The sequence below is a fragment of the Rhizobium redzepovicii genome (genome assembly GCF_019793435.1).
Lineage (GTDB): Bacteria > Pseudomonadota > Alphaproteobacteria > Rhizobiales > Rhizobiaceae > Rhizobium > Rhizobium redzepovicii.
The window spans coordinates 57672-170057 of sequence record NZ_JAILYH010000017.1 but is presented as its reverse complement, the minus strand read 5'-3'; the positions used below and the strand labels follow the sequence as shown (position 1 = coordinate 170057).

Here is a 112386-nt window from a genome sequence, read left to right as displayed (position 1 = left end):
TTTTTGGGGGAAACGCTGGGTTTCTTTGCTGGAAACGCCGGCAGCGGCGAATGGTTCGGCGCGGGAGCCGATTTGTCGGGCCTGATCGTCAGGCTTTATCCTCAATTTGGCGCCTTCTCCCATTTCTTCACGAGGCGGTTGCGCTTCAGCCGCGAGAGGCGCTGCAGCCAGAAAATGCCGTCAAGCTGGTCGACTTCGTGCTGGATGCAGATGGCGAGGAAATTGTCGGCGACGTCCTCATGCATGCCGCCCTCGGCGTCCCGATAGCGGAAGCGGATCGACCGCGGGCGCGTGACCTCGTCGGTCGCTCCCGGCATCGAGACGCTGCCTTCAGCATGGGTCATCGTCTCCTTCGAGAACCAGGTGATCTCCGGGTTGACGTAGAGGCGCACGCCGTCGGTCTTGTCGAGTTCCAGCACCGTCACGCGGGTGAAGACGCCGATATGGGCGGCGGTGATGCCGACGCCGGGCGCGGCGCGCATCGTCGCGAGCAGGTCGTCGGCAAGTGCGGCAAGCGATGAATCGAAGACGGTCACCGGCGTGCAGACGGTCTTCAGACCAGGATGCGGGTAACGCAGGATCGGGCGAATGGGCATGGGGCGGCGTTCCTCGGCTCGGATGCGGGGCGAAACTATCGCCGGCCGCGGGCATTGTCATCAAGCGGCAGGTTTGCTGCTTTACGGCAGGGATGCTTTCAGCTAGCAGGAGCTATGGATTCCGGCCGCGTAAACCTCGCGCGGGGATTCGCTTATCTGCTTGTTGACAATATGTTTTCCGCCGACATTCGCGAATGCGGCGCTGTAGTCGTTGAAATTCGAACCAGATGCGAGGGCGGCAGATGACGACGACCGATGGCGAAGACCGCATCCGCAGGCGTCCCGAGGACGAGGAAGCCGATATCTACGACGAGGACGGTAATGTCCGCAGCGATTTCCTGGCGCTGGTCGGCGCGGCGATCGCCGACCGCGACACGCTGTTCCTGCGCCAGAATGTTGCCCGCCTGCACGAATCCGAAATAGGCGATCTGCTGGAAGCGATCCAGCCGGATCAGCGCCTGGCGCTGGTGCGCCTGCTCGGCGACGATTTCGACATGACGGCACTGACCGAGGTCGACGAGGCGATCCGCCGCGAGATCGTCGACCAGATGCCGAACGAGCAGATCGCCGCCGCGATCGGCGATCTCGATTCGGACGACGCCGTCTACATTCTCGAAGATCTCGACAAGGAAGATCGGGAAGAGATCCTGGCGCAGCTGCCGTTTACCGAGCGGGTCCGGCTGCGCAGGGCGCTCGATTATCCCGAAAGCTCGGCCGGCCGCCGCATGCAGACGGAATTCGTCGCCGTGCCGCCGTTCTGGACCGTGGGACAGACGATCGACTACATGCGTGACGAGGAGGATCTTCCCTATTCCTTCTCGCAGATCTTCGTCATCGATCCGACCTTCAAGCTGCTCGGCGCCGTCGATCTCGACCAGATCCTGCGCACCAAGCGGCAGACGAAGATCGAGCAGATCATGCGCGAGACCAACCATCCGGTCCCGGCCGAGATGGACCAGGAGGAGGCCGCCCAGCTCTTCGAGCAGTACGACCTTCTCTCGGCCGCCGTCGTCGACGAGAACGGCCGGCTGGTCGGCGTGCTGACCATCGACGATGTCGTCGACGTCATCCATGAGGAGGCGGACGAGGATATCAAGCGCCTCGGCGGCGTCGGCGACGAAGAGCTGTCCGACAATGTGTTGTCGACGGCGCGATCGCGTTTCCTCTGGCTGCTGATCAATCTCGGCACGGCAATGCTGTCGGCGAGCGTCATCGGCCTGTTCGACGCCTCGATCGAGAAGATGATCGCGCTGGCGGTGCTGATGCCGATCGTCGCCTCGATGGGCGGCAATGCCGGCACGCAGACGATGACGGTGACGGTGCGCGCGCTCGCCACCCGCGATCTCGACATCTACAATGCCGGCCGCATCATCCGCAGGGAGGCGGGTGTCGGCATCCTCAACGGCATCGTCTTCGCGACGATCATGGGCTTGATCGCCGGCACCTGGTTCCACGACTATCAGCTCGGCGGGGTGATCGCCGCGGCGATGATCATCAACCTGATGGCGGCGGCCCTTGCGGGCATCCTGTTGCCGCTGCTGCTCGACAAGGTGGGCGCCGACCCGGCGATCGCCTCGTCGGTCTTCGTGACGACGGTGACCGACTGTACCGGCTTTTTCGCCTTCCTCGGCATTGCCACATGGTGGTTCGGCATTTGAAAGGTTGTCAAAAATTGACTATTACGTAAAAGTCAATATTATTGCCGGTTCATGACGGGGAACACATGCTGGTGAACAAATATTATAGCATAACGGAGCTGACGCGCGAATTCGGTGTCTCGACGCGCACGCTCCGCTTCTATGAGGACGAGGGGCTGATCCATCCGGAACGGCGCGGGCGTACCCGTCTCTTCCGGCAGGCCGACCGACGGCTTATTGGGGAGATCCTGCGCGGCCGGCGCATCGGTTTCACTATTGCGGAGATTCGCGAGATCATTCAGGTTTACAAGGAGCCGCCGGGCGAACTCGGTCAGTTGAAGCTCCTGATGAAGCGCGTCGACGAGAAGCGCGACGACCTGCGTCAGAAGCGCAAGGATATCGACGACACGCTGGTGGAACTCGACAATATCGAAGAGGCCTGCCTTGGCCGTCTCGCCGAAATCGGCGTCACCACCTGAGCCGAGCTGACGTTATTCCACCTCGGCGCTGCATTCGCCGGCGATCGTCTGGACCCGCTCATCGTTTTGTACGTCGATCTCGTTTGCCTGCAGCTGAGTCAACAGGCTTTGGGCCTGCAATTTGTCGAGCGTGCACTGGCAGAAGCTCTGGCAGAGCGCTTCGCCCTGTTGCATGACGCAACTGGAGTTGCATTGCTTTAGGTAAGTTTCGGCCGGATCCGGCTGCGGCGGCGGGACGAGAAGCGAAAGCCCGTAGGCGATGGCGATCAGCACCGGCTGATGGATGAGGTAGAAGGCAAGGCTGTGGCGGCCAAGCCGCGCCAGCCACCAGGAGCCGGTGCCAAGGGCGGCAAGCCGATGCGGCAGCCTGGTTCTGATGGCGATCGAGGCGATGCTCAACCCAGCGAAGAACGGCGTTGCCCAGGGAAACAATGGCACGTAGTCGTTCGACCGATCCGGCATGACGGCAAGGCCGATCCAAGCGAGATATTTCGGATCGAAAAAGGACGAGCGCAGCAGGCCGGGCGTGCCGAAATTGTCGATGAGCCAGGCGGCCAGGAGCGCTGTTGTAACGATCAGCGTGACGGCGAGCGGAAGCCTGATGAAAACGATACCGATCAGCGTCAGCACCGCGATACAATGCAGGATGCCGAAATAGATCCACGTGTCCGGCATGGCGATTCGCGTGGCGATCGAGATGCTGGCAGCGGCCGCGGCAATCATGCCGAAACGCTTCCAGAAGGAAGGCCAGCGGACCTCCGGCTTGCTGGAGAGCACGAGGCTGATGCCGACGATGAAGAGAAACGTCGTGGCGATCGCCCGGGCATAGATCTTCAGCCAGCCTGTCTCGGCCGTGCCCGGCGCGAGATAACTCATGAACTCCATGTCCCAGCTGAAATGGTAGCTCGCCATGGCGATCAGCGCGGCGCCGCGCGCCGTGTCCAACAGGCCGATGCGAGGCGGTCTTGCCGCCGCATCGGCTTCGATTGCCGGCAATGTCATCACAGTCCCTCGGGCAAATCACGTCCGTCGCTCGACGGCATGTCGCGGCGAATGGCGGAAAGGTTGAGATTCGATGGCGGGCCGGCATCCATGATCGCCAGCCGCGCCTGCGAGAAGAATTGCCGCCGCGCCAGCACGAAGATGACGATCGCCGTCGTCGCCATGAAGACATAGGGGTTGATGAACCAGCCGAGATAGCCGATCGACAGAAAGATCGCCCGGAGGCCCTCGTTGAAATTGCTGCCGGCGATGACATTCATGCGGATGACGCGTTCGGCGGCCCGCTCGGCAGCGATGATGTCGCTCTCGGCGTCGCGCAGCATCGGGATCGAGCCGAACAGGATGGTGCAATAGTTGAACAGCCGGTAGGACCAGCCGAACTTGAAGAAGGCATAACCGAAAAGCGCTGCCAGCCCGCCGACCTTCATCTCGAAGACCGCATGGCCGCCGTGCAAGACGAAGGGCAGGTCGGCGAAGACGGCGTCGACCTTCTCGGTCGCCCCGAGCAGCGCGAAGCAACTGCCCAAGGCGAAGATCGAGGTCGACGCGAAGAAGGCGGTGCCGTTCTGCAGGCCCGCCATGATCTGCGTGTCGATCATCTTCAGGTCGCGGCGCAGCGAATTATAGATCCACTCGCGGCGCCGTTCGATCATCGCATGAGTGAGGCTGGTGCGTCCGAAGAAGGTGCGGCCATGCAGCAGCCAGGAATAGCCCATCCAGACACAGGCAAAGAAGGCCAGAGCGATATAGTCCGCCGTCGTCATCAGTGATTCAGTCTCCGCATGAAGTGCGGCCACCTTACATATGCATCGAAATGCTGCAATGACTGGTAAGGCGGGCGTCATCGTTTTAGTGTGCAGCTCCAATGTCGCACCGGCTGCATGCGATGTCGGTGGCCCGCGCGGATTGAAAACCGGCGTCGCTTAAGCTTGCATCCTCGTAATCAGAAGGCACATTCATGTTTCTCTCGGTATTCGATGTCTTCAAGATCGGTGTCGGGCCGTCGAGCTCGCACACGATGGGTCCGATGTCGGCCGCCAACCGGTTTCTCGCGCTGATCCTGTCGAACGAATGGCCGCGCCCGTCCTCGGGCGCGCAGGTCGTGGCGATCACGGTCAGCCTGCACGGGTCGCTCGCCCATACCGGCATCGGCCACGGCACGGGCAGGGCCGTCATTCTCGGGTTGATGGGCGAGGCGCCCGACAGCGTTAATCCCGACAAGATGGACGGTATCGTCGATACGGTGGAGCGCACCGGCCGCATCACGCCGGAGGGGCATCCCGGCTATCAGTTCCAGCCAAAGACCGACCTGATCTTCGACAAGAAACAGCCGCTGCCCGGCCATGCGAACGGCATGATCTTTTCCGCTTTTGACCGGGACGGCCGGCTGCTCGTCAAGCGCATCTATTATTCGGTCGGCGGCGGTTTCGTCGTTACCGACACCGAGCTGGAACAGATGCGGGCGAAGAAGAATGCAGCAGGTGGCACACGCGTGCCCTATCCCTTCGCCACCGCCAGGCAGATGCTCGAGATGGCCGAGCGCTCCGGGCTGTCGATCGCCCAGATGAAGCGGGCGAACGAGGAGAGCCAGCGCAGCCCGGAGGAGCTTGATCAGGGTCTCGACCGCATCTGGGAGGCTATGCGCTCCTGTATCGAGCGCGGGCTCAAGGTCGAGGGCATCATGCCGGGCGGCCTCAACGTCAAGCGCCGCGCCCGCCGGATCCACGACAAGCTGGAGGAGGAGTGGCGGAGCAACCGCGTCAACCCGCTGCTCGCCAACGACTGGCTGAGCGTCTATGCGATGGCCGTCAATGAGGAGAATGCCGCCGGCGGGCGCGTCGTCACGGCGCCGACCAACGGAGCGGCCGGGGTCATTCCGGCGACGATCCGCTATTACGAGCATTTCCACGAGGACTGGGATCAGAACGGCATCCGCGATTATCTGCTGACGGCCGCGGCCATCGGCGGCATCATCAAGCACAATGCCTCGATCTCCGGCGCCGAGGTTGGCTGTCAGGGCGAGGTCGGCTCGGCTGCGGCGATGGCGGCCGCCGGCCTTGCCGCCGTCATGGGCGGCACGCCGGAGCAGATCGAGAACGCCGCCGAAATCGCGCTCGAACATCATCTCGGCATGACCTGCGATCCGGTCGCGGGCCTGGTGCAGGTTCCCTGTATCGAGCGCAACGCGCTCGGCGCCGTCAAGGCGGTCACTGCGGCATCGCTGGCGGTCAAGGGCGACGGCCAGCATTTCGTGCCGCTCGACGCCTGTATCGAGACGATGCGCCAGACCGGCAATGACATGAGCGAGAAATACAAGGAAACGTCGACGGGCGGCCTGGCCGTCAATGTCGTCGAATGCTGAGTTTGTGGACTCGTGATGGTTCTCGCTTGACGCCTGCCGCCAAAAGGATTTCAACGGCGGCATGGCATTGCATCTCATCAAACTCTGTGTCGGCGCCGACTCGATAGACGATCTGCGCGAATGGGTGGCGGAGCGGTCGCTGCGCGCCATCGCCGCCGGGCTCGAGCCGCATTCGGTGCACACGACGCGCATGGTACCGAAACGCATGGAGGAGCTGCTCGATGGCGGCTCGCTTTACTGGGTGATCAAGGGGCAGGTGCAGGCGCGGCAGAAGCTGCTCGGCATCGAGACCTTTACCGACGGCGAGGGCATCTCGCGCTGCCGGCTGATGCTCGGCCCGGAGGTCATCGAGACGGCTGCGCAGCCGAAGCGTCCCTTCCAGGGCTGGCGTTATTACACTGAAGACGATGTGCCGCGCGATCTGACGAGCCTCGGTACCGGTATCGTCGAAATGCCCGCGGACCTTCGCCGCGAGCTGACAGAACTTGGCCTGCTCTAATGCCTGCCGCCCGAAAACGCCTGTCGGGTCCAGGCGGCGGCACCAGCTTCAGCGCAGGCGCAGTTGCACCGGCGCGCTGCCATCAGGCGAGGTCACATGCAGATGGATGCGGGCTTCGGGCTGGGAATAACGCCAGGCGCGGGCGCCGTGGCAAAGCAGCAGATTGATGAGATCGCGGGTCTTCGGAGACTTCGCCTTGGGTCGCTGCAGGCCGATCTCGGCCAGCCGCATCGCCGCCTCGTGCAACGGATGCAGCGATGAACGCCCCTTGGCCGCCATGCGGCGGTCTGAAGGCATTCCCGGAACATTCTCATTGATCGCCATTGTCTTCCCCGTACGCCATACTGATCGAGTTCAAGAACGATGGCCGGAAACGCAAACACCGATTCCGGCCGTTAGCGATACCGCCGGCCATCTCGCAGGCAGCATCGAATAGCTCATTGGGCAGCCGCCCAGCACTTGATACCGGCCTTCTTCAGGGCCTTGCAGGCATTGACCGCATCGCGCTGGTCGTCGAAACCGCCGAAGCGGGCGCGGTAAAACTGGTCACCGCCGGCGGCATAGGCGACGGCGAAAGGCTTTGCCGAGGCCAGTGCCTTGCCGCCCTTGCTCTTGGCGCTCTCCAGAAGATCCATGGCCATCTGCCGGCTCGGCGAGACGCCGACCTGCACGACCCAGCCGGTCGGACCATTATCGGTTGAAGCGGCGCTGGCCGAGGCAGGGGTGGTCGAAGCGGTGGTGACGTTGTCGACCGCCGTATCGGCCTGTTCCGGCCGCGCGGAGGCGGGTGCCGGCTTCGGCGCGGCGAGCGATGCCTGCTGCTTGAAGGTCATGGTCTTGACCTTGGTCGGCGCCGGCATCGGCTGGGCTACCAGCGGATTGTCGGACTTCGGCTGAGCGGTTTCGGTATAGGCCACTTCGGTCTCGGCGACCTGATAGCGGGCATCCGGCAGCGGGCCTTTATGCGGCAGACTGAGATCGGCGGCGGCTGCCGAAATCGGCGGTTGTGCTGCGGTAATCGTCTTTGCCACTTGCGGCTGGACCTTCTGCGGCATGACCGGAGCGGGCGTCACGATCATCGCCGGGGCAGGGGCCGCCTCAGCGATCAGTGCCGACGATCCGCCGCGGCTCGATGCCTTCGGCAGATAGGTGGCGATCAGATTGCGCATCTGGGCATCGCGGGCAGGCGTCGAGGCGCCGCCGAGCACGACGCCGACGATCGACTTGCCGTCCACCTGCACGGAACTCACCAGATTGAAGCCGGCAGCGCGGGTATATCCGGTCTTGATGCCGTCAACGCCGCGCACCGAACCGACGAGGCGATTGTGGCTGCGGATCGTGCGGGTACCGAACTTGAAGGCGCGGGTGGAGAAATAGCCGTAATATTGCGGAAAATGCTGGCGAAGGGCGATGCCGAGACGGGCCTGATCGCGCGCCGTCGTCATCTGCGCCGTATTCGGCAGGCCGTTGGCGTTGCGATAGGTGGTGCGGGTCATACCGAGCGCATGCGCCTTGGCGGTCATCAACTGGGCGAAACGATCCTCGCTGCCGCCGCCGAGCATTTCGCCGAGCGCGGTTGCGGCATCATTAGCCGACAGGGTGACGAGGCCGAGAATGCCCTGCTCGACTGTGATCGTGCCGCCGGCGCGAACGCCGAGCTTGGTCGGCGCCTGAGATGCCGCGTGGGCGGAGAAGGGAACCGGCGTATCGAGACGGATGCGGCCTTGCTCCAGTGCCTCGAAGGTCATGTAGATGGTCATCATCTTGGTGAGGGAAGCGGGATATTGCAGCCGGTCGGCATTCTCACTGTAGAGAACGTTGCCGGTCTTGGCGTCGACGACGATGCCCGCATATTTCGAATTCGCCGCTTCTGCTTCGGCACTGACCGAATCGACCAGGACGACCGTGAGGGCCACCGAAAGGATCGCCATGAGCTTTGCAAAAAAGCTGCCGGATCGGGACGATGATACGGAGGAGACTGACCTTGACACTATTCCACTCTTCGCTTGCATTTCAGATATTTGGCATTCGGATTTCGGCGTCGGGACGGCACGCCTCCCGTAGTACAGCCCGTCTTTAGAATTTACCGATTGGGCGTTACCAATCCGTTTATGATGAATCGTTTATTTCGCTGTCCGGGGAGCATTTTAGGGACTTGTCGCGGAACGGTTCATAAGGCGCGCTTCCACAAAGGTGCGGATAGCGGCATCAATATGTTCCCAGTCATTCAAATGGCTGCTTGAGAAGCGGTAGAGAACGCTGAGATCCCTGCCGACTTTGATATCGCGCTGACAATCACCGCTCGCCGCCTTATCCGGGGATGAAGGCAGTATGCAGCGCACGACGTAATCCAGCCCGTTCTTGGCGGGCGCCGTCAGCAGCACCTCGTCGCCGTAACCCGCGTCGGCGCGAAGACGGTGCAGCGTCAGGCCGTCGCGGAAGGGCTCGGCCAATCCTTCGAGCAGGTGCGAGTAGATCGGCTCCAGCCGCCCGGACATGTCTCGCGACATGGTGCTCTGGGTCAGTTGCAGAAAGATCAGGCCGGAGGATTGGCCGATATCGTCGAATCGAATGCGGTTTTCCTTGCCGTAGCCCTGCATCTCAGGCCAGGCGAGGTAGAGATCGACACGCTCGACCGCACCGTCATGCCTTTGACTCGGGAAGCGGATCACATTCTCGGGGAATTTCACGGTGTCGCGGCCGATGGCCAGCGTGATATCGGCCGTGCTGTCGGTGTTGCCGGCAAGCGAGATATGCCGGCCGAACCAACGGCCGCCGACGCTGATGGCGACGGTCAGAACCGCAAGAATGGCGATCACCGCCATCGTGCGGAGGAGAAAACCCATGGAAAAAAGCGGCTGCTCGTCGGGTGCGCTGTGCGCGGCGTGGCTCATGGCGGTGCTTCGTGTTTCGGTCCGCCGCAGGAGGAACATGAGCCGCCGGTGCCGATGATGAATCTGATCGGCATGATCAGACCGGTACGGTTAATAATTCGCTAAGATATCAGGGATGTGGGTCGCACTGGAATGAAAGCCTGTCCCGAAAAAGAGCGAGCCGTTCCCGGGACAGCGGGAACGGCTCTTGGGCGCCGGTCGGGGACGGGATGCGGGGACTGACCGGGCCGCAGGCTGTTCTTACTTGACGCTACCAACCGCAACAGCGCGGCCGTCCTGGAGCTTCGACCAGCGGGCCGGATTGTCGGCGGACTGGCGCTTCAGATAGGTATATTCGGTATCCGACCACAGCAGCACCTTGTTGCGCATGTTGTCGAGGATGAAATCGCCGTGATCGGTGCGGACCGTCAGCACGGCATGGCCTTCGCCGTTGGGCTGCAGCACGACGGTGATCAGCGTGTCGGATGGCGAGAAGCCATCTTCGATCAGCATCTTGCGCTTCAGCAGGGCATAATCCTCACAGTCGCCGACCGTTGTCGGGTAAGCCCAGCGTTCTTCGACGCCGTAAATCTGTTCATCCGTCTCCGGCTGGATCGTCGAATTGACGGTGTAATTGACCTTGAGGATTTCCTTCCAGCGATCCTCGGTGAGGATGGCCGGCCCGGCATCGCCGCCGGCAAAGGAACATTCCGTCGGATTCGCCTTGCAGAATTCATAGTGCCCGATCGGCGGGCTGGCGTTGCCCGCCAGGGCCATGCTGGCGGACATCGCTTGTCCCGAACCCGCCATCGCCAGCATGAGGGCACCGGCCAGAAGGCCGCCTTTCCAGATGTTTGCAGTTGTCATTGCCGTCTCCCCGTAAGTTGAGGCGACAATGACACGGACGTTTTTATCTCACGGAAAATTGCGTAATAGAATTAGAGGCTTAGTTGATTCAAATGCCGATAAAATCTGGCTAAAAACAATCTCGAATGCGCGTAAAATTCGACGCGCATTTGTCTCGAAATCGATTAAAATTGTAATTCCCGCAACAAGGCTTTCGCGTGGGAAAAGCTTGAATTACCGTCTGGCCGTTAAGGATTTTCATTGAGCCGGATAACGGCCGGCGGCGGTTGGGCGTTGCGCAGTAGGTTGGCAATGCAGCCGGGATCGGGCGATTCGGCCCGCCCGAAAGCGAATGATCGATCGGATTTCAGTTTTCGGCGGCAAAATTATTTTTGCTGGAAATCGCGAAATCGATCGGTAGCGGCGACGATCGCGGCGCTCATATCGGGATTTGCGATGGAATGGGCAGCATGCGGAAGGAGTTGCAGCTCGCTTTGCGGCCAGGCGCGGGCCAGTTCCCAGGCGGTCACCAGCGGCGCCTCGATATCGAGCCGTCCCTGTAGCAAGATCGCTGGAATGCCTGTCAGCCGCCCGGCGTTGTTCAAAAGCTGGCCGTCCTCCAGCCAGGCGCCGTTGACGAAATAGTGAGTGATGATGCGGGCGCGCGTCAGCAGATAGGCCGGATCGGCCCAGCGGCGTGGCAGTCCTTGAGGATCGGCGAGCAGGATGGAGGCCGCCTCCCAGTCATGCCAGTCGCGGGCCGCTTTCAGGCGCGTCTCGGAGTCGGAATGGTTGAGAAGGCGATGATAGGCGGCAACTATGTCCTCATCTCGCTCCTGGCTGTCCGCAGAAGCCGCCTGGCGGAAACGGTGCCATTCCTCCGGAAAGAGCGGCGCCATGCCGCGACAGAGCCAGTCGATTTCCGAGCGCCTTGTGGTGGTTACGCCTGATATGACGATCGCTACGACGCGCTGCGGATGGGTCTCGGCATAGGCGAGCGACAGTGTCGAGCCCCAGGAATTGCCGAAAACGAGCCAGGCGTCGATGCCGAAGAACAGCCGCAGCCGCTCGATATCGCCGACAAGATGCCAGGTGGTATTGAGGGAGAGGTCGGTTTTGCGATCGGCAGCGCTCGGCAGGCTGCGGCCGCAATTGCGCTGATCGAACAGAATGATTCGATAGGCGTCGGGATCGAAATGGCGCCGCGCCGTCGTCGAGCAGCCGGAGCCCGGCCCGCCGTGCAGCACCAGCGCCGGCCGGCCAGCCGGATTGCCGCAGGCCTCCCAATAGATCAGGTTGCCGTCGCCCGTGTCGAGCAGGCCATGATCATAGGGTTCGATTTCCGGATAGAGAGCCGACATCGTTGTGCCTGTCGAAGGTTGTTCCACTCATAATATCTATGGCTGAATGGTAGGAACGACTTGCGACAGGATTTCGCTCCTGCTTTCCGAAGCCCGATTTTATTGCCGCTGGCAGATCTCTTGCCGTGAAACCCAGGCTTGTCAACAGGACCTGACCGGGTGCGCGCCCGGCAAGCGCATCGGCGGCACCGTCACGTAATCAACGGTGTCTCAGAGGAATTCGCGCAGCGTCTCGCGGGACTGGATCGACAGGAATTCGATCGCCACACCTTCGACGAAATGGCGGACGACGCGGCCGCGCATGTTGCCGAGCCGCACCGCAGTTCCGATCGAGGGGCGCATCTCAACGTCAACGGCAGCGCCCGACAGCGAAAGGTCCATGATACGGCAGGTATAACGGGTGCCGTCCTCGAGGGTTAGTTCGGTATTCGTATCGCGTGGCGTCAGACGGTCATGGCGACGATCTTCCGGCAGACCGAGCTCATGTTTGTTGGCAAGCCAGGTAAGCTGGGCGGCGAGCTTCTCCCGCTTCCGCTCGGTGGCGTTGATCGACATGGTGAAGCCGCGGCCGTCGAGCGTCTGGACATAACCTTCGACGCGGCCGAGATGGTCGATATAGGCGACGACACGTTCGTTGGCGCGTGGCCGGCCAAGGCAGGTGACATACATGTCGCCAGGCGACATGTCGATCACCATGCATTCGAACTCCTCGTAACTGGCAAGCATCAGCCGGCCCTGCATATTGATGGGCACACGCTGAAAAACGCCCTGTTCAGGGCGCGGCGCAGGTCTTTGCGTCTGAGCTGGCTGGAACGAGTGCATCAAAAGGCTTCTTTATGAAATCTGAGAGACCGATCATTACCCGCAATCCATTAACAGAAGGTTGTTTTGCCTCATTCTCATATAGCCGAAAACGAGTATGACCGATGTCCCGAAACGGGACTGTCAGCGCGCCTCCGCACTCGTCAGCAGCTGCGACACCATGCGGCGCATGACCTGCCCGAAACCGGCGCTTTTGGCGGCGACGATTTCGTTGATGGGGCGCAGCTCGGCGGCTTCAGCGTTGCCGAATTTGCCGGGCAGAAGACGGCTGCGGTCGAGAGCCAGGAATTCGAGCGGCACGATCTCCAGCCAGCTCGCAGCCGCCGTGGGTGCGATTGCGCCGAGCAGCCGGTCGCAGGCGCCGCCCGGCGAGCGCAGCGGCATCATGATGATCTCGAAGGAGGCCTGATGGCCGACGGTGCTGTAGCCGGTGGCGTTGAACAGGGCCGGCAGGACATGGTCCATGACGCCCATCGCGGTGCGTTCGATGTCGGCGTGCTGGCCGTTTGCCCAGAGTGAGGAGAAGCGTGCGCCGCGCAGATCCCGCCCGAACAGATCGCAGATGCGGGTGCCGGCGAGCCGGAAGCCGATATCGCCTTCCTCGCGGGTCTCGAGAATGAACAGGCTCTGGAGCAGATGCGGGACAGCGGAGGGTTCGATCTGCGCTTTCAGCGGCGCATCGGCTGCGCCGCGGATACGGTTCCAGTAGTCAAAAATTTCGATGGTCGTTTGCACACGCATTTTTCACCAACCTGTCCCATTCCGGGTCATTTTCGGGCACTCATTGCCCCTACAGGCTCAACCTTGCGGATTTCATGCCAACTCGCGGCGGTTAAGGTTAAGAAAGGGTTTCGGTTGAGGTGCGGTGCCTGCCGTGGCACTGTCCGGCCATCGCTTCGACTTTCGAAGTTCAGCACAACCTGCCCGGGCCGAGGTCTTTCCTTGGACACCGGTATGCCGTCCGGCACTTCGGACGGCTTTTTTTTTGACAGGTGCTCCTGTATGGCTGAGGCCTCAACGAGGCGATACTGAAATGAATGAGCAGACGGCCGAGCCCCATAAGGCGCCCGAACCTCCCGAGGTCCAGCCGCCGGCAAAGCGGCCGCGCGTGCCGGTCTTCAACCTTCCACCGGCGCTGTTCTTCAGCCTTTGCCTGATTGTCGTCATCTATGCGGCGCAAGAGCTCGTGCTCTCCGATGATGCGCTGAGCTGGCTGTTCTTCACCTTCGGCTTCGTGCCCGCCCGCTATGTGATTCCGCTGTCGCAGCAGGGGCCGGAGCTGTTCTGGACGCCGGTTACCTATTCACTGCTGCATGGCAGCGTCCAGCATATCGTCTTCAACGGCTTCTGGTTGATGGCCTTCGGCGCGCCGGTCGCGCGCCGCATCGGGACGCTGCGATTCGTGCTTTTCTGGCTCTTTTCAGCCGCCGCCTCCGCCGCCCTGCACGCAGTGTTGAACTGGGGGGATGTGACGCTTTTGATCGGCGCGTCGGGCGTCATCTCCGGGCTGATGGGGGCTGCCTGCCGATTCGCCTTTCCCGCCGAACGGCGGCCGATGCTGCCTGCGCATCTCAATGCCCGGCTGTCCATCGCCGAGGCGCTGCAGAGCCGCACCGTCGTCATCTTCATGCTGCTCTGGCTGGTCGGCAACGCCCTGATCGCCGTCGGCATCCCGCTTGTCGGCGACAGCGACCAGCCCATTGCCTGGGACGCGCATATCGGCGGTTTCGTCTTCGGTTTCCTGCTGTTTTCGTTGTTCGATCGGATATCGCGCCCGCCTATTGCAGAACCTGCCGGAACGGAGAAGGATCTGTTGCAATCCTGAGCCGGGCGGTGCACGATTGTCCTATCCGCGCTGGGGGGAGAAACCGCCGCGGGTGCCTGTGACAAGTGTTTCACGGACATAGGAGGTTCGAATGTCAGTCAAAGCAATCCTCGACCTGAAGGGCAGGGACGTCGTCACCGCCGGGCCGAACACGACCGTCGCAGAGGCGGCCGTCATCCTCAGCAAGAAGAAGATCGGCGCCATCGTCGTCGTCGGTATGGAGAACCGGATTTCCGGCATGTTCACCGAGCGCGACCTCGTGCATGCGATCGCTAAACACGGCAAGGACGGCCTCGACCAGCCGCTGGGTCAGGTGATGACCGCGAAGGTCTACCGCTGCCACGAGGAGACGACCGTCAACGAACTGATGGAACTGATGACCAGCCGCCGTTTCCGCCACGTGCCGGTGGAAAGCAACGGTAAGCTTGCCGGCATCATCTCGATCGGCGACGTGGTGAAATCGCGCATCGCCGAAGTCGAGCGCGAGGCCGAGGAGATCAAGGCCTATATCGCCGGCTGAGGTTTTCGTCCTCGTTCGAGGGATGCCGTCGCCGCGAAACGGCTACGGGCTTGCGGATGATGCCGATCAGGGGGAGCTGGCGTAGACTTCCTGCATGCGCTTGATTTCGGGGAGCCTGGCTCTGGCTTCCTCGTAGCCGCGTTCGATCGCTTCGCCGGCGCGGTGGAATTCGGAAAGGCCGATATAGCTTAGGCGCGGCTGCAGCGAAATATCCGGCGGGTCGCCGGCCAGGCGGGCGCGGGCGATCCTGTCCTGGATGATATTGAAAGCCTGCACCATGACGCCGGTCATGCCGAGACGGGCATAAGGCGCCTCTTCCTGCTTCTGCACCTCCTGCGGCGAGAGGCTGGCATTGTGCCGGACGACGGCCGAGCGGCCATAGAGATCGTAATTGAGATTGACGGCGACGACCAACGGCTGCTCGTAGGCGCGACAGACGGAGACGGGGACGGGGTTGACCAATGCGCCGTCGACCAGCGTGCGGTGATTGCTGCGCACCGGCTCGAAAATCCCGGGCAGGGCATAGGAGGCGCGCAGCGCCGTGATCAGCGAACCATTGGCGATCCAGACTTCATGGCCGGTATTGACCTCGGCGGCGACGGCGACGAAGGGCCGGTCGAGATCCTCGACGTTCAGGCCTTCGAGATGTTCCTGCATGCGCTTTGTCAGCCGCATGCCGCCGAACAGGCCGCTGCCGCCGATGGTGAGATCGAGGAGACTGGCGATCCGGCGCATCGTCAGCGAGCGGGCGAAACTTTCGAGTTCATCGAGTTTGCCGGCGAGATAGCAGCCGCCGACCAGCGCACCGATCGAGGTGCCGGCAATCATGCCGATCTCGATTTTTGCCTCGTCGAGGGCGCGCAGCACGCCGATATGGGCCCAGCCGCGGGCCGCTCCACCGCCGAGCGCCAGCGCGATCTTGATTCTCTTGACGGGTGCGGGAGGCGGGATCGTCTCGAGTGTGGTCGACATGCCAGAACCGGAACCCTCGCCTTCAGAGCTTTGACGATGCAAATTCCAGCTCAGCATGGCGCTCTCCCCTCCCAGCAGAACACATGGTTTCCGATAGTGTGCCCGATCAGTTTCCAAATGGTATATAGCGGCGATTTCTGGCGCAATAAGGAGCAGATCCCGGGAAATTCCGGCTCCATCTTCCCGGCCTATTTTCCGTAAACGTCCTGCGGATCGAAATGACGCTCGTCGTCGACGATATCAAGCATCGGCTTTCCATCCCGAAGCGTGATCGTCCGATAGAAGCAGGAGCGGCGGCCGGTGTGACAGGTGGCGTCATGGCCGGCGACCTCGACCTTCAGCCATATGGCGTCCTGATCGCAATCGGTGCGAATTTCCTTCACCGTCTGGAGATTGCCCGAGGTCTCGCCCTTCTTCCAGATCTTGCCGCGCGAACGGCTGAAATAATGGGCTGTGCCGGTCTGGATGGTCAGCGCCAGCGCATGGGCGTTCATGTGCGCCACCATCAGCAGCTCGCCGTCGCCTGCGTCGGTGACGATCGCGGTGATCAAGCCACGGTCGTCGAAACGCGGCGTGAAATCGCCGGCGTCTTCCAGCGCCGACTTGTCCTCGGATGGTTGACTGAAGATCAATTGGCTCATCGCGGCCCTCCTGAGGGAGCCGGTCTCAGCGGCTCCGCACCATGGTCATGAAACGGGCCTGATCGGCCGGCTCGGTCTTGAACGTTCCGGTAAAGGTGGTCGTCAACGTGGTCGAGCCCTGCTTCTGAACGCCGCGCATCGCCATGCACATATGTTCGGCCTCGATCATCACCGCGACACCGCGCGGGTTAAGCGTATCGTCGATCGCCCGGGCAATCTGCGCCGTCATTGTTTCCTGGGTCTGCAGACGGCGGCCATAGATCTCGACGACACGGGCAATCTTCGACAGGCCGAGCACACGACCGTCCGGCATGTAGGCGACGTGAGCCTTGCCGATGATCGGCACCATGTGGTGTTCGCAATGCGAGAAGAAAGGAATGTCCTTGACGAGGACCATATCGTCGTAGCCGGCGACTTCTTCGAAGGTGCGGCCGAGCACGTCTTCCGGCGCCATGTCGTAGCCGGAAAAAAGCTCGCGGTAGGATTTGACGACACGCGCCGGCGTTTCGATCAGGCCTTCGCGCGTCGGGTTCTCACCGGCCCAGCGCAGCAGGACACGAACGGCTTCCTCCGCCTCCTGCTGGGAGGGGCGATCAGAGTCGCGGTTCGTCTGCGGAAAGTTCTTTACGATGGCGTCCATGAACAATGGTCTCCTGGTCCGCACCGCGGACCGATCTGTCGGAATCGCCACTGGTCAATCCCATGCGGGAATTCATGCACCTTTGGCAGGCTCCGGGGCTTTCGAGGCGAATTCAACACCCCTCCGGCACGGTTTCCCAATCAAACTTACACGAGGCCATTGCATTTTAATGGCCTTCGAACGACATACATATAGGAAGACGGCCATCGTATGTAAGTATCCTCAGATGACACGGTGTGTTTTTTGTTTCAACAACAATAACCGCCCTTATTGAGGCCGATCCGCAGCGATTTTGGAGCGGAAATCCAACATGGACGATATCTACAACAGCAAGATCCTCGAATTCGCCGGCAATATTCCGTTGACCGGCACCTTGGCGGATGCCGATGCGAGCGCCCAGGCCTATTCGAAGCTTTGCGGCTCGAAGGTGCGGATCTGGCTGAAGATGGATGGCGACACCGTCACCGGTTTTGCCCATGACGTGAAGGCCTGCGCGCTTGGCCAGGCCTCGTCCTCGATCATGGCGCGGCATGTCGTCGGCGCCACATCGGGTGAATTGCGCCAGGCTCGGCAGGATATGCTCGCCATGTTGAAGGCGGATGGAGCAGGGCCCGATGGACGGTTCGAAGACATGCGCTATCTGCTGCCGGTGCGGGACTACAAGGCCCGCCATGCCTCGACGATGCTGACCTTCGATGCCGTCGTCGATGCGATCGGCCAGATCGAGGCGAAACGGGCTGAGGTTGTCGAGGCGTAACTGGATGTGCGAGTTCTGCGCCCTGCAGGCCAGCGATGAGGAGGACCGTGGTGCCGCCGGACCCGAGAAGCCGCGTGAAAAGATCGCACGCGCTTCGCGCAATTATACCGGTCCGTTCCGCAAGACTCCCGACCGCCTGCTCGGCATGGGGTTCATCCGCCTTTACCAGTTGACGTTTTCCGGCTTTGTCGGCAATTCCTGCCGCCATATCCCGACCTGCTCCGAATATGGCTACGAGTCGATCGCCCGCCACGGATTGTGGGCCGGCGGCTGGATGACGCTGTTTCGCGTCGGCCGCTGCGGCCCAGGCGGCACCAGCGGCCTCGACCAGGTGCCGGAGATACTCGGCGACGACTTCCGCTGGTGGATGCCGTGGCGCTATTTCTCCCTCGGGCGCAAGAGAGGATGAGCATGAGCACCTTCATTGCCCTCCTGCACAGCATTGTCCTGACGCCCGACCGGCGCGTCATCATGGAAGATCTGCGCGCGCTCGCCAAAGATCTTGGCTATCGCGAACCGCGCACGCTGGTTTCCACGGGTAATCTCGTCTTCGAGGCCGACGATGTCAGGCCGCACGAACTCGAGGTCGCGCTGGAAGAGGGGTTCGAAGAGAAATTCGGCAAACATGTCGATATCATCGTGCGCAGCGACTGCACCTGGATGGCGCTTTGCGGCACCAATCCCTTCAGGGACGGCAACGGCGACCAGGTCATCGTCCGGGTGATGCGCCTGCCGGTCGATCCGGAGAAGGTGGAGGCGCTGAGAGCGCTGATGACGGAGGGACAGCGCATTGCCGTCGTCGGCGGCGATCTCTGGATCGATTTCGCCGGCAAGCCGAGCCAGTCCAAGCTGCTTTCGGCGCTGACGACCAAGCGGATAGGCATCGGCACGATGCGCAACTGGAACACGGTTTGCGGCCTCGCCCAAATGATCATGTAGGCCTGCTGCTTCTTTACTCCCAAGGCAAATCTGAGTATCAGGCGGCAGCGCTTCCAAAGAGCGGAGGCGCTCCGTTTCAACCACCCGCATTCGTTGGCGGGACTGGACAAGGAGAATTTCGATGTCTGAAAACATTTCCCTGACATTTCCCGATGGTTCCGTGCGCAGCTTCCCGGCTGGCGCGACCGGCAGGGATGTCGCCGAATCCATTTCCAAGTCGCTCGCCAAGAGCGCGGTCGCCATTGCACTCGACGGCACCGTGCAAGACCTTTCCGATACCGTCACCGACGGCAAGATCGAGATCATCACCCGCAAGGACGGCCGTGCGCTGGAGCTTATCCGGCATGATGCCGCGCACGTCATGGCCGAAGCGGTGCAGGAGCTCTGGCCCGGCACGCAGGTGACGATCGGCCCGGTCATCGAAAACGGCTTCTATTACGACTTCGCCAAGAACGAACCCTTCACGCCCGACGATCTGCCGAAGATCGAAAAGAAGATGAAGGAGATCATTGCCCGCAACGCGCCCTTCACCAAGCAGATCTGGTCGCGCGAAAAGGCCAAGGACGTCTTTACGGCCAAGGGCGAAAACTACAAGGTAGAGCTCGTCGACGCGATCCCTGAAGGGCAGGATCTGAAGATCTACAATCAGGGCGATTGGTTCGATCTTTGCCGCGGTCCGCACATGGCCTCCACCGGCCAGGTCGGCACGGCCTTCAAGCTGATGAAGGTTGCCGGCGCCTATTGGCGCGGCGACAGCAACAACGCCATGTTGTCACGCATCTACGGGACGGCATGGGCCGACCAGGCCGATCTCGACAACTATCTGCACATGCTGGCGGAAGCCGAAAAGCGTGACCACCGCAAGCTCGGCCGCGAGATGGACCTGTTTCACTTCCAGGAAGAAGGCCCGGGCGTCGTCTTCTGGCATGGCAAGGGTTGGCGAATCTTCCAGTCGCTCGTCTCCTACATGCGTCGCCGGCTCGCGGTCGATTACGAAGAAGTCAACGCGCCGCAGGTGCTCGATACCGCGCTTTGGGAAACTTCGGGTCACTGGGGCTGGTATCAGGAAAACATGTTCGCCGTGAAATCGGCGCATGCGATGACGCATCCGGAAGACAAGGAAGCGGATAATCGCGTCTTTGCACTGAAGCCGATGAATTGCCCCGGCCACGTGCAGATCTTCAAACATGGGCTGAAGTCCTATCGCGAACTGCCGATCCGCCTCGCCGAATTCGGGCTGGTGCATCGCTACGAGCCTTCGGGCGCGTTGCACGGGCTGATGCGCGTGCGCGGCTTCACGCAGGACGACGCGCACATTTTCTGCACGGACGAGCAGATGGCTGCCGAATGCCTGAAGATCAACGATCTCATCCTGTCTGTCTATGAGGACTTCGGCTTTAAGGAAATCGTCGTCAAGCTTTCCACCCGGCCGGAAAAGCGCGTCGGTTCCGACGCCCTCTGGGATCGGGCGGAAGCCGTCATGACCGACGTGCTGAATACGATCGAGGCTCAGTCCGAGGGCCGCATCAAGACTGGCATCCTGCCGGGCGAGGGTGCCTTCTACGGGCCGAAGTTCGAATATACACTGAAGGATGCGATCGGCCGCGAATGGCAGTGCGGAACGACGCAGGTCGATTTCAATCTGCCGGAACGTTTCGGCGCCTTCTATATCGACAGCAACTCCGAAAAGACGCAGCCGGTGATGATCCATCGCGCCATCTGCGGCTCGATGGAACGCTTCCTCGGTATCCTGATCGAAAACTTCGCCGGCCATCTGCCGCTCTGGGTGTCGCCACTGCAGGTGGTGGTCGCGACAATCACTTCGGAAGCCGACGCTTACGGGCTTGAAGTGGCCGAGGCGTTGCGCGAGGCCGGTCTCAACGTCGAGACCGATTTCCGCAACGAGAAGATCAACTACAAGGTCCGCGAACACTCGGTCACCAAGGTGCCCGTCATCATCGTCTGCGGCAGGAAGGAAGCCGAGGAGCGCACGGTCAATATCCGCCGTCTCGGCAGCCAGGACCAGGTTTCGATAGGGCTCGGCGCCGCCGTCGAAAGCCTTGCCTTGGAAGCAACGCCGCCAGACGTCCGTCGCAAGGCCGAAGCAAAAAAAGCCAGGGCGGCCTGAAAACGCCTCCATCCGACAGCGCCACCAGCGCTGTCGGAGGACCTGGGAAGCGCTGAACAGCGGCGGCGACCGCAAGGGTCTGCTGGCCCGCCTCTATGAGGCCGTCTTCTCGATGGCACCGCCGAAGCGCGCGCCCCAAAGCTCCCGGCTAAGGCGAAACCGCTCGCGGTAAATCAATCGAGACTGGTGTCGCCGCCCTGCGGCGCGAGCTGTTCATAGGAAGGGAGCGGCGCCACCGGAGCCGGCTGGACGCCTGGCGGCGGCGGTGTTCCCACAGGCACTTGCTGTACCGTGCGGGCCGCGTCGTTCACCGGCGGCTGCGGCTGCTGGTCCTTCATCAGAACCTCGACATCGGTGTTCCTGCCGGCGACGACGGTGAAATCGCGCTGGTAGATCTTGTCCTTGTTGCGGGCGACGGCGGAATATCCGCCTTCGGCGAGGACCATGGTCGGGAAGGCGCTGACGCTTTCGCCGACGCTGTCGCCGGCCGCCGTCAGGATCGACCATGCAGTATCGGCGATCGCCTCGCCGCCGGCATCGGAGACCAGTTTGAAGGTGACCTGCGCGGCCCGATGCTGGATCGTTGCTTCGGTCAGCTTGCCGGCCTCGACCTGGATGTCGGCGCGGATGACGGCGTTGACGCTGCCATATTCGGAAACGATATGATAGGTGCCGGCATTGAGGCGGACGACGGTGTTCGGCGAGACATCGGCGACGACGAGGCCACGCTCGCCGTCCTCGCGCACTTCCGAGGAATAGATCGAAAAACTCAGCTGATCGGGGCGGATGCGAGCGTCGGTACCGGAAACGGCATTGAGCAGCAGGCCGCCGGCATCGAGCACCATTACCTGCTTGTCGACCTCGCCGTCGGCGGGCACTGTCAGTTTCTTGGTGACGCCGGCGCGGCCGAAGGAGACGTTGACGAAATAATCGCCGGGCGCGAGCTGGAAGGCGGCGGGTCCACCCTTGGCGCTGGCGATCAGCGGCAGTTTGCCGTCGGTTCCGGCGATCGGGCTGAAGACATACCAGGAGAGGCCTTCTTCGACCGGTGTGCCGTCCGCCGTCAGCTTGGCTTCCATCGGCACATCGCGCAGTTTGACCCCTTCAGGCGCCGTGCCGGGCGCGATAAAGGCATCGAGCTTCGGCATCTTCGGCGTCGATTCAAGCTGTTTGAATTCCTTGAAGGCATCCTGAGCGCCGGCGCCTGGAGGCGTCAGGATCGTCAGGGCAATGGCAAGGCCGATGCGTGCAAAAGGCGAAATGCCAAACATCTGTTTCGTGAACCGATTGACTTCTGAAATCGCAAAGGCCACTTCAAGACCAACGCGATGGCAAATTCAAGACCCAGCCTTTTGCAGCAGCATAAAAATGAGAGTTTCTCCCGCATGAAATCCGATATCAAGCTGATTGATTACCTCGCCGTACGCCGCTCCATCCCCGCTTTCCAGATGTGCGAACCAGGCCCCGAAAAGGCCGAAATCGAGGAAATTCTGCGTCTTGCCTCGCGTGTTCCCGATCACGGCAAGATCGCGCCCTGGCGCTTCATCGTTTATCGCGGAGGCGAGCGCGCTCGCCTCGGTGAGGAACTTCTGGCCTTGGCGCTCGAGACGAAACCTGAGCTTTCCGAAGAGATGATCCAGGTGGAACGCGCGCGTTTCACCCGCGCGCCGGTGGTGGTCGCCGTCGTCAGCAAGGCGGGGCCGCATATCAAGATTCCCGAATGGGAGCAGCTGATGTCGGCCGGCGCGCTCTGCCTCAACGTCATCCTCGCCGCCAATGCCAGCGGTTATGTCGCCAACTGGCTGACGGAGTGGTTCGCCTATGACGAGCGCGCCTATCCGCTGCTCGGCGTCGGGCCTGATGAAAAGGTGGCGGGGTTCATCCATATCGGCTCGACGACATTTCCGGCGATCGAGCGGCCGCGGCCGGAGCTTGCCGATACCGTGACCTGGGTCGGCGGTGAGGAATGATGTTTTACACCACCGACGACAACCGGCACGGACTGGCGCATGATCCATTCAAGGCGATCGTGTCGCCGCGCCCGATCGGCTGGATCGGCAGCAAGGGCAGGGACGGTTCGATCAACCTTGCCCCCTATTCCTTCTTCAATGCCGTCGCCGACCGGCCGAAGCTGGTGATGTTTTCATCCGCCGGACGCAAGGACAGCCAGCGCAACGCGGCCGAGACCGGCGTCTTCACCTGCAATTTCGTCGGTCGCGATCTCGCCGAGAAGATGAACCTCTCCTCGGCGGCGCTGCCCTATGGCGAGAGCGAATTCGACTTTGCCGGCCTGACGGCGAAGCAGGCCGAACTCATCGACGCGCCCTATGTCGGCGAGGCTTTCGCGGTGCTCGAATGCAGGGTCACCGAGATCATGGAGCCGAAGACGCTGTCCGGCGCGCCGTCGGAAAACGTCCTTGTCTTCGGCGAGGTGGTCGGTATCCGCATCGACGAGACGATCGTCAGAAATGGCCGCCTCGACATGTCGATCGCCCGGCCTGTGGCCCGCATGGGTTACATGGATTACAGCGAAGGCAGCGATGTTTTCGAGATGTTCCGGCCGCATCTGCCGAAGGTTTAGATCGGTCGCAAGGCATACAAAGGCTTAAGAAATATGGTGAACCAATCTTAAACCTTTTGCCGCTACGGTCGCAGCATTGAATGAAACGCAAGGGAATCGCGTTCAAGTGCTGGGGCGTCGCGTGATCATAGAAGCTTTCCTTCGGTGGATCGAAACGGCCAAAACCGGTGACCGGGCCCGGGCCGCAAACGCGCTCGGGCGGGCCTATCTGCAGTCGGAGATGACGGGAGACGAGCGGTCGGCAGCCGAGATGGCGATGACCTTTCTGCTCGACGATCCGTCGCCGCGCGTCCGGCTGGCACTAGCCGAGGCGATAGCCTGGTCGCCCGATGCGCCGCGCAGCCTGATTCTTTCGCTTGCCGAAGACCAGCCCGAAGTCGCCTGCCATGCGGTGACCTGTTCGCCGCTTTTGAGCGATGCCGATCTCGTCGATCTTGCCGCGCGCGGCAACGGCGCCACCCGCATGCTGATCGCGGCGAGGGCGCATGTGACGCGCCCGGTTTCCGCAGCGCTTGCGGAAGTCGGCGACGAGGAAGAGCTGCTCTGCCTGCTCGAAAACGACGGCGCGGTGATCTCCGGCCAATCCCTGAAACGTATCGCCGAGCGACTCGGCGACGGCTGCGACATCCGCAACCTGCTTCTCGACCGCAGCGATCTTCCCGCCGATACCCGCCAGTTGCTCACTCAGCATGTCAGCAATGCACTGGTCGGCCTGCCGCTCGCCCAGGCGGCGATCGGTCTGCAGCGGCTGCAGCGCATCAGCCGCGAGGCGACCGAGGCTGCCATTGTTTCGATCGCCGGCGACATTGCGCCGCGCGAAATCCCCGACCTCGTCGAACATCTGCGCCTCAACGGCCAGCTGACGCCGTCCTTCCTCATGCATACGCTCTGCGCCGGCAAGGTCGATTTTTTCGCGGGCGCGATCGTCGATCTGACGGGTTGCGGCGAGCGCCGGGTGCGCTCGATCCTGGCAACCGGGCGCATGCATGCGGTGCGTGCGCTCTACGAATCCGCCGGCCTGCCCAGGGATATTAGCGTAATCTTCGTCGAGGCGACGCTCCTGTGGCGTGAGGCCGCCAGAAGAGCGCCGGGCAGCGTGCTCGGCACTGTCTGCGGCCGACTTCTGGAAAAATTCCGCCATCATGACGGCGCACATGGCGCGGTCGGCGAGCTGCTCGACATGGTGGAAAAGCTTGGGGTCGCCGAACAGCGGCAATCGGCTCGTGTCTATGCGGCGCTTGCGGCGGCTTAGTCGGCCAGCCGTGTCACGACCCAGGAGTAGCTGGCAGAGACGAAATGCACCGGTTTGGCGAGCGTGTCCTTGACGCTCCGGCCGGTGGGCAGATGGTCGCGGACCTTTCCTGCAATGTCGTCGGCAAAGCCACGCAGCCCCTGCGGGTGCTGTTCGGCCGTTTCGGGAACGGCCGGCGGCACGGGCGCCGGCTTTGGCGGTTCGGTGGCAGCAATGGCTTTCGGCGCCTCGCAGACTGCAATAACCGAGGGATAGCTGACATTGGCATAGGTTTTCAGGCGACGTTCGGCTTCGGCATCGCAGGCGGCAACCGTCTCCCAGCGTTTGTCGACCGTCGCGACATAGCTGCACTGGCTGATGGAATCGTCGCAACCGAGAATGGTCATCGCGATCAGCACCGCTTGCATATTTTGCCTCCTTGGCTATTGAGCATGTCATCGTCTTAGAGGGCGCAATTCCAACCGAATGAAGGCAGGGGCATTAACTCTTGGTCATGTCGGGAAAAATTGTGCGCTGCGCCAGCAGAAAGAGGGAGCATGTCCGTCACCATCGCCCTGGAGCCGCCGCGTCAGGACGGCGTCGTCCGGCTTCTCGATCTTTCCGATGCCTATGCAGGGTCGCTCTATCCCGCCGAGAGCAACCATCTGGTCGACCTCTCCTTGCTCGAGAAGCCTTCGGTAAGCTTCCTGGTCGCGCGCAACGGCGATGCGATCGTCGGCTGCTGCGCGCTGGTCGAGGCCGGCGACGGCACGGCGGAGATCAAGCGGATGTTCGTCGATCCCGAGGCGAGGGGGCTCAAGATCGCCAGCGGCCTGATGAATGCGCTTGAAACGATCGCCAGCGAAAAGCGGCTGACGGCGATCCGGCTCGAAACCGGCATCTACCAGCCCGAGGCGATCGCGCTCTACCGCAAATACGGTTACCAGGACATCGAAGCCTTCGGCGCTTATCTGTCGGATCCGCTCAGCCTGTTTATGGAAAAGCGGCTGGGATGACGGTTTACGAAGGTCGGTTCAGCCTTCAGCGATACGGGGAAGCGTTTTCGGCGTTCCGGGCGACGGCGGCGGCGCCTGTTCGTCGATAAGGATCTGCGGTCCCGTTTCGCCCTTATCGGCATTGCGGGCCTCGTGGATCCATTCGCGCCAGATGGCGACGATCAGCGCCATCAGTACCGGGCCGATGAAGAGGCCGAGGAAGCCCATCGTCTTGACGCCGCCGACGAGGCCGAAGAAGGTCGGCAGGAAGGGCAGCTTGATCGGACCGCCGACGAGCTTCGGCCGCAACGTCTTGTCGACGATGAAGAGCTCGACCGTTCCCCAGACGAAAAGACCGATGCCGGCGACATGCGAGCCGCTTGCCAGGAGATAGATTGAGACCAGCGTGAAGGAAAGCGGCGCACCGCCCGGTATCAGCGCCATCACGCCCGTCAACACGCCGAGCGTGACGGGCGACGGCACGCCGGCGATCCAGTAAGCCACGCCAAGCACGATGCCTTCGCCGATCGCAATCAGCGTCATGCCCATGACGGTGGAACTGATCGTCGCCGGCACGACGCGGGAAATGCGCTCCCAGCGGTTCGGCAGGATGCGCTCGCCGAGCATGTCGATCTGCTTGGAGAAGGAAAAACCGTCGCGATAGACGAAGAACAGCGCGATCAGCATGAAGAGAAGTGTCAGCAGGAGGTGGAATGCACCGCCGCCGGCCGCAAGCACGGCACGGTAGATATTGCCGATATTGGCGCCGCTGACGGCCTGTATCACTTCGCCCAAGGCGCCGGGGCTGCCGATATATTTGGTCCAGACTTCATCGAGATAGGCGCCGGCCCAAGGCAGGGCGACGATCCAGGCCGGTGTCGGGGCGCCGGAGCGGTTGGCATGGATTGCCCAGGCAACCCAGGTACGCACTTCACCCGTCGTATAGGTGACCGCAAGCCCGATCGGGATGACCAGGAAAGTGACGATCATGATGATGGCGATCGTCGCGGCGACCGTCGTATTGCCGCCGACGCGGGCAAGAAGCTTGCGGTAGAGCGGCCAGCTGGCGAAACCGATGACCAGGGCTGCCAGCACCGGCACGAGGAAACCGTAGAAGAAGTAAACGCCGGCCGCGACGATCAGAACCAACAGCCAGCGCGCCGCCGAAATGGAAGGAATCAGCGGTGTGCGTGTCGGCGCCGATGATCCGAGCCATCGTGGTTCATGATTGCTTTTCTGACGGTCGAACACACCCACGCGCGCCTCTTCTTATTCTTGTCTTCTGGTTATGGGCTATGAACCCGGCGGTTTCAAGGTCCGCACCATGAAAGCGTATACAAAGCGTCGCTATTCGGCCGTCAGAGCCGATATCTTACTGTTGCGGACGGCGCAAAATCTTGAAAGCGTAGAACTGCGTCTTCTGGGCGGCCGAGAAATTATTGTCGGAGCCGAGAATGAAGACGTCGGTTCCATCCTTGGCCTTGCCGAGCGACGTGGCCTCGATATTGTCGGGGACGAGGCCGATTGCTCGAACCGGCGCTGCCGCTCTTCCCAAGGGGAGGCCGCACGCCGACCGCTTCATGCGCCGGTTGTTTTACGGAGTTGTTACGGTTCTTCGTCAGTTCCGTGAAATCGCAGATGCTAAAATGGCGGCCGCGCCGAACGGTATCTCTACTCCAGTTCGGCGCGGGCCGCAGATGCTTTAAATATCGAGGTTCTCGGCGAAGGCCGCGCGTTCCTGGATGAAGCGGAAGCGGGCTTCCGGCTTGGTGCCCATCAGATCGTCGACAGCGCTGCGAGTGCCCTCGAAATCCACCTCGTCGATCAGCACCTTGAGCAGGGTGCGTTTGGACGGATCCATTGTGGTTTCCTTGAGCTGGGCGGGCATCATTTCGCCGAGACCTTTGAAGCGACTGATCTCGACCTTGGCCTTGCCCTTGAACTCCGTCTGCATCAGCTCGGCGCGATGATTGTCGTCGCGGGCATAGGCGGATTTCGACCCTTGGGTGATCTTGTAGAGTGGCGGCACGGCGAGGAAGAGGTGGCCGCCGCGCACCAGTTCCGGCATCTCCTGATAGAAGAAGGTGATGAGCAGCGAGGCGATGTGGGCGCCGTCGACGTCGGCATCGGTCATGACGATGATGCGCTCGTAGCGCAGATCTTCGTCGCGGTATTTCGACCGGGTGCCGCAGCCGAGCGCCTGGATGAGATCGGCAAGCTGCTGGTTGGCTCCGAGTTTTTCGCGGCCGGCGCTGGCAACGTTGAGAATCTTGCCGCGCAGCGGCAGAATTGCCTGGTTGGCGCGGTTGCGCGCCTGCTTGGCCGAACCGCCTGCCGAATCACCCTCGACGATGAAGAGTTCGGCGCCTTCGGCGGTGTTCTGCGAGCAGTCGGCGAGCTTGCCGGGCAGGCGCAACTTGCGCACCGCCGTCTTGCGGTTGACTTCCTTTTCCTTGCGGCGGCGCAGCCGCTCCTCGGCGCGCTCGATCACCCAGTCGAGCAGCTTGGCCGACTCGTTCGGGTTGTCGGCAAGATAATGGTCGAAGGGATCGCGCAACGCATTCTCGACGATGCGCTGGGCCTCGACGGTCGCGAGCTTGTCCTTGGTCTGGCCGACGAATTCCGGTTCGCGGATGAAGACCGACAGCATGCCGACGGCCGAGATCATCACGTCATCGGTGGTGATCTGCGCGGCGCGCTTGTTCTGCGTCAGCTCGGCATAGGCCTTCAGGCCCTTGGTCAGCGCGATGCGCAGGCCGGCCTCATGCGTGCCGCCTTCGGGGGTCGGGATGGTGTTGCAATAGGAATGCACCTGCGGATCGCCGCCATACCAGGTGATCGCCCATTCCATCGAGCCATGACCGCTGGTTTTCTCGGTCTTGCCGGCGAAGATCTCGCGGGTGACGGTGAATTCCTTACCCATCGTCGCCTGGAGATAGTCCTTCAGGCCGCCGGGGAAGTGGAAGACCGCCTTGTCAGGGACCTCGGAGCCTTCGGGCAAGACGCCCTGCTCGCAGCTCCAGCGGATTTCGACGCCGCCGAACAGATAGGCCTTCGAGCGCGCCATCCGGAACACTCGGGCGGCATCGAACTTCATGTGATCCCCGAAGATCTGGGGGTCGGGATGGAAGCGCACGCGGGTGCCACGGCGATTGTGGACGTCGCCCAATTCTTGAAGCCCGCCCTGTGGCAGGCCGCGGGAGAAGCGCTGGCGGTAGAGCTTGCGGTTGCGTGCCACTTCCACTTCGAGGTCGTCGGACAGCGCGTTGACGACCGAAACACCGACGCCGTGCAGACCGCCCGAGGTCTCGTAGGCCTTGCCGTCGAATTTGCCGCCGGCATGCAGCTTGGTCATGATGACTTCGAGCGTCGACTTGCCCGGCACCTGGGGATGGTTCTCGACCGGGATGCCGCGGCCGTTGTCGGAGACGGTGAGATAACCTTCGAGGTCAAGATAGACCTCGATGAAATTGGCGTGTCCGGCAACTGCCTCGTCCATCGCGTTGTCGATGACTTCGGCAAAGAGGTGATGCAACGCCTTTTCGTCGGTGCCGCCGATATACATGCCCGGGCGCATGCGCACCGGCTCGAGGCCTTCGAGGACGCGGATCGACGAGGCGCCGTACTCGTCCGAGTTCGACGCAGTGGGTGCCGGGCGCGCAGAGGCTCCCGCAGCAGAGGGGACTCCAGCAGCAGGTGGGGCAGCAGCCGGCGCAGCCGCCACCGGCGGCCGTTCGGCCGCAGCCGCAGGCTTCTGCGCCTCCTCGCGTTTTTCAGAGAGGGGCATTCCGGAAAAGAGGTCGTTGCTATCGTCCATGGAGCCGTTCAGATCTTCATCCTGTCTTGGGTCTGGCTTGGGGCTTGCATCCTCCGCCGACCCAAAATCACCGCATTTCATGTCACGTTTGCGAATCAGGCAGATTTTGCCAGAAAGCACCTCTATACGCGACACTGCCAGTTTTGGCGGGCTTTTCACACATGATTTGCGTTGCTGGGCGCCGAATGGCAAGCGGCGGCAGGCTTCAGGAACCATCCGAATGCGAATGTCCACAAGTCATTACACCATCATCACTGCAATTGCGGCGTTTTTTCTATCCGCGGCTGTCCTTTCCGCTGTCGGCCCGGCGCGGGCGGGCGATGTGCTGCCGCCGTTCAAGGACGATCTGTTTTCGAAGCAGGCCATCTTGCAGACGGGCGATGACGGCGCCTTCGAGGTCATCGACTATGACGAGATGCGCGATATCAACGACCGCGACCAGATCCCGCAAAAACGGGTGCAGCAAAAATATGTGGCGCTCGGCATCCGCAAGGCCCAGGTCGACGAGACGCTGTCTCTGGACGGCGTCAGGCTCGATGTCACCAGGGTGGGACAGGCACAGAATGCCGCCTTCACGGTGATTTTCATCCATGGCCGCGACGGCGATCGCCGGCTCGGCGCCAACGACTACAGCTTCGGCGGCAATTTCAACCGGCTGAAGAACCTCGTCGCCGGGAATGGCGGCGTTTATTATTCACCGACCGTCCGGAGTTTCGACAGCAACGGCGTTGCGGCGATCGCCGGCCTCATCCGCTATGCCAGCGCCCAATCGCCGGGCCGGCCGATCATCCTGTCCTGCGCCTCGATGGGCAGCCAGGTGTGCTGGGGCATTGCGCGCGACGAGGGCAGCGTCCAGCGGCTGAAGGGCATGCTTGTCATGAGCGGCGTCACCGATCCCGATTTCACCAGGAGCGGCTTCTACAAGGCGAAGCTGCCGCTCTGGTTCGCCCATGGCAGCCGCGACCCGGTCTATGCCGCCAGCACCCAGCAGGCGCTGTTCAAAAGCCTGCACAAGGCCAAATATCCGACGCACTTCACGCTGTTTCAGACCGGCAATCACGGGACGCCGATCCGGATGATCGACTGGCGCCGGGTCTTGAACTGGTTTCTTGCTGGTTAGCGGTTGAATTTCGCAGAAATTAGGCGGGATCGCCGAGATTCCCCTTACGTCAAGGGCATGATGCTTTTCTTTGCCGCGCGCTTTTGATATGGCCCAAGGCATACGCAGAATTTGGAAGGCTGGCATGACACCTGACGTGCGCCCGCTCGTGGCGGGAAACTGGAAAATGAATGGCATGCGTGCCTCCCTGGATCAGATCAAGGCGATCGCCGAGGGCGTTTCCGCGCCGCTTGCCGACAAGGTCGAAGCGCTGATCTGCCCGCCGGCGACGCTGCTTTATGTGGCGACGGCGCTCTGCACCGACAGCCCGCTTGCGATCGGCGCTCAGGACTGCCATCAGAACCCGTCGGGCGCGCATACCGGCGACATCTCGGCCGAGATGATTGCCGATTGTTTCGGCACTTATGTCATTGTCGGCCACTCCGAGCGGCGCACCGACCATGCCGAGACGGATCATCTGGTCCGCGCCAAGGCGGAGGCTGCCTTTGCCGCCGGGCTGACGGCGATCATCTGCATCGGCGAGACGGCCGATGAGCGCCGCACAGGCCAGGCGCTCGACGTCATCAAACGTCAGCTTTCCGCCTCGGTTCCGGACGGCGCCACCGCTGAGAACACCGTCATTGCCTATGAGCCGATCTGGGCTATCGGTACCGGTGTGACGCCGACGGCGGGCGATGTCGAAAAGGCACACGCCTTCATGCGGGCCGAACTCGCGGCCCGCTTCGGCGGGGAAGGCCGCAAGATGCGTCTTCTCTATGGCGGCTCGGTCAAGCCGGCCAATGCCGGGGAACTGATGGGCATCGCCAATGTCGACGGCGCGCTGATCGGCGGGGCGAGCTTGAAAGCGGCCGACTTCCTCGCCATCTACCGGGCCTATGAGGCGCTGCTCGCCTGAGGCATTCTTTTTATTCCCGGGTTATTCGTTTGTCCCGAGGCTTATTCCGGGCCCAAGGGCTTGGAATAGATGAAAGCCTCATGTAAAGAGCCGCCAGAATTCTTAACTTTGTCCGTCTCCAGGCGGGCAGGACTGGACCCATGCAGACCGTATTGATTGTCATTCATCTCATGATCGTGCTCGCCCTCGTCGGCGTCGTGCTCATCCAGCGCTCGGAAGGCGGCGGCCTCGGCATCGGCGGCGGTTCCGGCTTCATGTCGGCACGCGGCACGGCCAATGCGCTGACGCGCACCACCGCGATCCTTGCGACCCTGTTCTTCATCACCTCGCTCGGCCTCGGCATTCTGACGCGTTACCAAGGCCGCCCGAGCGATATTCTCGACCGCATTCCGGCAACGGGCGGCCAGGGCAACGGCATTCTCGATTCGCTCGGCGGCGGCGCGCAGCCTCCGGCAAGCCAGCCGGCCGGCAACGGCGTTCCGAGCAGCGGCGCGGCAGCGCCTGCACCGCAGGCTCCCGCCGCTCAACCTCCAGCAACTGGCGCTCCGGCAATGACCGCTCCGGCGGCTCCGGCTGCCAGCGAACCTTCAGCGACGGCTCCGGCAACGACTGCCCCGGCAGCGCCCGCTACTCCGGCCGCGCCGGCACCGGCTCAGCCCGCCGGCGTCCCGACGGGACAGTAAACCGGCCTTCGACATAAACCGCCGGCAGGCCCTTGGGTCTGCCGGTTTTCTTTTGTTCAGATTCCTTCGCCACGCTCCGAAAATTCCGGAAAAGAGTTTTTGGGGCTGGTGGAATCGTTTTTGAAAAGGTATCCGGTGAATCCCATGGCGCGATACGTATTCATCACTGGCGGCGTGGTTTCCTCTCTCGGAAAAGGAATTGCGGCCGCGGCTCTCGGAGCGTTGCTGCAGGCCCGTGGATATCGGGTGCGGCTTCGCAAGCTCGACCCCTATCTGAACGTGGACCCGGGCACGATGAGCCCGACCCAGCACGGCGAGGTCTTCGTCACCGACGACGGCGCGGAAACCGATCTCGATCTCGGCCATTACGAACGCTTCACGGGGCGTTCGGCGACCAAGACCGACAACATCACCACCGGCCGCATCTACAAGAACATCATCGACAAGGAACGGCGCGGCGACTATCTCGGCGCGACGGTGCAGGTCATTCCGCACGTCACCAACGAAATCAAGGATTTCGTCATCGAGGGCAATGACGACTACGACTTCGTCATCTGCGAGATCGGCGGCACGGTCGGCGATATCGAGGCGATGCCGTTCATGGAGGCGATCCGCCAGCTCGGCAACGACCTGCCGCGCGGCACCGCCGTCTACGTCCACCTGACGCTCATGCCCTATATTCCGGCCGCCGGCGAACTCAAGACCAAGCCGACCCAGCATTCGGTCAAGGAATTGCAGGCGCTCGGCATTCATCCCGATATCCTGCTGGTGCGCGCCGACCGCGAAATTCCGGAAGCCGAGCGGCGCAAGCTTTCGCTATTCTGCAACGTGCGCCCGTCGGCCGTCATCCAGGCGCTCGACGTCGCCAATATCTACGACGTGCCGATTGCCTACCACAAGGAAGGCCTTGATGACGAAGTGCTGGCAGCCTTCGGCATCGAGCCGGCGCCGAAGCCGCGTCTCGACCCCTGGGAAGAAGTCTGCAACCGCATCCGCACGCCGGAGGGAGAGGTGACGATCGCGATCGTCGGCAAATATACCGGCCTCAAGGACGCTTATAAATCGCTGATCGAGGCGCTGCATCACGGCGGCATCGCCAATCGTGTCAAGGTCAAGCTCGAATGGATCGAGTCCGAGGTCTTCGAAAAGGAAGATCCGGCGCCCTATCTCGAAAAGGTCCACGGCATCCTCGTGCCCGGCGGCTTCGGCGAACGCGGTTCGGAAGGCAAGATCCACGCAGCCCGCTTCGCCCGCGAGCGCAAGGTGCCGTATTTCGGCATCTGCTTCGGCATGCAGATGGCGGTCATCGAGGCGGCGCGCAATCTCGCCGACGTGTCCGGCGCCTCCTCGACCGAATTCGGCCCGACCAAGGAGCCGGTGGTCGGCCTGATGACCGAATGGGTCAAGGGCAACGAACTGCAGAAGCGCACGGCAGCCGGCGATCTCGGCGGCACGATGCGCCTCGGCGCCTACAAGGCGGCGCTGAAGAAGGGCACGAAGATCTCGGATATCTACGGCTCGACCGACATTTCCGAGCGTCATCGCCACCGCTACGAGGTCAATGTCGACTATAAGGACCGGCTCGAGAGCTGCGGCCTCGTCTTCTCCGGCATGTCGCCGGATGGCGTGCTGCCGGAGACGATCGAATATCCCGATCACCCGTGGTTCATCGGCGTGCAGTACCACCCGGAACTGAAGAGCCGGCCGCTCGACCCGCATCCGCTGTTTGCCAGCTTCATCGAAGCGGCGACGGAACAGAGCCGCCTCGTCTAGCCATGATGGGTATCCAGATCGCGCGATTTCAAGCGCGATCTGGGCAAGTGCTTATGGTGCTCTATATCGCCGGCATGGCCACCCGACGCAGCACGACCGTTTCACGCTTCATCGCCGCGCCGCCTGAGCGTATCTACCGTGCCTTTCTGGATGCCGAGGCGGTTGCCACCTGGCTTCCGCCCGGCTCGATGCGGGGGATCGTCCATGCCTTCGAGGGCAGGGAGGGCGGCGCCTTTAGCATGTCACTCGTCTATCCCGATAACGAGACGTCGCAGCCAGGCAAGACATCCGACAAGACCGACAGGTTCGAGGGCCGTTTCGCACGGCTCGTGCCCGACGAACGGATCGTCTGGGCGACGGCCTTCGAGTCCGACGACGACAGCTTTGCCGGCGAGATGACGGTCAGCACAACATTGTCGCCTGTGAATGGCGGCACCGATGTGACGATGGTCTGCGACGACATACCGGCGGGCATTCGCCTTGAAGACAATGAGGAAGGCTGCCGTTTGACGCTCGGCAACCTCTCCGCTTTCGTTGGCGGTTGATGCGTGGCGGCCGGGCATGCCCCGCCGCCGAGTTTGATCGTCAGGCTGCGGCCGGCAGCGGCCCGATATAGACCGAGCGCGGGCGAATCAGCCGGCCGTCGAGCGCCTGTTCGCGGGCATGCGCCAACCACCCGACCGTGCGGCCGATCGCAAAGACGCCAGTGAAGGCGTCACGCGGGAAGCCGAGCGCTTCGAGCAGCAGCGCAGTGTAGAACTCGACATTGACGTCGAGCGGTCGGTTCGGCTTACGCGCCTTCAGGATTGCCAAGGCGGCGGCTTCCACCGCTTCCGCCAGCGCGCCGCGGGCGGGGTCGACCTGCCCGGTTGATATCAGCGGCTTCAGTGCGCCCTTCAGCGCATCGGCGCGCGGATCGCGGACGCGGTAGATGCGGTGGCCGAAACCCATAAGTCTTTCACCGCGATCGAGCGCTTCGCCGAGCCATTGGCCGGCATTCTCTGCAATTCCCACGGAATCCAGCATGTCGAGCACCGGGCCGGGCGCACCGCCATGCAACGGCCCTTTCAGGGCGCTCAGCGCGGCTAGGACTGAAGAGGTGAGGCCGGCCTGCGTCGAGGCAATGACGCGCGATGCGAAGGTCGAGGCGTTGAGGCCGTGATCCGAAATGGTCACGAGGTAGGCGTCGAGTGCGGCCGTCTGCTCCTTGCGCGGCAATTGTCCGGTCAGCATGCGCAGGATATCGGTCGCTTGCGGCAGTGAGGCGTCGGGCGCGATCGGTCTTTCACCGCGCTGGAGGCGCAGAACCGCCGGCAGGAAGACCGCCGGCGCCGCCAAGAGGCTCAGCGCGGTATCGAGATCCTCGCCGTCGGGCAGCCGGGCGATCAGCGCCCGCATCGCATCAACCGGCGGCAGCGTCAGCAGGGTGGCATCGGCGGCCTCGACGTGGTCGAAAACCCGTGTTCGCGCATTCGCCAACCACTCGCGCAATTGCGCTTGATCGAAGCTTCGCTCCATCAGCCCGTCGAGCAGCAATGCGGCGACACCCTCATAGCTGCAGTCTGCAACGAGATGGTCCAGCGAGACGCCGCGGATGATCAGCCGTCCCGCTTCGCCATCGACATCCGAGAGCTGCGTTTCGGCGGCAATGACGTCTTCCAAGCCATTTTTCATGTTGTTTCTCCTTTACCGCCAGGATGATCCGGCCTAGTTTCATTGACGTCAATCTTGACGCTATTGATCAACATGAGGCTCCAATGCCGTGGCTGACCGCCGAGGAGGCGCTGCAGGCGCTGAAGACCAAGCCGCAGACGCTCTACGCCAATGTCAGCCGCGGGCGCATCCGCGCCAAGCCCGATCCCGCCGACCCACGACGCAGCCTCTACCAGGCTGCCGACGTGCAGCGGCTCGCCGAACGCCATGCCGGCCGGCGTAAAGCCGAAACGGTTGCCGCCGAGACGATCCGCTGGGGCGACCCGGTGCTCTCCTCGGCGATCTCCACCATCATCGGCGGACGGCTTTTCTATCGCGGGCGGGATGCCGCCGATTTCGCCGAGACGGCGACGCTCGAACAGACGGCGGCACTGCTCTGGAACGGTGCGGAAGCACTTGCTTCCCGCACTGCGGCTGGACATGCGGCTCCGTCGCTTCAGGCTGCATTCCTAGCGCTGGCAGGGCGAGTGACATCGGATCTGCCGTCGCTCGGCCGCTCGCAGGCAGCCCTGCGACGAGAAGCAAGCGGAGTGCTCTGCACGGTCGCCGATGCGCTGGCGCCAGGGTCTTCGGATAGGCCGCTGCATCTTCGGCTTGCGGAAAGCTGGCAGCGGCCGAATGCCGCCGATTGCCTGCGCCGGGCGCTGGTGCTGCTTGCCGATCACGAACTCAACGCCTCGACCTTCGCGGCACGGGTAACGGCATCTGCGGGCGCTGCCCTCTCGGCCGCCGTGCTTTCCGGCCTTGCGACGCTGACCGGACCTCTGCATGGCGCCGCCTGGCAGGGCGTCAACGCCCTGATCGAGGCGGCTTCAGCTGTTGGAGCGGAGCAGGCGGTTCGCCGCACGCTTGCCCAGGGCTATCGCCTGTCGGCCTTTGGCCATCCGCTCTATCCGGATGGCGATATCAGGGCTCAGGCGCTGCTTTCGCACTTTCTCCTGCCGCAGCCGTTTGCCGAAATCCGGGAAACTGGCGAGGACATGGTCGGTGAGAAGGTCAACGTCGATTTCGTGCTTGCCGCGATGGCCGCTGCCTTCGATCTGCCGCGGGAGGCGCCGATCATCATGTTCTCGCTTGCCCGTTCCACCGGCTGGCTGGCGCATGCGATGGAGCAGATCGACAGCGGCGAATTGATCCGGCCGCGGGCCCGTTATGCCGGGCCGTCGCCCGAAACCACCATCAACCCTTAAGAATTGGTTAGAGAAATATCCGAATTCGGCTATCATGCCGACATGGAAGAAGACGGTTGGCGGGCGCTTTCGAAAATATTGTCCGCACGGTCATGGGGGCTTTCCATGCATACGACCTTTCGCAGCCTGCTTGCCGCCGCACTTGCCGTCGGCCTTTTTCCGCATGGAACGGCCTTGGCGCAGTCTGCCGGCTGCACGATCGCGCGCGACGCCAGCGCCCGCCAGGTGTTCACTTGTCCCGGCGGGGTAAAGATCACGGCGGAGGCGGGTGCTTCCTTCCGCCTTGCCGACCGCAACCGTGATGGCAGCCCCGATTCGGCATCGCTGCGGCGCAAGGCGATCCTCGTCGATGTCGACAGCAGTCAGCATGTCGGCGGTTTCCAGGTAGTGACGCCGCAGGCGATCGCTGCCGTGCGCGGTACCCAATGGGCTGTCGACGTCGCCAGTGGCAAGACTTCGGTGCTTGTCGTCAGAGGCAGCGTCGCCGTCCGCCGGCCGGCCGGCGATCCGGTGGTGCTGTCGCCGGGCGAGGGCGTCGACGTCAGCAGCGGAACGGCCCCCCTCATCGTGCGTCGCTGGCCGGCGCCACGCGCCGCCGCCCTTCTTGCCCGCCTCGGCCAATAATCCATGAACCATCGCCTGCAAACGGTGATCGCGCTGTTGCTCGCCGGTTTTTGGGGGGCCGCGCTCGGCTATGCCAATCTGAACGGCGGAAGCGGCCTGCTCGATCGGATGGAGGCATCGCTTGCCGATATCCGCAGCGTCGTCATCGGGGCGACGCCACCGCCTCCCGTCGTCTCGATCGTTGCGATCGACGACCGCACCGCCGCCGCCTATGGTTATCCGCTTGACCGGGCAACGCTTGCGCGCCTCGTCAGCGCGATCACCGCCTTGAAGCCGAAGGCGCTGGCGCTCGACATTCTGCTCGTCGATCCGGGGCCAGAGGAGGGCGATGCGGCGCTGACGGCGGCCCTTGCAGAGGTCCCAAGCGTGATTGCGGCCGCGGCCACCTTTGCCAGGAGCAGCCAAGAGGTTACCGATGGTGCTAACGATCCGCTTGCCGCTATCCCCGAGGCAAACCAGCTGCTGCTGCCGCTTGCCCGCTTCGCCGAAGCAGCCGCCGTTGGCATCGTCAATGTGGCAACCGACCAAACCGGCACGCCGCGCTTCATTCCGCTGATTTCGCGCGGCGCAGACCGATTGGATCCGGCCTTTCCGCTGCGCGCCGCGTCGGTGGCGCTCGGCGTCGATCCGACCATCGAACGTGATGCCATCATGCTCGGCGCGTTGCGCATTCCCACCGATATCGGCCAGCGCCTGCCGGTGACCTTCTATGGTGGGCGCGGCAGCATCGCCACCTTCAGCGCCGCCGATGCGCTTGACGGCAAGCTTTCGGCGGATGCGGTCGCAGGACGGATCGTCGTCATCGGCTCGACGGTCGCTGGCGGCGGTGACGTCTTCCCGACGCCGTTCGATCCGGTCATGCCCGGCGTCGAGGTGATGTCGACGGCGATCACCCATCTCGTCACCGGCGACGGCATGGTGCGCGATCACAGGATGAGGCTGATCGATGCCGCCACGGCCGTCGGATTGCCGCTGGTGTTCGTCTCGTTGATCGCCTGGCGGCGGAGTGCGGCTGGCTATATCATCATCGTGCTGACGCTGATCGTCTGGGCGCTGCTCAATCTGTCGGCTTTTGCGCATGGCTACTGGCTGAGTGCGGCGCTGCCGATGGCCGCGGCGCTGCCGCCGGCGCTGATTTTCGGTGCCGCCGAGCTCTGGCTCGACCGCGGCCGCGCCCGCCATTTCGCCGAGCAGAGCGCGCGGCTGCAGCGCATCGAAGCGCCGGGCCTTGGCGAGTGGCTGGCGCGGGATCCGAATTTCCTTGCCCAGCCGGTGCGCCAGAACGCGGCCGTCATCTTCATCGATCTCTCGGGTTTCACCGGCCTCAGCGAAAAGCTTGGGCCGGTCAAGGTCAGCGAGGTGCTCAGCGGCTTCTTCGAACTGATCGACGAGGAGGCACGCGCTCACGGCGGCGCCATCACCAGCTTCATGGGCGACGGGGCGATGATCCTGTTCGGCCTGCCGGAGCCTGCCGATGACGATGCCGCCCGCGCCGCTGCCTGCGCCGTCAGCCTGTGCGAGCGCACCCGGGCCTGGCTTCAAGCGCATGCGGGCTTTGCCGAGAAGAAGATCGGCTTCAAGGTCGGCGCCCATTGCGGGCCGATCGTCGCTTCGCGGCTCGGCACCGGCGATCGGCAGCAGATCACGGCAGCGGGCGACACCATCAATGTCGGCAGCCGGCTGATGGAGGTGGCAGCCCTCCATGGCGTCGAGCTGGCGCTGAGCGCCGAAATCGTCCGTGCGGCAGGCCACGACAGCGCGCTGCTGCAGGTCGGCCGGATGGAGGGTCCGTTGGAAACGGCGCTGCGCGGCCGGGCAAGCCATATCGACACCTGGCTGTGGCGCAGCCGCACGCTTTGACAATCGCCGCCGGAGCGGCTAGGAACGGCGCAAATACCCCGCCGGCTGGCTCCGGCCATGGCGCAGTTCGCGCCTGACAGCTCCGAAAGATCGAACTCATGACAGAATTCAACGGCGTCGTTCCGGCGATCGCCAAGGCGTTGCAGAAGCGCGGTTACGCCGAACTCACCCCGGTGCAGAAGGCGATGCTCGATCCCAACCTCGCCGCCTCCGACGCGCTGGTCTCGGCCCAGACCGGTTCGGGCAAGACCGTCGCCTTCGGCCTGGCGCTGGCGCCGACGCTGCTTGAGGGCGGGGAACGCTTCGGCAATGCCGGCGCGCCGCTTGCGCTTGTCATCGCCCCGACGCGCGAACTCGCCCTGCAGGTGAAGCGGGAGCTCGAATGGCTCTATGAGATGACCGGCGCGGTGATCGCCAGCTGTGTCGGCGGCATGGACATCCGCAGCGAGCGCCGCTCGCTCGAACGCGGCGCCCATATCGTCGTCGGCACGCCCGGCCGTCTTTGCGACCATATCCGCCGCAGGGCGCTCGACATGTCGGAACTGAAGGCCGCCGTGCTCGACGAGGCCGACGAGATGCTCGATCTCGGCTTCCGCGAAGATCTGGAATTCATTCTCGATTCGGCGCCGGACGAGCGCCGGACGCTGATGTTTTCGGCAACAGTGCCGGCGGCGATCGCCAAGCTTGCCAAAAGCTATCAGCGCAACGCCGTGCGGATCAGCACCGCGGCTGAGGCAAAACAGCATGTCGATATCGAATATCGCGCGCTGATGGTGGCGCCGAGCGACCGCGAGAATGCGATCATCAACGTGCTGCGTTATTACGAGGCGACCAACGCCATCGTCTTCTGCTCGACGCGCGCTGCCGTCAATCATCTGACCGCGCGCTTCAACAACCGCAATTTCTCCGTCGTAGCGCTTTCCGGCGAGCTGACGCAGAATGAACGCACCCATGCGCTGCAGGCGATGCGTGACGGGCGCGCCCGCGTCTGCATCGCGACCGACGTCGCTGCTCGCGGTATCGATCTGCCGGGTCTCGATCTCGTCATCCATGCCGACCTGCCGACCAATCCGGACACGCTGCTGCACCGCAGCGGCCGCACCGGCCGGGCCGGCCGCAAGGGCATCAGCGCCATGATCGTGCCGCTGAATGCACGGCGCAAGGCTGAGCGCCTGCTTGAGAATGCCGGCATTTCGGCCGCCTGGGCGCGGCCGCCGTCGGCCGAAGAGGTAAATGAGCGCGACGACGAACGGCTGCTTGCCGATCCGATCTTCAGCGAAGCGCCGCAGGAGGAAGAACAGGGGCTGGTGCAGCAGCTGCTTTCCAGCCACGGCGCCGAAAAGCTCGCCGCCGCCTTCCTGCGTCTCTACCGCACTAACCATTCGGCGCCGGAGGACCTGATCGAGGTCACCGTGCAGGACGGGGGCAGCCGCAAGCGTCGCGACAATGCGGAGCCTTACGAGCCGGCGCAGAAGGGACCGCGCGAGGATTTCGGCGCCAGCGTCTGGTTCTCCGTTTCGGTCGGCCGCAAGCAGAATGCCGAGCCGCGCTGGCTGATCCCGATGCTCTGCCGCAACGGCAATGTCACGAAGCGCGAAATCGGCGCGATCAAGATGCAGCCCGAGGAAACCTTCGTGGAGATCGCGGCAGCGAGCGCCGAAAGCTTCCTGGCGGCGATCGGCCCGAACAAGGCGCTCGAACGCGGCATCCGCGTGACCAAGCTCTCCGGCACGCCGGATTTCAGCCGCGCCCCGTCGCCGAAGCCCTACGCCGGCAAGTCGTCGCGTGACGAGCGGCCGGGCGACACGGTCCGCGACGAACGCCCGAAGAACAAGTTCGGCAAGGGTCCGGGTGGCGGGTATGCCGCAGCCGACAATAGCGGCCAGCAAAGACAGGATAGCAAACCCTGGAGCAAGAAGCCCGGCAAGCCCGGCTTCGATGGCCCGAAATTCGACAAGCCGAAATACGACAAGCCGAAATTTGAAGGCGGCAAATCCGAAGGCGCCAAATCCGAACGCCCGAAATACGAGGGCAAGGGTGGCGCCGGGCCGAAGAACAAGTTCTCGAAGAAGAAGCCCGGCTGATTGCGCCGCAGCCCTTCGCCGGTTCAGGCGGAGGGCTTTGTCTGACGGTTGGCCGACAAGCGGATTTTCTCGACAGCGGCATGCCGCATCTCGCGATGAAGAACTATTGAATCGTTGGATTTATAGCCGGACAGGAGCATGACGACGATGAAACGCTCCGACACACCGCGTCCCGATCCGGCCGCCTTCATCCAGGCCAATCTGCCGATCTCACCCGTTCCGGCCATTCCCGAAATCTTGCTGCATACGGCTGGGCCTGTGAGCGGGCTCTGGCGGCTTGCCGGCCGCGAAGAAGGCGATCCAGCGCCCTATTGGGCCTACCCCTGGGCCGGCGGCGCCGTGCTTGCCCGCCATCTGCTCGACCGTCCTGAAGTGGTCGCTGGCCGTCGCGTCCTTGATCTCGGCTCCGGCTCCGGGCTCGTCGCCATCGCGGCGGCCAAGGCCGGAGCTGCCGCGGTCACGGCGGTCGATGTCGATGCCAACGCCATTGCAGCAATCGGTCTCAACGCTGCGGTGAACGGCGTGAACATCCTGGCCGTCGCCGCCGATATCATCGAGGCACCGCCGCCGCAGGAGACAGATATCCTCGCTGTGGGCGATCTGTTCTACGATTCCGCGCTTGCATTGCGGGTGATGGCTTTCCTGCGGCGTTGCCAGGCCTCCGGCATCGAGGTGCTGATCGGCGATCCCAATCGCGCTTACCTGCCGCAGGGCGCACTTCAGCGTATCGCGACGCATGCCGTTGCGGATTTCGGCGCAGGCTCCAGCGGCGGGGCGGTGCAGGCGGGCGTTTTTTCGCTTTCCTGAAGCAGCTGAAAGTCTGAACTATCCCAGAAGGTCCGGCCGCAGCAGCATGACCGGGCAGGGCGCTCCGGGAGGTAGCTCCGGCGCATGCGGCGGGCGGATGATGAGGCAGTCGGCTTGGGCAAATGCCTTCATCATCGAGGAGTCCTGTTTGCCGAAGGGGTCGGCGAGCCAGTTTCCGGCGGCGGATTTTGACAGTTTTGCCCGGATATAGTCCTGACGGTGGTCGTTGGCGCGCAGCGGGGTGGCCGCCTCGACGGTTGTCTCGCGCTGCACCGGCGGCAGGGAGGCGAGTTTGCGGATCAGCGGTTCCAGGAAAAGCAGCGAGCAGACGAGGCTCGAGACCGGATTGCCGGGCAGGCCGAGCACATGGGTCTCGCCGAAGCTGCCGACCATCAGCGGTTTGCCGGGACGCATGGCGATGCGCCAGAAATCCAGTTGCATGCCGGCCTCGATCAGCGTTGCCTGCACCAGATCATGGTCGCCGACCGATGCGCCGCCGAGCGTGACGACGACATCGGCCTTGGCGGCCCGCGCCGTATCGATCGCCGCAGTGATCCTGGCCTTATCGTCCGGCACGATGCCGAGATCAAGCACATCGGCGCCGGCTTTACGGGCAAGGGCTGCAATGCCGAACGTGTTGGAGGCGATGATCTGCGAAGGACCGGGCGTGCTTCCTGGCGGCAGCAGTTCGTCGCCGGTTGCGAGGATGACGATCAGCGGGCGTTTGAGGACCTCGACATCGGGGCGGTTCATGCCGGCAGCGACTGTCAGCCGCGAGAAATCGAGCACGGTGCCAGCCGGCAGCACCGCTTCGCCCTCGGCAAAATCCTGGCCGCGGGGACGCACGTGCTGGCCCTTCCGCACCGGGAAATTGGTTCGGATGCCGCCCTCGATCTTCTCGGCATCCTCTTGCAGCAGGACGCTGTCGGCGCCCGACGGAACCGGAGCGCCGGTGAAGATGCGGACGGTCTCGCCCTTGCCGACGCTTCCTTCAAAGGCATGGCCGGCTGAAGATGTGCCGATGACCTTCAGCACGGCGCCCGGCTCCGGCGCATCGTCACGGCGCAGCGCATAACCATCCATGGCCGAGGCGTTGAAGGGCGGTTGGGTTATCCCGGCCTTGAGATCGACGGCCAGGACGCGGCCTTCGGCCTCGGCGAGCGGCAACCTCTCCGATACCGCGACTGGCCTTGCGCGCGAGAGCAAGCGGCTTAGGGCCTCGGTGACCGGGAGAAGGTTCATCTCGCCTCCGGATGGCGGAAATCGCCCGATTTGCCGCCGGATTTTTCCAGCAACCGGATGCCGCCGATCTCCATCGCCTTGTCGGCCGCCTTGGCCATGTCGTAGATGGTCAGACACGCGACCGAGACGGCTGTCAGCGCCTCCATCTCGACACCGGTCTTGCCGGTCAGTTTGGCGATTGCCGTGACGCGCAGGCCGGGCAGGGCGGCATCTTCCTCGATCTCGACGGTGACCTTGGTCAGCATCAGCGGATGGCAGAGCGGGATGAGATCGGCGGTGCGTTTTGCCGCCATGATGCCGGCAACGCGCGCCGTGCCGATGACATCGCCCTTCTTGGCATTGCCCTCGCGGATCAGTGCCAGCGTTTCCGCCGCCATCTTCACATGGCCCTCGGCCGTGGCGATGCGCACCGTCTCGGCCTTGTCGGAGACATCGACCATATGCGCCTCGCCTGAGGCATCGATATGCGTGAGGCCGGGTTTTCCGCCGCTCATGTCATTCGGCCGCGATGGCGGCTTCACCAAAGAGCAGCGCGCGGGTGGCGGCCGTCACGTTGTCTTTTCGCATCAGGCTTTCGCCGACAAGGAAGGTGCTGATATCGACGGCCTGCAGCCGCTTGCAATCGGCATGGGTGTGGATGCCGCTTTCGCCGATGAGGAGCCGGTCGGCGGGAACCATGGAGGCAAGCGTCTCGCTGACCGTCAGGCTGACCTCGAAAGTCCGCAGATTGCGGTTGTTGATGCCGATAAGCGGCGAGGACAGCTTCAGCGCCCGCTCCATCTCCTCGGCATCGTGCACCTCGACCAGCACATCCATGCCGAGCGAGAAAGCCTCGTCCTGCAGCCGCTCGGCCTCGTCATTAGTCAGCGACGCCATGATCAGCAGAATGCAGTCAGCGCCCCAGGCGCGCGCCTCATGGACCTGATAGGTCTCGAACATGAAATCCTTGCGCAAAGCGGGCAGGGCGCAGGCGTCCCGTGCCGTCGTCAGGAATTCCGGGGCACCCTGAAAGCTCGGCGTGTCGGTCAGCACGGAAAGGCAGGCCGCGCCACCGGCTTCGTAGGCCTTTGCCAGCGACGGCGGATCGAAATCCGGGCGAATGAGGCCCTTGGACGGGCTCGCCTTCTTGATCTCGGCGATCAGACCAAAATTGCCCGCGTCACGCTGGGCAACGAGCGCCTTATAAAAACCACGCGGAGCGGACTGGCCAGCCTGCATCGCCTTCAGGTCGGCAAGCGACACCGCAGCCTTGGCAGCGGCGATTTCCTCGCGCTTGTAAAGTTCGATCTTCTTCAGAATATCGGTCATCGGGCAATCCTAGTCGATATCGTTGGAAACGGCGATGAGTTTGTCGAGGGCAAGCGCGGTGGCGCCGCTATCCAGCGACTGCGCGGCAAGCATCATACCGTCGCGAATCGTTTCGACCTTGCCGGCGATGACCAGCGATGCCGCGGCATTGGCGAGCGAAATATCACGATAGGCGTTCTTGGCGCCGCTGAGCACCTCGCGAAGCGCTGCGGCATTGGCGACGCCATCGCCGCCCCTGATGTCGGCGAGAACGCAAGGGCTGACGCCGAAATCGGCGGGCGACAGCTCGAAGGTGCGGATCTTGCCGGCTTCGAGCGCGGCCACCTTGGTGATGCCTGTCGTGGTGATCTCGTCGAGGCCGTCGCCATGGACCACCCAGACGCATTCGGAGCCGAGATCGCGCATGACTTCGGCAAGCGGCACCAGCCATTGCGGCGAGAAGACGCCGAGCAACTGGCGGCGGACACCAGCCGGACTCGAAAGCGGACCCAGCAGGTTGAAGATGGTGCGGGTGCCGAGTTCGACGCGGGAGGGGCCGACATGGCGCATGGCGGAATGATGAAGCTGCGCGAACATGAAGCCGACGCCGGCCTCGGCGATGCAGCGAGAGATGATCTCAGGGCCGACATCGAGCTTGACGCCGAGTGCGGCGAGATTGTCCGCCGCGCCCGATTTCGAGCTCAGCGCCCGGTTGCCGTGTTTTGCGACGGGGACTCCGGCGCCGGCGACGATGAGCGCCGCCAGCGTCGAGATATTGTAGGTGCCGCTGGCATCGCCGCCGGTGCCGACAATGTCGATCGCATCGGCCGGCGCTTCGACGGTCAGCATCTTCGAGCGCATCGCGGTGACGGCGCCGACGATCTCGTCGACGGTTTCACCGCGCACACGCAGCGCCATCAGGAAGCCGCCGATCTGCGAGGGCGTCGCCTGGCCGGACATCAGGATGTCGAAGGCGGCGCGGGCCTCGTCACGCGTCAGCGGCTCGCGGCTTGCGGCCTTGGCCAGGAACGGCTTCAGATCGGTCATAGGGCCTCCTAACGAAGCGTCGCCTGCTCGGCGAGCGTCTGGTTGATCTGCGCGCCGTACTGCGTCTGCAGCACGTTGACCATCTGATCGAGAATATCGTCGCCGGCGGCGTTGGCCATGGCGGTGATCTGGGCATCGCGGTTGTTCAGCGCGTCGCTAGTCGGCTCGCTGTTGACCTCGGTGACCTTCATCAGGATCTGCGTCGACGGATCGGCGCCGACGGCACTCGCGACCGCATCGACGGGGCCGGAGAAGGCGGCGGTGACGCCGGCGCGGCCAAGCACCGGATCATCGGTGGCGCGGGTGAGGCCGCTCTTGCTTTCGACGGCGATGCCGAGCGGCGTTGCAATATCGGCAAGCGCGGTGCCCTTGGCGGCTTCGGCCTTCAACGCCTCGGCCTTCTTGGCAAGTTCGGCCTTCTGCTGTTCCGCCGTCCAGTCTTCGACCGCCTTTTCGCGCACTTCGGCGACCGGGCGCTCGCGGGTCGGGGTAATTTCGCGGACGTTGAACCAGACATAGCCGTCATTGCCAATCGGCAGCGGCGGCGCATCGACGCCGACCTCGGTCTTGAAGGCTTCGCCGAGCAATTGCTGCTTGACGGGAATATCCTTGACCTCTTTGCCGTCCTTGTCGGCGCCGGTCATATCGACGGCGTCGACGGTCACGGCCTTGAGCTTCAGCTGGCCGGCAATATCCTCAAGCGTGGCGCCGCCGGCGCGCAAATCCTCGATGCGGTCATGAACGTTGATCACTTCCTGCGAAGCGTTGGAAAGCGCCAGCTGCTTGCGGATGTCTTCCTTCACCTCGTCGAAATTCTTGGTGGTTTCCGGCTTGATGTTGGTGATGCGAAGGATGACGGAGCCGAAGGAGCCCTCGACGACAGGTGTCGTGCCGCCGTCCTTCGAAACGGCGAAGGCCGCATCGGCAACGGCCTGGTCGGGAACCTTGTCCTTGGTGAATTCGCCGAGCAGCACGTCGCTTGCCGTCTTGCCCTGGTCGGAGACCAGCTGATCGAAGCTAGTGCCGCTCTTCAGTGCGGTTTCGGCGGCAGCGGCAAGATCCTTGCTGGTGAAGGTCAGCTGTTCGATTGTGCGGCTTTCCGGCGTGCGGTAGGTATCCTTGCTCTTGTCGAAGGCTTCGTGGATCTGGTCGTCGGTGACGGTCGCGGCGTCGGCGATATCGGCGGGCTGCAGCGAGAGATAGACGAGCTTGCGGTATTCAGGCGCCTGGTAGCGCTGCTTGACGCCATCGAACCACGTCGCCAGCACGTCGTCGGCAGGCGCCTTGATCGGCTCGATATTGGCGTTGGTGAGCAGCAGATAGTCGATGCTGCGGCTTTCATTGCCATAGAGCTTCAGAGCGTCGACCAGCGTCTTCGGCGCGGTGAAGCCGTTCGAGATGGCATCGACGACCTGGCTGCGGACAGCGACCTTGCTGCGCTCCTTGATGTAATCGTCCTGGCGGATATTGGCGTTGCGCAGGCGCGAGATGAAGAGTTCTCGGTCAAATTTGCCGTTGACAGCCTTGAAAGCCGGATCGTCGGCGATCAGCTGGGCGAGGCGATCTTCGGACAGGCCGAGGTTCATGTCTTCGGCGAGCTGGTCGAGCGAGGCGCCGGCGACGAGCTGGGAAAGCACCTGCTGCTCGACGCCGAAAGCGCGAGCCTGTTCCGGAGTGAGACGCGTGCCGAACTGCTGGCCGAGACTTGCCACCTGGCGCTGGTAGGCGAGGTGGAATTCGTTGACGTCCACATGCTGATCGCCGACGGTCACGACCGTGGTGCTGTTGCTGCCGGTAATCAGCGACCGGGAGACGCCCCAGATGCCGAACGACGCGACCAGCAGAAGCATCAGCAGCTTGGCGACCCAGGTCTGAGCGGCTCTTCTCAGGATATGGAACATAGAAACGCAAACCTCGCAGTATCATTGAGCCGCGCGCGGGCGGACATTCGACGTTCCTTAGAACAAACCCGACAGGAAATGAAGAGTTTGTCGCGCGAAAAGCTGCGCCGGGCGGCGGTGGCCGCGTGGCGGCCCTGCGGCCAACAAAAGATCGGCTGCGGCGGAACCTTTCGGGCCGCCATTTCGTTGAAGCGGCATCCCATGCAACAGGAGCAGACCATGGCTGAATTGAAAACCGCTTCCGCCGAATCCACCGCTGCACGCGTCAAGGCTGATATGGCAGCAGACGACCTGTCGGCGCAGGTCGCAGCCCTTCGCAACGATCTCTCCCGGCTGACGGAAAGCGTGGTCGCGCTCGGGCAGGGGGCAAAGTCGGCGGTTACCGACGAGGCGTCGTTGATGACGGAGCAACTGCGCGACAAGGTTCGTGAAGAACCGCTCATGGCGCTCGCGGTGACGGCAGGCATCGCCTATGTTTTCGGCCTGTTGAGCCGCCGCTGAAAGACAATTCGAGACAGAGAAAAGCCGGACGCGAAGCGCCCGGCTTTTAACTATGTCTGCGGCAATCAGCGACGGATGACGCGGCCGACGAAAATCAGAATGCAGGCACCGACGAAGCCGGTGATCAGATAACCCAGCCAACCGGCCAGCGGCTGGATGTGCAACAGACCAAGGATCCAGTTGGCAACGATAGCGCCGACGATGCCGAGCAATATGTTCATGAGCAAACCCATATTGCTGCTCATGACCTTTTCCGCCAGCCATCCGGCGATGCCACCGATGATAATGGCTGCAATCCAACCCACGCCTGCGTTTTCCATGGTTATCTCCCTCCTGGCAAAACGAGTCACAGAATGCACGAAACGAAAGGAAGTTCCACTCCCAGTTACGAGATTGCCTGCCGCTTCAGCGACTTATGTGACTTACGGCTGCAGCACGGTAACAGGGGAGTGCAAGGCGTATGAAGCAATCTGGAACAACAGGCCGGCAATGGCAATCATCGCGAAACCTAACGGCATGATCAGGCTTTTGGTAAACATTGTTCCTCTCCCCCTTTGCATAAAGCATAAGCGGAAGCGGACGACGCGCAAGTATATTATTAATGAATAGTTAAGTATGGCATTTAACTAAAATGTATTACATTGGCGAATGCTGAAATACTTGCAGAAATTGAAATGTTGCTTGTCTGTCATTTGAGAGTGCGCGCGCAAGGATCCGGGTCCATCGCGCTCGGCGGTTTGCGGAAGCTGACTGGCGGCAGCAACCTCTATGTCCGGTGGACGACGAGCATGAAGACGAGGAAGGAGGCTGTCGCAACGGTCGCGGCGAAGGCAATCTGATAATCCATGTCGTGAACCCCGGTTGGATGGCTTCCATAAACGCCGGTGGCGCCATTGAGTTCCCGATGCGGTTCGCGCTAAACGCCCGCGGATTGATTTTGCCGGGGATTGCATCATCTTTCCCTGATCGCCATTCCATCCGGGGAAAACTTGATGACAAAAACTGCAATCGCCTTCGCCTGCATTTACCTGCTCACACTTTCCGGCTGCGGCAACACCGCATACGGGCTGAAGAAGGATGGACAGGAGGCGAGCCACGCCATGGACAATGCGACACATCGGGTGCTTTCCGCAGGCGCCAAGAAGTAAGGCGGGCGCCAAGAAGTATGGCGCGGGAAAAAGAATCACGGCGAAAAAAGCCCGCCTGGGGTGAGGCGGGCTGGCAATAACAGGAGGAATGGACGGATAGACGCCGTCTCTGCTAATAATGCACTTCCTTAAGCGCTTGGCTTTACGTCATTCGACGTATCCGCCACCGTTCCAGCAGCAGCCTATACGATCAGGCTTCGGAATCGGATCAGAAGTTGCCCCAGTTCTGGGCGCGGGCACGGGCACGAATAATCCGGTATTCGCGACCGCCATAGAGCGAGCCGATTGTCAGCATAAGCGTCAGAACGTCCCAGATGATATGCATTTTATCCTCTTAGGTTGGACGGGCTCTGCCGTCGATCGGTTGATGCAGAATAGCAATCTTTCGAATGTGCTTATATGACAAGAAATCGGGATAAGCAGGAAGCGGGCAGGGCGCGCCTCACGCGGAGGATAGCCGGCCTATGACGATTTTCTCCGTCCGCCACATCACGTCCTATCGTTACGTCAGGGATGTCGATTTCGGCGAGCATCGCTTGATGTTCCGGCCGCGCGACAGTTTCGACCAGCGGCTGATCGAAGCGTCGTTGGCGATATATCCCGAGGAAAGCCATGTGCGCTGGATCCACGATGTTTTCGGCAATTGCGTGGCGCTCATCGATATTTCGAGGCCGGCGTCCGAGCTTCGTTTCGAAACCTGGATCACGCTCGATCATACGCCCCAGGTTGCCCTCGATCTCAAGGTCGACGATCAGGCGCTGACCTATCCATTCTCCTACGACAAGGACGAGATTGCCGATCTGACGCCGGCGATGCAGCGCCATTATCCCGACCCCAACGACGAGGTCGGACGCTGGGCGCGCCAGTTCGTCCGCCAGGGGCGTCCGACGGAAACCGGGCATATGCTGATGACGCTCTGTTACGCCATTCGCGAAAGCTTCGCTTATGCCCGCCGGATGGAGCACGGAACGCAGACGCCGCTGCAGACTTTGCAGCTTCGCTCCGGCACCTGCAGGGATTTCGCGCTGCTGATGATGGAAGCCGCACGCGTCCTCGGCCTCGCCGCGCGGTTTGTGACGGGCTATGTCTATGTTCCCGACCGGGACGGCTCCACCGTGCTCGGCGGCGGCTCCACCCATGCATGGTGCCAGGTTTACCTTCCCGGCGCCGGCTGGGCGGAGTTCGATCCGACCAACGGGATCGTCGGCAACCGCGATCTCATTCGCGTCGCCGTCGCCCGCGATCCGCGCCAGGCCGTCCCGTTAAGCGGCAGCTATGATGGCGATGGGACGGATTTCGACAGCATGACGGTGCAGGTCAACGTCACCACCAAGTAATCCTCGATTTGAGCGCGGCGACGGTCGCGGCTGCGGGAACCGGGCAGCACGATCGACGTTGCATAGTCACGCCATCTGGGCGGGATGCGAGGACGCCACCATGAAAATACGCGCCGGGTTTCATCTGGGCTATGAATGCATACAGCCGACGCCGATGCTGCTCGCCCTCAACATTCATCCTTCCCGCCGCGCCGATCTTCTCAGCGAGCAGGTGCTGGATTTCGACCGGCCGATCGAGGCCTGGGAATATACCGACGGTTTCGGCAATGCCTGCAGCCGGATCGTCGCCCCGGCTGGAGTGACGACGATTTCCACCGAGTTCGAGATTTACGACAGCGGCCAGCCCGACGTCGTTCCCGACGATGCCGTCCAGCACGCGATCAACGACCTGCCGGACGAGGTGCTCGTCTTCCTGCTCGGCAGCCGCTATTGCGACACCGACAGGCTTGCCGATTTCGCCTGGGCAACCTTTTCATCGACGCCGCTTGGCTGGGCGCGTGTCCAGGCGATCTGCGATTTCGTCCACGACCACATCACCTTCGACTACCTGAAGGCCGACCTGCTGCGGACCGCGCATGGCGGCTTCGTCGACAAGGCAGGTGTCTGCCGCGACTTTGCCCATCTCGCCATCGCGCTTTGCCGATGCATGAATATTCCAGCCCGATATTGCACCGGCTATCTCGGCGATATCGGCGTTCCGATCGATCCCAATCCGATGGATTTCAGCGCCTGGTTCGAGGTCTTTCTCGGCGGCCACTGGCATACGGTCGATGCCCGCCACAACACACCGCGCATCGGCAGGATCCTCATGGGGACCGGCCGCGACGCCACCGACGTCGCAATGTCGACAGCCTTCGGGCCGGCAGTGCTTTGCCGCTTCGAGGTGATCACCGAGGAAGTGCCGCAGGAAGCGGCTGATAAGGCCGATCCTATGCCTTCTTGAGGAATTCCGTTTTCAACACCAGACCCTTGACCTGCTTGGTGTTGCATTCGATCTCGCCGGGATTGTCGGTCAGGCGAATGCCCTTGACCAATGTTCCACGCTTCAGCGTCTCGGAAGTTCCCTTGACCTTGAGGTCCTTGATCAGCGTCACGGAATCGCCGTCATGAAGCTGGCTTCCGTTACTATCCTTTATGATGATGTCGTCGGCCATGATGTTCCCGCCTGATAAATTCGTTCAATGATCTTCGGCGGGTAATCACGTCGACATGGGATAGTCAACTATCACGAACGGATCGATCGTCTGCCCGCGGTGCTCCGTCGCCAGTCGATCACGTCGCCGCGCAGGCATCCCGAACGCAGCCGCGCAGCCAGCGATGGCCCGGATCGGCATCCATCCTCGGATGCCAGAGCAAGGAAAGCGTGATCTCGGGGATCGGAACGGGCAAGGGAAAACTGTGCATTTCCCGGCGCAATGCGCCTGTGTGCCGTTCCGGAACACAGGCGATCAGATCCGAGGCGCGGGCGAGCGCCAGCGCCGTGGAAAAACCGCCGACGATGGTGGCAATCTGGCGTTCGAGCCCGAGCGCATCAAGAGCTTCATCGATCGGTCCCTTGTCGAGCCCGCGCCGCGAGACGGTGATGTGCCGGCCGGCTACATATCGGGCGGGCGTGATCTCGCCCTGGCAGAGCGGATGCCCTATCCTCACCACGCCGACGAAACGGTCGCGGAACAAGGCCTGCGCCCGCAGCTCCGGCCCCATCGTTTCGCCGACGACGCCGGTTTCCAGGTCGACGGTTCCGTCGCGCAACGGGGCGCTGTCCTTATCCGGTTTCTGCACGAAGCGCAGCCGCACGCCCGGCGCTTCACCACCGAGGCGGGCGATCAGATCGGGTCCGAAGGTCTCGGCGAAACCTTCGCTGATGCGCAGCGTGAACGTCCGGACCAACCGTGTGAGATCAAGCGCCTCGGCAGGGCGCAGCACCGCTTGCGCTTCCTCGACGATCCGGCCGACCCGCTCGCGCAGTTCGAGCGCTCGGGGCGTGGGGACGAGGCCGCGGCCGGCGCGCACCAGCAGCGGATCGCCCGTCGTCTCGCGCAGTCGCGCCAGCGCCCGGCTCATGGCCGACGGGCTGAGCCGCAGCCTGTGGGCGGCGCGGGCAACGCTGCCCTCGACGAGCAGCACATCCAGGGTGACGAGCAGGTTGAAATCGGGTGTCGACATGCATCCGATATAACACAGCTTCATATGGCGTCCAACGCACGAATAGAATGCAAATGCTGCGCGTTCCGCCATACCGCGCGGAGGACTATGTTTGCCGGCGGCTCCCTTTCCGGAGCGAGAAAAACGGAGTCTACGGTGAAACCGATCATTACAGAGCGCGGCGAGGCCGCCGCCGAACGCCCCTATTCCGTCCGCTGGGCACTCGCCAGCCTTTCCCTCTCGATTCTGCTGCCATCGCTCGGCACCAGCATCGCCAATGTCGGCCTGCCGAGCCTGGCGCGGGGGTTCGACGCCGCCTTCCAGGATGTCCAGTGGATCGTGCTCGCCTATCTCCTTGCCATTACTACTTTGATCGTCAGCGTCGGGCGGCTCGGCGATGTCACCGGCCGGCGACGGCTGCTGCTCACCGGCATCCTGCTCTTCACTCTGGCCTCGGTCCTCTGCAGCCTCGCGCCGACGCTGTGGCTGATGATCGCGGCGCGCGCGCTGCAGGGTCTGGGCGCGGCAATCATGATGGCGCTGACCATGGCCTTTGTCGGTGAAACGGTGCCGAAGACGAGGACCGGCAGCGCCATGGGGCTGCTCGGAACGATGTCGGCGATCGGCACCGCTCTTGGGCCCTCGCTCGGCGGTCTGCTGATCGCCTGTTTCGGTTGGCCGGCGATCTTCCTCGTCAACGTGCCGCTCGGCTTGGCGACCTTCGTTCTCGCCTATCGCCATCTGCCGGACGATATCGGCGGAAGGAAGAAGGATCGGGCCGGCTTCGACATGGTGGGCACGCTGCTGCTTGCCTTGACGCTTTCGGCCTATGCGCTGGCGATGACGATCGGGCATGGCAGCTTTGGCCTGTTGAACCTCGCCCTGCTGCTCATTGCCGGTTTCGGCGCCGGTCTCTTCGTCTTCGCCGAGGCGAGAACGGCATCGCCGCTGATCCAGCTGGCGGTGTTCCGCGACCGCGTGCGCACCGCCAGCCTGGCGATGAACGGGCTCGTCTCGACTGTGATGATGGCGACGCTGGTGGTCGCGCCCTTCTATCTCTCCCGTACGCTCGGGCTCAACGAGGCGCTGGTTGGCACCGTCATGTCGATCGGTCCGGTGATCTCGATCCTCAGCGGTGTCCCGGCCGGTCGCCTGGTCGATCGCCTGGACACGCCCTTCGTGGTTGCTGCAGGGCTCGTCGCCATGGCCATCGGTTCCATCGCTCTCGCCGTGCTGCCCGGAATTGCCGGCTACATCGCCGGAATCGCTCTGCTGACATCAGGCTATCAGTTGTTCCAGGCGGCCAACAACACGGCCGTCGTGGCGGATGTGCAGCCCGACCAGCGCGGCGTCATCTCCGGCGTGCTCAACCTGTCGCGCAATCTCGGGCTGATTACCGGCGCATCCGTCATGGGGGCCGTGTTCGCGTATGGATCGGGGAGCTCAGAGATCGCCGCGGCACGGCCCGAGGCCGTTCATTCAGGTATGCAGATCACCTTCGGCGTCGCAGCCGCATTGATCGCCATCGCGTTGACCATCGCGGCCGGGACCTACCGGCGGCGAACCAGTTCCGCAGGAGCATGAACCGCAACCGCAGCGCTCTAACCGGATCTATCGAGTAAGCTCTCCTCCAGGGGATTATGCATTCAGCCGTAGAACTCAGACCAAGGTCCGATCGGTCCCGGACTTCGTGCCCCATACCAACCTTCGATCGTTGCAATAGCTTTGCGGAATGAGTCGAATTTCGGAGCTTTTAGTGTGACCAAGATCATCATTTTGGGGATGATAGTGATGCCGGCTATCTTTTGGGGTTCTGTTGGCGTCTGGATCTATTCGCTGCTTTCGTGAGCGGCTGTGGCTTCAGTCCCCATCGCGATTGCTGTGCAGCAATACGGGCGAGGCTCAACAGATCGCTGATGGCAAGGAGATCGACAGTCGAACGGGCGAGGCGGCCGGGCTTCGTGACAATGAGCGTGTCGGCCTCGCGCACTTAGTCTGCAGAATCATTCGGCGGCATGCTGCTCGCAGCGCGCAAAGGAAACGAGCTCGTCTTTCTCGGGGAGTGGGAACCGGCTTTAACGAGCGTTCCGCGAATGGACGCCGGGAGAAGATGGAAAGCTGATCATCGCAAGCCTGCTGTCGATTGCAAAACGCGGTCCTAGTCGATCCGCGCCCTGTTGCTGAAACCGACTGTCGGGCGTGGACGCATGACGGCAAGTTGCGGCACACGTCATCTAAACGGTTGCGCGACACTGATAGTCCGGCGGTTATGAGGCAGAATAGTCCGCCCAGCGCGGTTACCGCCCTCAATTGAGGATCCCCAGCAGACCTAAAGTAATTGGGATCAAATTGGCTGTGCTAACAACGACGAAAACGGGCCAAGCTATCAAGAATTTTTCTTTCGGCTTCGCAGTAAAGCGATCATCATCAGGGAATTCCGAAAATTGGGGTCCGAAATCTTCGCTGAAATCGAAGCCATTTTTATAATAGAAGATGATCGATCTGACATACCAATACCAACTCCAGCCACAGATGCCGCCCACCAGGCAGAAGGGCAGCCACAGGGCGACCCTGTCGGGCGTTGTCATGGTTTCTCCTCCGGCCGCGATGCCTTGTTGCAGTCGACGCAACCCGAAGGATATGCGGGCATATGCTTTATCGGAGGAGCCGGATAGTACCTATAGACGCAGCCGCCGAGGAAGGGCACCAATAGACATATGCAAATGAAGCGAGGCATCATTTCAGCACTACAACAAGCACCGCGATTCGTGTAAAGGCGCCGCCCAAATCGTTAAGCTTCCGTCGGTCCGTTGTGCGCCATCAGCTATACGCTATCGATGGGTCCGACAGCGCGTCTGGATGCCGCAGCATTATTGCAGATCTTCGTTGACTGTATGGCAAGCGAGTTGGAATATCACCTCGGAAGGTTTGGAAAAATACACACGCTTTTCAACAGGTTGCTGGCGGAAGAGGTGGGATTCGAACCCACGGTACGGTTTCCCGCACGCCGGTTTTCAAGACCGGTTCCTTAAACCACTCGGACACTCTTCCATCTGATTGAAAGGTTGAGAAACCACATTCCATTGACTTCTTCCAACCGGCAGTTACTGCCGGTTTGCGCCCCAATCACTCGATGGCTGGGTTTTAGCAGCTTTGATAGCAGCGTCAACGTGCTCTGCAGCATTTGCCGGCATTCCGTTATGGCGTGCCAGTCAGTCTGAGCGTGACCGAGCTCCGGTGTTTGTCAGCCTGCGCGGGCCGATCGCAGTTCCAGTGCAGGGGTGCTATTGACCAACTCCATGCCGGTGAACAACTCCACCCTGTTGCGACCGTTATTTTTGGCGCTGTAAAGCGCCTGATCCGCACGCTTCTGGACGTCTAGTTCCGTGAGGCCCGCTTCCCACAGCGCCACACCTGCGCTGACGGTCGGGGAGACCTGTTTTCCGTCGAAGACGAGACTCAAGGCGTTGACCGCCTCACGTATCTGCTCCGCGAGTGCGAAAGCAGAGGCTTCGGTTTCGCCGCGAAGGAAGAGGCTGAACTCCTCGCCGCCCAGCCGACCAAAGACGCTGGACCGGGGTATGCTGTCAGCAATCGTCCGAGCAACACTTACGAGAACAATATCGCCTTTGTCGTGTCCGAAGCGATCGTTCACGCTCTTGAAAAAGTCGATATCGATCAGGACGAATGCGTCTCCGGGCCCGAGGCTTTTGGGAAGTGAGCTGAAGAAATGCTGCCGATTGGGAACGCCGGTCAGCATGTCGGTATTCGCAAGTCTGGTAAGCTTCTCTTCGGCTCTTTCCTGTACGAGCACGAGCACGAACAGAGCCACCGCGAAATGACAGATAATCAGCAAAAAGAATGCGTAGCGCGGGGGAAGAGGCGCATCGTTCGGAAAGATGAAACCGACCACGACCAAAGCTGAGAGAGATGTCGCGACAAAAATAGCCACGGAAAGACCGAACCGCGCAGTAAGGCGCTCCTGAAAGAAGTCGCGGGCGATCACTAACCCCGACAAGGCCAGCAGAAGGGCGGCGTTGCCGTTGAACACGGATGCTCTGAGCCCATTGTCCACATACCACGGCGTGATCGCCGCACTAAGCGTCAGGGTGACAGGCAGGAGCATCGGCCACCAGTCTCGAAGGGAGCTGTGACGCCGGCTGAGGCCAAAAAGACCCACCGCCATCAGCCCGTAACCATTGGCACCAAGCGAAAAACTCCAGAGTGTCCTGGCATTATTGGACATGTGAAGACGCTCATCCAAACCTGCCAGCGTCGAGGCGATCGCGAGCAAGGAAAAACCGACGGCGAGTACGCCAAGCCCTGGCGTCGCTCCAGAGCGCCATCTCACGTAGAAGAAGCAGATTGCTCCGACGATGAAGGAAGACTTGTGTAGAAGAAGGACTGTCGCAAGATCCATTGCCGGAACCCGATATGAGATGAGAAGCGGGGCCGGAATAGCGGCTAAAATCTACTTTTCGGTGAACGCTGCGGGACAATGCGACGGAGGCAATCGCTGTTCTTTAGTGTTGACGAGCTTCGCAGGCCGGCGGGAATTTGCGGGTCGGCGCGTAACTCGTTCCCGGGCAAGCTCTTTGAAACTTATGTCGGAGACATGAGATCTAGCCTCCGTCTGATCCGAGGCCTTTCGGACCATTGAGCTGGTTCATATCCTCGCAGAGAGAGCGAACCGCTTCCATCGTCACCGCAAGTGCCGACATCAGCATTGCGATGTCGCTCTCTTGATCCAGCTGGGAAAGCGCACGCGCCCGAACATTCAGCTGCCGGCTCACAGTGTCGAGCTGCGTTATGGTTTCATCGTTCATAGTGATCCTCCACAGGCATAACCTTCAAAGCCTTTCGCGGACATTTCGTTCCCGGAGAGGATCGAGGCAGATCGGCGATGGAGCCGTGCCGGCGGCGTTTCAATATGGAGCTTTTCGGGCGTCTGAAGCGGCCGGATGTTTACTATATGCCCCGCATCGGCACGGGAATTTCAGGCTTCTTTGCGGCAGTGGCAGGGCAGGGGGACAGGGCTCGCATTAGCGATTTGTAAACCATAATCACTAGAATTATGACTATCGCTGCGAAATCGTTCGTAAATTTGCCACGAACTTCGCAAGATTAAACCCTCGTTAGGCGGGCGGGGATAAGGCGTATTGGCCCAGTATGGGGCAAAGTTCCTTAACCATAACGATCTTTGAGCGGCGTGGGACATATGAAATTGGGATACGGGGCGGCGTCTTTCGCAACGACAGCACGGTGGCTGGCGGTATCGGCGATGTGTGCGACGGTTGCGGCGTGCGGCACGACCCAGGCCGTGCCGAAGAAGAAAGGCCACGGCAAAGAATATTTCTCCGAATCCGAATATGGCGTGAAGGCGAGCCCACGGGTCGCCACAGGCAATAATATCCCGAAGGGCGGCGGCCGCTACATCGTCGGCAATCCTTACGAGGTGAAGGGCAAGTGGTATTATCCGAAAGAAGACTTCGCCTATAACAAGGTCGGCGTCGCCTCCTGGTATGGCTCGGCCTTTCATGGGCGCCTGACGGCGAACGGCGAAGTCTACGACCAGATGCATCTTTCCGCCGCGCATCCGACCTTCCCGTTGCCGAGCTATGCGCGCGTCACCAATCTCGAAAGCGGTTCCTCCGTCATCGTGCGCGTCAACGATCGCGGCCCCTATCATGAAGGTCGCATCATCGACCTGTCGAACAAGACGGCTGACATGCTGGATCTGCAGCACAGCGGCACCGGCAAGGTGCGCGTGCAATATGTCGGCCGCGCCCGCATGGACGGCCACGACATGCCCTATCTGATGGCTTCCTACGTGCCGAAGGGCAGCCGTATTCCCGGCGTCAATCCGGAAGGCCAGATCGCAACCGGCGTGATGGTCGCCTCCAACAGCCGCAAGATCACCCGCGACCAGCTGCAGAGTTCGGAAGATTACGAGACGCCGGCCAACGTGCCGGTACCGATGTCGGCGACTTCCTATGCCGGCTCGACACCGAGCGCCCGCTATAATACGGCGCCCGCTGTTGCTCCCGGCGCCCATGTCTTGGTCGCGCCGCAGGTACCGTCCGCCAACAATGCCTCGCAGGCCTTCGACCAGATGGTCGTGCTGCCGGAGATCGGTCCTATGCCCTATGAACGGCCGCTCGGCTCCCTCGCGCTGGGCTACCAGAACGACGACGTGAAGACGGTGACCGTTGATCTCGCCTTTGACGCGGTGATGGCGCGCAATGACGGGCTGACGCAGGAGTCCATCTTGGCCTCGGCCAAGCGTCATCAGGCCAAATTCGCCGCCCGCTGAGCGCGGCGATTGCATCGGATTTCCTCTCACTCTAACCTCCTGACGACACGCCGCTCGATCGATGGAAGCGCCTGATGCTGAAGCTTGTGCTTCGCCTTTGTTTCACCGCAATTCCGGACGCAAAACCGCTACGGACTTTTGCTGGAATTGCTCTTGCATGCCTCATCCCGTTGACCACCGGAGCGCTTGCGGCCGATAGCGGGGCCGCTGGTTTCGCCACCAAGGCGGCGCAGGCCTATATGATCGAGGCCGCCACCGGCACGGTGCTTCTCGCCAAGAACGAGGACCAGGGCTTTTCGCCCGCTTCGCTCGCCAAGCTGATGACGATGGATCTCGTCTTCGACGCGTTGACGAAGGGTCAGATTACCTTCGATACCGCATATCCCGTTTCCGAATATGCCTGGAGAACCGGCGGCGCGCCGTCGAGGACGGCAACGATGTTTGCCAGCCTCAAATCGCGCGTGCGCGTCGAGGACTTGATCAAGGGGATCGCCATCCAGGGCGCCAATGACAGTTGCATTATCCTCGCCGAAGGCATGGCTGGCAGCGAGCAGCAATTTGCCGAGTCGATGACGCGGCGCGCTCGTGAGCTCGGCATGGAAAAAGCCGAGTTCGGCAATTCCACCGGTCTTCCCGATGGAAAGAGCAAAGTGACGGCGCGCGAGATGGTGACGCTCGCCACGGCCCTGCAAAAGTCCTATCCGAACCTCTACCCCTATTTTGCGCAGCCGGATTTCGAGTGGAACAAGATCTTCCAGCGCAACCGCAATCCGCTACTCGGGCTCGATCTCGGCGCCGACGGGCTGGCAACCGGCTTTACCGAGGGCGAGGGTTATTCGATCGTCGCGTCGGTTGAGCGGGACGGCAGACGGCTGTTTCTGGCGCTTGCCGGCATTGCTTCCGACAAGGAGCGGACGGAGGAGGCCAAGCGGGTGCTCGAATGGGGGCTGACGGCCTTCGAGAACCGGCAGATCTTCGCCGAGAACGAAGTGATCGGCGCTGCCAGCGTCTATGGCGGCACGGCGCGCACCGTCGATCTCGTAGCCAAGGCGCCGGTCAGCGTCTATATTCCGATCAGCAATCCCGACCGGCTGTCGGCGCGCATCATTTATCGCTGGCCGCTGACGGCACCGGTGACGCCGGACACCCAGGCAGGCACACTCAGGATTTTCGCGGGCAGCCGGCTGCTCAGGGAAGTGTCGCTCTATACAGTGCAGGGAGTCGGCGAAGGCTCGCTCAGCAGCCGGGCTGTTGACGCCATGTTGGAACTCGGCGAATCGCTTTTCTTCTCCTGGCTGTGGGACAAGTCCGCGCCGGGCTGAACGCCGGCTTTCCGATGCAATTTGCCGGGAAAGGTGAATATGTCGCCGCGTCGAAAGGTTTTCCTTCCTGCTGTCTTCGGATAGATAGAAGAAGCAAGGCGCGTGCGGCGCCTGGAATGCGGGAAGTTGTCATTGTCATCCGGTACGGGATTGTTCGTTACGTTTGAGGGCGGGGAAGGCGCTGGGAAATCCACGCAGATCCGCCGCCTCGCCGAGGCGCTGAAGGGCGACGGTCACGATGTGCTGGTGACGCGGGAACCGGGCGGATCGCCGGGCGCCGAGGCCGTGCGCCACGTGCTCCTGTCGGGGGCCGCCGAGGCCTTTGGCACGCGGATGGAGGCTATCCTGTTTGCGGCGGCGCGCAACGACCATGTCGAAGAGGTGATTCGCCCCGCACTGGCTGCCGGCAAGATCGTGCTCTGCGACCGTTTCATGGATTCCTCCCGCGTCTACCAGGGCGTCACCGGCAATCTCGAGCCCGATTTCATCGAGACGCTGCAGCGCATCGCCATTAACGGCGTCATGCCGGATTGTACCGTGATCCTCGATATCCCCGCCAAGATCGGGCTGGAGCGGGCGCAGAAACGCGCCGCCGCCGACGCTCCCGATCGCTTCGAGAAAGAGCGGCTCGAAACCCACGAGAAAAGGCGCGAAGCCTTTCTCGATATCGCCGCCCGCGAGCCGGAGCGCTGTCACGTGATCAACGCCATGCAGAGCGAGGAGGCGATCGCCGCCGAGATCGTGGCGATCGTCCGGCAGCTCATGTCGCCTGCAGGCCGTGCGCGCATGCCGGAAGCCGCACATCATGAGTGAAGCCCGTTATGAGTGAAGAAAGGCCTGGACTGCTCGACGGCGCCATCTGGCCGGGGGAAAATACCAGGCTGTTCGGCCATGAGGAGGCGGAGGCCTTCCTGGCGCAATCCTATCGGTCCGGCAAGGGCCACCACGCCATCCTGATAGAGGGGCCTGAGGGCATCGGCAAAGCGACGCTCGCTTTCCGCTTCGCCAATCACGTACTCTCCTATCCCGATCCTGCCACTGCGCCGGAGACGATCGGCGATCCGGATCCTGCCTCGTCCGTCAGCCGGCAGATCACCTCCGGCGCCTCGCACAACCTTCTGCATCTCGCCCGGCCGGTGGATGAAAAGACCGGCAAGGTAAAGTCGGCGATCACCGTCGACGAGGTGCGCCGCGCCGGCAAATTTTTCTCGCAGACATCAGGCACTGGCAATTGGCGGATCGTCATCATCGACCCGGCCGACGACATGAACCGCAATGCGGCCAACGCCATCCTGAAGATCCTGGAAGAACCGCCGAAGCGGGCCTTGTTCCTGGTGCTCTCGCATGCGCCGGGACGATTGCTGCCGACGATCCGCTCGCGCTGCCTGCCGCTGAAACTGGCACCGCTTGCAGACGATGCGCTCATAGCCGCGCTTGCCCATCTCGGCATATCGGGAGAGGGCGCGGCGGTGCTTTCGGCCGCCAAGGGCAGCGTCGGCGAGGCGCTGAAACTGCTGAATTACGGCGGCGGCGAGATCATTGCCGCCTATGAGGAGATGCTGTCGGCCGAAGGGCCGACGGCCCGTAAGGCGATGCATCGGCTGGCCGATGCGCTTTCGGGCAAAGAAAGTGACACGATCTTCGATTTCTTCGTCAGCCATGTCGGCGACGACATCATGAACCGGGCACGCGCAGCGGCAGGCGAGGGGCAGATCGCGGCTGCAGAGCGGCTGGCACGGCTTTATTCCGAAATCACCGAACGGCTGACCATTTCGGATGCCTATAACCTCGACCGCAAACAGACGATCATCGGCATTCTCGCCGATATCAAGCAGCCGGGTCTCTAGTTCCGTCCTGGTTCTCCGATCAGCCGGTCAGCAGCTTGACGGCGACGACGGCGAGTGTCGCGGCAAGGACGATGCGGATGGTGCGCTCGTGCAGCTTCGGCGCCAGGAGGCTGCCGATGATAATGCCCGGGATGGAACCGATCAGCAGGGCAAACAGCATCGGCCAGTCGATTTCGCCGATCAGCCAGTAGCCCGTGCCGCCGATCAGGGTCAGCGGGACCGCATGGACGATATCGGAACCGACGATCTCGCGCACATCGAGCCTGGGATAAAGGACGAGCAGGATCGTCACACCCAGCGCGCCGGCACCGACAGAGGTCAGGGTGACGAGGACGCCGAGCAGGAATCCGAGAATGACGGTGAGGGCAAGGATGGTTCTCGGCTGCGGCGGCGTGCGGTCGCCGATGGCGCGGCGTGCCAGCTCGAGTATCGGACCTCGGAAGACCAGCATGATCGCGGTCATGACAAGAAGCCAGCCGAGCGCCGTGGTGATGGTATTGGTGACACCGATGCTTTTGCGATCGACGCCTGCCAGCAGCCAGAGCATCAGCAGGGCGGCCGGCACGCTGCCGATTGCGAGACTGCCGACGATCTTCCAATTGACGCGCCCGTGCATGCCGTGGACGGCGGTGCCGGCAGTCTTGGTGATCGCCGCATAGAGAAGATCGGTGCCGACGGCGGTCGCAGGATGGACGCCGAAGAGCAGCACCAGCAGCGGTGTCATCAGTGAACCGCCGCCAACGCCGGTGATTCCGACGAGCGCGCCGACAAACAAGCCCGAAAGTGAATAGAGAGGCTCGAACGTCAATCAAGCGCCTCCGACGGCGCGCGGCCACGACAAACCGGATAGATGAAAACTGGCACTTCGTTCTGCCTCGCCCTCTTTTCCATGACGGGTAGATTGCGGCAGAAGCGGAGTCAAGTTCACCGCTGCCCGCGTCCCGGAAATCATTGGCGGCGGCAAAACTTGATGTTTCGCTTGACGGTGACATGCGCTAAGAGCGGCTGACCATTTTTATAGAGTAAGCCGGACATTGGCCGCCATGACAGACAAGACACCCTTCTACATCACCACCGCGATTTCCTATCCCAACGGCAAGCCGCATATCGGCCATGCCTATGAGCTGATCGCGACGGATGCGATGGCGCGCTACCAGCGCCTGGATGGCAGGGACGTGTTCTTCCTGACCGGCACAGACGAACACGGCCAGAAGATGCAGCAGACGGCGCGCGCCGAGGGGATTACCGCTCAGGCGCTTGCCGACCGCAACTCCGGTGAATTCCAGGCGATGGCCAAGCTGCTCAACGCTTCGAATGACGACTTCATCCGCACCACGCAGGAACGCCATCACGAGACGTCGCGCAACATCTGGAACCTGATGGCCGAGAATGGCGACATCTACAAGGATAGCTATGCCGGCTGGTATTCGGTGCGCGACGAGGCCTATTACCAGGAAAACGAGACGGAGCTGCGCGCCGACGGCGTGCGCTACGGCCCGCAGGGCACGCCCGTCGAATGGGTGGAGGAGGCGAGCTATTTCTTCAAGCTCTCCGAATACCAGGAGAAGCTGCTCGCCCATTACGAGGCGAACCCCGATTTCATCGGCCCGGCCGAGCGCCGCAACGAGGTGATCTCCTTCGTCAAATCGGGCCTCAAGGATCTCTCAGTCTCGCGCACGACCTTTGACTGGGGCATCAAGGTGCCGAACGATCCCGCCCATGTCATGTATGTCTGGGTCGACGCGCTGACCAACTACATCACCGCCACAGGCTATATCGAGGACAGGAACGGCACGCGGGCGAAATACTGGCCGGCCGATGTGCACATCATCGGCAAGGACATCATTCGCTTCCATGCCGTCTACTGGCCGGCCTTCCTGATGTCGGCAAAGCTGCCGCTGCCGAAGCGGGTCTTCGCCCATGGCTTCCTGCTCAACAAGGGCGAGAAAATGTCGAAGTCGCTCGGCAATGTCGTCGATCCTGTCAACCTGGTGAACCATTTCGGCCTTGACCAGGTGCGCTACTTCTTCCTACGCGAAGTCTCCTTCGGCCAGGACGGCAGCTATAGCGAAGAGGCGATCGGCATCCGCATCAACTCCGATCTTGCCAACGGCATCGGCAACCTCGCCAGCCGCTCGCTGTCGATGATCGTCAAGAACTGCGACGGCAAGATCCCGGAATGCGGGCCGCTAACCGACGAGGACAAGGCGATGCTGGCACAGGCCGACGCGCTGCATGCCTCCACACGCGAGGACATGGGCAAGCAGCAGATCCACCGGGCGCTTGCCTCGATCATCGCGGTCGTGTCCGAGACCGACCGTTATTTCGCCGGCCAGGCGCCCTGGGCACTGAAGAAAACCGATCCGGCGCGGATGGGCACTGTGCTTTACGTCACCGCGGAAGTCGTGCGCCAGATCGCCATCCTGCTGCAGCCCTTCATGCCTCAATCATCGGTCAAGCTGCTCGATCTGGTCGCGGCACCTGCAGACAAGCGCGATTTTGCTGCTCTTGGCGAATCCGGCCGTCTGGTTGCCGGAACGCCGCTCGAAGCGCCAGCGCCGGTCTTCCCGCGCTACGTGGCTCCGGAGGCTTAAGGCTGTGCTGATCGATACGCATTGCCATCTGGATTTCGCCGACTTCGAGGCGGAGCGCGACGAGATCGTTACGCGCGCCCATCAGGCGGGCGTCAAGCAGATGGTGACGATTTCGACGCGGGTGCGCAAGCTCGACCGGCTGCTTGCTATCACCGAGAAATATCCTTCGGTGTTCTGCTCGGTCGGCACGCATCCGAACAATGCCGACGAAGAGCTGGATATCCAGACGGAAGAGCTGGTGCGCCTTGCCAACGCCCATGAGAAGGTGGTGGCGATCGGTGAGGCGGGCCTCGATTATTTCTACGATACGCAGAAGCCCGAGGACCAGCAGACCGGTTTTCGCCGCCATATCGCGGCGGCGCGGGCCACACAGCTGCCACTCGTCATCCACAGCCGTAGCGCCGATGAGGACATGGCCGCGATCCTGACCGAGGAAACGGGGAAGGGGGCTTTCCCCTTCATCCTGCACTGCTTCTCGGCAGGTCCGGAACTGGCGCGCATCGGCGTCGAACTCGGCGGCTATGTCTCCTTTTCGGGCATCCTGACCTTCCCGAAATCGGAAGAGCTGCGCGAGATCGCCAAGACGATCCCGCAGGATCGGCTGCTCGTTGAAACGGATGCGCCGTATCTGGCGCCGAAGCGCTGGCGCGGCAAGCGCAACGAACCGTCCTATGTCGTCAACACGGCCGAGGTGCTCGCCGAGACGATCGGCCTCTCCTACGCGGAGGTCGCACGGATCACGACGGAGAACGCTTTCCGGCTGTTTTCGAAAATGCCGAGGATCTGAGAGGGTGCTCTACCGGCGGCGCTTCACCATTCTCGGCTGTTCGTCGTCACCCGGCGTGCCACGCATTACCGGCGACTGGGGCGCCTGCAATCCAGACAATCCGAAGAACCGGCGCACACGCGCCGCTTTCATGGTGCAGCAATTTGCGCCGGATGGCGGTGTCACCACCGTCGTTATCGATACCGGACCGGATTTTCGCGAGCAGATGATCAGGGCAGGGGCCGACCATGTCGATGCCGTGCTCTACAGCCATCCGCACGCGGACCATATTCATGGCATCGACGATCTGCGCGGCTATTTTCACAATACGCGCCGGCGGGTGCCGATCTTTGCCGACCAATATACGATGGACAGGCTGCGCGAAGCCTTCGGCTATTGCCTGGAAACGCCGCCGGGCAGCAACTATCCGCCCATCGTGCTGCCGGTTGTCATCGAAAACCTCGACGAACCCGTCGAAGTCCGCGGCCCCGGCGGCAAGATACGGTTTCATCCGCATATTCAGCAGCATGGCGATATCCACTCGCTCGGCTTTCGGATCGGCGATGTGGCCTATTGCAGTGATATCAGCGACTTCCCGCCCCAGACCGTCGACAAGCTTCAAAATCTCGACGTGCTGATCATCGACGCGCTGCAATATACCTACCATCCGAGCCATTTGTCGCTGGAACAGTCGCTCGACTGGATTGGCCGGCTAAAGCCGAGACGGGCGATCCTCACCCATATGCACACGCCGCTCGATTATGACGTTGTGATGGCCGAGACGCCGGACCATGTGGTCCCGGCCTATGATCAGATGAGTTTCGAAACCGAAGTCAGGATCGGGGCTTAAGCCTGACCACAAAGACAATCGAGCCTGAAATCACTGCATGTAGGGCATAATCTCGACGGCGCCGCGATAGATCATGTCGAGCGAAACGTAGAGGATGATCAGCAAGCCGACATAGGCGATCCAGCGATGGTTGTTGAGCAACCGGGCGATCAGATTGGCGGCGATGCCCATCAGCGCGATCGACAGGGCAAGGCCGATGATCAGCACGCTTGGGTGTTCGCGCGCCGCCCCGGCAACGGCGAGCACGTTGTCGAGCGACATGGAGACGTCGGCAATGACGATCTGGGTCGCCGCCTGGAAAAAGGTCTTTTTCGGCGCCCCCTCGGCGCCCGCCGCGTCATGGTTGTCGCCATGGCCGGCGCGAAGCTCGCGCCACATCTTCCAGCAGACCCAGAGGAGCAGAAGTCCGCCGGCCAGCAGCAGGCCGACGATCGCCAAGAGATAGACGGCAACGCTGGCAAAGAGAATACGCAGGACGGTCGCGGCTGCTATGCCGACGATGATCGCCTTTCGGCGCTGCGTGGCCTCAAGCCCGGCAGCAGCGAGACCGATAACCACGGCGTTGTCGCCGGCAAGAACGAGGTCGATAGCAATGACCTGCAGCAAAGCCGTTAGACCGGCTGCCGTAAAGATGTCCATATGAAATATCCCCAATGCGTCAAAAGCCGTGCTAGCGTCTCGACGGTTTGACGTCAACCGCTAGAGCGCCTTGAATTGCGGTGGCGCGGGACAACGATCCTCGATGCCAAACCGTTCCTCATTTTGATATCGGTGAGCCGCCAATGTGGGGGGCGGCCGGTGCGACTGAAGCCGCTATCGCCTGCCCACGCATTGGCTTGGAACATTCCATTCGCCCACCTGTTTTTCTGATCAGGAAACCAGCCGCCGGATCCGCGGCGTGGGTCTATGCATCGAGAGGAGATTTCCCGTGAGCAGCATTTACCACGATACCAATCCAGCCTTCTCCGGCCCGACAGGGGGCAGCAGCCTCACCGCATTTTTCGACAACCGATCGCAAGCCGAATCCGCCGTCTCCCGTCTTGAAGACGCGGGCGTGCCGGTTGCGAGAATAAGGTTGATGCCAGGCTACGAGGCGGACGAAAAAACCGCCGGCGCCATGAGCGACGACCGCGGCGGCTTCTTCGACGCGCTGGCCGACTTCTTCTTTCCCGACGAGGATCGTGCGGTCTACGCAGAGGGGTTGCGGCGAGGCGGCTTCCTCGTTCAGGTCAACGATATCGATGACGCGCTCTATGAGACCGTCCACGATATTCTGGACGACGAGGGCAGCATAGACATGGACGAGCGGGCGGACCTCTGGTCGCTGGAAGACAGGCAACAAGGCGCGTCCAATACCGGTTTTGCCGGCAAACCCTCCGGCGGCAAAGCATCGGAAGACCTCGCCGTGTCCGAGAGTGCATTCGACGATACGCGCCCCGTAGCGACGCGCGACACCGTGCATGGAAGCGCCAAGGTGCGTGCCTACACTTATAGCGCCCCCACGCCGTCGGACGATGCCAATCGCCAATCGCAGAACCAGTCGCAGGGCGGATCGCAGCAAAGCCAGGGTTTCCGGCGCGACCACTGATCCTCTGACCTGCATTGGAAGGCGCGGCCGCGATGCCGGGCCTTCATCTCATCCCGCTTCTTTATTTGAGGATATGTCCATGCAATCATCCATCAATCGCGACGGCCGCCTTCCTGACCCCGATGAACTGATCGCCGAAGGTGAACCGCCTTTTGCCGATGCCGCCGTTGTAAGCACGCGTGAAAAAGTCGACGAAGATTTGAGCGGCCTGCAGCAGGAACTCAGGCTGCTGAAGGCTCGGATAGGCATGCTGCGCGAGGACGCGGAGGCGGCGCTGAAGGCAAAGGCCACATCGGTTGATGCAAACGCCCATGTCCAACTTGGCAGCTATCCCTGGGCGAAGCTTGCCGCAGCGATCTGCGCAACCTTCATTGCAGCCAGGCTGGTTCGAAATGTGCCGCTGGGGGTCATGCTTGCCGGATTTCCCAGTCATCTCTCCGAGGCGAGATGGCGTTGACCGGCGAGCTTTGAATCGCTGCACAAGGGCAGGCGCGTCGCTCGATGCGTCGAAGAAAATCAATGAAGCGGCGCGATGCCGGAAGCCATCGGCGTCGCAAGCTCTTTCAGAATCGCCTCAAGCGCGTCGGCCGTCGCCTGCAGCCCGGATGACCTCGCAATTTTGAGCGCCGCGCTGCAATGCGCAGACAATTCGTCTTGCTGGCTTTGATCATTCGTCCGAAAGACGATGCCCGCATAGTGCGATGGGTTTCCGGCTGCATCCCTGAAGCAGCGGCCGAAGGCGGCCACGGCTACGATTTGTCCGCTTCGATCAAATACCCGATAGTCATGGCGGTAGGGATCTCCTGTCACCACCGAGTCTGAAATCGCCTTGGCCACGGATGGCTTGTCGTCCGGATGAATCCTGTCGAGATATTTTATGATCGGCAGCCCCGCGATGGTCTGCTCCGGATCAAGCCCAAAGAGGTTCGCTAGTGCCGAATCCGCGTAAACCGTGTCGGTCGCCAAGTCCCACGTGAAGATGCCAGGCTCTTCGGCAAGGTCCATTCCCGTATCCCCAAGTCTGACCTGCCGGTTGACCACGTCACGCGGCTGGTGACACCCAATCTTAGTCGCCTTTCAATGGGACGCAATATCGACGTTTCCAATCTTGCTCGTGCATGCGGCTTGAGACCGCCGTACAAGCTCGCGACGCGCAGCCGGTAGCGGCCTCCCGCCCTTGCGCACCAAAGGAAGCCGCGGACGGCGATTGACGCTTGGAGCCGCCGTTCGCTCGACGTAGTGTTCGGAAAAACGCCATTCAATTCGGGGGACACCATGGATTTTTTGAACGTCGCGGCGATCGTATTCTTCCTTCTCGTCTGGGTGGCACTCGAGCCTTTGATGGCAATAGGGTGGCCGCGGCGAAACGACAGCCTTTCCGTCGACATGGTGCGCATTCGCGCGGCCTGGATGCGCGAGGTGCTGACCCGAGACAATAACTTCATCGGCGACGCGGCGATCCTCGGGCATACGATCAATTCGGCATCCTTCTTCGGATCTGCCAACCTCATCGTCATCGTCGGGCTCAGCGGTGCGCTGTTCATGGAGCCGAATTATGGATCGGGCGGCGGGCTGATCGCGCTGTTTGCGGCGCAGGATCCCGCCTGGTTCTTCCAGTGCAAGGTGCTCCTGATCATGGCGACGCTGCTGCGCGGCCTGTCCGATTTCATATGGGCGGTCCGACAGATCAACTATTGCCTTGCGGCGATCGGGGCGAGTCCGTCGCGCGATGAAGACAGGGACATCGTCAGCTGGACAAACGCGCTCACTCTGGTCTTGAACCCGGCTCTTCGCTCGTTCAGCGTCGGCGTCCGATCCTACTACTTCACCGTCGCTGCCGCCTTCTGGTTCATCGGGCCGATCCCCTTCATTGTCGCAGCCATCCTCAGCGTCGGCGTTTTGATCTGGCGTCAATCCTGGTCGGATGCTGCAAAGGGGATCATGGCCATACGCAGGCTGCTGGATTAGGATTGCCTGCGGTTCTGGGCAACGTCATAGTCTGCCGGCCGATGATGAGCAGAAGCGATATCTTACGGTCGGGTGCCAATGGATCGTCTCGAAGCGATGCGCATATTGCTGGCCGTTGTCGACGCCGGAAGCATCTCGGCCGGCAGCAGGCGGCTGAACGCGCCTTTGCCCAGCGTCAGCCGCAAGGTGGCCGAGCTTGAACGCCATCTCGGCGCAAACCTCATCGTCCGCACCAGCCGCAATCTTCAGCTCACCGACGCCGGCCGCGACTATGTCGACGCCGCCCGAAAGATCATTGCGGATCTCGATGAGGCGGAGCGAAGGGCGTCGGGCGAATACCAGACGCCCAGAGGCGCGCTCACGATCACGATGCCGATCGAATATGGGAGCCGGTATGTGCTGCCCGTCGCGCTGAGCTTCATGGACAAATATCCGGAGGTGTCGCTGAAGCTCCTGTCGCTCGACCGCACGGTTGATCTTGTGTCCGAGCTGGTGGATATCGCGATCCGTCTCGGCGACCTTGCCGACAGTTCCCTCCATGCGGTCAAAACCGGCGAATTCCGCCTGCTGACCTGCGCGAGCCCTGCCTATCTCGCGCGGCATGGCGAACCTCAGCGCCCAGGCGATCTCGTCGATCGCGACGGGATCTTCTTCAACAAGCCGGCATTCTTCTGGACATTCGACGTTGAGGGAAAGCCGATCGAGGCGATGCCTCGCAACCGGCTGGAAGTGAATACCGCGGCGAACTGCGTCGCGGCGGCCGTCGGCGGAGCGGGGATCGCGCGGCTCTTCGACTACCAGGTTCCCGACCAGCTGGCGTCGGGCGCGCTGGTGCCCATCCTGCGGGATTTCGATGGACCGCCGCAGCCTATTCATATCGTTTACGCTCGCCAGGGGATTCTGGCGCTGAAGGTACGCGCGTTTGTCGACTGGGCTCTACCCCGGTTGCGCGCGCTATCAGAACGACGATAATAAAACATTATCCGAATGATGCGCGGATTTCTTCAACCGTCTGTTTCGCATTCTGCAGATGGGGAAAGTGGCCGATACCCGGCAGGATATTGATTTCAACACCGATCCTGGCGGCGAATTCGATGCCCATTTCCTTGTTGATGTAGAGGTCCTTTTCGCCCCAGATGACTTTGACCGGCGTCTTCAACCGGTCAAGGTTGGCCTCGAGGACGTTCTGGTCGCGCGTGAAATGAGCGTAGTAATGGGCAAAGGCGTCCGCCGACGTCATTCCGCCCAAGTTCCACGAACGGACCAAGTCCTGCTGAACGTCGGTCGGCAGATCGAATTGTTCCGCCGGCGACAGGCCGCGCCTGTGCACGTTCTGAAGGATCTCGTCGCTTGTCTTGTTCATATAGGCGCGGGTCGGCGAGGCCGTCGGCTCGGCTTTGAGATTCTGCAGGTTCTCCCACATGTATTGCGGCCGGTCGAATGGCGCGAAGTCTCCGACGATGATCCGCCTGGCGATCGCCGGCTCATCGAGAGCAAGCAGCAAAACGGGGAGGGCGGCAATATCGGTCGCATAGATCACGAGGTTCGAACGGTCGATGCCTGCCGTCTCGATATAGGCCTTCAACACCGCCGCGTAGTCCTGGGGCGCATAGGAAAACCATTGCAACGCGGGGCGCGACGACTGGCCGTAGCCCGGCCAATCAAAGGCGTGGACGTCGTAGTCGCGAGCAAGCGTGCTCGCAATGTCCCTCCAGACCAACAGCGTTTCCGGAAACCCGTGCAGGAAAAGCACGGTGCCTTTTGGCGCCGGCGCGCGAACAATCATTCTCCTCAGCGTGAGCATCTCGTCGACCTTGATGAAATCAACGTCACCGTGCTGGGCTTCAGCGGACGCGAAGATTTTTCCGACGGGGAGGGATGGCGTGGCTGCGGCCGATGCAGCCCTATTTTCGGTTTTGTCTTCGGACATGTGAGTTCCTTTCCTGAACGACAGGTCCATAAGTAGCCACGCCGTCACCGCGCAGTAGCTGGAAAAATTGAGAGGCAGCCTCTTGATCGTGGTCGCTGTGACGGCGCTGGCCAAGGCTGAGTTTCCAACGAGAGGCTGCCTCTCAGTTTCTCCGGGTGCCGGCCCTGCGTCGCGCCACCCAAATAATCACCAGCCGCCGATTTGAGACAGCTCGCGGGGGATGGCGGAGCGCAGCGGCGACAACATAAGGAAGAACTGATATGACTGACATCACATTGAACCCTATGCGGTCACCAATGGCACCCCTTGCCGAACCTGTCCGTTGACTCTCATTGTCATGAAAGGACACACGTCATGGCACTGCTGACCTCTTTGAACCAAAGGCTTCTATCGCGACGCACGCTGCTGTCATCGGGTGCCGCGGCCGGCTTATCCGCCGTTCTGCTTCCGCTGGTGTCGGAAGCCGCCGACGTCATCGGCGCAACCATCGGAGAGATCCGACCGTTCAAGGCCGAGATCCCCGAGGCAGCGCTGACGGACCTCAGGCGGCGACTTGCCGAAACCCGATGGCCCGACGGTGAAACCGTCACGGATCGTTCGCAGGGTGTTGAGCCCGACAGGCTGAAGGAGCTGGTGGCCTACTGGCAGGCCTCCTACGACTGGCGCAAGGCAGAGAGCAGGCTGAATGCCTTTCCGCATTTTCTCACCAATATCGACGGTGTGGACATCCATTTCATCCATGTCCGTTCCCGTCATGAAAACGCGCTGCCGCTGATCATGACCCATGGCTGGCCGGGTTCGGTGTTCGAACTGCTCGATGTCATCGGGCCGCTCACGGACCCGACGGCGCATGGCGGTACGGCCGAGGATGCCTTCCACCTGGTGATCCCTTCGATCCCGGGATTCGGTTTCTCCGGGAAGCCGTCGACGACGGGTTGGAACCCGCAGCGGATAGCGGCTGCCTGGGACGTGCTGATGAAACGGCTCGACTATGACCGCTATGTCGCGCAAGGCGGCGACTGGGGCGCCATCATCAGCGACGCCCTGGGTCGCCAGGCACCCGATGGGCTGCTCGCCATCCATGTCAACAGGATCGAGCGGGCCACGACGTTCCCATCGGATGCAGCCCAGGCTCTTAAAAATGGAGGGCCGGCTCCCGACAATCTGTCTGCGGACGAGAAGGTCGTCTTCGATGAGGCGCGGAACTTCCTCAACAACGGCTTCGGCTATGCCGCGATCATGAGCACACGTCCGGAGACAGTCGGTTACGGCATTGCGGATTCGCCAGTTGGCCTTGCCGCCTGGCTTTACGACAAGATCGCCGACTGGGTGTTCACCCGAGGCGATCCGGAACAGGCGCTTGGCAAGGATGTCATCCTCGACAATATCACGCTGTACTGGCTGACGAACACCGGCCCCTCGAGTGGCCGCATCTATTTCGAAAACGCCATGGCGGGCGCAAAGCTCACGGAGGTCAAAGTGCCGGTCGCCGTCACCATATTCCCCGGAGAGGTCTACAAACCGCCAAAGCACTGGTTGTCGAAGGCCTATCCGAAGCTGGTCTACTATAACCGCGCGCCCACGGGCGGCCACTTCGCGGCCTGGGAGGAGCCGGAACTCTTCAGTCAGGAGATCAGGGCAGGGTTCAAAACGGTGCGATCATGAGCAACCGCCGTTAACCGACCGGCGTGTTTTCAGGGGCGGCGGCACGGCGAGCTTTACGCCCGCCAGACAGGTCGTCGATTGACGTCGATTACGCAACGCTTCACAACGTCCGAAGTTGCTAGAAACAACGCCAGCTTCTTGGGGACCAGGGCTATATGCGCATCAATGACGACCGTCATTTTTTTGGTAGAGTGTCGATATTCTTGACGGTGGTATTTTCGACGCTTGTGTTCGCGAGCGTAACCGTCGCCCCAGCGGCCGAACCGACCAATTCCTCGGCACCGATCCGGGTTATCATCGAATTGCCCAACGATGATGCCGGACGCGCGCTGGTCAACCGGATCGTTCCCGGCACTCAGGAACCGGCGCAGCCGGCAGCGGCCCCGCAAGAGGTGGCACCGCCGTCGATTGCCACCGCATTGCAGGATCTACGCCAAAGGTTGCTCACGCTCGTCGATGCAGTCCCAACGCTTCCGGGACAGGTTCAAACGGCGATCCGGGTCTTCCAAACGGATGATCGCATCGATGCTGTCGGACTGATCCTGGCGGTGACACTCTTCATTGCAGGCGGATTCGCTGCGCAGCGCCTTGCCTGGTGGTCCGGGCGAGGGCTGCTTCATTTTGTGTTGACCGCGCCTGCCGACACCGTCCGGCAGCGGATCAAGCTCCATGCGGCCCGGCTTTCAATGGGCCTTCTCGCGTTGGTCGGTTATCTCATCGGCAGCCTCGGCGCCTTTATCCTCTTTCCCTGGCCTGCCGTGTTTCGCGATATCGCGCTCATTCTGCTATCAGCGGCGCTGATGGTGCGCCTTGGCGTGCTTGTCGGCCGCATCGTGATTGCGCCCGGCGCCCGGCTGCCGCATATGCGGCTTCTGACGCTTGTCACCTCGCTTGCCTGGTTCTGGTATTACTGGCTTCTCGCAATCGTCGCCGTGCTGGCGGCCGGCTGGGCGATCATCGAAGTGTTCCAGACCATCGGGGCTTCGCCCATCCTGGTCGATCTCTTTACCGCCGCGTGGCTCGGTGTCGTTTCGATCACGCTGATTACGATGATTTGGCTGCGGCATTTCCGTTCCGACGGGCCGCCGGTGAACCGGTTAGTCTGCGTCGGCTTCAGCGCGAGCATCGTATTATCGTGGCTGTTATGGGTGTCCGGGCTGCGCGGAGTATTCTGGACGTTGATCGTCCTGACGCTTCTGCCGCTTACCGTTTCCGTGGCGCGTGATGTCATCGGTCGCATCGTACGATCCGGCGGCGAACACGCCGTCGAAGATCCGGCTATCGTCGGATGGTCCGTCGTCATCATGCAAACGCTCCGGAACGGCCTGATCGTGGTCGCCGCGCTGCTGATTGCCCGCGCTTGGAATGTCAATCTCAGTGACCTTGCCGCTGCCGAAACGGTGACCACCCGTTTGATCCGTGCAGGCATCCGCATCGTTATCGTGCTGCTGGTGACCGACGTCATCTGGAAGCTCGCAAGCACGCTGATCGACAGTCAGATGGCGGTGGCGTCGCGAAGTGCGGAGGCGGGGCATCTGGACGGACCCGAAGCGCGCCGGCGCCAGCGGTTAAATACCCTGCTTCCGATCCTTCGCAACGTGCTGTTTCTGGCGATCGGCGCTGTCGGCTTCCTGATGATCCTGGATGCCGTCGGCATTCAGATCGGACCGTTGCTGGCCGGCGCCGGTGTCGTCGGCATCGCCGTCGGCTTCGGCGCGCAAACGCTCGTCAAGGATATCATCTCAGGCGTCTTCTATCTGTTCGACGATGCCTTTCGCATCGGTGAGTATATTCAGGCGGCAAAATATAAAGGGACAGTCGAAGGTTTCTCGCTGCGATCGATCCGCCTTCGGCACCACCGCGGTCCGGTCACCATCGTTCCTTTCGGCGAACTCGGCGCGGTGCAGAACCTGAGCCGCGACTGGGTGATCGATATCATTACGCTGACCCTGAACTATGACAGCGACCTTGAGGAGGTCCGCAAGACCATCAAGCGCATTGGCGTCGAGCTGCTGGACGATCCCGAACTCGGGCCCAACATCATCGAGCCCTTGAAAATGCAAGGGATCGAGCAGATGGCCGATTACGGTGTGCAGATCCGCCTGAAGTTCATGGCCAAACCCGGCGAGCAATTCGGCGTTCGCCGAAAGGCACTGGCCATGCTCAAGAAGACATTCGCGGAAAAAGGGATCCAGTTTGCAACTCCGACGGTTCATGTTTCCAGCGGGACGGCCGATGCAGCAGCTTCCGCCGCCGCTACGGAGCTACAAAGACCGGCAAAAGTGATCCCAACACTTCAGGAGTAACTGCGCAGAGCACAAGACAAGCTCGGCGAGAGTGGCGACGCTATATGCCATTGTAATAAAAAGGCATTCTGTTGTTCCATAATCTGTCTTATGCGATTTTTGTGTGGCCGCAAAGTTGAAGTGTCCTGTTTCTGTAAAGTTTGAATGGCACACTCCCCGCGTTTTCGATTACGTGGGAGACGAGATGACAAGCCAGCTGTCTGGCAATCCCTGAGAACAAAGCTGGAGGCAAGCCTCCCATAGCGGCGTCTTACAGGAGGTTTCGTCCTGTAGAATGTCGAGCCCGTCGCGATGGTCGCGCAGCGATCCGAGCTAGCACACGGGACGGCGAATTTCTTCGCGAAGCTCTCGCTGCATCGTCCAAGGTTCCGCAGTCATTTCTGCGTGCTCAGCCGGGTATCACTCGTTCACTAGGTCGTTCAGCGACCAGCGACGTCAATGTCGGCAAGCAATTCGATTTTTGGAAGCACGCTGAGGTCCCGTTCAAACGCTGGAGCATAAAGCGGATATCCATCCACCAGGATCATGAGAATAGAAACTTAGGAAGCTGAAGCCGATGTGTGCACCCTCACCTGCCCGATCTGCCCAGCAACCAGGAGCAGCCAGTCAGATTGTGCCAGGCCATCGTGCCGTGGCAGACCAACGTTCCAACCAAAACGATGTCTTGACGCGCTACCGGATCGGCTTTTCTCGCAGGCTAGCCGGTTTAGCGTTGCCTTAAAGAAACTGTGCGAGGATGCATCTGTGTCCATCCGCGCCGGCAAACTAATGAAGTTTCGAAGAAATCCAAAGATACTCCGTGGCCTTGCTGCCTCCGCAGCCAGCCATGCAACCGCATTTGCTCCGGCACTATTTGCGGCGGTTATTGCAGTTATTGTCGTCTGGGTCGCAACGAACTGGCGGCTGGAGCGATCGCTGGCAGAGGAGCGCTCGATTGTTGCGGGCGAGCTTGCCACAATATCATCTCGGCTTCAGACGAACCTCAATAGCAATGTGAAGCTGCTGCAAGGTCTGGCGGCTGGCATCGCAGTCGACCCGGCAATGGGCCAGAACGGATTTTCCAAACTCGCCGCGCAGATCCTGCAGCCCGATTCACAATTGCGCAGTTTCGCTGCGGCGCCCGACATGGTGGTCAAATGGGTTTATCCTGAGAAAGGAAACGAAAAGGCCATCGGGCTCGATTACCGAAAGAATGACAAGCAACGGGCTGCCGCGATGCTGGCGCGCAACACCCACAATATCGTTCTGACAGGGCCAGTGGAACTCGTCCAAGGCGGAACCGCTTTCGTCGTCAGATGTCCGATCTATATCGATGACGGAAACAGCCAGATCTTTTGGGGGCTGCTCTCCGGAATTATTGATATCCCAAGGCTCTATAGTGATAGCGGCCTTGGATCGACCGAGCTTGAGATTGCCATCAGTACCGTGCCGGAGCCAAATTCGCCGAAACAGGTTTTCCTCGGAAGTCTGGAAACCTTTTCGAAGCAGCCGGTCGCGACATCCGTTGACATGGCTTATGGCCGGTGGACTTTCGGCGCCGTGCCCAAGCACGGATGGGGCCAAAATAACGGAATCGGCGTTTTTGAGTTTTATGCGAGCTTGTTGGGCCTCTGTGTCGTTGCGCCGATCATTTGGATCGGCTTCCTGACCAAATCACGCCAACGAACGATCGAGAAGCTTCGCCTTCACAAGAAGAAGCTCGTTCGAGCGCGGCAACGTCTGGAATATCTGTCGTTGCGCGACGCCCTGACGGGGCTGGCTAACCGACGGTTCGTCGACCAGATGATCTCGCAACCACAGAGACCCGATGGCGAAGACTGTCTGATCCTCATTCATATCGACCTCGACCGATTTAAAGAGATCAACGATACGAAAGGGCATGCCGGCGGTGACATGGTCCTTCAAACAACCGCTTCGCGCCTCGCCGATTTGACCGGCCCAACCGACGTCGCGGCTCGGATCGGTGGGGACGAGTTCATTTTCGCCAGGTGGAGCGCCAACCCCGAGCCTGAGGCAGCCGAATTGGCCAAGCAGATCGTCGCCACGCTCCAGCAGCCCCTCCTCATCGATGGGGCGGAGTATGTGGTCGGAGCAAGCGTCGGTGTCGCCTGGGAGACTGAACATGCCTCCGGGCGGGATCTCGGCCAGTTGCTTCTCAATGCCGATTTGGCCCTCTACGAAGCGAAGAAGGCAGGGCGCGGCCGCGCGGCCATTTTCACCGAAGAGCTTCGCAGCGCCGCAATCCATTCAAAAGAATTGGCGGATGAGTTCAATCTGGCGCTCGACCGCGATGAGCTCGTTGCATTCTTCCAGCCGCAATTCCATGCGGATACGCTGGCTATATCAGGCGTCGAGGCCCTCGCCCGCTGGGATCACCCGCGAAAAGGTCTGCTCGGCCCGAACAATTTTCTCGGCGCCGCGGAAAGGCTGGGGCGTAGCGGCGATATGGATAGGCTGATCCTGCACAAGGCCCTGTTCGAGCTGACGAGATGGGACAGCCTGGGAATGCAGATCCCGCGTGTCTCCGTCAATATATCGGCGCGCCGACTGGCGCAGGCAAATTTGCTCGCCGAACTGTCCGGGCTTCCCGCAGCGAGGGGTCGCCTCTGTTTCGAGCTGCTCGAGACAATTTCCTTCGACGAGCTTCAGCCTGCCCTCAACGAGGTCATTCCGGCAATCAAAGCGCTCGGCATTGAAATCGAGATCGACGATTTCGGCACGGAACATGCCAGCATCATCAGTCTGCTTCGGTTTGAGCCGCGACGACTTAAGATCGACCGCGAAATTATCAAGCCGATCATAGCCTCTCCGTCTCAACGCCGCCTGGTTTCCTCCATTATCGAAATCGGCCGGTCACAGAACATCGACATCGTTGCCGAGGGCGTCGAGACAATGGAGCACGCGAAGATCCTAAAAGATCTCGGTTGCCATTTGCTGCAAGGCTATGCTCTGGCGCGGCCAATGACGTCGGAGCAGCTGATCGAATTTTGCCGCGTGAAGCACAAGGGACTGACGAAAGCAGGCTGATGCGCGAAATCACACCAGCCTAGAATCGGATGATTTGAGGCCGGATCGGATTAAAATCATCCGGTTCAGACGCAGCCGCGAGAGCCCGCTCAAGGGCGGCGGACAAGCTCCTGAAGCCTCCATGGTAGGCACCGGGCCGCAGTTTCGTCAGTCGATCGATCTGCTGATGGCCCAGCGGAGCGATCGTCAATCCGAATGGCAATGCCGTGGGTTCAGGGCAGTCCCCTGCCTCGACGATCGCCATCACAGCGGGAGGCGATCCAACGACCGCCACATCGCTCTCGAGTTTAGAGCTCTCGAAGTTATCGCTCTAACGGCTGCTGTCCACGGAATCCGGCATATCAGGCGTGGGCACGGCAGAATGCCTCGAATTCTCGTGCGGGCGCAGTTCGATGGCGCTCCTTATGTCTGAGCAAGGTGAACCGTCGCGGCGGAAGCTCGACCTCGAGCATTCGCAACTGGCCATTCTCGACGAAGGGCATGACGATCACCTCGGAGAGCGCCGTGACACAGCCGCAGCTTCTCACGGCCGACAATACCGCTTCGTTCGAGGGAAGCACCAGCGAGACGTCGAGCTTGGAAGGATCGATGTGAAGCTCGCGCAGCGACTGTTCGAGCACCGAACGTGTTCCGGAACCCGCTTCCCGCATGATCCATTTGAGGCGGCCGAGGTCCCCTGCTTCAATATCGTCGCGGTTTTCGGATCCGACGACAAGAACCAGCCTGTCGCTGGCGATCATGGAGTTCGAAAGCGTGGGTTCGTCGACCATGCCTTCGATGAATCCCAGTTCCGCGTCGCCCTGTTTGACCGCCGCAGCCACGGTCATCGTGTTGCCGATCGTCAGATCGATATCGATGCCCGGATAAGCGTGGGAGAAGCCGAGGAGCCGCGAGGGCAGCCAATAGTTGGCGATGGTCTGACTGGCATGGATGTCGAGCGTACCGGTCTTCAGCCTGCCAAGCTCGGCGAGAACCGCCTCGGTTGCTTTGACTCTTGCCAGCGTCTCCTTGGCCTCGCGCAAAAGGACGGCCCCTTCCCTGGTCAATTGAATGCCGCGGCCAACCCGGTCGAAGAGCTTCACGCAATAGAACGTCTCCAGCGCCTTGACGGACGCGCTGACTGCGGAGGGTGTCAGTCGAAGAGCGGAAGCCGCCTGCGTGAGATGCTGCCGCTCGGCCACTGCCACAAAGATCGAAAGCTGCTCGAACGTCATCGAAAATCGTTCTCTTACACCGAATGAAATGTCAATAATTATTCGATGGATGAGCACAAAACGGAGGACTATCCTACAAATAGAATTTCTTTTGGATATTTCATGTCGCCTTCCTCGAGATTGTTGGAAATCCTTCCCGGCATCGCCGCCTCCGTCGCGATAACCATCTTGGCGTGGGGCATGGTTTCTATGGAGAAAGCCGTCATCGGCTTCGAAATCATCGATGGGCTGGTCTTCGCCATCCTCCTGGGCACGATGCTGCAGACCTTCGTGGGCCTGCCGGCCCGTTTTCATGCAGGGATCGCCTTTTCGAGCAAGGTCCTTCTGGAATTTGCCATCCTGCTACTCGGCGCATCCGTCAGCATAGCGACCGTCGCCGCGGCCGGCACCACCATGATCGTGATCGTCATGGGAACAGTGCTTCTCTCGCTGGTGACAAGTTATGGGATCTGCAGGATGCTTGGCCTTCACGACCAGCTGGCAACTCTTGTCGCCTGCGGCAATTCCATTTGCGGGAATTCTGCGATCGTTGCCGCAGCACCAGTAATCGGCGCCCGCGCGAACGACGTTGCATCGTCGATCGCCTTCACGGCGGCGCTCGGAATAGTCGTCGTCCTGGTGCTGCCGCCGCTTTTTGCGGTAACACATCTCACGGAATGGCAATATGGCGTTCTTGCCGGCATGACCGTCTACGCGGTTCCGCAGGTGCTTGCAGCGACCACGCCTGTCGGCGCCGTCAGCGTACAGGTCGGCACCATCGTGAAGCTCATGCGGGTCCTGATGCTTGGTCCGGTCGTGCTGCTGCTGCAACTCAAGAGGGATGCGGAGCATCCCACCCAAATCTCGCTTGCACATCTTCTGCCGTGGTTCATTGTCGGTTTCTTGGCGATGATGGGCTTGCGGAGCTTCGATCTCATCCCGCCGCAAGCCGCAACGGTGGCGAGGGAATCCTCGTCCGTGCTCACCCTCGTCTCGATGGCTGCCCTTGGCCTGTCGGTGAACATGCGGACGGTACTTGCCTCCGGCGGGCGCGTGCTGCTGGCCGGGGTGCTGTCGATGCTCGCGCTGGCGTTTATGAGCGCTATCGGACTGATGATCCTTCACCCCAACTGAAATCCTGCTTGCGGGCCTCACGTAGCAGGTTCATGCTTGTTTCTGTTAAGGCCCGTCGGTTGCGACCGGGATACCCGTCGCATATCTGGCCTTTCGTGGGACGGGTGCGATGGAGTGCGCCGGCTGCGGTTTCGATATTCAAAGTGGTTTTGCCTTCTGCACGCGATGCGGCGCCAGGCAGCCCCTCTCCTGTGCTGCCTGCGGCTGTGCCTGTCAGCCGGATTTTGCCTTCTGCCCGAGATGCGGCGCGGCCATCTCAGGCCGAGTCCCGCCTGCGCCGAAGCCAAGCATCGAGGTGGTGCCGCATAAATCAGACAGCGATGCCGACCGGCGGCCGGTCACGGTGCTCTTTGCCGATCTCTGCGGCTTCACGACGCTGAGCGAGCAGATCGACCCAGAAATCATGCGGGTGCTGCAGAACGAACTATTCGAAGAGATGACGCAGGCGGTCGAGGCTTATGGCGGATTCGTCGACAAGTTCGTCGGCGATGCGCTGCTGGCGCTGTTCGGCGCCCCGGTTGCCCATGAAGATGATCCGGTCCGGGCGCTCGGTGCCGCACTCGATATGATTCGGCGGGCGACTGACGTCGGCGACCGCTGGCGCTCACGCGCCGGTGTGCCGCTGCGTCTGCATATCGGCATCAATAGCGGGCCTGTCGTCACCGGCGGCTTCGGTGCGGTCAGCACAAAATCCTATTCGGTGACCGGCGACACGGTGAACACCGCCCAGCGGCTGCAATCGATGGCCGGCGAAAACGATATCCTCGTCGGACCGCTGACCTATCGCCTCACCCGCCATGCCTTTGCCTTCGACAGTCTTGGCGCGCAGACGCTCCGTGGCAAAAGCGGAAACGTCCTCGTCCATCGGCTGGCTGGGCTGCTGGAAGCGCCGCATACGGCGCGCGGGCTCGAAAGTTTCGGCCTTCAGGCGCCGATGATCGGACGCGATGGCGAGTTGTCGCGGCTGCTGACCTGCCTCGATCTCGCCTGCGGCGGTGCGGCGCAACTCGTCCGCCTGATCGGCGAAGCCGGTATCGGCAAATCGCGGCTGGTCAACGAATTCGTTGGAACCGCCGGCGATGCGGCCCGTTTCCCCGGCCTTGCCATCCGCAACGCCACCTGCTCTCCCCTCGGCGAACGATCCTATGGCACGCTCGCCGCGGTCGTGCGCAGCGCTTACGGTATCGGCGAGCGGGATGATCTCGCCAGAACACGGCAGCTGCTGACAACCGGATTCCGCGCGCTCGATCTCACCCAAGAGGATGTCGAGGGGCTTTTGCCGCTCTTTCTGCATGTCCTCGGTCTCGGCGACGCCGATGGGGCATTACGGCACATCGAGCCGGAACAGTTGCGGCGACAGATCTTCTATGCGGTACGCACCGTCTTCGAGCGGCGGTTGGCGCAAGGCCCTCTGCTGCTCGTTATCGAGGATCTGCACTGGGCGGACGTTGCCTCGCTGGAAGTGCTCCGCTTCATGATGGATCGGCTGGAGCGCAGCCGGCTGATGCTGCTGGCGATCTACCGGCCGACATCGCAGACCGACCCGCTGAACTCCGATCGCGTCAACGTGACCGTGCAACGTCTCGACCCGCTCTTTGCAGCCGATGGGCAGAAGTTGCTTGCTGCCTTTTTTGGCGAGAGCCATAGTAAGCTGCCGGTGGCCATGCGCAAGCGCATCCTGGATCGGGCCGGCGGCAATCCGCTTTTCATCGAAGAAATCCTGCGCGGACTGATCGACATGGGCACGCTGCACCATGACGGTCATCGCTGGCATGTCGCAGCCGACGACACGGATGTCGATATCCCGGTCAATCTCCAGGCGCTGTTGCTCGCCCGCGTCGATCGGCTGCCGCAAGAGATGAGACGGTTGGCGCAGGAGGCTGCGGTTGTCGGCCCAAAGTTCGATACCGCCCTGCTCCGCACCGTCACCTCCGACCCGGCCGGCGTCGACGCGGCGCTGGATTATCTCTGCGATGCCAATATCATCGAGGAATTGCGCGGCCCGGATGCCGGCGGATCGCCGGGCTATCGCTTCAGCCAGACGCTGATGCATGACGTCATCTACCACAATCTGCTGCTGCAGCGGCGCATGGAGCTGCATGGCAGGATCGGCCGCATTCTGGAACGCCAATATGGCGAAGCGCCCGACCGGGCCGAGCACCTGACGCAGCTCGGCCATCACTTCAGTCTGACCACCGAGAAAGCCAAGGGCGCCGGCTATCTGATGGCGGCGGGCGATCTGGCGCGCAAGACCTACGCCAATGACGATGCCATGCGACTCTACCATCAGGCCCTTGCCGCCTTCGCCAACGAGCCGGAGGTGTCGCCGGAGCAATTGGCGCTCATGGAGCGTCTTGGTGATCTCTGCGGCCCTGCCGGCCGGCGCGATGCTGCCTTGACCCATTATCAGCGGGCGCTTGCGATCCACCGCACCAAGGACGATCGGATCGCCGCAGCACGGATCCTGCGAAAGACCGGCCGTCTGCATCTCGACGCGGGGCGCCGCGACCAGGCGGAAACCCATTGCGCTGCGGCCGAAGCGTTGATCGCGACGATCGATGCGCCGATCGAACATGCGCACTTGCTGCAGGAGCGCGGCCATCTGGCCTTTCGCATGGGCGATCAGGCAGCTGCCGCCGAATGGGCGACGCAGGCGCTGCAACGCCTGCAAACGCTGCCCGTCGACGGAACGACCGAGGCCGGACGGGAGGCGGCACGGGCGATGGCGGAGGCGTTGAACACCAAGGGTGCGGCGCTGGCGCGGCTCGGGCGCCGCCGCGATGCGGTGCAGGAAGTCGAGCGCAGCCTTTCGGTCGCTGAAAAGGCCGATCTGCAAAGTGCAGCGTGCCGCGCCTATTCCAATCTCGGCGTTCTCTACACCATCGTCGACCCGGCCAACGCCATCAGGATCTGCCGGCGCGGCCTGGAGGTCGCCACCCGCATCGGCGATCTTGGCTTCCAGGCGCGGCTACTCGCCAACCTCGCGGTTTCCTGCTGCACCTTTACCGATCGCTGCGCGGCCGAGGGTGTGCCGGCAGCGGAGAAGGCCGTCGAAATCGACCGGGCGCTCGATCAGCGCGACCATCTCTCCGTGCCACTGATTGTCCTCGGGCAGATTCATCAATGCCACGGGCAGCCGAAGCTAGCTCGTAAGTATTACGAGGAAGCCCTTGAGGTTGCAAAGGAAATTGACGAGCCGCAACTGCTCTTTCCGTGCTATGATGGCTTGGCGACACTGAGCCTCGAACACGACGATATGGACGAGGCGGAACGGTATTTCACGCTGGCGCAGGATGTGTGCATCCGCCACAACCTCGATCCAGGCACACTCGTCGTTTTGCCGTTTCTCGACTGACCTTCCTCCCGGTGTAACTTCTGGAGAGCGGTTAGTCCAATCAAGTCAAATAGATAAAGGGAGGAATTAATCATGCAGGAGAACCACTCGGAAAGACCATTACAGCCCGGAGATCGCGCGCCAAACGTGGTGCTGGATGCGATTACTCGCCAGGGTAAGATCGCCATCGATGATTTTCGTGGCCAGAAACCGGTGCTTGTCGGGCTGTTTCGCGGACTGCATTGCCCCTTCTGCCGCCGGCAGATCGCCGCCATGGCCGAACTCACCGGTGCATTGCAGGAAAAGGGCATCGACAGCCTGACTGTCGTGAATACCCCGATCGAGCGTGCCCGCCTCTATTTCCGCTACCACCCGCTTCCCAACCTGCTGGCTGCTTCCGACCCGGAACGGATGTCACACAGGGCCTTCGGCCTGCCGAATGTCCAGTTCACCGAAGACGAGAATGACTGGCCGCACAAGCTCAGCATGAGCACGGTGACCTCGATGCGTATCGACATGCCGGGTGAGCTCCCGGAGCCGATGGATGTGATGGCGGCGGTGGACTATCTCGACAAGGCGGATGGCTACGAATTCACTGAGGACGACACGCAGATGATTGCGACCGGCCATGGCCAGCTTGTCGGCGAATTCCTGCTCGACCGAGATGGCGTCGTGCGCTGGTGTTTCACTGAAGTCGAAGACGGTGGCCGTCATATGTTCGGTGGTCCCGCCCCTCGGGAAGTGATGTCGGCAGCCTCGAATATGGCTGTTTGAAGCGAGTAATCTTTCCTCCGGGGATCGCCGTCTATCTCGGGCGCGAGGCCAGCCAGACGTGAAACGCTGCAACCTCGTATCGACTCAACGCCTTCGGCGCTGCGACGATGTAATACGCCCACTTCACAGGCCAGCGGACGTCTGGCAACAGATGGACCAGCCTGCCGCTGTCGAGTTCCTGCGCCACGAGCGCCTTGCGCACGAGGGCGACGCCCCTTGCCGCGACGGCAGCCTGAATGACTGCCGCCGTGGAATTGATCTTCAGCCCGCGTTCTATCGGAAGCCGGTTTGCGCCGGATCTCGCCAACCATTCCGCCCATGTCGGAAAGTCGCCGCCCGGATGCGGCGTGCCGTCAGCGTCTGTTCGACGATCCAGCCGGCGGTCACCTCCCGATCCACCTCGAGCAGCCGATTGTGGCATACCGCGATAATCTCCTCACTCATGAGGAATGTCGACTTCACACCCTTCCAGGCACCAAGACCGCAGCGTATGCCGATATCAGCCTCGCCCTGGGCCAGATCGATGACTCTGTCGGAGACATCAAGCCGGACATCGATCGTCGGAAAGTTCATCGAGAAGTCGTCCAATCTTGCCAGCAGCCAGTTGGCAACGGGACGCGGTGACCACCACGACCGACCGGGCTTTCCTGCCGCGAAGCTTCCGCAGCCCGGTTTCGAGACGATCGAGCCCTTCCGCGATATCATAGAGCGTCGGGCATGGTCACTCGATCGACCAGGCGGCATTGGGAATCCAATGGCATATCCTCGCCATGTATGCCCCGAGCTTCGTCACCGGCCGCCTGATGGTGCGCTTCGGCAAGGAACGGGTCGCGGCCGTCGGTCTCCTCCTCATCGGCAGCTCGGCGGCGGTCGCGCTCTCCGGCTTCGACATCTCCCACTTCTGGCTCTCGCTGGTTCTGCTCGGGATCGGTTGGAACTTCGGCTTCATCGGAGCAACCGCGATGGTCGCCGACTGCCATACGCCGGCCGAACGCAGCAAGGTGCAGGGGGCAAACGACTTCGTGGTCTTCGGTACGGTCGCCTGCGCGTCCTTCTCGGCCGGGTCGCTTCTCCACAGCTCCGGCTGGGAAACGATCAACTTGATCGTGCTTCCGGCGGTCGCCCTGGTGCTGTTTCCGTTGGTCTGGCGGGCGGCGCGGCCCGGCGATCACTCGGGAAGACCGGCCTTGCGGTAGCCATCGACAAAATGCGCAAGCGTCCGAGCGTCGCGGAAGGGCTCGGTCGCCGCCCAGTGGCGAATGGAAAAATGCGGGTTGGCGACGAGGAAGAGATCGGTCTCGGCGCGTGCCTCGTCGGGCCGGCCGAGCTTGGCAAGGCTTGCCGCCAGGAAACGGCGTGAGCTTGAGCGATAGGTCTCGTCGCGGCGCAGCGTCTCGACGGCGGCCGCATATTGGCCGGCCGCATATTGCGCCTGGCCGAGCGTCAGATAGTACCAGCTTGCCGGAAACGGGTTCAGCCGGAACGCTTTGCGAATATGCTCGAGCCCCTCGCCGACCCGGCCGGCAAGGACGGTGATGTCGGATAGCGCGGCAAAAGTATCGGCCTCATTCGGGTCGAGCTCGATCGCCTTGGCGAATTCCGCATCCGCTTCGGCGAAGTCGCGCTCATAGGCAAGCAGGTAAGCCAGGACCCAACGGCAGCCGGCATCGTTGGGATCGAGCGTGACGGCCCTGCGTGCCAGTTCTAAAGCGAGGCTGCGGTCGAATTCCGTCGGCCCGCCGCTATGGATCCGTCCCATCCAGTGGTTCATGGCGAGCCAGCGATAGGCCTCGGCATAATCAGGGTCGAGGGAGACGGCGCGCGTCAGCATCAGATGCGCTTCCTCAGCCGCCTGCGGGGAATCATCCATCAGCCTGCGCGCCCGCACACAAAGGTCGTAAGCCTCAAGGCTGATTGGCCGGTTGCGCGGCGGTGGTGCGCGCAGCCGCCCGAGCAGCGCCTCGACGATCTTTTCCGCCACCTCGTCCTGAACGGCAAAGATATCGTCGAGGCTGCGATCGAAGCGTTCGGCCCACAGGTGATCGCCGCTCGCGGCGTCGATCAGCTTGGCATTGATGCGGACCCGTCCTGCGGCGCGTCGGGCACTGCCTTCGAGCAGGTAGCGCACGCCTAGTTCCCCAGCGATCTCTCGCATGTCAACCGCCTTTCCCTTGTAGGAAAACGCCGAGTTGCGGGCGATGACGAACAGACCCGGCATCCTGGAAAGGTCGGTAATCAGGTCTTCGGTCAGCCCATCGGAGAAGAATTCCTGCTCGGGGTCATCGCTGATATTGACGAAGGGCAGCACAGCAATGGATGGCCTGTCAGGCAGCGGCAAAGCCTTTCGCTTGACGCCACCGGGCTGATCTGTGGCCCCGGTGAAGCGGTAGCCGACGCGCGGAACCGTGGCAATCCACTCGCCGCCGTCTGCAGCAGGGCCAAGCAGCTTTCGCAGCTGCGCGATCAGGACGGTGAGGTTGCCCTCCTCCACCGCCCTGCCCGGCCACGCCGCATCCATCAACTCGGCTTTGCCGAGGATTTCGCCCGGCCGCCCGACGAGCGCCGCAAGCAGCTTCAGCCCGCGGTGGCCGACGGCCACGGGATCGTCATTCCGAAGGAGCGTTCCCGCCGCCGGATCAAGCACGAACGGACCAAATGCAAAACGCGATCCCTGCATAGCCGCATCCTAGAGTCTTTAAAGCTTGGATGAAACTGTTCGTCCGCTTAGTCCGCGTGGTATCGAGGATGCGAGCAGTAATGGCGGCGACCACGCGGCCTGAACATAGACCGTCGAGGTGACACGCATGGTTTTCTGGATAGCGGCTGCGGTCGGGTTGGCGATCGCCTATCTCCTCGGTTCGATACCCACGGGCTATCTGGCAGGCAAACTGCTGAAAGGCATCGATATCCGGGAACATGGCTCCAAATCCACCGGAGCAACGAATGTATTGCGAACGCTCGGCAAATGGCCGGCGTCGATGGTGCTTCTGGTCGATGTACTGAAAGGTGTGGGCGCAATCGCCTTTGCGCGCGGGTTCTGCCTCTGGCTCTCGACAGTCCCATCATCCACTCCACCGGCAGCCTTCGATCTGCAGAGCTCGGAGCCTTGGGCTGTCTGCCTGGCGGGGTTTGCTGTGTTGCTAGGGCACAGCCGGTCGGTCTGGCTCAATTTTGCCGGAGGCAAGTCGGTTGCGACGGGGCTCGGCGTGCTGCTGGCGATGTCATGGCCCGTGGGTTTATGGGCCGCGGTGGTTTTCGGCGCCGCGCTGGCTATCTCCAGGATTGTTTCCCTCAGTTCGATGCTGGCGGCGTTGACGGCCATGGCCCTGGTCTGCGGCCTGGAGCAACCGCTGCCCCATCGGCTGCTGGTGATCGCCGGCGGCGTTTACGTGATTGTGCGCCATCGCGCCAACTTTCGGCGGCTTCTGGCTGGGACGGAGCCACGTCTGGGCAAAGTTGCCTAAGAGAAAAAGAGCAATGACCCCATCGACGGCTTGCTGCGAGAAGCAGGATCAAGCCTGCCGGACGATGGCGCCGATCGCATTGACAAGAAGCCGCGAGGCGGTGAGCGCCGACAGACCGTCAATGTCGGCGGGAGGATAGAACTCGACAAGGTCGAATCCCGCGATCCTCGCCCGCCTGCCGAGGCCGGCGATCAGGTCGACCACCTCAGAGTAAGTGAGGCCACCAGGGGTACGCGCCGCCACACCAGGCATGATGCCGGGATCGATGCTGTCGCAATCAAGTGTGACGACGACCTGCGCTCCTTCCGGGATATGCTGGAGAGCGGCGCCGACGCCCTGGCTATGAACCTCGCGAGCGGTCACAAAACAGCTGCCATAGCGTTGCGCCGCTTCGATGTCGGCGGTGCGCGCGCTGCCGACACTGCGCAAGCCGACTTGCACCATGCCGGCGACATGCGGCATCTCGCTCGCCCGGCGCATCGGACTTGAATAGCCGTGATGTTCGCCATGCACCTCGTCGCGCCAATCGATATGGGCGTCGATCTGCAGGACCCAGACCGGCCCTTGCGCCGCAAAACCGGCAAGGAAAGGAATGGTCACGGAACAGTCACCGCCGAGCAAGATCGGTATGGCCGGCAATGCCAATACCTTTCGCGTCTTCGCCTCGATCCGCGCCCGGTTGCCGATATTGTCGTGCATGGTTGTCTCGACATCGCCGGCGTCGGTGCATGCGATCGGCTTGCCATCGAACAGCGGACCGCCGAGATCGAAATCCCAGTGCTCGATGAGCCCGGCATCGTCCTGGCTTGCAGCACGGATGGCGCCGGCCGCCAAGGCATAGCCGCCGCTGTCCTTGCCGGGATAGGTCGTGCCGTGGGCGGCCGCGAAAATCACCGCCCGGGGCAAGCAGTCATCAGCGAGGCGATTGGGAAGGCCGAGAAAGGAGGGCGAGGCGGTCATTTCCTGATGGTCCTGCGTTCGATCCTGACCTGTTTAGCGCCTTTGGAAATTTTTGAGAACTTTTTGGGAGAGCTTAATTACGGCGTTCGCCATATCCCGCAGAATTCATCCTCCTAAGCCGACGGGCTCCAGGGTTCTGAGAACATAGGGTCTGACGAGGATATCTGCATGAGTGCCGAAAACACCCTATCACTAAGGGAGGCCCGTATCCCATGGGTGGCGATGGCAGGGGTCATCGCGACCGTTACGGTATTCGCCGTGGCGCAGGGGCTGACCTATCCGCTGCTGAGCTTCATCCTGGAGCGGCAGGAAACGACATCCGGCCTGATCGGCCTGTCGGCGGCGATGACGCCGCTGGGTTTCATTGCATCGGCGCCCTTCATTCCGGCGCTCTCACGGCGCCTCGGCGGGGCGCGGCTGGCCATCCTGTGTTCGATCCTGGCCGCCCTCACCCTGATTGCGATTGGCTTGATGCAGAATGTTTGGGTCTGGATGCCGCTGCGCTTCCTGCTCGGCGTCTTTGCCAATCCGCTCTATGTGATCAGCGAGACCTGGCTGATCACGATCACGCCGGCGCCGCGGCGCGGCCGGATCATGGGCCTTTATTCGTCGATTGTTTCGGCTGGCTTCGCCATCGGCCCGCTGTCGCTCGGCTTCACCGGCACGGAGGGCTGGCCACCCTTCATGATCGGTATCGCGGCCTTCCTCGCCTGTGGCTTCATCGTGGTTGCCGTCGCACCACGCGTGCCAAAGATGCCTCGCGAAGGCGAGGCAACATCGCTCGGCGGCTTCCTCGTACTGGCGCCGCTGCTGATGTTTGCTGTTTTCACAGCTGCCGCCTTCGAGCAGATCCTGCTTTCCCTATTCGCGGTCTATGGCGCGGCCCTCGGCAGCGCCATGGGACGGATCGCTGCGCTCATCACCTGTTTCATTGCTGGCAACGCGGTGATGCAGATCCTGCTCGGCCGCGTCGCCGAACGGCTTGGCTCGACAAGGACCATGTCATTCTGCGTCCTGGCTTGCCTTGCCGGTTGCCTGCTGCTGCCGCTGGTCTTCAACGCATGGCTGATCTGGCCGCTGGTTTTCGTTTGGGGCGGGGTCTCGTTCGGGATTTACACCATGTCGCTGATCCAGCTCGGCGAACGTTTCACCGGCCAGGCCCTGATCGCCGGCAACGCGGCCTTCGCTTTTACATGGGGCATCGGCGGTATGGTGGGCTCGCCCGCTGCGGGATTGGCGATGCAATTGATTGGACACCAAGGGCTGCCGATGTCGCTTGGCCTACTCAGCTGTGTCCTGGCGGGGTTTCTGTTGGCGGCGAGACGGCGGGGCGGGTGAACCCTGCCCTCGACTTTCAGGCATTGAACCGCGAGTATATAACGCGTTATATAACATTCAATGCAACGGAGAACAGGCATGGTCGAAGATGTGGTTCGAACCCTCGGTTTTCTGTGCTTGGGCAGCCGGCTGCGGCGGATCGGAGAGAGGCTGCAGGCCGATACGCAGCAGGTCATCGACGAAGCCGGTCTCAGCATTCAGGCGGGCAAATATCCCTTTTTGGCCGCGATCGACCGATCCGGCCCGCTGACGATCGGTGAGCTTGCGCAGGCGGTCGGGATCACCCAGCCCGGCGCAACCCGCACCATCGGCCAGCTTCTCGAACTCGGCTTCGTCGATATGCAGCCGGCCCCGGACGATCAGCGACGCAGACTGGTCTCGCTGACCGGCAAGGGACAGGATCTTGTCGATCATTCGAAGATGGTCATCTGGCCGCGCATCGCGGCGGCCGTTGCGGATCTCTGCGGCGATCTCGACGGGCCGATTCTGGAGCAGCTCGCAGCCATCGAGGACGGGCTTGCGGCGGTGCCGCTTGCGCGCCGCCACGCCGCCAAGGAGGAAGAAGCATGACCCATATCCTCGACCGGCCGATCTGGACCGCGTTGGAGACAGCGCATGCCGGCCTTGCAGAGGGGAACGAAAACGCGCGGCGATACCCACCATCGATCGTCCCCTTCGCGGCGTCCGCCGACGATAGGCCTGAAAGCCTCGACGCCCTGGAGATGCTGCCGGCGTCGGAGGAGAGCATGATCCTCTTGGAAGCCGGGCCGATCGCCATCCCAACAGGCCTTGCCGTTGCCACGGAAGCATCGGCGGTCCAGATGATTGCCGAGCGGCCGCATAAGCGGATTTCGGATTCCCGCATCGAGAGGCTGACGGAGGCCGATGCCGCCGACATGCTGGCTCTGGCGACGCTGACCAAACCCGGCCCATTCACGCTCAGAGCCCAGAGCCTCGGCAGCTTCTGGGGGATCAGAAGCGAGGGCCGGCTAATGGCAATGGCCGGGCAGCGGATGCGGCAGACCGGTTTCATCGAACTCAGCGGGCTTTGCACCCATCCCGATTTCCAGGGGCGCGGCCTCGGCACCCTGCTCTTCCGCTTCGTTGCCGGCGAAATCGCATCCGGCGGCGATACCGCCTATCTGCATGCCTATGCGGCAAATACGTCCGCCATCGCCCTCTACCTCGCGCTCGGCTTCACGCTTCGCTCAGAGATGAACATGCGCGTGGTCAAACGCCGCGGCTGAGCGATCGCACGACGATGCAGGAGCCCCGGAGCGCCTATCTTACCGCCGCCGGCAGTACTTCGAATTTCCAGAAGTTTTCCGGGCTGAAATAGGTCCCGGCAAATGCGCGAATATCCTCGACGGTGACCTTGTCGTAGCCGCTGAGACTGTCGCGTATCCGGTCTAAACGACGCGGATCCATCTGAGCGCCCCGCAGAGATTCGATCCAATATTCGTTGCTCTGCCGCTGATGCTTCAGTGTCTCGATGATCGGTTCCCGGGCGCGCGCGAACTCGTCCGGGGAGACATCATGCGATCGCAGGTCATTGGCGATGTCGTCGGCAAGTGCATAGAAGCGCCCGATCTTTGCCGGTTCCGTCTCGACGTAGAAAAATGCGTAGCCATAGCCGGGGATTTCGCGTGACAGGTTCGCGTCACCCTCCAGGACATAACTTGCGCCTTCCGCAATACGAAACTGGTCGATCAGCCTGTTCTGAAAAATCTGGGTGGCGATATTGGCGGTGAAGGACCGCGGCAGATCGGAGAGCAAATCGCCGATCGGTGCCCCGAAGGCGGCGGCCGCGTTATCCGCCCTGCCGCTATGGGTCAGCAAAATGGGCGTCTTGTTCGCCGCCGGGAAACGCACGTCACCCCACTCCTTGCTCAGCACCGCCTCCGGCCGCGGCGGCAAAGCGCCAAAGGTTTCGGCTGTCATCCGGATTGCGTCATCCACCGTGACGTCGCCGACGATGGTGATATCGATCGGGCCGGTGGAAACCATGGGCCGGAACTGCGCCTCGAAATCGTCCGGCTTGGCGGCGGACAAGGCAGCGCGATCGGGGAAGGTCCAGCGCGGATCGCCGGAATGCACGAGACCTCCGAAATCGCGACTGACAACGCCGCCGGGGGTCGCCTGATACTGATCGAGGCCGCTCAAATAGGCCTGCTGCACCCGCTTGAAAGCCTCCGGGCGGTAGGCGGGATCGGCGGTGTATGCCGTCATCAGCTGCAATTGCGTCGCAAGATCTTCAGTTCGCGTGCGGCCGTCGAAGCTGAAGGAACTGTCGCCGACGGAGAAGTCGATGCCGACGATGTTGGCCGTCAGCGCTTTCTGGATATCCTGGTAGTCCATGGCCTTGACGCCGGACAGCGCGACGGCCGGAGACGCCCAGATCGGGGCGGGACGGTCCTGCGGCAGGTCCAGCCGGCCGCGGCCGATATCTTCGCGCACCAGCACTTCATTGGCGCGCAGCTTGGTCGGCTTGACCGTAAGCCGGACGCCATTGGAAAAGCGCACCATGGTCACGCCGAGATCGTCGACGGCGCGGCGTTCGACCACGGCGCCCGGCTCGCCGAAATGGGTGTAGGGCCAGGCGACGTCGGCTGCACCGGATGATGCCGAGACGGCAGTAGCCTTTGAAGCATCATAGGCCTGCCGAACCGCGTCGGCTCCGCCCTGCGGTGATTGGGCCGTCTGCAGCACGACCTGCGGACCGTTGCCGGAGAAGGCATGCCGCAGCGCCTGATTGACCTCGGCTGCCGTGACGTCCTTCGTGATCGTCTCGAACAGCGAAAGGTCTTCGGCGGGCGACGTAAAGACCTGATTGTCATCGACGCTGCTGGCCAGCATGGAAGCGATGTCGGTGGTCGTGCGCGTCGCGGCTCCGGCCGCGGCAGCCTGGAGGAACGAGCGATATTCGAGGATTTCACGATCGAGTTCAGCCTGCGCAACGCCGAACTCCTCGATACGCCGCTGTTCCTGGTCGATGGTCGCGAGCGCCGCCTGCCATTTATCCGGCTCGGAATTCGCCACGATCAGGACGATATGCGCGGAATCAAGAAGATCCTGGGAGCCGGCGACCGCACTGATGAAAGGGGCATCCGCCTTGCTGGCAATAGTGCTCACCCGACGTTTGAGCACCAACAGGCCGAGATCTTCGATAAGCTGCGTGCGGCGCTTGGCAAATGTGTCAGCCGCGGCGTCATTGGGACGCGTCCAGGCTATCTGGATGCTGGTCATGCCGCCGGGAACAGCGAGGACGTCGGCGCTTTCGCCTTTCGTCTCCAGTGTGCCCAGATCCGGTTTTGTTGGTGCCCGCCCCACGGCCTTCCAGTCGCCGAAGTGCTGCCGGATTTGGGTTTCCATGGCAGCCGGGTCGATATCGCCCACCACCATCAGCGTTGCCCGCTCGGGCCGATAATTGGCCCGGTAATAATCACGGACGAGGTCTACAGGCGCATTGCTGATGATGTCGGTTTTGCCGATCGGCACGCGGATGGTCGCGCGGCGGCCGGCGAGCAAGGAATTCATGATTCCGAGCCCTGCGCGATATTGCGGCGTGTCGCGCAGCCGCTCCTCCGACAGGATGACGCCGCGTTCGCGATCGAAGGCGCCGGCATCGAGGGTCAGTTCGCTCGCCGTCTCCCGCATCAGCATCAGGCCCGTCGAAACCGTGTCAGCATCGACCTCGGGAAGATCGAGTGCATAGACAGTCTCGTCATAAGAGGTGTGGGCGTTGGTATCAGGCCCAAAGGCCAGGCCCTTGCGCTGCAGGATACGGATTATCTCCCCTTCGGCGACATGCGTCGAACCCTTGAAGGCCATATGCTCCAGAAAATGCGCCAAGCCCTGCTGGTTGTCGTTTTCCTCGAGCGAGCCGGAGCCGATGCGAAAGCGGATCGCCGCCTGCCCGGGTGGCGTGGCATTGCGCATGATCGCAAACCGCATTCCGTTGGCGAGCGTGCCGAAATGGACGTCGGTGTCGGCTTGTAGGTCGCTTTGTGTTTGTGGCCAGGATGTGGACGAGGTGTCCGCATAGGCCGGCGACGCCAAGCTTGCGACCAGAGCAACCGTCGCGAGAAACCGCCAGGCGGCGGAGCATTCCATTTTATAAGACATTCTTGTCCAGGGATGAGCGTAAAGAGATGGATCGTGTTGATCTGACTATTCCACAGGTTGCATTTCTCTTCAACTTCTATGTGTGCCAGTGGACGAGACGGCAAAACTCCGGCCAGCTGCTTCCGCCGATGTCAGACCAATGTCATCGAAACCTCCTAAGGGATTGCGCCTTATCTGTCACCAGGAGGCGTTTTCGATGGCGACATTGCAGCAGGTCGCTTTCCGGGCCGGATGTTCGCTGGCAACCGCAAGCCGGGTTCTCAGCCGTGACGGACCGGCGAGCGACCTGATGGTGCGCAAGGTGCGCCGCGCCGCCGCAGAACTCGGCTATCGCCCGGCCGGCCATTCCGCCGGGCGGATCGGGCGCCGGCCGGTGGTCGGCGTGCTGATTCCGAGCATCACCAATCCGGTCTTTGCGTCGTCGCTGTCGAGCATCCAGAACCGCATGCTGGTCGCCGGCCACGGCGTGTTGATCGCCCAGTCGAATTACGATCCGGCGCGCGAGGCTGACGCCGTCGCCGCCCTGCTCAACGACCAGCCGACCGGGCTGATCCTCACCGTCTGCGATCCGTCGACCAGCGAGGCGCTGCTGGCCAGACTGCCGCCGACCGTGCTGCTCAACAACCTCCCGACCGCGCAGTTTCCGGCGGCCGTCACCGCCGACAATCGCGGCGCGGGCCGCGAGATCGCCACCTTCCTGATCGGCATGGGCCATCGCCGCATTCTCTTCCTTTCCGGCAATTTTGCCGCTTCCGACCGCGCCCGCCTGCGCTACCGGGGTTATCTCGACGCCATGGCCGAGAACGAGCTGCCACCGCTCGACGCCGTGCAAATCCCCTTCCTCGGCGGCTACGACCAGATCGACCTCGGCACGGTGATGACCTCGCTTGCGCCGACGGCGATCATCGCCTCCAATGACCTTCTGGCGCTCGGCGTCATCGGCGCGCTGAAGCGCGAGGAGCTGTCGGTGCCCGGGGATGTATCGGTCGCCGGCTTCGACGGCATCGCCATCGGCCGGCTGATCGATCCGCCGCTGACGACAATCGAAATGCCGGATGCCAGCATGGGGGCGACGGCCGCCTCGCTGCTCCTAGACATGGCGGAGAATGCCGCCCCTGCCCGCCATCTCGATGTCGCCTATACGCTGCGCCGCGGCGGCACGGTGCGCGCCATCTGAAGCTTCGAAACAAAAGGGCCGCCACGCACTCGGCGTGACGGCCCTTCTTCTGACGCGGAAAGCGATCAGCTGCGCGGCAGCATGCCTTCGACGTCGGCGGCCGCGTCGTCGAGCGCTTCTTTGGGTTCGGCCGACTGGTCGACGATGCGCGAGAGGTTGTCGACGATCGTCTGGGTAACCTTGACGCCGTTGGAGCCGGGAAAGGCATACCAGGGGATCATCACGGGCATCTGGCTGAGGCCTGCCTGGAACAGCGGGTTCTGCTTGTAGAAATCGCCGAGATATTCCGGCAACTTGGCGGCAAGCTCGTTGTTCGGGACGTAACCGGTGCCGGGCACGACGACGGAAGCGCCGTAAGGGCCGGCGGCGAATTTGGCGAATTTCCAGGCGGCGTCCTGCTTGGCGGCGTCATGGGTCAGGATGACGACGGCGTTGCCGCCGGTGGGAAGACGGCCGTTCACCGGATCGATCAGCGGGATCTTGGCGGTGCGCAGATCGAATTTGTTACCGACATTCTTGATCGTGTTGCGCAGCGCGCCCGTGGTCTGGAACTCGAAACCGACCTTGCCGGCTGCGAAAGCCTGTTCGCCGGTGGGCTTGGTGAAGACCGGCATGCCGCCCTCGGTCACCAGGCGATGCAGGACCTCGACGGCCTTCTCGCCTTCCGGACCGTTGAAGGCGACCTTGCTTTCGTCGTCGCTCAGCATCCTGCCGCCGGCGCCGAAGAGCAGAGCCGAAAACATCCAGTCGTCGCCCTGCCAGCGGAAATCGATGCCGTCGACGCCGTTGCCGAGCGCCTTGATCTTGCCGCCGAGCGCGATGACCTCGTCCCAGGTCTTCGGCGGATTGTCGGGATTGCCGCCGGCCGCCTTCACCAGATCGGCGTTGTAATACATGATCGGGTTGGAGGTCGCAAAAGCCAGGCCCACCTGCTTGCCCTTCACCTGGGCGAGTTTGAGGATCGTGTCGGAGAAGCCCTGCTCGGCCATGTTGCCCTCTTTCTTGACGAGCGGGCCGAGGTCGACGGCGACATCGCGTTCGTCGAGCATGCGCAGGCGGTTCAGGCCGATGAAGGTGATATCGGGCATTTCGCTGGTGCCGACCTGGCGAAGGATCGTCTGGATGCCTTCCTCATAGGTCGCCGACGGGCTGGCGAACTGGATTTTGATATCGGGGTTCTCCGCCATGAACTTCTTCGAGATCGTGTCCATCACGTCCTTGAAGAAGCCCGGCATGGGGTAGTGAACCGTCAGCGTCGTCTCGGCATGCGCTGGAAGCGCGATTGCCATCGATACGGCCGCTGCGGCGAGAAGCTGGGTGATATGTTTCATCGCTCGTTCTCCTGGTTGAAGCCGGTCAGCCTTTGAGACCGGTCATGGTGATGCCCTCGACGAAACGCTTCTGCGCAAGCAGGAAGGCGGCGACGAGAGGAAGGGTAATGATCAGGGTCGCCGCCATCAGCGCGCCGTAGTCGTCGCCGGCCTCGGCGGCGCGGAAATACATCAGCCCGAGGGGTGGCGTGGCATAGTCCTGCTTGCTGATGACGATCAGCGGCCAGTAGAGATCGTTCCAATGGGCGACGACCGAGAAGATGGCGAAGGCGGTGACCGCCGGCCAGGCATTCGGCACGATGACGCGGGCGACGATGCCGAGCTCCGACATGCCGTCGAGACGGGCGGCATGGATGAGGTCGTCGGGCATGGCGCGGAAGAACTGCAGGAACATAAAGATCGCGAAGACCGAAATGGTGAAGGGTGCGATCAGGGCGGCATAGCTGTTGAGCAGGGCGGCGCGGTCGAAGGCGACATAAAGCGGCAGCGCCGTCGCATGGATCGGCACGAGAAGGCCGAGCATGACCAGCACCATCAGCGCGCGGGCAGCGCCGAAACGCAGCTTCGCCATGGCATAGGCGCAGGGGATCGCCACCAGCACCTGGAAGAAGAAGATCAGGCTGCAGACGACGACGCCGTTCCACAAGAGCCGCGCCATCGGCACCCGGCTCAAGGCCTTGGCGAGATTCTCAGCATAGGCGAAATGCGCCGGGATCAGCGACAGCGACGAGGTGAAAATGTCGCTCTGCGTCTTGCCGGCCGCCGAGATCATGAAGATGTAGGGCGACAGGAAGACGATCGCGCCGAGGGAAAGCAGGCTGAGGCGGATCACTCTGCCGAGGGAAAAAGCGCTTGTCGTCATGTGTAATGCACCCGGCGGTCGAGAATGCGGTACTGCAGGAACATCAGCACCACCAGGATCAGCAGAAACACCACGGTCATCGCCGAGGCATAACCGACACGCAGATAGACGAAGCCTTCCTGGTAGATGGTAAAGAGCAGCACTTCAGACGCCTTGTTCGGGCCGCCCTCGGTCAGCGTCTTGACCGTCTCGAAGACCTTGACCGCATTGGTGATGCTGATGGTGATGACGAAGAGCGTCGTCGGCCCGAGCATCGGCCAGGTCACCAGCAGGAAGCGGTCGAGCGAGGATTTTGCGCCGTCCACTTCCGCTGCGGCGTAAAGCTCGCGCGGGATTGCCGTCAGCCCCGCCAGGAAGAGCACCATGTTGAAGCCGGCCGATTGCCAGACGCCGATGATCGACAGGCTGTAAAGTACGGTGCCGGAGCTGCCCAGCCAGTTCGGACCGGGCAATCCGGCAAGCGCCAGCAGCGCATTGATCGGGCCGATCGTCGGGTGGAACATATATTGCCAGACGGTCGCCATGGCGACGATCAGCGAGGCGACCGGCAGGAAATAGGCGGTGCGGAAGACGCTGCGGGCCGCAGTCTCGCTTTCGATCAGCATGGCGATGCCGAGGCCGAGCAGGATCGAGACGGGCGCGACGATCGCCGTATAGACCGTGGTATTCCACAGCGACTTGCGAAAGGTGCGGTCGGTGATCAGGTGGGCGTAGTTCTCGAAGCCGACGAAACGGAACTCGCCGTAGCCGAGTTCGAAATCGGTAAAGCCGAGCACGACGACAGCGGCGACCGGCAAAAGTACGAAGAGAAAAAGCAGTGTTATCGCCGGCAGCACCAGCATCCAGGCGATGCGGCCCTCGCTGCGGCGATGGGCAAGAGCGGAATGACCAGGAATGGCCATAGAGGCGAGGCTAGCCATGCGCCCTCTCCCGCTCGGTATCGGCATCACCACTGAGCCCGGCATTAGCAGAGCTGAGCCCGGCATCGCCGCCGGCGACCACGCCGGCGAGCCGGCTGCCGTCCTCGGCAAAGACCAGCGTGCGGCCGGGCGACAATCGGAGCCCCACGGCATCGCCCGCCGCAAGCCCGGAGGCTTCGGACGGCTGTACCTTGGCGATGACGGTCTCGCCGATCGCATCGAGCCGGCAATGGAGGATGACTTCGGACCCCAGGAATTCGAGGCGTTCGATCCGGGCGGCAAGGCCGTCATGCCGGCTCTTGGCGAGAAAGACGAATTCGGGGCGAATGGCGATCGTGACCGGCGTCTTGCCGGCAGGTGCATTTTCAAGCGTCAGCCGCAGGCCGCCGCACAGGATCACGCCGCCTTCGACAAAGGCCGGAAGCAGGTTGATGCGCGGCTGGCCGATGAAGCGGGCGACCTCGATATGGGCCGGGTCGTCATAGATGACCTGAGGAGTTGCGATCTGCAGCAATCGGCCACCTATCATCACGGCGACGCGGTCGGCCATCGACAGCGCCTCCGCCTGATCATGGGTGACGTAAAGCGTCCGCCGGCCAGGATCTCACCGCTTTCGGCATGGTCGAGGCCGGCAAGGACGCGCCGTTGAGGATCTGGTTGCCGCCGAAGGCCTTGGTGATGCTGCGAAGCGAGAGCGCGCTCATTCGACGGCCTCGCGCGGCTTGACCGCCTGCGGATAGACCTCGAGCACGACATCGTCGAGCACATGCGCGGTCATGCCGGGAACGGCGACGATCTGGCTTTCGACCGACGTATCGAACTCGTGGATGACGGCGCCGATCAGGCGCTCGCCCGGCATCTCGCGCTCCATCTTGTCGATGATGAAGGCCGCCGACGGGCCCCAGGTCAACTGGGTATCGTCGAAGCGACCCTGCCAGGCCCGGTGAAGGTGGCCGCTGGCAAACAGCGCCACGTCATGGGCTGCTATCAGATCATAAAGCCGCCGGCGCTGAGCCGGACGAACGCTCCAATAGCCGGTATCGCCTTCATCGGGTGCATCGACGAACAGAGGCTTATGCGCGAAGAGAGCCACGCGCCGCCCTGCCCTGTCTTCGAGCGCCTTGGCGAGCCATTCGAACTGGGCCTCTTCCTCGTCATCCTCATGACCGAGAAGCAGCGAGTTCAAGCCGATGAAGCGCCAGCCGGCCGCATCCTCCAGCCAGCGATCGTCACCGGCAAGGCTGCGCCAGCGGGCCAGCCGCTCGGCGTTGACGGGCTGGTCGGACCCCTCGAGATGGCCGACATCGTGATTGCCGGGGACGATCAGCATCGGGATCGACACTTGCCGCATCAGATCCATCGAGAATGTGATGTCCTCGTCCTTGTCGGCGCCGTCGAGTGTGAGATCGCCGGTGTGGATGATCAGATCGGCGCCGGTCGCTTCGATCCAGCTCAGAAGCGGCGCCCAGTTGCCGTTGAAATGCGGCTTGTTCGGGCTGAAATGGGTGTCGGTGATCTGAATGATTTTCATGAGTGCGTCTCCGAGACCTTAGAAGCGCGTCGTGCGCACTCCCTTCTCGGGCCCTCTCTAGAAGGCTCCCATGTCAATCAGACATCCGATGTTTTCAGCTGTTTCTCAGTTTTGACATCGATCTGTCATGCAATGAAAAGGCTGCCCGCTGGAACGGGCAGCCTTTTCCGGCAATTGGAATTCAAAAGGTAGTGCGATCAGTGCCGTCGCGCGTTGGCGGGAATGGACGATACCGTTGCCGATACAGGGTCGCTTGCCGGAAAGCTGTCCTCAAGACCTTCATTGAGCTCTTCCTCCAGCACCGCGCTATCATGGGTCGAACGTGCGCTCGGCTGGCCGATCAGGCCCTTGCTGCCTTCGTCGAAATTGCCGTTGCTCAACGCGTCGTAACGGTTGATGCTGCCATCCGCCTCGCTGCCGGAAAAGCTGGTCAGCTGGACCATCATCACCTTGGCGTGGTCGACGGCCTTGGAGTGGTCGAGTTCGCCGTGAGAGTTGTCGATCTTGACGGAGATCGATTCCCCTCCCTCGCCCAGGAATTCGACGGTGAAGATGTCACCGGCCTGTGACACTCGCGTATCGATCAACTGCATGGAAACCTCCTGTGTCCTTCGATATCAACGGCAATCACGGTCCCTGAGTTCCACGGCAAGGCCATTCCACGTCGACGTGTGCGGCAGGACGTTGGCAACTGCTGAGCCTTTCCGTGACGCTTATGGTTAATTTATTAATAATTCAGAGTTTATAAAGAGAACGAAGCGGCCTTTCCGAGTGTTGATGGTGCGCCGCGGAGGAACCCCGATGATCCTGAAAATCCTTACCCCCAAGATCGACACCGATTGCCACGACACCGGCACTTATGCCGATGGGATCTTTGCCGAAAACCGGATCGATCTGTCTGCTCGCCGCGACGGCCGCCGCCGCTCGCAGCACGAGCGCGACTACGGTGCCGGCAGAAAACTGGAAAACCTGCCGGTCGGATTTGCCTGAGCGCCCTGCGCACCCATTGCCTGCTGCCTTGGAAGGCGCGACGCATCACAGCCTGCGAAACACTAGGACGCCTGAGGCAGGCAGCACGGCATCGAGCATTCCCGCAGTGGCTCTGATCCTTCCGCCGCCGTTGCCGACATTCCAGCCGCCGAAGGTCTCAGCATCGCTATTGAAGATCTCTTCCCAGAGGTCGTCTCCCAGACGCTCGCTGCGCAGCCGATAGCCGTTCTGGAAAGCAGCGTCGTTCAGCGATCCCACCACGAGGAAATCCTCGCCGTCGTTCCACCGATGAAATGCGATCACCCGGTCTTCGTCATGGACGTAAGGAATGGCGATGTTGCGGGAGCGAATGGCTGCCTCTTTGATGCTGAGGGCGATTAGGTCGCGATAACAGCTGATCATCCCTGCCCCGTTGCCCGCAGCCTCGCCGAGGATATTCTCCCGGTTCTCCAGGAAATCATTGTAACGATAGGGCTTCTGGGCGCCGATTTCCTCGCCCATGAAAAACATCGGCGTCCCGGCCGATAGCAGCGTCATCGCCGCCGCAAACCTGGATCTCGCCTCCGCCCAAGCCCTGGTCTTGCCGACGATCGGCGCGAAATTGACCGCGATGACAGCGGTTCGTGCCGACCCTTCGCGATTGCCGCAATCGTCGTGCGACTGGTTGTAGACCACCTTCGATCGCGCGCTCGTCTGCAATGCGCCGGCAAGCGACGACATGGTCAGCGCCCGACTGTCGCCAAAACCGGCATTCTTCAAAAGCTGCGCCTGCGCGCCACCGTGATATTCGACAAGGTTGTGATGAAAATCGCCGTACCAGGTGGCGTCGAAACCGAGCCCATCGCCGGTCAGGCTCGGCTCCGTCATTGCCGACCAGTCCGAATAATCCTCGGCTGTCAGGAAAAGTTGCGGCTTGATCAGCCGCATCGTGCGGGTCCACTGCTTCAGGAATTTGGCGCCGAAGGCGGCTGCCCGATCGGCGCGCCGGCCGTCGGCATGCAGCACTGGATATTGATGGATCGAACTGGTCTGATCGAGCCGGAAGCCATCGATATGGCAGACGGAGACGAGAAATGCCGCACTCGAGATGAAAAGCTGCCGAACCGCCTCCTCGTCGAAGGCAGGCGCCCATCCCGTGGAGATGTTGTCGATATAGCCGCCCGCGGGATTGGCGTAGTCGCCTGGGCGTCCCTCATACCAGTAGTAGATATTGCGGGTGGGATCGTTGGAATCATAGGCCCATTGCGCCCGCTCGCCATCCGGATCGAAGTGGTTGTAACAGACATCCAGAATGACGGCGATGCCCTGCTGGTGGCAGGCCTTGACGAATAACTTCAGCCGGTCGGTGCCGCCGGCGCCCTGATCGGCGGCAAAGAAATGCGAGGTGCCGTAACCCCAATTGGCCCGCGCCTCGAATTCGGCGATCGGCAACAGTTCGACGGCGTTGACGCCGAGCGCGGAAAGATGCGCAACGAAGGCGATCGCATCATCGAGCGTTCCCGGCGCGGGTTTGCCGAAACCGAGCGCGCCGACATGCAATTCATAGATCACCAGATCCTCGAGCCGGTCCGGAAGTTTGCGGCCGGCCACGAATTCGTCAGCCCAGAAAGCCTGCGCGGCAAGCTCCTGCCCGGACGGCAGCACCACCCGCTTCGGGTCGCAGACGACCGAGCAGCTCTGCGGTCCGTCCAAACCAGCCGGCGATCCATGATGAGGCGCACCATCCGGATCGAAATCTCCCGCCCCGATCTGCATCAGCGACCAGATGTCGGTCCGGTAGGCAAGCGATCCGTCGTCCTTGGTGATGCGATACATATAGGGCGTGCCGACCATGCCGTCGAAATCCGAAAGGCGGTGATCGTCGGCGGTTTCAACGGTCCAGAACCCGTCGACAGTCCTTCGCATGCTGATGGTCCCGAGCGCTCCGGTGCCGTCGTCGGCGACGTAGCCGATGGCGGGATCGGCGAGCACCAGCAAGACTTCCCGGGCGTTCGGCGCCCAGACCGAGAAACGAATGCGGTCGGCACCGTTGCGCCTTTCAATCCGGTTCGCCCCCAGACGGCCGATCCATGTCAGATAATAGATCTGCGGCTCCATGCCCGGCTGGAGTTCGAAGGAACATTCCCGACGCGACGAGGCCTCGTCGTCCAATTCGGCGGCGATAGCCCATAGATCCGCCACGCCCGGCCGGTCAAGCTCGATACCCCAGCGAAAATTCGTGCCGATCTCGCCATCGGGAAAGGAAACCCTGGCGACAAAGACATCATAGCCATCTTCGTCCTCGGAGCGCTGCATGGGAACCGATGTCCAGTCGGCCGAGGGGCGGCCGTGCCGGTCCCAACTGCCGCGGAGGCGGACATTGTCGAACGCCATCGACAGCAGACCGCTGCGAAACCGGAAATGAACATTGACGGTCATCGGAACCTCCAGATGCTTCGGATTTTCCCCGGCTCTGCTGATGCGGCCGTCTCACCCAGGCATGATCTGCCCCCCGACCGGAAAAATGCAAGCAAAGATTGACGGTCGCGTTACACAAATTGCGGCCCGATACGGGCCACATTCAAGACAACAAATCATGGTTAACAAGCGGCAATGCACGGCCCTCCGCGTGTATTAAAACGAATTGGCGACTGAAAATGGGGATATTTTCTCATGGCCGATTGCATTGCAAATCGGGAGAAAGCTATGGCCCAATCCGATAGAATAAACGATATTATTCGCTCCTTCGGAATTGATACTCATATCGACAGCAAAGCCGGTGAGGACAGGCTGACCGGCGGCAGCGGAGGCGATAACTTCGTCTTCGATGTGAAGCCCGACAATATGAGCGTCGAGAAGATCCGGGATTTCTTCTTCGCGGCTGAAGACAAGCTGCTGCTCGACCATTCGATTTTCGCCGCGCTCAGCCTGTCCGCATTTTCGGATGAGAATTTCGTTCACGGCAAGAAAGCGCTCGAGGCGGATGACAAGCTGATCTACGATCAGGCGAGCGGCGTTCTATCTTTTGACGCGGATGGGAGCGCGGCGGGCGCGGCAATGCATGTCGCGGAGCTCGACAATTCCGCTGAGCTTCACTTCAAAGATTTCCTGCTGATCTGACCGGGTCAGGCCCGTCGCTGTTCTGCGGCAGCTGCCACACCACACTGCGTTTCCAGGCTACTCTTGCCGGCATGACATTCCCGGCCACATTCCTCCGTTGACGCCACTTGCAGCACTGGAGAAGTTCTTGCCCTGGATCGCCTATATCGTCCATTTCATCGCCGCCGCCTTTTTGACCAACGGTATCTCGCATTTCGTCAACGGCGTCAGCGGCAGGCCGTTCCGCATCCCGTTCGCACCGCGGAGCCAACGTAGTTCGCCGACGGCGAATGTCGTCTGGGGCTGGGCGAATTTCCTCGTCGCCTTCCTGCTGTTTGCCAATATCGGGCCGCTCTATATCGGCACGCCGGGCGATACGATCTTCGTGGCGGCCGGCATGCTCGTCACCGGCATCCTGCTCGCCCGGATTTTCGGCGGCGATGTGAACTAGCGCAAACCTGTGGGGAAGCTCAGCTTGACGGTCGTTCCGTGCCCGGGAGAGGAATAGATGGATGCCTCTCCGCCGCTCTGACGGACGAAGCCATAAACCATGGCCAGGCCAAGCCCTGCTCCACCATCTCCGCCTCGTGTGGTGAAATAAGGCTCGAAAGCTTTGTCTACGACCTCTGGGCTCATGCCGATGCCGCTGTCGGTCACCGAGATCAGCAAGGTGTCTCCGTTTGCCGTTGCACCGATAATGATGACGCCTCCTGTCGGCATCGCTGCCGAAGCGTTGAGACAGAGGTTCAGAACGGACTGCTCCAAAAGGGCCGCGTCGAGCGATACGACCGGCAGGCCGGTATCCAGGTCCAGCTTGATATGGCACTTTGCGCCGACAGCGATCTCCAGGATATCGGCCATTCCGCGAAGGAGGCTGGCGACATCCACCGCGCTTGGATAGAACGGCTGCTGGCTGCCGATCGACAGCATGCTGCCGGCCAGCGAACGTCCTCTCTCGGCAGCCTTGCGAATCCGCGCAATGTTGCGTTTCTGCCGATCGTTGAAGCCGGTTTCACGCTCGAGAAGGCCGAGGCTGCCGGTGATGATGCCGATCATGTTGCCGACTTCGTGGCTCACCTGATGCGTCATGCGCATGATGCCGTCCAGTCGCTGAACCTTTGCCGCTTCCGCTTCCTGTCGATCCATCAGCGTGACGTCGCGTGCCAGAAGAACGATGCCGCCCTCCGGCTGTCGTGACATGGAGATCTCGATCACCCGCTGGTCGCCGGTGCGATGGCGGACGACTGCGCGTTCCGACAGAGTGCCGCGCTCCGGATCGGAGGGCAGCAGGGCGAGATCGATCTCCGGCACCGGCTCGACAAACCGGCGCAGCGGCAATTTGCGCGCGGAACCCGAATGGCCGAACAGTTCGATGATCCGCCTGTTCATGGTGATCGGTCGCCCGATCCTGTCGAAAAGCGCAATCCCCTCGTTCATATTGCGAAAGGTTGAACGGATGGTGCGAGCGGCGGCTTCTGCGGTGCGTCTCAAGCGAGACACGCGATCCACGCTGTCCTTGAAAGCTCGGAAGGCGTCCAGCAGACGCACAAGCTCGGTTTCATTTCCACGATAGGCTGGCGGACCCACTTCGTTTTCACCCTTGGCGAGCGCATTCATGCCGTTCGACAGCGCCACGATGCCCCGTGATACGCGCATGACCGACCGGATGGAGAATATGGCCATGACGAGCACGAGCAGGAAAGCCAAGGCCACGGTGGCCAGGAGCCGGCTCAAGGCATCGGAGGTCGAAAGCAGATCGTCGTTCAGCTGGCGTGCAACTGCATCGCTTTGCGTCTCCGTTGCATGGGAGAGGTCGCGGGAGACGGCATGCAGCTTTGCGACCGCCGCCCGGATCGCGAACATATTCAAAAGGTATCGTGTTTGAGCTTCGAACACGCGCTCATACGGCTGCAGCTCGGCAGGCGAAATTCTCAAATCGGGCTCGGTTTTCCCCTGCGCGGCCGTCGTATCCGCCACGTATCGTCTGCGAAGTTCACCGAGCTGGAAAAGACTGTCGGAGGTGGAAGCCGCTTGCACGATTCCATTCACTTGACGGCGCAACTCGTGATCGACGATGCCTTTGCCGGTCGCCACCTCCCCCAGCGCCGCGGCAGCTTCAGCTTTGTGATTCTGTGCAGCGTCGGCATCCCTGGCAAGCACAAGCGTCTGTGTCCTGATAAGATCGAGAAGCTCAACCATCCTCGGACTCGCAAAGCCGCGGGCAGCCTGGTCTGCTCCGTGGGGCGCGGCCGTCTTCAGCAGGCTGTCGACCTGCAGCACGACAGCGCGGCTCTCGCTTGCCACCCGGTATGGCGAGGTCGAGTTCATCAGGAAGGGCGCGCTCGACACCAGATCGGAGACTTGCCGGGAAACGAGCGAGGCCTTGGCGAGGCTCGTGAAGGCCTGCAGGCCGTAAGCTGCCATCTCGTCACGGGCGCGCTGCAGCCCGTAGATCGCGATCGCCGACAGGCTGAACACCAGGAAGCAGATAAACGCAATCGCGAACGGCAAGCGAAAGGCAATCGACGACAGAAAGGAGCGGCTGATCACGCGGACGGCTCGCCGTCGCCGGTGTGCAGGACATAGCCCTTTCCGCGTCGTGTCTTGATATGGCGCGGGAGGTCGGGATTGCGTTCGATTTTCCGCCGGAGCCGCAGAACCAGAACGTCGACGTTGCGGTCGATGTAGCGATCGCTTTCCGAGCCAAGCCGATCGAGGATCTGCGCCCGGCTCACCGGCTGGTTGGGGGTCTGCGCAAGGATTTCAAGCAGGGCGAATTCGGCCGTCGTCAGCGTTTTGCTGCGGTCGGCGAGGCAGACGGCTTGCCGGCCCATCAGGTCGATGGCCCAATCGCCAAGCAGCAGAGAGGGACGTTCGTGCTCCCGCTCACTCTCCTTTTCCTGTTTCAGTGAGGGCACGGTTCGCCGTAAGACAGCTTTGATGCGGGCCGTCAGTTCGATCGGTTCGAACGGCTTGACGACATAGTCATCCGCAGCAGTTTCCAGGCCGAGAACACGATCGGCGGCACTGCCGGCTGCCGTCACCATGACGATACCGATATTGGCCTCCGACCGCAGTTTTTGGGCGAAAGCCCGGCCGGATGTCCGCGGCAGGTTATGGTCGACCAGCACCAGATGCATCTGCTCTCGTGCCAGAATATCGGTCGCCTCCTCGGCGGATCCCGCGCAGGTCGGAATCCACCCCTCGGCCTCGACGAGATCGGAGATAAGTTCCGCCATATCCGGATCGTCCTCGACGATCAGAATTCGAACCTTCTGATTCAGCACCGCTTGATCCTCCCGGCGCAATCATAGGCATGCCGCCGCCAATGTTCAAAGACACTCTGATGATGGGGTTTGTCACATTTGTAATGAATGTAATGTCGCTCCGCCCGGCGATGAAAAATCGGTAACCATTCTTCGATTGCGGTGAAGCGAAGATCTGACATGCTGCCTGTGGAGATTGGAACGGGAGGTTCCAAGGGAGGCTTGCGTGAGAATATTGACCGCTTTTGCTGCGGGCATGGCTTTCTGGCTGTGCGGCGCAAGCCACGGCATGAGCGAGGCGCGATTGAACGTCCTGTGCGGCGTCGACGAAGCCTGGTGCATGACCATGGAAAAAGCGTTCGAAACCCGCGCGGGTATCGATATCTCGATGGTTCGCAAGAGCACCGGCGACATACTCGATCAGATCCGTACCGAAAAATCACATCCGACTGTGGATGTCTGGTGGGGTGGAACCGGTGATGCCCATCTGCAGGCGGCCTCAGAGGATCTGCTCGATCGATACCAGCCCGACCATGAACATGATATGCTGCCTTGGGCGCAGAACTTTTTTGCTATGTCCGGCTCACGGTCGGCCGCCATATATGCGGGGGCTTTGGGTTTCGCCTACAATTCCGATCTCCTCGCAGCGCTGAAGCTTCCGGCCCCGACCTGCTGGCAGGACCTGACGAAAGAGGCCTATCGCGGCCATATCCAGTCCGGCAATCCGAATTCCTCCGGAACCGCTTTCACAATGCTGGCCACACTCGTGCAGCTCCTCGGCGAAGAGGAGGCCTTTCGGTACATGGCCGCGCTCAACCGTAATATCGTCGAGTATACCCGGTCCGGCGCGGCGCCGGTTAAGGCTGCGGCCCGCGGTGAAATCCTGATCGGCATCTCGTTCATGCATGACGCGGTCACCCTGAAGGAAGCAGGCGCCCCCCTTGTCATCGTCGCCCCCTGCGAAGGGACGGGTTACGAGATCGGTGCGGTCAGCATCGTCAAGGGCAGCCGCAATGCCAGAGCCGCCCAAGCCTTCGTCGATTTCGCGCTTAGTCCCGAAGGCCAGGCGACAGGAGCCGCCGCCGGCCAGAACCAGGTCCCGTCGAACGCCAAAGCGGCTTTGCCGCCGGCCGCCCCCGACATCACCATGATCAAGATGGTGGATTATGACTTTGCAACATTCGGCTTGTCCGACGAGCGAAGTCGGCTGTTGACCCGCTTCGACGCCGAGATTTCTCCGACCCAATAGGCCGGCATCCGACCGCCATCCGACATTTGGCACACGGTGCGATCGACGCGCCGCGACGGGCAGCGCGTGTGCCGCTGACCCAACACCCTCTCAGACGCAAGCAACAGGAGGATACCCATGCGACTGACAGTTCTTTCCACGCTTCTCTTTGCCGGAACGGCGCTGGCTGCCGGTTCGGTCCAGGCCGCTGGCGAGCTCAACCTCATCTGCTCGGCCGATGTCGTCATCTGCGAGCAGATGCAGGGCGACTTTGAAAAGGCTCACGACATTAAGGTGAATATGGTGCGCCTGTCCTCGGGCGAGACCTATGCCAAGATACGCGCCGAGGCTCGCAATCCGAAGACCGACATCTGGTGGGCTGGCACGGGTGATCCGCATGTTCAGGCAGCATCGGAAAACCTGACACTGGAGTACAAGTCGCCGATGCTCGACCAGCTGCAGGATTGGGCCAAAAAGCAGGCGGAGAGCACCGGCTTCAAGACGGTCGGCGTCTATGCCGGTGCGCTCGGCTGGGGTTACAACACCGAGATCTTCAAGACCAAGGGTTATAAAGAACCCCGTTGCTGGGCCGATCTCCTGGCGCCGGAATTGAAGGGCGAAATCCAGATCGCCAATCCGAACTCGTCGGGCACGGCCTATACGGCTCTCGCTTCACTGGTGCAGATCATGGGCGAAGACCAGGCCATCGACTATCTGAAAAAGCTGAACGCCAACGTCTCGCAATACACCAAGTCCGGATCGGCTCCGGTCAAGGCTGCGGCGCGGGGCGAAACGGCGCTTGGTATCGTGTTCATGCATGATGCCGTCGCCCAGACCGCCGAAGGCTTTCCGGTCAAGTCGGTCGCGCCATGCGAGGGCACCGGCTATGAAATCGGCTCCATGTCGATCATCAAAGGCGCCCGCAATCTCGACAATGCCAAGGTCTGGTACGACTGGGCGCTGCAGCCCGAAGTTCAGTCGCGCATGAAGGATGCCAAGTCCTTCCAGCTGCCGTCGAACAAATCGGCGGAGGTGCCGAAGGAAGCGCCGAAGTTCGAAGACATCAAGCTGATCGACTACGACTTCAAGACCTATGGCGATCCGGCAAAGCGCAAGGCCCTGCTTGAGCGCTGGGACCGGGAAGTCGGCGCCATTGCCAACTGAAGATCGATGAATGACGTGGCATCCCGGACGAATCCGGGATGCCGCTCCATTCTCCCATTTCATCAACGTGAAATAAGAGGTATGCCATGAGACGTGGCAATCGCCGATTGGACATCGTCCTTGGCCTGGGAGCGGCTGCCCTGATCCTGGTCCCGTGGTATCGCATCGAGGGCGGCTTCTTCGGATTCAAATGGCTGTCTGCATTCCCGTTCTCCGCCGATACGGCGCCAGGCCTGCTACAAATCCTGCAGCATGGAAGAAGTTGGCTTGCCGGCGTTGTCCTGCTCTTTCTGCTCGGCTGTTTGGCGCGTCTGGTGGGCAATCCGATGCGGCGCGGAACCCTGCTCGCCTGGATCGGCGCCGTCGGCCTCGTCTTCCTGTCTCTGCAGGGACTGGCAATCGGCTTTTCCGGCTGGACCTGGGCAATCAGTGAAAACCTGTTCGGCATGTTGTCCGAAGGACAGCCTTCGATGGGTGCCGGCGCGGTCCTCCTGGCGCTCGTCTTCGTTCTCCTCTTTGCCTTCGGACTGGCCGAACGCGGAGTGATGAAGGGAGACGCCTTCATCGTCGGCTCGATTTCCATCCTTGCATTCCTGGTCACCGTCTTCGTTTTCTACCCGATCGGCAGCATGTTCATCGCTTCGGTGCAGGATTTCGATGGTTCCTTCAATCCGGATGGTCTTATACGCAACATCCAGGACCCCGGCATTTGGAGCCTGGCCTGCATAGCGGGCGAAGAACGTTGCGGTGTTGCCTGGCGCACACTCCTTCTCGCCCTCATGACAGCTTCCTGCTCGACCCTGCTCGGCCTCGGCTTTGCGCTGGTGGCGACGCGCACGCGTTTTCCTTTCAAAAAGGGATTGCGCCTGCTGACGGTGCTGCCGATCATCACGCCGCCCTTCGTCATTGGCCTGGCGCTGACGCTGCTGTTCGGCCGCGCCGGCGTTATCACCGAGACCTTGTCGAGCCTGTTGGGTATCGAGCCAGGCCGCTGGCTCTATGGGCTCACCGGCATCTGGATCGCCCAGGTGCTCTCCTTTACGCCGATCGCCTTCCTCGTTCTTATCGGCGTCGTCGAAGGCGTCAGCCCCTCGATGGAGGAGGCATCGCAGACCCTGCGTGCCGGTCGTTGGCGAACGTTCTGGCGCGTCTCCCTGCCACTGATGAAGCCCGGTCTCGCCAACGCCTTCCTGATCGGCTTCATCGAGAGCATGGCCGATTTCGGCAATCCGCTCGTGCTCGGCGGCACGCATGGCGTACTTTCGACGGAAATCTTCTTTGCCGTCGTCGGATCGCAGAACGATCCGTCGCGCGCGGCCGTTCTTGCCATCGTGCTCCTCTGCTTCACTCTCTCGGCATTCCTTGCCCAGCGTCTCTGGCTATCGGGCAAAAGCTTCGCCACGGTCACCGGCAAGGGCGACAGCGGCGCTCATATCGCATTGCCGCGGGGCCTTTCCATTG

Annotated in this window: 104 protein-coding genes, 1 tRNA gene and 5 pseudogenes (1 of these 110 cut by a window edge); 59 read left to right on the top strand and 51 right to left on the bottom strand. The window is 61.9% G+C overall.

Going from position 1 to position 112386, the window contains the following annotated elements; genetic code table 11:
• Positions 1-101: 101 nt before the first annotated feature.
• The gene (locus tag K6N12_RS25535; protein ID WP_097628812.1) at positions 102-596 is read right to left on the bottom strand and encodes a peptide deformylase; all 495 of its coding nucleotides are present in this window, start codon (positions 594-596) and stop codon (positions 102-104) included.
• A 242-nt stretch (positions 597-838) separates the two neighbouring features.
• Here K6N12_RS25535 and mgtE point away from each other — a divergent pair, with 242 nt between their 5' ends.
• Positions 839-2254, top strand: a complete 1416-nt coding sequence (mgtE, locus tag K6N12_RS25530) for a magnesium transporter (RefSeq protein ID WP_097628813.1) — start codon at positions 839-841, stop codon at positions 2252-2254.
• A gap of 65 nt (positions 2255-2319) precedes the next feature.
• A complete protein-coding gene (locus K6N12_RS25525) occupies positions 2320-2712 on the top strand; it encodes a MerR family transcriptional regulator (RefSeq protein ID WP_037073057.1) in 393 nt (130 codons plus the stop codon).
• A 12-nt stretch (positions 2713-2724) separates the two neighbouring features.
• Here K6N12_RS25525 and K6N12_RS25520 read toward each other — a convergent pair whose 3' ends face one another.
• Positions 2725-3714: a heparan-alpha-glucosaminide N-acetyltransferase gene (locus tag K6N12_RS25520; RefSeq protein WP_097628814.1), complete on the bottom strand. Its 990-nt coding sequence runs from the start codon at positions 3712-3714 to the stop codon at positions 2725-2727.
• Positions 3714-4478 carry a DUF599 domain-containing protein gene (locus K6N12_RS25515; protein ID WP_097628815.1) on the bottom strand — a complete coding sequence of 255 codons (765 nt, stop codon included), beginning with the start codon at positions 4476-4478 and terminating at the stop codon, positions 3714-3716. Before K6N12_RS25515 ends, K6N12_RS25520 begins: the two co-directional genes overlap by 1 nt.
• Positions 4479-4672: 194 nt before the next feature.
• Between K6N12_RS25515 and K6N12_RS25510 the strand changes: the two genes are divergently transcribed.
• Together K6N12_RS25510 and K6N12_RS25505 are read left to right on the top strand one after the other, a co-directional pair.
• Positions 4673-6076 carry an L-serine ammonia-lyase gene (locus tag K6N12_RS25510; RefSeq protein WP_097628816.1) on the top strand — a complete coding sequence of 468 codons (1404 nt, stop codon included), beginning with the start codon at positions 4673-4675 and terminating at the stop codon, positions 6074-6076.
• A 61-nt stretch (positions 6077-6137) separates the two neighbouring features.
• Positions 6138-6575 carry a DUF1489 family protein gene (locus K6N12_RS25505; protein ID WP_097628817.1) on the top strand — a complete coding sequence of 146 codons (438 nt, stop codon included), beginning with the start codon at positions 6138-6140 and terminating at the stop codon, positions 6573-6575.
• 48 nt (positions 6576-6623) lie between these two features.
• Here K6N12_RS25505 and K6N12_RS25500 read toward each other — a convergent pair whose 3' ends face one another.
• The 7 genes from K6N12_RS25500 to K6N12_RS25470 all read right to left on the bottom strand — a co-directional run bounded on the left by K6N12_RS25500 (position 6624) and on the right by K6N12_RS25470 (position 13218).
• Positions 6624-6899, bottom strand: a complete 276-nt coding sequence (locus tag K6N12_RS25500) for a hypothetical protein (protein ID WP_003586322.1) — start codon at positions 6897-6899, stop codon at positions 6624-6626.
• Between the two features lie 113 nt (positions 6900-7012).
• The gene (locus K6N12_RS25495) at positions 7013-8587 is read right to left on the bottom strand and encodes a D-alanyl-D-alanine carboxypeptidase (RefSeq protein ID WP_097628818.1); all 1575 of its coding nucleotides are present in this window, start codon (positions 8585-8587) and stop codon (positions 7013-7015) included.
• 135 nt (positions 8588-8722) lie between these two features.
• Complete coding sequence (locus K6N12_RS25490; RefSeq protein WP_097628819.1) at positions 8723-9508, bottom strand: hypothetical protein; 786 nt, start codon at positions 9506-9508, stop codon at positions 8723-8725.
• A 201-nt stretch (positions 9509-9709) separates the two neighbouring features.
• Positions 9710-10315, bottom strand: a complete 606-nt coding sequence (locus K6N12_RS25485; RefSeq protein ID WP_097628820.1) for a transglutaminase-like cysteine peptidase — start codon at positions 10313-10315, stop codon at positions 9710-9712.
• A 365-nt stretch (positions 10316-10680) separates the two neighbouring features.
• On the bottom strand, positions 10681-11655 hold the full coding sequence (gene pip, locus K6N12_RS25480; RefSeq protein ID WP_097628821.1) for a prolyl aminopeptidase: 975 nt from the start codon (positions 11653-11655) through the stop codon (positions 10681-10683).
• A gap of 210 nt (positions 11656-11865) precedes the next feature.
• Positions 11866-12477, bottom strand: a complete 612-nt coding sequence (locus K6N12_RS25475) for a PilZ domain-containing protein (RefSeq protein WP_097628822.1) — start codon at positions 12475-12477, stop codon at positions 11866-11868.
• A 123-nt stretch (positions 12478-12600) separates the two neighbouring features.
• Complete coding sequence (locus K6N12_RS25470; RefSeq protein WP_097628823.1) at positions 12601-13218, bottom strand: PAS domain-containing protein; 618 nt, start codon at positions 13216-13218, stop codon at positions 12601-12603.
• Between the two features lie 292 nt (positions 13219-13510).
• Between K6N12_RS25470 and K6N12_RS25465 the strand changes: the two genes are divergently transcribed.
• Together K6N12_RS25465 and K6N12_RS25460 are read left to right on the top strand one after the other, a co-directional pair.
• The gene (locus K6N12_RS25465; RefSeq protein ID WP_097628824.1) at positions 13511-14302 is read left to right on the top strand and encodes a rhomboid family intramembrane serine protease; all 792 of its coding nucleotides are present in this window, start codon (positions 13511-13513) and stop codon (positions 14300-14302) included.
• Positions 14303-14393: 91 nt separating this feature from the next.
• Entirely contained in the window at positions 14394-14822 is a 429-nt protein-coding gene (locus K6N12_RS25460; protein ID WP_007629157.1) for a CBS domain-containing protein, read from the top strand.
• Positions 14823-14888: 66 nt separating this feature from the next.
• Here K6N12_RS25460 and K6N12_RS25455 read toward each other — a convergent pair whose 3' ends face one another.
• The 3 genes from K6N12_RS25455 to folE all read right to left on the bottom strand — a co-directional run bounded on the left by K6N12_RS25455 (position 14889) and on the right by folE (position 17075).
• Positions 14889-15851: a patatin-like phospholipase family protein gene (locus tag K6N12_RS25455; protein WP_012557750.1), complete on the bottom strand. Its 963-nt coding sequence runs from the start codon at positions 15849-15851 to the stop codon at positions 14889-14891.
• A 131-nt stretch (positions 15852-15982) separates the two neighbouring features.
• Positions 15983-16435, bottom strand: coding sequence for a phosphoribosyl-AMP cyclohydrolase (gene hisI / locus K6N12_RS25450; protein WP_003586336.1), 453 nt, complete (start codon positions 16433-16435; stop codon positions 15983-15985).
• 25 nt (positions 16436-16460) lie between these two features.
• Positions 16461-17075: a GTP cyclohydrolase I FolE gene (gene folE / locus K6N12_RS25445; protein WP_003572990.1), complete on the bottom strand. Its 615-nt coding sequence runs from the start codon at positions 17073-17075 to the stop codon at positions 16461-16463.
• A 310-nt stretch (positions 17076-17385) separates the two neighbouring features.
• Between folE and K6N12_RS25440 the strand changes: the two genes are divergently transcribed.
• The 5 genes and pseudogenes from K6N12_RS25440 to K6N12_RS34210 all read left to right on the top strand — a co-directional run.
• Positions 17386-17832 carry an iron-sulfur cluster assembly scaffold protein gene (locus K6N12_RS25440; protein WP_097628825.1) on the top strand — a complete coding sequence of 149 codons (447 nt, stop codon included), beginning with the start codon at positions 17386-17388 and terminating at the stop codon, positions 17830-17832.
• 4 nt (positions 17833-17836) lie between these two features.
• Positions 17837-18241, top strand: coding sequence for a membrane protein insertion efficiency factor YidD (yidD, locus tag K6N12_RS25435; protein ID WP_097628826.1), 405 nt, complete (start codon positions 17837-17839; stop codon positions 18239-18241).
• A gap of 2 nt (positions 18242-18243) precedes the next feature.
• Positions 18244-18771: a DUF1697 domain-containing protein gene (locus K6N12_RS25430; RefSeq protein ID WP_097628939.1), complete on the top strand. Its 528-nt coding sequence runs from the start codon at positions 18244-18246 to the stop codon at positions 18769-18771.
• Positions 18772-18892: 121 nt separating this feature from the next.
• Positions 18893-20899: a threonine--tRNA ligase gene (thrS, locus tag K6N12_RS25425; protein ID WP_097628827.1), complete on the top strand. Its 2007-nt coding sequence runs from the start codon at positions 18893-18895 to the stop codon at positions 20897-20899.
• A gap of 40 nt (positions 20900-20939) precedes the next feature.
• Positions 20940-21071: pseudogene (locus K6N12_RS34210) on the top strand (glycerol acyltransferase); the annotation flags it as partial.
• A gap of 1 nt (position 21072) precedes the next feature.
• On the opposite strand, the gene K6N12_RS25420 reads toward K6N12_RS34210, so the two are convergent.
• Complete coding sequence (locus K6N12_RS25420) at positions 21073-22170, bottom strand: hypothetical protein (RefSeq protein ID WP_097628828.1); 1098 nt, start codon at positions 22168-22170, stop codon at positions 21073-21075.
• A gap of 114 nt (positions 22171-22284) precedes the next feature.
• Here K6N12_RS25420 and K6N12_RS25415 point away from each other — a divergent pair, with 114 nt between their 5' ends.
• The 3 genes from K6N12_RS25415 (at position 22285) to K6N12_RS25405 (ending at position 24732) form a co-directional block, all read left to right on the top strand.
• Positions 22285-22869 carry a nitroreductase family protein gene (locus tag K6N12_RS25415; RefSeq protein WP_097628829.1) on the top strand — a complete coding sequence of 195 codons (585 nt, stop codon included), beginning with the start codon at positions 22285-22287 and terminating at the stop codon, positions 22867-22869.
• A complete protein-coding gene (locus tag K6N12_RS25410; protein ID WP_097628830.1) occupies positions 22869-23480 on the top strand; it encodes a flavin reductase family protein in 612 nt (203 codons plus the stop codon). The genes K6N12_RS25415 and K6N12_RS25410 overlap by 1 nt, the downstream gene beginning before the upstream one ends.
• A gap of 106 nt (positions 23481-23586) precedes the next feature.
• Complete coding sequence (locus tag K6N12_RS25405; RefSeq protein ID WP_097628831.1) at positions 23587-24732, top strand: DUF2336 domain-containing protein; 1146 nt, start codon at positions 23587-23589, stop codon at positions 24730-24732.
• Here the strand turns inward: K6N12_RS25405 and K6N12_RS25400 are convergent.
• Positions 24729-25139, bottom strand: coding sequence for a hypothetical protein (locus K6N12_RS25400; RefSeq protein ID WP_097628832.1), 411 nt, complete (start codon positions 25137-25139; stop codon positions 24729-24731). The two genes, K6N12_RS25405 and K6N12_RS25400, sit on opposite strands and share 4 nt — an antisense overlap.
• Before the next feature lie 129 nt (positions 25140-25268).
• Between K6N12_RS25400 and K6N12_RS25395 the strand changes: the two genes are divergently transcribed.
• Positions 25269-25727 carry a GNAT family N-acetyltransferase gene (locus K6N12_RS25395; protein ID WP_097628833.1) on the top strand — a complete coding sequence of 153 codons (459 nt, stop codon included), beginning with the start codon at positions 25269-25271 and terminating at the stop codon, positions 25725-25727.
• 18 nt (positions 25728-25745) lie between these two features.
• On the opposite strand, the gene K6N12_RS25390 is transcribed toward K6N12_RS25395, so the two are convergent.
• From K6N12_RS25390 to parE, 3 genes and pseudogenes are all read right to left on the bottom strand, one after another.
• Positions 25746-26963 (bottom strand): AI-2E family transporter, encoded by a 1218-nt coding sequence (locus K6N12_RS25390; RefSeq protein WP_097628834.1) that lies wholly within the window; start codon positions 26961-26963, stop codon positions 25746-25748.
• Positions 26964-27078: 115 nt separating this feature from the next.
• Positions 27079-27240: pseudogene (locus tag K6N12_RS25385) on the bottom strand (esterase-like activity of phytase family protein); the annotation flags it as partial.
• A 168-nt stretch (positions 27241-27408) separates the two neighbouring features.
• Complete coding sequence (gene parE / locus K6N12_RS25380; RefSeq protein ID WP_097628836.1) at positions 27409-29523, bottom strand: DNA topoisomerase IV subunit B; 2115 nt, start codon at positions 29521-29523, stop codon at positions 27409-27411.
• Between the two features lie 220 nt (positions 29524-29743).
• Between parE and K6N12_RS25375 the strand changes: the two genes are divergently transcribed.
• From K6N12_RS25375 to K6N12_RS25355, 5 genes are all read left to right on the top strand, one after another.
• Complete coding sequence (locus K6N12_RS25375; RefSeq protein WP_097628837.1) at positions 29744-30643, top strand: phospholipase; 900 nt, start codon at positions 29744-29746, stop codon at positions 30641-30643.
• A 124-nt stretch (positions 30644-30767) separates the two neighbouring features.
• Entirely contained in the window at positions 30768-31538 is a 771-nt protein-coding gene (gene tpiA, locus K6N12_RS25370; protein WP_097628838.1) for a triose-phosphate isomerase, read from the top strand.
• 140 nt (positions 31539-31678) lie between these two features.
• A complete protein-coding gene (gene secG, locus K6N12_RS25365) occupies positions 31679-32221 on the top strand; it encodes a preprotein translocase subunit SecG (RefSeq protein ID WP_097628839.1) in 543 nt (180 codons plus the stop codon).
• A 144-nt stretch (positions 32222-32365) separates the two neighbouring features.
• On the top strand, positions 32366-33994 hold the full coding sequence (gene pyrG / locus K6N12_RS25360; protein WP_012557733.1) for a CTP synthase: 1629 nt from the start codon (positions 32366-32368) through the stop codon (positions 33992-33994).
• 74 nt (positions 33995-34068) lie between these two features.
• The gene (locus tag K6N12_RS25355; RefSeq protein ID WP_097628940.1) at positions 34069-34539 is read left to right on the top strand and encodes an SRPBCC family protein; all 471 of its coding nucleotides are present in this window, start codon (positions 34069-34071) and stop codon (positions 34537-34539) included.
• Positions 34540-34579: 40 nt separating this feature from the next.
• Here the strand turns inward: K6N12_RS25355 and K6N12_RS25350 are convergent, their stop codons facing one another.
• Positions 34580-35668 (bottom strand): citrate synthase/methylcitrate synthase, encoded by a 1089-nt coding sequence (locus K6N12_RS25350; RefSeq protein WP_097628840.1) that lies wholly within the window; start codon positions 35666-35668, stop codon positions 34580-34582.
• A gap of 83 nt (positions 35669-35751) precedes the next feature.
• Here K6N12_RS25350 and K6N12_RS25345 point away from each other — a divergent pair, with 83 nt between their 5' ends.
• From K6N12_RS25345 to K6N12_RS25325, 5 genes are all read left to right on the top strand, one after another.
• Positions 35752-36897, top strand: a complete 1146-nt coding sequence (locus tag K6N12_RS25345; protein ID WP_097628841.1) for a citrate synthase — start codon at positions 35752-35754, stop codon at positions 36895-36897.
• 105 nt (positions 36898-37002) lie between these two features.
• Positions 37003-37521 carry a FecR domain-containing protein gene (locus K6N12_RS25340; protein ID WP_097628842.1) on the top strand — a complete coding sequence of 173 codons (519 nt, stop codon included), beginning with the start codon at positions 37003-37005 and terminating at the stop codon, positions 37519-37521.
• A gap of 3 nt (positions 37522-37524) precedes the next feature.
• Complete coding sequence (locus tag K6N12_RS25335; RefSeq protein WP_097628843.1) at positions 37525-39381, top strand: CHASE2 domain-containing protein; 1857 nt, start codon at positions 37525-37527, stop codon at positions 39379-39381.
• 98 nt (positions 39382-39479) lie between these two features.
• On the top strand, positions 39480-41465 hold the full coding sequence (locus K6N12_RS25330; protein WP_131710999.1) for a DEAD/DEAH box helicase: 1986 nt from the start codon (positions 39480-39482) through the stop codon (positions 41463-41465).
• Between the two features lie 147 nt (positions 41466-41612).
• Entirely contained in the window at positions 41613-42272 is a 660-nt protein-coding gene (locus K6N12_RS25325) for a class I SAM-dependent methyltransferase (RefSeq protein WP_097628845.1), read from the top strand.
• A gap of 18 nt (positions 42273-42290) precedes the next feature.
• Here the strand turns inward: K6N12_RS25325 and K6N12_RS25320 are convergent, their stop codons facing one another.
• Genes K6N12_RS25320 through K6N12_RS25300 form a run of 5 tightly spaced genes read right to left on the bottom strand, consistent with a single transcriptional unit; the run spans position 42291 to position 47749 of the window.
• Positions 42291-43514 carry a molybdopterin molybdotransferase MoeA gene (locus K6N12_RS25320; protein WP_097628846.1) on the bottom strand — a complete coding sequence of 408 codons (1224 nt, stop codon included), beginning with the start codon at positions 43512-43514 and terminating at the stop codon, positions 42291-42293.
• The gene (gene moaC / locus K6N12_RS25315) at positions 43511-44008 is read right to left on the bottom strand and encodes a cyclic pyranopterin monophosphate synthase MoaC (RefSeq protein ID WP_097628847.1); all 498 of its coding nucleotides are present in this window, start codon (positions 44006-44008) and stop codon (positions 43511-43513) included. The genes K6N12_RS25320 and moaC overlap by 4 nt, the downstream gene beginning before the upstream one ends.
• 1 nt (position 44009) lies before the next feature.
• The gene (gene trpC / locus K6N12_RS25310; protein WP_097628848.1) at positions 44010-44822 is read right to left on the bottom strand and encodes an indole-3-glycerol phosphate synthase TrpC; all 813 of its coding nucleotides are present in this window, start codon (positions 44820-44822) and stop codon (positions 44010-44012) included.
• A 9-nt stretch (positions 44823-44831) separates the two neighbouring features.
• Positions 44832-45848: an anthranilate phosphoribosyltransferase gene (gene trpD / locus K6N12_RS25305; protein WP_097628849.1), complete on the bottom strand. Its 1017-nt coding sequence runs from the start codon at positions 45846-45848 to the stop codon at positions 44832-44834.
• A gap of 8 nt (positions 45849-45856) precedes the next feature.
• On the bottom strand, positions 45857-47749 hold the full coding sequence (locus tag K6N12_RS25300; RefSeq protein ID WP_131710998.1) for a peptidylprolyl isomerase: 1893 nt from the start codon (positions 47747-47749) through the stop codon (positions 45857-45859).
• 219 nt (positions 47750-47968) lie between these two features.
• Here K6N12_RS25300 and K6N12_RS25295 point away from each other — a divergent pair, with 219 nt between their 5' ends.
• The gene (locus K6N12_RS25295; RefSeq protein WP_003573046.1) at positions 47969-48250 is read left to right on the top strand and encodes a hypothetical protein; all 282 of its coding nucleotides are present in this window, start codon (positions 47969-47971) and stop codon (positions 48248-48250) included.
• Positions 48251-48315: 65 nt separating this feature from the next.
• Here K6N12_RS25295 and K6N12_RS25290 read toward each other — a convergent pair whose 3' ends face one another.
• Entirely contained in the window at positions 48316-48570 is a 255-nt protein-coding gene (locus K6N12_RS25290) for a GlsB/YeaQ/YmgE family stress response membrane protein (RefSeq protein WP_131710997.1), read from the bottom strand.
• A 672-nt stretch (positions 48571-49242) separates the two neighbouring features.
• Between K6N12_RS25290 and K6N12_RS25285 the strand changes: the two genes are divergently transcribed.
• The 3 genes from K6N12_RS25285 (at position 49243) to K6N12_RS25275 (ending at position 51678) form a co-directional block, all read left to right on the top strand.
• Positions 49243-49398: an entericidin gene (locus tag K6N12_RS25285; RefSeq protein ID WP_097628852.1), complete on the top strand. Its 156-nt coding sequence runs from the start codon at positions 49243-49245 to the stop codon at positions 49396-49398.
• Between the two features lie 464 nt (positions 49399-49862).
• Positions 49863-50735, top strand: a complete 873-nt coding sequence (locus tag K6N12_RS25280) for a transglutaminase family protein (protein WP_097628853.1) — start codon at positions 49863-49865, stop codon at positions 50733-50735.
• Between the two features lie 100 nt (positions 50736-50835).
• Positions 50836-51678, top strand: coding sequence for a transglutaminase-like domain-containing protein (locus K6N12_RS25275; RefSeq protein WP_097628854.1), 843 nt, complete (start codon positions 50836-50838; stop codon positions 51676-51678).
• On the opposite strand, the gene K6N12_RS25270 is transcribed toward K6N12_RS25275, so the two are convergent.
• Both K6N12_RS25270 and K6N12_RS25265 read right to left on the bottom strand, forming a co-directional pair.
• Positions 51665-51889: an alkylphosphonate utilization protein gene (locus K6N12_RS25270; RefSeq protein WP_097628855.1), complete on the bottom strand. Its 225-nt coding sequence runs from the start codon at positions 51887-51889 to the stop codon at positions 51665-51667. The two genes, K6N12_RS25275 and K6N12_RS25270, sit on opposite strands and share 14 nt — an antisense overlap.
• Before the next feature lie 118 nt (positions 51890-52007).
• Entirely contained in the window at positions 52008-52901 is an 894-nt protein-coding gene (locus tag K6N12_RS25265; RefSeq protein WP_097628941.1) for a LysR family transcriptional regulator, read from the bottom strand.
• Positions 52902-53036: 135 nt separating this feature from the next.
• Between K6N12_RS25265 and K6N12_RS25260 the strand changes: the two genes are divergently transcribed.
• Complete coding sequence (locus tag K6N12_RS25260; RefSeq protein ID WP_165503900.1) at positions 53037-54464, top strand: MFS transporter; 1428 nt, start codon at positions 53037-53039, stop codon at positions 54462-54464.
• A 722-nt stretch (positions 54465-55186) separates the two neighbouring features.
• On the opposite strand, the gene K6N12_RS25255 is transcribed toward K6N12_RS25260, so the two are convergent.
• The 4 genes from K6N12_RS25255 to K6N12_RS25240 form a co-directional block, all read right to left on the bottom strand.
• The gene (locus tag K6N12_RS25255) at positions 55187-55468 is read right to left on the bottom strand and encodes a hypothetical protein (protein WP_097628857.1); all 282 of its coding nucleotides are present in this window, start codon (positions 55466-55468) and stop codon (positions 55187-55189) included.
• A 373-nt stretch (positions 55469-55841) separates the two neighbouring features.
• A tRNA-Ser gene (locus K6N12_RS25250) sits at positions 55842-55931 on the bottom strand.
• A gap of 193 nt (positions 55932-56124) precedes the next feature.
• Positions 56125-57300, bottom strand: a complete 1176-nt coding sequence (locus K6N12_RS25245; RefSeq protein WP_131710952.1) for a GGDEF domain-containing protein — start codon at positions 57298-57300, stop codon at positions 56125-56127.
• Positions 57301-57502: 202 nt separating this feature from the next.
• Positions 57503-57706 (bottom strand): hypothetical protein, encoded by a 204-nt coding sequence (locus tag K6N12_RS25240; protein ID WP_097628858.1) that lies wholly within the window; start codon positions 57704-57706, stop codon positions 57503-57505.
• 392 nt (positions 57707-58098) lie between these two features.
• On the opposite strand from K6N12_RS25240, the gene K6N12_RS25235 reads away from it, so the two are divergent.
• From K6N12_RS25235 to K6N12_RS25220, 4 genes are all read left to right on the top strand, one after another.
• A complete protein-coding gene (locus K6N12_RS25235) occupies positions 58099-59193 on the top strand; it encodes a septal ring lytic transglycosylase RlpA family protein (RefSeq protein WP_097628859.1) in 1095 nt (364 codons plus the stop codon).
• Between the two features lie 74 nt (positions 59194-59267).
• Positions 59268-60515: a D-alanyl-D-alanine carboxypeptidase family protein gene (locus K6N12_RS25230; RefSeq protein ID WP_281424322.1), complete on the top strand. Its 1248-nt coding sequence runs from the start codon at positions 59268-59270 to the stop codon at positions 60513-60515.
• A 132-nt stretch (positions 60516-60647) separates the two neighbouring features.
• Complete coding sequence (gene tmk / locus K6N12_RS25225; RefSeq protein WP_097628860.1) at positions 60648-61328, top strand: dTMP kinase; 681 nt, start codon at positions 60648-60650, stop codon at positions 61326-61328.
• Between the two features lie 8 nt (positions 61329-61336).
• Positions 61337-62362, top strand: coding sequence for a DNA polymerase III subunit delta' (locus tag K6N12_RS25220; RefSeq protein WP_097628861.1), 1026 nt, complete (start codon positions 61337-61339; stop codon positions 62360-62362).
• 19 nt (positions 62363-62381) lie between these two features.
• Here K6N12_RS25220 and K6N12_RS25215 read toward each other — a convergent pair whose 3' ends face one another.
• The gene (locus K6N12_RS25215; RefSeq protein ID WP_003586405.1) at positions 62382-63170 is read right to left on the bottom strand and encodes a sulfite exporter TauE/SafE family protein; all 789 of its coding nucleotides are present in this window, start codon (positions 63168-63170) and stop codon (positions 62382-62384) included.
• A gap of 235 nt (positions 63171-63405) precedes the next feature.
• On the opposite strand from K6N12_RS25215, the gene metG reads away from it, so the two are divergent.
• From metG to K6N12_RS25200, 3 genes are read left to right on the top strand one after another with little or no spacing between them, the layout of a single operon-like run.
• On the top strand, positions 63406-64956 hold the full coding sequence (gene metG / locus K6N12_RS25210) for a methionine--tRNA ligase (protein WP_097628862.1): 1551 nt from the start codon (positions 63406-63408) through the stop codon (positions 64954-64956).
• A gap of 4 nt (positions 64957-64960) precedes the next feature.
• Entirely contained in the window at positions 64961-65743 is a 783-nt protein-coding gene (locus K6N12_RS25205; protein WP_097628863.1) for a TatD family hydrolase, read from the top strand.
• A gap of 4 nt (positions 65744-65747) precedes the next feature.
• Positions 65748-66572 carry an MBL fold metallo-hydrolase gene (locus K6N12_RS25200; RefSeq protein ID WP_097628864.1) on the top strand — a complete coding sequence of 275 codons (825 nt, stop codon included), beginning with the start codon at positions 65748-65750 and terminating at the stop codon, positions 66570-66572.
• Positions 66573-66602: 30 nt separating this feature from the next.
• Here K6N12_RS25200 and K6N12_RS25195 read toward each other — a convergent pair whose 3' ends face one another.
• The gene (locus K6N12_RS25195; RefSeq protein WP_097628865.1) at positions 66603-67211 is read right to left on the bottom strand and encodes a TerC family protein; all 609 of its coding nucleotides are present in this window, start codon (positions 67209-67211) and stop codon (positions 66603-66605) included.
• A gap of 289 nt (positions 67212-67500) precedes the next feature.
• Here K6N12_RS25195 and K6N12_RS25190 point away from each other — a divergent pair, with 289 nt between their 5' ends.
• Positions 67501-68160 carry a hypothetical protein gene (locus K6N12_RS25190; protein WP_097628866.1) on the top strand — a complete coding sequence of 220 codons (660 nt, stop codon included), beginning with the start codon at positions 67501-67503 and terminating at the stop codon, positions 68158-68160.
• Positions 68161-68239: 79 nt separating this feature from the next.
• Complete coding sequence (locus K6N12_RS25185) at positions 68240-68617, top strand: hypothetical protein (RefSeq protein WP_097628867.1); 378 nt, start codon at positions 68240-68242, stop codon at positions 68615-68617.
• Positions 68618-68676: 59 nt separating this feature from the next.
• Here the strand turns inward: K6N12_RS25185 and K6N12_RS25180 are convergent, their stop codons facing one another.
• Complete coding sequence (locus K6N12_RS25180; protein ID WP_097628868.1) at positions 68677-69165, bottom strand: PAS domain-containing protein; 489 nt, start codon at positions 69163-69165, stop codon at positions 68677-68679.
• Between the two features lie 270 nt (positions 69166-69435).
• Between K6N12_RS25180 and K6N12_RS25175 the strand changes: the two genes are divergently transcribed.
• Positions 69436-70128: a DUF599 domain-containing protein gene (locus K6N12_RS25175; RefSeq protein WP_097628869.1), complete on the top strand. Its 693-nt coding sequence runs from the start codon at positions 69436-69438 to the stop codon at positions 70126-70128.
• A 78-nt stretch (positions 70129-70206) separates the two neighbouring features.
• Positions 70207-71100: a LysR family transcriptional regulator gene (locus K6N12_RS25170; RefSeq protein ID WP_097628870.1), complete on the top strand. Its 894-nt coding sequence runs from the start codon at positions 70207-70209 to the stop codon at positions 71098-71100.
• Between the two features lie 7 nt (positions 71101-71107).
• Here the strand turns inward: K6N12_RS25170 and K6N12_RS25165 are convergent, their stop codons facing one another.
• Entirely contained in the window at positions 71108-72058 is a 951-nt protein-coding gene (locus K6N12_RS25165; protein ID WP_097628871.1) for an alpha/beta fold hydrolase, read from the bottom strand.
• Positions 72059-72412: 354 nt separating this feature from the next.
• Between K6N12_RS25165 and K6N12_RS25160 the strand changes: the two genes are divergently transcribed.
• From K6N12_RS25160 to K6N12_RS25150, 3 genes are all read left to right on the top strand, one after another.
• Positions 72413-73723: an epoxide hydrolase family protein gene (locus K6N12_RS25160; RefSeq protein WP_097628872.1), complete on the top strand. Its 1311-nt coding sequence runs from the start codon at positions 72413-72415 to the stop codon at positions 73721-73723.
• 155 nt (positions 73724-73878) lie between these two features.
• Complete coding sequence (locus K6N12_RS25155) at positions 73879-76029, top strand: mechanosensitive ion channel family protein (protein WP_097628873.1); 2151 nt, start codon at positions 73879-73881, stop codon at positions 76027-76029.
• 768 nt (positions 76030-76797) lie between these two features.
• Positions 76798-79056 (top strand): bifunctional diguanylate cyclase/phosphodiesterase, encoded by a 2259-nt coding sequence (locus tag K6N12_RS25150; protein ID WP_097628874.1) that lies wholly within the window; start codon positions 76798-76800, stop codon positions 79054-79056.
• Positions 79057-79397: 341 nt separating this feature from the next.
• Here the strand turns inward: K6N12_RS25150 and K6N12_RS25145 are convergent, their stop codons facing one another.
• Positions 79398-80270 carry a LysR substrate-binding domain-containing protein gene (locus K6N12_RS25145; RefSeq protein ID WP_097628876.1) on the bottom strand — a complete coding sequence of 291 codons (873 nt, stop codon included), beginning with the start codon at positions 80268-80270 and terminating at the stop codon, positions 79398-79400.
• A 102-nt stretch (positions 80271-80372) separates the two neighbouring features.
• Between K6N12_RS25145 and K6N12_RS25140 the strand changes: the two genes are divergently transcribed.
• From K6N12_RS25140 to K6N12_RS25130, 3 genes are all read left to right on the top strand, one after another.
• Positions 80373-81383, top strand: coding sequence for a YeiH family protein (locus K6N12_RS25140; RefSeq protein ID WP_097628877.1), 1011 nt, complete (start codon positions 80373-80375; stop codon positions 81381-81383).
• A 109-nt stretch (positions 81384-81492) separates the two neighbouring features.
• Positions 81493-84738, top strand: coding sequence for an adenylate/guanylate cyclase domain-containing protein (locus K6N12_RS25135; protein WP_097628878.1), 3246 nt, complete (start codon positions 81493-81495; stop codon positions 84736-84738).
• Between the two features lie 72 nt (positions 84739-84810).
• Positions 84811-85491, top strand: a complete 681-nt coding sequence (locus K6N12_RS25130) for a peroxiredoxin-like family protein (protein ID WP_003586427.1) — start codon at positions 84811-84813, stop codon at positions 85489-85491.
• A 31-nt stretch (positions 85492-85522) separates the two neighbouring features.
• On the opposite strand, the gene K6N12_RS34670 is transcribed toward K6N12_RS25130, so the two are convergent.
• Together K6N12_RS34670 and K6N12_RS34665 are read right to left on the bottom strand one after the other, a co-directional pair.
• The gene (locus tag K6N12_RS34670) at positions 85523-85798 is read right to left on the bottom strand and encodes a LysR substrate-binding domain-containing protein (protein WP_275593024.1); all 276 of its coding nucleotides are present in this window, start codon (positions 85796-85798) and stop codon (positions 85523-85525) included.
• Positions 85765-86196, bottom strand: a complete 432-nt coding sequence (locus K6N12_RS34665; protein WP_375166055.1) for a LysR substrate-binding domain-containing protein — start codon at positions 86194-86196, stop codon at positions 85765-85767. The genes K6N12_RS34670 and K6N12_RS34665 overlap by 34 nt, the downstream gene beginning before the upstream one ends.
• A 5-nt stretch (positions 86197-86201) precedes the next feature.
• Between K6N12_RS34665 and K6N12_RS25120 the strand changes: the two are divergent.
• Positions 86202-86687: pseudogene (locus K6N12_RS25120) on the top strand (MFS transporter); the annotation flags it as partial.
• Here K6N12_RS25120 and K6N12_RS25115 read toward each other — a convergent pair.
• A complete protein-coding gene (locus tag K6N12_RS25115; protein ID WP_222148991.1) occupies positions 86660-88168 on the bottom strand; it encodes a winged helix-turn-helix domain-containing tetratricopeptide repeat protein in 1509 nt (502 codons plus the stop codon). The pseudogene K6N12_RS25120 and the gene K6N12_RS25115 sit on opposite strands and share 28 nt — an antisense overlap.
• Before the next feature lie 127 nt (positions 88169-88295).
• On the opposite strand from K6N12_RS25115, the gene plsY reads away from it, so the two are divergent.
• Positions 88296-88955 (top strand): glycerol-3-phosphate 1-O-acyltransferase PlsY, encoded by a 660-nt coding sequence (plsY, locus tag K6N12_RS25110; protein ID WP_097628880.1) that lies wholly within the window; start codon positions 88296-88298, stop codon positions 88953-88955.
• A 48-nt stretch (positions 88956-89003) separates the two neighbouring features.
• On the opposite strand, the gene K6N12_RS25105 is transcribed toward plsY, so the two are convergent.
• Positions 89004-89915, bottom strand: a complete 912-nt coding sequence (locus tag K6N12_RS25105; RefSeq protein ID WP_097628881.1) for an agmatinase — start codon at positions 89913-89915, stop codon at positions 89004-89006.
• A gap of 168 nt (positions 89916-90083) precedes the next feature.
• On the opposite strand from K6N12_RS25105, the gene K6N12_RS25100 reads away from it, so the two are divergent.
• From K6N12_RS25100 to K6N12_RS25090, 3 genes are all read left to right on the top strand, one after another.
• Positions 90084-91253 (top strand): MFS transporter, encoded by a 1170-nt coding sequence (locus K6N12_RS25100; RefSeq protein ID WP_097628882.1) that lies wholly within the window; start codon positions 90084-90086, stop codon positions 91251-91253.
• Positions 91254-91331: 78 nt separating this feature from the next.
• Positions 91332-91823 (top strand): MarR family winged helix-turn-helix transcriptional regulator, encoded by a 492-nt coding sequence (locus K6N12_RS25095; protein ID WP_097628883.1) that lies wholly within the window; start codon positions 91332-91334, stop codon positions 91821-91823.
• The gene (locus K6N12_RS25090) at positions 91820-92500 is read left to right on the top strand and encodes a GNAT family N-acetyltransferase (RefSeq protein WP_097628884.1); all 681 of its coding nucleotides are present in this window, start codon (positions 91820-91822) and stop codon (positions 92498-92500) included. Before K6N12_RS25095 ends, K6N12_RS25090 begins: the two co-directional genes overlap by 4 nt.
• A 34-nt stretch (positions 92501-92534) precedes the next feature.
• On the opposite strand, the gene K6N12_RS25085 is transcribed toward K6N12_RS25090, so the two are convergent.
• Entirely contained in the window at positions 92535-95378 is a 2844-nt protein-coding gene (locus K6N12_RS25085) for a M16 family metallopeptidase (protein WP_131710894.1), read from the bottom strand.
• 196 nt (positions 95379-95574) lie between these two features.
• On the opposite strand from K6N12_RS25085, the gene K6N12_RS25080 reads away from it, so the two are divergent.
• Positions 95575-96555 (top strand): substrate-binding domain-containing protein, encoded by a 981-nt coding sequence (locus tag K6N12_RS25080; RefSeq protein ID WP_097628886.1) that lies wholly within the window; start codon positions 95575-95577, stop codon positions 96553-96555.
• Between the two features lie 65 nt (positions 96556-96620).
• Here K6N12_RS25080 and K6N12_RS25075 read toward each other — a convergent pair whose 3' ends face one another.
• The 7 genes and pseudogenes from K6N12_RS25075 to K6N12_RS25050 form a co-directional block, all read right to left on the bottom strand.
• Entirely contained in the window at positions 96621-97886 is a 1266-nt protein-coding gene (locus K6N12_RS25075) for an ABC transporter substrate-binding protein (protein ID WP_097628887.1), read from the bottom strand.
• 25 nt (positions 97887-97911) lie between these two features.
• Positions 97912-98748, bottom strand: a complete 837-nt coding sequence (locus tag K6N12_RS25070; protein ID WP_097628888.1) for a carbohydrate ABC transporter permease — start codon at positions 98746-98748, stop codon at positions 97912-97914.
• Positions 98745-99668 (bottom strand): carbohydrate ABC transporter permease, encoded by a 924-nt coding sequence (locus K6N12_RS25065; RefSeq protein ID WP_097628889.1) that lies wholly within the window; start codon positions 99666-99668, stop codon positions 98745-98747. Before K6N12_RS25065 ends, K6N12_RS25070 begins: the two co-directional genes overlap by 4 nt.
• Positions 99661-100266 (bottom strand): annotated as a pseudogene (locus K6N12_RS25060) (TOBE domain-containing protein); the annotation flags it as partial. The pseudogene K6N12_RS25060 and the gene K6N12_RS25065, both read right to left, overlap by 8 nt.
• Positions 100238-100372, bottom strand: a complete 135-nt coding sequence (locus K6N12_RS34660; protein ID WP_275593026.1) for a hypothetical protein — start codon at positions 100370-100372, stop codon at positions 100238-100240. The gene K6N12_RS34660 and the pseudogene K6N12_RS25060, both read right to left, overlap by 29 nt.
• Positions 100369-101199: a metallophosphoesterase family protein gene (locus K6N12_RS25055; protein ID WP_097628890.1), complete on the bottom strand. Its 831-nt coding sequence runs from the start codon at positions 101197-101199 to the stop codon at positions 100369-100371. Before K6N12_RS25055 ends, K6N12_RS34660 begins: the two co-directional genes overlap by 4 nt.
• Positions 101200-101396: 197 nt before the next feature.
• Positions 101397-101792: a hypothetical protein gene (locus K6N12_RS25050; RefSeq protein ID WP_097628891.1), complete on the bottom strand. Its 396-nt coding sequence runs from the start codon at positions 101790-101792 to the stop codon at positions 101397-101399.
• A gap of 208 nt (positions 101793-102000) precedes the next feature.
• Here K6N12_RS25050 and K6N12_RS25045 point away from each other — a divergent pair, with 208 nt between their 5' ends.
• Positions 102001-102189 carry a hypothetical protein gene (locus K6N12_RS25045; protein WP_097628892.1) on the top strand — a complete coding sequence of 63 codons (189 nt, stop codon included), beginning with the start codon at positions 102001-102003 and terminating at the stop codon, positions 102187-102189.
• A gap of 45 nt (positions 102190-102234) precedes the next feature.
• Here K6N12_RS25045 and K6N12_RS25040 read toward each other — a convergent pair whose 3' ends face one another.
• Positions 102235-104607, bottom strand: coding sequence for an alpha-amylase family glycosyl hydrolase (locus tag K6N12_RS25040; protein ID WP_222148990.1), 2373 nt, complete (start codon positions 104605-104607; stop codon positions 102235-102237).
• Between the two features lie 333 nt (positions 104608-104940).
• On the opposite strand from K6N12_RS25040, the pseudogene K6N12_RS25035 reads away from it, so the two are divergent.
• Together K6N12_RS25035 and K6N12_RS25030 are read left to right on the top strand one after the other, a co-directional pair.
• A pseudogene (locus tag K6N12_RS25035) lies at positions 104941-105288 on the top strand (calcium-binding protein); the annotation flags it as partial.
• 127 nt (positions 105289-105415) lie between these two features.
• A complete protein-coding gene (locus K6N12_RS25030; RefSeq protein WP_222148989.1) occupies positions 105416-105718 on the top strand; it encodes a hypothetical protein in 303 nt (100 codons plus the stop codon).
• Here the strand turns inward: K6N12_RS25030 and K6N12_RS25025 are convergent.
• The gene (locus K6N12_RS25025; protein ID WP_097628895.1) at positions 105715-107817 is read right to left on the bottom strand and encodes an ATP-binding protein; all 2103 of its coding nucleotides are present in this window, start codon (positions 107815-107817) and stop codon (positions 105715-105717) included. The two genes, K6N12_RS25030 and K6N12_RS25025, sit on opposite strands and share 4 nt — an antisense overlap.
• Positions 107814-108554 (bottom strand): response regulator transcription factor, encoded by a 741-nt coding sequence (locus K6N12_RS25020; protein ID WP_041683629.1) that lies wholly within the window; start codon positions 108552-108554, stop codon positions 107814-107816. Before K6N12_RS25020 ends, K6N12_RS25025 begins: the two co-directional genes overlap by 4 nt.
• Before the next feature lie 235 nt (positions 108555-108789).
• Here K6N12_RS25020 and K6N12_RS25015 point away from each other — a divergent pair, with 235 nt between their 5' ends.
• The 3 genes from K6N12_RS25015 to K6N12_RS25005 all read left to right on the top strand — a co-directional run.
• A complete protein-coding gene (locus K6N12_RS25015) occupies positions 108790-109782 on the top strand; it encodes an ABC transporter substrate-binding protein (protein WP_131710914.1) in 993 nt (330 codons plus the stop codon).
• Between the two features lie 117 nt (positions 109783-109899).
• Positions 109900-110925 (top strand): ABC transporter substrate-binding protein, encoded by a 1026-nt coding sequence (locus K6N12_RS25010; protein ID WP_097628897.1) that lies wholly within the window; start codon positions 109900-109902, stop codon positions 110923-110925.
• An 86-nt stretch (positions 110926-111011) separates the two neighbouring features.
• Positions 111012-112386: the 5' portion of an ABC transporter permease gene (locus tag K6N12_RS25005; protein ID WP_097628898.1), read on the top strand. Its footprint extends 857 nt past the window's final position; the window shows 1375 of its 2232 coding nt (coding positions 1-1375); it begins with the start codon at positions 111012-111014; its stop codon lies off the right edge, out of view.

Excerpts from the sequence above, each read along its gene's own strand:
- K6N12_RS25430 (WP_097628939.1), top strand. The coding sequence starts at position 18,244 with ATGAGCACCTTCATTGCCCTCCTGCACAGCATTGTCCTGACGCCCGAC.
- K6N12_RS25090 (WP_097628884.1), top strand. The coding sequence starts at position 91,820 with ATGACCCATATCCTCGACCGGCCGATCTGGACCGCGTTGGAGACAGCG.
- K6N12_RS25375 (WP_097628837.1), top strand. The coding sequence starts at position 29,744 with ATGCGAATGTCCACAAGTCATTACACCATCATCACTGCAATTGCGGCG.
- K6N12_RS25165 (WP_097628871.1), bottom strand. The coding sequence starts at position 72,058 with ATGTCCGAAGACAAAACCGAAAATAGGGCTGCATCGGCCGCAGCCACG.
- K6N12_RS25080 (WP_097628886.1), top strand. The coding sequence starts at position 95,575 with ATGGCGACATTGCAGCAGGTCGCTTTCCGGGCCGGATGTTCGCTGGCA.
- K6N12_RS25485 (WP_097628820.1), bottom strand. The coding sequence starts at position 10,315 with ATGACAACTGCAAACATCTGGAAAGGCGGCCTTCTGGCCGGTGCCCTC.
- K6N12_RS25470 (WP_097628823.1), bottom strand. The coding sequence starts at position 13,218 with ATGCGTGTGCAAACGACCATCGAAATTTTTGACTACTGGAACCGTATC.
- K6N12_RS25465 (WP_097628824.1), top strand. The coding sequence starts at position 13,511 with ATGAATGAGCAGACGGCCGAGCCCCATAAGGCGCCCGAACCTCCCGAG.
- K6N12_RS25175 (WP_097628869.1), top strand. The coding sequence starts at position 69,436 with ATGGATTTTTTGAACGTCGCGGCGATCGTATTCTTCCTTCTCGTCTGG.
- K6N12_RS25340 (WP_097628842.1), top strand. The coding sequence starts at position 37,003 with ATGCATACGACCTTTCGCAGCCTGCTTGCCGCCGCACTTGCCGTCGGC.
- K6N12_RS25010 (WP_097628897.1), top strand. The coding sequence starts at position 109,900 with ATGCGACTGACAGTTCTTTCCACGCTTCTCTTTGCCGGAACGGCGCTG.
- folE (WP_003572990.1), bottom strand. The coding sequence starts at position 17,075 with ATGGACGCCATCGTAAAGAACTTTCCGCAGACGAACCGCGACTCTGAT.
- K6N12_RS25515 (WP_097628815.1), bottom strand. The coding sequence starts at position 4,478 with ATGACGACGGCGGACTATATCGCTCTGGCCTTCTTTGCCTGTGTCTGG.
- K6N12_RS25280 (WP_097628853.1), top strand. The coding sequence starts at position 49,863 with ATGACGATTTTCTCCGTCCGCCACATCACGTCCTATCGTTACGTCAGG.
- K6N12_RS25150 (WP_097628874.1), top strand. The coding sequence starts at position 76,798 with ATGAAGTTTCGAAGAAATCCAAAGATACTCCGTGGCCTTGCTGCCTCC.
- K6N12_RS25325 (WP_097628845.1), top strand. The coding sequence starts at position 41,613 with ATGAAACGCTCCGACACACCGCGTCCCGATCCGGCCGCCTTCATCCAG.
- thrS (WP_097628827.1), top strand. The coding sequence starts at position 18,893 with ATGTCTGAAAACATTTCCCTGACATTTCCCGATGGTTCCGTGCGCAGC.
- K6N12_RS25455 (WP_012557750.1), bottom strand. The coding sequence starts at position 15,851 with ATGCTGAGCTGGAATTTGCATCGTCAAAGCTCTGAAGGCGAGGGTTCC.
- pyrG (WP_012557733.1), top strand. The coding sequence starts at position 32,366 with ATGGCGCGATACGTATTCATCACTGGCGGCGTGGTTTCCTCTCTCGGA.
- K6N12_RS25115 (WP_222148991.1), bottom strand. The coding sequence starts at position 88,168 with ATGCAGGGATCGCGTTTTGCATTTGGTCCGTTCGTGCTTGATCCGGCG.
- K6N12_RS25235 (WP_097628859.1), top strand. The coding sequence starts at position 58,099 with ATGAAATTGGGATACGGGGCGGCGTCTTTCGCAACGACAGCACGGTGG.
- secG (WP_097628839.1), top strand. The coding sequence starts at position 31,679 with ATGCAGACCGTATTGATTGTCATTCATCTCATGATCGTGCTCGCCCTC.
- K6N12_RS25510 (WP_097628816.1), top strand. The coding sequence starts at position 4,673 with ATGTTTCTCTCGGTATTCGATGTCTTCAAGATCGGTGTCGGGCCGTCG.
- trpC (WP_097628848.1), bottom strand. The coding sequence starts at position 44,822 with ATGACCGATATTCTGAAGAAGATCGAACTTTACAAGCGCGAGGAAATC.
- K6N12_RS25275 (WP_097628854.1), top strand. The coding sequence starts at position 50,836 with ATGAAAATACGCGCCGGGTTTCATCTGGGCTATGAATGCATACAGCCG.
- K6N12_RS25290 (WP_131710997.1), bottom strand. The coding sequence starts at position 48,570 with ATGGAAAACGCAGGCGTGGGTTGGATTGCAGCCATTATCATCGGTGGC.
- K6N12_RS25170 (WP_097628870.1), top strand. The coding sequence starts at position 70,207 with ATGGATCGTCTCGAAGCGATGCGCATATTGCTGGCCGTTGTCGACGCC.
- K6N12_RS25495 (WP_097628818.1), bottom strand. The coding sequence starts at position 8,587 with ATGCAAGCGAAGAGTGGAATAGTGTCAAGGTCAGTCTCCTCCGTATCA.
- K6N12_RS25440 (WP_097628825.1), top strand. The coding sequence starts at position 17,386 with ATGGACGATATCTACAACAGCAAGATCCTCGAATTCGCCGGCAATATT.
- K6N12_RS25415 (WP_097628829.1), top strand. The coding sequence starts at position 22,285 with ATGAAATCCGATATCAAGCTGATTGATTACCTCGCCGTACGCCGCTCC.
- trpD (WP_097628849.1), bottom strand. The coding sequence starts at position 45,848 with ATGACCGATCTGAAGCCGTTCCTGGCCAAGGCCGCAAGCCGCGAGCCG.
- K6N12_RS25535 (WP_097628812.1), bottom strand. The coding sequence starts at position 596 with ATGCCCATTCGCCCGATCCTGCGTTACCCGCATCCTGGTCTGAAGACC.
- K6N12_RS25015 (WP_131710914.1), top strand. The coding sequence starts at position 108,790 with ATGGCTTTCTGGCTGTGCGGCGCAAGCCACGGCATGAGCGAGGCGCGA.
- K6N12_RS25155 (WP_097628873.1), top strand. The coding sequence starts at position 73,879 with ATGCGCATCAATGACGACCGTCATTTTTTTGGTAGAGTGTCGATATTC.
- K6N12_RS25065 (WP_097628889.1), bottom strand. The coding sequence starts at position 99,668 with ATGGCTAGCCTCGCCTCTATGGCCATTCCTGGTCATTCCGCTCTTGCC.
- parE (WP_097628836.1), bottom strand. The coding sequence starts at position 29,523 with ATGGACGATAGCAACGACCTCTTTTCCGGAATGCCCCTCTCTGAAAAA.
- K6N12_RS25355 (WP_097628940.1), top strand. The coding sequence starts at position 34,069 with ATGGCCACCCGACGCAGCACGACCGTTTCACGCTTCATCGCCGCGCCG.
- K6N12_RS25500 (WP_003586322.1), bottom strand. The coding sequence starts at position 6,899 with ATGGCGATCAATGAGAATGTTCCGGGAATGCCTTCAGACCGCCGCATG.
- K6N12_RS25135 (WP_097628878.1), top strand. The coding sequence starts at position 81,493 with ATGGAGTGCGCCGGCTGCGGTTTCGATATTCAAAGTGGTTTTGCCTTC.
- K6N12_RS25140 (WP_097628877.1), top strand. The coding sequence starts at position 80,373 with ATGTCGCCTTCCTCGAGATTGTTGGAAATCCTTCCCGGCATCGCCGCC.
- K6N12_RS25330 (WP_131710999.1), top strand. The coding sequence starts at position 39,480 with ATGACAGAATTCAACGGCGTCGTTCCGGCGATCGCCAAGGCGTTGCAG.
- K6N12_RS25255 (WP_097628857.1), bottom strand. The coding sequence starts at position 55,468 with ATGACAACGCCCGACAGGGTCGCCCTGTGGCTGCCCTTCTGCCTGGTG.
- mgtE (WP_097628813.1), top strand. The coding sequence starts at position 839 with ATGACGACGACCGATGGCGAAGACCGCATCCGCAGGCGTCCCGAGGAC.
- K6N12_RS34665 (WP_375166055.1), bottom strand. The coding sequence starts at position 86,196 with ATGATATCGCGGAAGGGCTCGATCGTCTCGAAACCGGGCTGCGGAAGC.
- K6N12_RS25300 (WP_131710998.1), bottom strand. The coding sequence starts at position 47,749 with ATGTTCCATATCCTGAGAAGAGCCGCTCAGACCTGGGTCGCCAAGCTG.
- K6N12_RS25350 (WP_097628840.1), bottom strand. The coding sequence starts at position 35,668 with ATGAAAAATGGCTTGGAAGACGTCATTGCCGCCGAAACGCAGCTCTCG.
- K6N12_RS25180 (WP_097628868.1), bottom strand. The coding sequence starts at position 69,165 with ATGGACCTTGCCGAAGAGCCTGGCATCTTCACGTGGGACTTGGCGACC.
- K6N12_RS25345 (WP_097628841.1), top strand. The coding sequence starts at position 35,752 with ATGCCGTGGCTGACCGCCGAGGAGGCGCTGCAGGCGCTGAAGACCAAG.
- pip (WP_097628821.1), bottom strand. The coding sequence starts at position 11,655 with ATGTCGGCTCTCTATCCGGAAATCGAACCCTATGATCATGGCCTGCTC.
- K6N12_RS25095 (WP_097628883.1), top strand. The coding sequence starts at position 91,332 with ATGGTCGAAGATGTGGTTCGAACCCTCGGTTTTCTGTGCTTGGGCAGC.
- hisI (WP_003586336.1), bottom strand. The coding sequence starts at position 16,435 with ATGAGCCAATTGATCTTCAGTCAACCATCCGAGGACAAGTCGGCGCTG.
- K6N12_RS25055 (WP_097628890.1), bottom strand. The coding sequence starts at position 101,199 with ATGAAAATCATTCAGATCACCGACACCCATTTCAGCCCGAACAAGCCG.
- K6N12_RS25085 (WP_131710894.1), bottom strand. The coding sequence starts at position 95,378 with ATGTCTTATAAAATGGAATGCTCCGCCGCCTGGCGGTTTCTCGCGACG.
- K6N12_RS25490 (WP_097628819.1), bottom strand. The coding sequence starts at position 9,508 with ATGTTCCTCCTGCGGCGGACCGAAACACGAAGCACCGCCATGAGCCAC.
- K6N12_RS25160 (WP_097628872.1), top strand. The coding sequence starts at position 72,413 with ATGGCACTGCTGACCTCTTTGAACCAAAGGCTTCTATCGCGACGCACG.
- K6N12_RS25100 (WP_097628882.1), top strand. The coding sequence starts at position 90,084 with ATGAGTGCCGAAAACACCCTATCACTAAGGGAGGCCCGTATCCCATGG.
- K6N12_RS25240 (WP_097628858.1), bottom strand. The coding sequence starts at position 57,706 with ATGAACGATGAAACCATAACGCAGCTCGACACTGTGAGCCGGCAGCTG.
- K6N12_RS25105 (WP_097628881.1), bottom strand. The coding sequence starts at position 89,915 with ATGACCGCCTCGCCCTCCTTTCTCGGCCTTCCCAATCGCCTCGCTGAT.
- K6N12_RS25265 (WP_097628941.1), bottom strand. The coding sequence starts at position 52,901 with ATGTCGACACCCGATTTCAACCTGCTCGTCACCCTGGATGTGCTGCTC.
- K6N12_RS25045 (WP_097628892.1), top strand. The coding sequence starts at position 102,001 with ATGATCCTGAAAATCCTTACCCCCAAGATCGACACCGATTGCCACGAC.
- K6N12_RS25295 (WP_003573046.1), top strand. The coding sequence starts at position 47,969 with ATGGCTGAATTGAAAACCGCTTCCGCCGAATCCACCGCTGCACGCGTC.
- K6N12_RS25505 (WP_097628817.1), top strand. The coding sequence starts at position 6,138 with ATGGCATTGCATCTCATCAAACTCTGTGTCGGCGCCGACTCGATAGAC.
- K6N12_RS34660 (WP_275593026.1), bottom strand. The coding sequence starts at position 100,372 with ATGAGCGCGCTCTCGCTTCGCAGCATCACCAAGGCCTTCGGCGGCAAC.
- K6N12_RS25335 (WP_097628843.1), top strand. The coding sequence starts at position 37,525 with ATGAACCATCGCCTGCAAACGGTGATCGCGCTGTTGCTCGCCGGTTTT.
- K6N12_RS25460 (WP_007629157.1), top strand. The coding sequence starts at position 14,394 with ATGTCAGTCAAAGCAATCCTCGACCTGAAGGGCAGGGACGTCGTCACC.
- plsY (WP_097628880.1), top strand. The coding sequence starts at position 88,296 with ATGGTTTTCTGGATAGCGGCTGCGGTCGGGTTGGCGATCGCCTATCTC.
- K6N12_RS25320 (WP_097628846.1), bottom strand. The coding sequence starts at position 43,514 with ATGAACCTTCTCCCGGTCACCGAGGCCCTAAGCCGCTTGCTCTCGCGC.
- K6N12_RS25040 (WP_222148990.1), bottom strand. The coding sequence starts at position 104,607 with ATGACCGTCAATGTTCATTTCCGGTTTCGCAGCGGTCTGCTGTCGATG.
- K6N12_RS25270 (WP_097628855.1), bottom strand. The coding sequence starts at position 51,889 with ATGGCCGACGACATCATCATAAAGGATAGTAACGGAAGCCAGCTTCAT.
- K6N12_RS25400 (WP_097628832.1), bottom strand. The coding sequence starts at position 25,139 with ATGCAAGCGGTGCTGATCGCGATGACCATTCTCGGTTGCGACGATTCC.
- tpiA (WP_097628838.1), top strand. The coding sequence starts at position 30,768 with ATGACACCTGACGTGCGCCCGCTCGTGGCGGGAAACTGGAAAATGAAT.
- K6N12_RS25245 (WP_131710952.1), bottom strand. The coding sequence starts at position 57,300 with ATGGATCTTGCGACAGTCCTTCTTCTACACAAGTCTTCCTTCATCGTC.
- K6N12_RS25050 (WP_097628891.1), bottom strand. The coding sequence starts at position 101,792 with ATGCAGTTGATCGATACGCGAGTGTCACAGGCCGGTGACATCTTCACC.
- K6N12_RS25520 (WP_097628814.1), bottom strand. The coding sequence starts at position 3,714 with ATGACATTGCCGGCAATCGAAGCCGATGCGGCGGCAAGACCGCCTCGC.
- metG (WP_097628862.1), top strand. The coding sequence starts at position 63,406 with ATGACAGACAAGACACCCTTCTACATCACCACCGCGATTTCCTATCCC.
- K6N12_RS25075 (WP_097628887.1), bottom strand. The coding sequence starts at position 97,886 with ATGAAACATATCACCCAGCTTCTCGCCGCAGCGGCCGTATCGATGGCA.
- K6N12_RS25195 (WP_097628865.1), bottom strand. The coding sequence starts at position 67,211 with ATGGACATCTTTACGGCAGCCGGTCTAACGGCTTTGCTGCAGGTCATT.
- K6N12_RS25525 (WP_037073057.1), top strand. The coding sequence starts at position 2,320 with ATGCTGGTGAACAAATATTATAGCATAACGGAGCTGACGCGCGAATTC.
- yidD (WP_097628826.1), top strand. The coding sequence starts at position 17,837 with ATGTGCGAGTTCTGCGCCCTGCAGGCCAGCGATGAGGAGGACCGTGGT.
- K6N12_RS25185 (WP_097628867.1), top strand. The coding sequence starts at position 68,240 with ATGCAATCATCCATCAATCGCGACGGCCGCCTTCCTGACCCCGATGAA.
- moaC (WP_097628847.1), bottom strand. The coding sequence starts at position 44,008 with ATGAGCGGCGGAAAACCCGGCCTCACGCATATCGATGCCTCAGGCGAG.
- K6N12_RS25475 (WP_097628822.1), bottom strand. The coding sequence starts at position 12,477 with ATGCACTCGTTCCAGCCAGCTCAGACGCAAAGACCTGCGCCGCGCCCT.
- K6N12_RS25285 (WP_097628852.1), top strand. The coding sequence starts at position 49,243 with ATGACAAAAACTGCAATCGCCTTCGCCTGCATTTACCTGCTCACACTT.
- K6N12_RS25395 (WP_097628833.1), top strand. The coding sequence starts at position 25,269 with ATGTCCGTCACCATCGCCCTGGAGCCGCCGCGTCAGGACGGCGTCGTC.
- K6N12_RS25070 (WP_097628888.1), bottom strand. The coding sequence starts at position 98,748 with ATGACGACAAGCGCTTTTTCCCTCGGCAGAGTGATCCGCCTCAGCCTG.
- K6N12_RS25410 (WP_097628830.1), top strand. The coding sequence starts at position 22,869 with ATGTTTTACACCACCGACGACAACCGGCACGGACTGGCGCATGATCCA.
- K6N12_RS25145 (WP_097628876.1), bottom strand. The coding sequence starts at position 80,270 with ATGACGTTCGAGCAGCTTTCGATCTTTGTGGCAGTGGCCGAGCGGCAG.
- K6N12_RS25220 (WP_097628861.1), top strand. The coding sequence starts at position 61,337 with ATGAGTGAAGAAAGGCCTGGACTGCTCGACGGCGCCATCTGGCCGGGG.
- K6N12_RS25420 (WP_097628828.1), bottom strand. The coding sequence starts at position 22,170 with ATGTTTGGCATTTCGCCTTTTGCACGCATCGGCCTTGCCATTGCCCTG.
- K6N12_RS25230 (WP_281424322.1), top strand. The coding sequence starts at position 59,268 with ATGCTGAAGCTTGTGCTTCGCCTTTGTTTCACCGCAATTCCGGACGCA.
- K6N12_RS25130 (WP_003586427.1), top strand. The coding sequence starts at position 84,811 with ATGCAGGAGAACCACTCGGAAAGACCATTACAGCCCGGAGATCGCGCG.